Source organism: Sinomonas atrocyanea, from assembly GCF_030811715.1.
Lineage (GTDB): Bacteria > Actinomycetota > Actinomycetes > Actinomycetales > Micrococcaceae > Sinomonas > Sinomonas atrocyanea_A.
Map to the genome: position 1 here is coordinate 284583 of NZ_JAUSRH010000003.1, position 113350 is coordinate 397932.

Annotated in this window: 104 protein-coding genes and 1 pseudogene (2 of these 105 only partly in view); 73 read left to right on the forward strand and 32 right to left on the reverse strand. The window is 71.3% G+C overall.

Annotated features, from left to right (window positions below; genetic code table 11):
- Positions 1 to 317, forward strand: the 3' portion of a protein-coding gene (locus J2W21_RS06815) for a MarR family transcriptional regulator (RefSeq protein ID WP_307113731.1). It extends 100 nt beyond the left edge of the window; the window shows 317 of its 417 coding nt (coding positions 101–417); its start codon lies off the left edge, out of view; it ends in the stop codon at positions 315 to 317.
- Positions 318 to 369: 52 nt separating this feature from the next.
- Here J2W21_RS06815 and J2W21_RS06820 read toward each other — a convergent pair whose 3' ends face one another.
- Positions 370 to 951 (reverse strand): DUF2249 domain-containing protein, encoded by a 582-nt coding sequence (locus tag J2W21_RS06820; protein ID WP_307113732.1) that lies wholly within the window; start codon positions 949 to 951, stop codon positions 370 to 372.
- 18 nt (positions 952 to 969) lie between these two features.
- Here J2W21_RS06820 and J2W21_RS06825 point away from each other — a divergent pair, with 18 nt between their 5' ends.
- From J2W21_RS06825 to J2W21_RS06830, 3 genes and pseudogenes are all read left to right on the forward strand, one after another.
- Complete coding sequence (locus J2W21_RS06825; protein ID WP_307113733.1) at positions 970 to 1638, forward strand: alpha/beta hydrolase family protein; 669 nt, start codon at positions 970 to 972, stop codon at positions 1636 to 1638.
- A gap of 167 nt (positions 1639 to 1805) precedes the next feature.
- Positions 1806 to 2510 (forward strand): annotated as a pseudogene (locus J2W21_RS19790) (amidase family protein); the annotation flags it as partial.
- Positions 2465 to 3163 (forward strand): amidase family protein, encoded by a 699-nt coding sequence (locus tag J2W21_RS06830; RefSeq protein ID WP_373423085.1) that lies wholly within the window; start codon positions 2465 to 2467, stop codon positions 3161 to 3163. The pseudogene J2W21_RS19790 and the gene J2W21_RS06830, both read left to right, overlap by 46 nt.
- A 47-nt stretch (positions 3164 to 3210) precedes the next feature.
- Here J2W21_RS06830 and J2W21_RS06835 read toward each other — a convergent pair whose 3' ends face one another.
- Entirely contained in the window at positions 3211 to 4983 is a 1773-nt protein-coding gene (locus tag J2W21_RS06835) for a SulP family inorganic anion transporter (RefSeq protein ID WP_307113734.1), read from the reverse strand.
- A gap of 57 nt (positions 4984 to 5040) precedes the next feature.
- Between J2W21_RS06835 and J2W21_RS06840 the strand changes: the two genes are divergently transcribed.
- Genes J2W21_RS06840 through J2W21_RS06850 form a run of 3 tightly spaced genes read left to right on the forward strand, consistent with a single transcriptional unit; the run spans position 5041 to position 8306 of the window.
- The gene (locus tag J2W21_RS06840) at positions 5041 to 6459 is read left to right on the forward strand and encodes a phytoene desaturase family protein (protein ID WP_307113735.1); all 1419 of its coding nucleotides are present in this window, start codon (positions 5041 to 5043) and stop codon (positions 6457 to 6459) included.
- Between the two features lie 9 nt (positions 6460 to 6468).
- Positions 6469 to 7701, forward strand: coding sequence for a class I SAM-dependent methyltransferase (locus J2W21_RS06845; RefSeq protein ID WP_307113736.1), 1233 nt, complete (start codon positions 6469 to 6471; stop codon positions 7699 to 7701).
- Positions 7698 to 8306 carry an SOUL family heme-binding protein gene (locus J2W21_RS06850; RefSeq protein WP_307113737.1) on the forward strand — a complete coding sequence of 203 codons (609 nt, stop codon included), beginning with the start codon at positions 7698 to 7700 and terminating at the stop codon, positions 8304 to 8306. Before J2W21_RS06845 ends, J2W21_RS06850 begins: the two co-directional genes overlap by 4 nt.
- Before the next feature lie 18 nt (positions 8307 to 8324).
- Here the strand turns inward: J2W21_RS06850 and J2W21_RS06855 are convergent, their stop codons facing one another.
- Positions 8325 to 9239: an aminoglycoside phosphotransferase family protein gene (locus tag J2W21_RS06855; RefSeq protein ID WP_307113738.1), complete on the reverse strand. Its 915-nt coding sequence runs from the start codon at positions 9237 to 9239 to the stop codon at positions 8325 to 8327.
- Between the two features lie 139 nt (positions 9240 to 9378).
- Here J2W21_RS06855 and J2W21_RS06860 point away from each other — a divergent pair, with 139 nt between their 5' ends.
- From J2W21_RS06860 to metE, 9 genes are all read left to right on the forward strand, one after another.
- Complete coding sequence (locus tag J2W21_RS06860; RefSeq protein ID WP_307113739.1) at positions 9379 to 10587, forward strand: ROK family transcriptional regulator; 1209 nt, start codon at positions 9379 to 9381, stop codon at positions 10585 to 10587.
- A gap of 60 nt (positions 10588 to 10647) precedes the next feature.
- Positions 10648 to 11667: an AAA family ATPase gene (locus tag J2W21_RS06865; protein ID WP_307113740.1), complete on the forward strand. Its 1020-nt coding sequence runs from the start codon at positions 10648 to 10650 to the stop codon at positions 11665 to 11667.
- Positions 11668 to 11671: 4 nt separating this feature from the next.
- Positions 11672 to 12556: a DUF58 domain-containing protein gene (locus J2W21_RS06870; RefSeq protein ID WP_307113741.1), complete on the forward strand. Its 885-nt coding sequence runs from the start codon at positions 11672 to 11674 to the stop codon at positions 12554 to 12556.
- Positions 12546 to 13013, forward strand: a complete 468-nt coding sequence (locus J2W21_RS06875) for a hypothetical protein (RefSeq protein ID WP_307113742.1) — start codon at positions 12546 to 12548, stop codon at positions 13011 to 13013. The genes J2W21_RS06870 and J2W21_RS06875 overlap by 11 nt, the downstream gene beginning before the upstream one ends.
- Positions 13004 to 13984 carry a vWA domain-containing protein gene (locus J2W21_RS06880; RefSeq protein ID WP_307113743.1) on the forward strand — a complete coding sequence of 327 codons (981 nt, stop codon included), beginning with the start codon at positions 13004 to 13006 and terminating at the stop codon, positions 13982 to 13984. The genes J2W21_RS06875 and J2W21_RS06880 overlap by 10 nt, the downstream gene beginning before the upstream one ends.
- Positions 13981 to 14976 carry a VWA domain-containing protein gene (locus J2W21_RS06885; protein WP_307113744.1) on the forward strand — a complete coding sequence of 332 codons (996 nt, stop codon included), beginning with the start codon at positions 13981 to 13983 and terminating at the stop codon, positions 14974 to 14976. The genes J2W21_RS06880 and J2W21_RS06885 overlap by 4 nt, the downstream gene beginning before the upstream one ends.
- Complete coding sequence (locus J2W21_RS06890) at positions 14973 to 15830, forward strand: hypothetical protein (protein WP_307113745.1); 858 nt, start codon at positions 14973 to 14975, stop codon at positions 15828 to 15830. The genes J2W21_RS06885 and J2W21_RS06890 overlap by 4 nt, the downstream gene beginning before the upstream one ends.
- Positions 15831 to 16125: 295 nt before the next feature.
- Complete coding sequence (locus J2W21_RS06895) at positions 16126 to 17076, forward strand: methylenetetrahydrofolate reductase (RefSeq protein WP_307113746.1); 951 nt, start codon at positions 16126 to 16128, stop codon at positions 17074 to 17076.
- 32 nt (positions 17077 to 17108) lie between these two features.
- Positions 17109 to 19523: a 5-methyltetrahydropteroyltriglutamate--homocysteine S-methyltransferase gene (gene metE / locus J2W21_RS06900; RefSeq protein ID WP_307113747.1), complete on the forward strand. Its 2415-nt coding sequence runs from the start codon at positions 17109 to 17111 to the stop codon at positions 19521 to 19523.
- A gap of 90 nt (positions 19524 to 19613) precedes the next feature.
- Here the strand turns inward: metE and J2W21_RS06905 are convergent, their stop codons facing one another.
- From J2W21_RS06905 to J2W21_RS06915, 3 genes are read right to left on the reverse strand one after another with little or no spacing between them, the layout of a single operon-like run.
- The gene (locus J2W21_RS06905; protein WP_307113748.1) at positions 19614 to 20117 is read right to left on the reverse strand and encodes a DUF2004 domain-containing protein; all 504 of its coding nucleotides are present in this window, start codon (positions 20115 to 20117) and stop codon (positions 19614 to 19616) included.
- A 42-nt stretch (positions 20118 to 20159) separates the two neighbouring features.
- Positions 20160 to 20975, reverse strand: a complete 816-nt coding sequence (locus tag J2W21_RS06910; RefSeq protein ID WP_307113749.1) for a DUF72 domain-containing protein — start codon at positions 20973 to 20975, stop codon at positions 20160 to 20162.
- A 10-nt stretch (positions 20976 to 20985) separates the two neighbouring features.
- Positions 20986 to 21930 carry a LysR family transcriptional regulator gene (locus tag J2W21_RS06915; RefSeq protein WP_307113750.1) on the reverse strand — a complete coding sequence of 315 codons (945 nt, stop codon included), beginning with the start codon at positions 21928 to 21930 and terminating at the stop codon, positions 20986 to 20988.
- 367 nt (positions 21931 to 22297) lie between these two features.
- On the opposite strand from J2W21_RS06915, the gene nrdH reads away from it, so the two are divergent.
- The 6 genes from nrdH (at position 22298) to J2W21_RS06945 (ending at position 29534) form a co-directional block, all read left to right on the forward strand.
- Positions 22298 to 22546 carry a glutaredoxin-like protein NrdH gene (gene nrdH / locus J2W21_RS06920; RefSeq protein WP_307113751.1) on the forward strand — a complete coding sequence of 83 codons (249 nt, stop codon included), beginning with the start codon at positions 22298 to 22300 and terminating at the stop codon, positions 22544 to 22546.
- Between the two features lie 55 nt (positions 22547 to 22601).
- Positions 22602 to 23093: a class Ib ribonucleoside-diphosphate reductase assembly flavoprotein NrdI gene (gene nrdI, locus J2W21_RS06925; RefSeq protein WP_307113752.1), complete on the forward strand. Its 492-nt coding sequence runs from the start codon at positions 22602 to 22604 to the stop codon at positions 23091 to 23093.
- 17 nt (positions 23094 to 23110) lie between these two features.
- Entirely contained in the window at positions 23111 to 25231 is a 2121-nt protein-coding gene (nrdE, locus tag J2W21_RS06930) for a class 1b ribonucleoside-diphosphate reductase subunit alpha (RefSeq protein ID WP_307113978.1), read from the forward strand.
- A 43-nt stretch (positions 25232 to 25274) separates the two neighbouring features.
- Entirely contained in the window at positions 25275 to 26252 is a 978-nt protein-coding gene (nrdF, locus tag J2W21_RS06935; protein ID WP_307113753.1) for a class 1b ribonucleoside-diphosphate reductase subunit beta, read from the forward strand.
- A 536-nt stretch (positions 26253 to 26788) separates the two neighbouring features.
- Positions 26789 to 27220: a PDDEXK nuclease domain-containing protein gene (locus J2W21_RS06940; protein ID WP_307113754.1), complete on the forward strand. Its 432-nt coding sequence runs from the start codon at positions 26789 to 26791 to the stop codon at positions 27218 to 27220.
- Between the two features lie 244 nt (positions 27221 to 27464).
- Positions 27465 to 29534 (forward strand): KAP family P-loop NTPase fold protein, encoded by a 2070-nt coding sequence (locus tag J2W21_RS06945; RefSeq protein ID WP_307113755.1) that lies wholly within the window; start codon positions 27465 to 27467, stop codon positions 29532 to 29534.
- Between the two features lie 78 nt (positions 29535 to 29612).
- Here the strand turns inward: J2W21_RS06945 and J2W21_RS06950 are convergent, their stop codons facing one another.
- The 7 genes from J2W21_RS06950 to J2W21_RS06980 all read right to left on the reverse strand — a co-directional run bounded on the left by J2W21_RS06950 (position 29613) and on the right by J2W21_RS06980 (position 36124).
- A complete protein-coding gene (locus J2W21_RS06950; protein WP_307113756.1) occupies positions 29613 to 29819 on the reverse strand; it encodes a hypothetical protein in 207 nt (68 codons plus the stop codon).
- 232 nt (positions 29820 to 30051) lie between these two features.
- A complete protein-coding gene (locus J2W21_RS06955) occupies positions 30052 to 30951 on the reverse strand; it encodes a pyrroline-5-carboxylate reductase family protein (protein WP_307113757.1) in 900 nt (299 codons plus the stop codon).
- Positions 30944 to 31210: a hypothetical protein gene (locus J2W21_RS06960; RefSeq protein WP_307113758.1), complete on the reverse strand. Its 267-nt coding sequence runs from the start codon at positions 31208 to 31210 to the stop codon at positions 30944 to 30946. Before J2W21_RS06960 ends, J2W21_RS06955 begins: the two co-directional genes overlap by 8 nt.
- Before the next feature lie 55 nt (positions 31211 to 31265).
- Entirely contained in the window at positions 31266 to 32159 is an 894-nt protein-coding gene (gene dapA / locus J2W21_RS06965; RefSeq protein ID WP_307113759.1) for a 4-hydroxy-tetrahydrodipicolinate synthase, read from the reverse strand.
- Positions 32160 to 32205: 46 nt separating this feature from the next.
- Entirely contained in the window at positions 32206 to 33588 is a 1383-nt protein-coding gene (locus tag J2W21_RS06970; RefSeq protein ID WP_307113760.1) for a protoporphyrinogen/coproporphyrinogen oxidase, read from the reverse strand.
- A gap of 19 nt (positions 33589 to 33607) precedes the next feature.
- Positions 33608 to 34975 (reverse strand): MFS transporter, encoded by a 1368-nt coding sequence (locus tag J2W21_RS06975; RefSeq protein ID WP_307113761.1) that lies wholly within the window; start codon positions 34973 to 34975, stop codon positions 33608 to 33610.
- A gap of 465 nt (positions 34976 to 35440) precedes the next feature.
- Positions 35441 to 36124 (reverse strand): GntR family transcriptional regulator, encoded by a 684-nt coding sequence (locus tag J2W21_RS06980; RefSeq protein ID WP_307113762.1) that lies wholly within the window; start codon positions 36122 to 36124, stop codon positions 35441 to 35443.
- 319 nt (positions 36125 to 36443) lie between these two features.
- Here J2W21_RS06980 and J2W21_RS06985 point away from each other — a divergent pair, with 319 nt between their 5' ends.
- The 4 genes from J2W21_RS06985 to J2W21_RS07000 all read left to right on the forward strand — a co-directional run bounded on the left by J2W21_RS06985 (position 36444) and on the right by J2W21_RS07000 (position 40826).
- Complete coding sequence (locus tag J2W21_RS06985) at positions 36444 to 37400, forward strand: amino acid ABC transporter permease (RefSeq protein WP_307113763.1); 957 nt, start codon at positions 36444 to 36446, stop codon at positions 37398 to 37400.
- Positions 37400 to 38215, forward strand: a complete 816-nt coding sequence (locus tag J2W21_RS06990; protein WP_307113764.1) for an amino acid ABC transporter ATP-binding protein — start codon at positions 37400 to 37402, stop codon at positions 38213 to 38215. Before J2W21_RS06985 ends, J2W21_RS06990 begins: the two co-directional genes overlap by 1 nt.
- A 62-nt stretch (positions 38216 to 38277) precedes the next feature.
- A complete protein-coding gene (locus tag J2W21_RS06995; protein WP_307113765.1) occupies positions 38278 to 39252 on the forward strand; it encodes an ABC transporter substrate-binding protein in 975 nt (324 codons plus the stop codon).
- Between the two features lie 47 nt (positions 39253 to 39299).
- On the forward strand, positions 39300 to 40826 hold the full coding sequence (locus J2W21_RS07000) for an aldehyde dehydrogenase family protein (RefSeq protein WP_307113766.1): 1527 nt from the start codon (positions 39300 to 39302) through the stop codon (positions 40824 to 40826).
- 495 nt (positions 40827 to 41321) lie between these two features.
- Here J2W21_RS07000 and J2W21_RS07005 read toward each other — a convergent pair whose 3' ends face one another.
- Positions 41322 to 42029, reverse strand: coding sequence for a hypothetical protein (locus J2W21_RS07005; protein ID WP_307113767.1), 708 nt, complete (start codon positions 42027 to 42029; stop codon positions 41322 to 41324).
- A gap of 354 nt (positions 42030 to 42383) precedes the next feature.
- Between J2W21_RS07005 and J2W21_RS07010 the strand changes: the two genes are divergently transcribed.
- The 3 genes from J2W21_RS07010 (at position 42384) to J2W21_RS07020 (ending at position 44677) form a co-directional block, all read left to right on the forward strand.
- The gene (locus J2W21_RS07010; RefSeq protein WP_307113768.1) at positions 42384 to 43370 is read left to right on the forward strand and encodes an aldo/keto reductase; all 987 of its coding nucleotides are present in this window, start codon (positions 42384 to 42386) and stop codon (positions 43368 to 43370) included.
- Between the two features lie 66 nt (positions 43371 to 43436).
- The gene (locus J2W21_RS07015) at positions 43437 to 44108 is read left to right on the forward strand and encodes a DUF1214 domain-containing protein (RefSeq protein ID WP_307113769.1); all 672 of its coding nucleotides are present in this window, start codon (positions 43437 to 43439) and stop codon (positions 44106 to 44108) included.
- Positions 44105 to 44677 (forward strand): DUF1254 domain-containing protein, encoded by a 573-nt coding sequence (locus tag J2W21_RS07020; protein ID WP_307113770.1) that lies wholly within the window; start codon positions 44105 to 44107, stop codon positions 44675 to 44677. The genes J2W21_RS07015 and J2W21_RS07020 overlap by 4 nt, the downstream gene beginning before the upstream one ends.
- Here the strand turns inward: J2W21_RS07020 and J2W21_RS07025 are convergent.
- Positions 44625 to 45041 (reverse strand): response regulator, encoded by a 417-nt coding sequence (locus J2W21_RS07025; RefSeq protein WP_307113771.1) that lies wholly within the window; start codon positions 45039 to 45041, stop codon positions 44625 to 44627. The genes J2W21_RS07020 and J2W21_RS07025 overlap by 53 nt on opposite strands.
- Positions 45042 to 45230: 189 nt before the next feature.
- On the opposite strand from J2W21_RS07025, the gene J2W21_RS07030 reads away from it, so the two are divergent.
- Both J2W21_RS07030 and J2W21_RS07035 read left to right on the forward strand, forming a co-directional pair.
- Complete coding sequence (locus J2W21_RS07030) at positions 45231 to 46211, forward strand: hypothetical protein (RefSeq protein ID WP_307113772.1); 981 nt, start codon at positions 45231 to 45233, stop codon at positions 46209 to 46211.
- Positions 46212 to 46270: 59 nt separating this feature from the next.
- On the forward strand, positions 46271 to 47479 hold the full coding sequence (locus J2W21_RS07035) for an FUSC family protein (protein ID WP_307113773.1): 1209 nt from the start codon (positions 46271 to 46273) through the stop codon (positions 47477 to 47479).
- On the opposite strand, the gene J2W21_RS07040 is transcribed toward J2W21_RS07035, so the two are convergent.
- On the reverse strand, positions 47476 to 48921 hold the full coding sequence (locus tag J2W21_RS07040; protein ID WP_307113774.1) for an MFS transporter: 1446 nt from the start codon (positions 48919 to 48921) through the stop codon (positions 47476 to 47478). The genes J2W21_RS07035 and J2W21_RS07040 overlap by 4 nt on opposite strands.
- 129 nt (positions 48922 to 49050) lie before the next feature.
- On the opposite strand from J2W21_RS07040, the gene J2W21_RS07045 reads away from it, so the two are divergent.
- Both J2W21_RS07045 and J2W21_RS07050 read left to right on the forward strand, forming a co-directional pair.
- The gene (locus J2W21_RS07045) at positions 49051 to 49884 is read left to right on the forward strand and encodes a thioesterase family protein (RefSeq protein WP_307113775.1); all 834 of its coding nucleotides are present in this window, start codon (positions 49051 to 49053) and stop codon (positions 49882 to 49884) included.
- 3 nt (positions 49885 to 49887) lie between these two features.
- Positions 49888 to 50667, forward strand: coding sequence for a lipoate--protein ligase family protein (locus tag J2W21_RS07050; protein WP_307113776.1), 780 nt, complete (start codon positions 49888 to 49890; stop codon positions 50665 to 50667).
- Here J2W21_RS07050 and J2W21_RS07055 read toward each other — a convergent pair.
- The 5 genes from J2W21_RS07055 to J2W21_RS07075 form a co-directional block, all read right to left on the reverse strand.
- Positions 50660 to 51235 (reverse strand): cysteine hydrolase family protein, encoded by a 576-nt coding sequence (locus tag J2W21_RS07055; protein ID WP_307113777.1) that lies wholly within the window; start codon positions 51233 to 51235, stop codon positions 50660 to 50662. The genes J2W21_RS07050 and J2W21_RS07055 overlap by 8 nt on opposite strands.
- Before the next feature lie 77 nt (positions 51236 to 51312).
- Positions 51313 to 51954 (reverse strand): MBL fold metallo-hydrolase, encoded by a 642-nt coding sequence (locus J2W21_RS07060; protein ID WP_307113778.1) that lies wholly within the window; start codon positions 51952 to 51954, stop codon positions 51313 to 51315.
- Complete coding sequence (locus J2W21_RS07065) at positions 51951 to 53060, reverse strand: S-(hydroxymethyl)mycothiol dehydrogenase (RefSeq protein WP_307113779.1); 1110 nt, start codon at positions 53058 to 53060, stop codon at positions 51951 to 51953. The genes J2W21_RS07060 and J2W21_RS07065 overlap by 4 nt, the downstream gene beginning before the upstream one ends.
- Before the next feature lie 120 nt (positions 53061 to 53180).
- Positions 53181 to 53441, reverse strand: a complete 261-nt coding sequence (locus J2W21_RS07070; protein WP_307113780.1) for a mycoredoxin — start codon at positions 53439 to 53441, stop codon at positions 53181 to 53183.
- 79 nt (positions 53442 to 53520) lie between these two features.
- The gene (locus J2W21_RS07075) at positions 53521 to 54249 is read right to left on the reverse strand and encodes an SOS response-associated peptidase (RefSeq protein ID WP_307113781.1); all 729 of its coding nucleotides are present in this window, start codon (positions 54247 to 54249) and stop codon (positions 53521 to 53523) included.
- Between the two features lie 173 nt (positions 54250 to 54422).
- Here J2W21_RS07075 and thrS point away from each other — a divergent pair, with 173 nt between their 5' ends.
- From thrS to pdxS, 4 genes are read left to right on the forward strand one after another with little or no spacing between them, the layout of a single operon-like run.
- Complete coding sequence (gene thrS, locus J2W21_RS07080) at positions 54423 to 56435, forward strand: threonine--tRNA ligase (RefSeq protein WP_373423086.1); 2013 nt, start codon at positions 54423 to 54425, stop codon at positions 56433 to 56435.
- Position 56436: 1 nt separating this feature from the next.
- Positions 56437 to 57060 (forward strand): HIT family protein, encoded by a 624-nt coding sequence (locus J2W21_RS07085; protein WP_307113783.1) that lies wholly within the window; start codon positions 56437 to 56439, stop codon positions 57058 to 57060.
- Positions 57050 to 57661 (forward strand): phosphatidylinositol phosphate synthase, encoded by a 612-nt coding sequence (gene pgsA / locus J2W21_RS07090; RefSeq protein WP_307113784.1) that lies wholly within the window; start codon positions 57050 to 57052, stop codon positions 57659 to 57661. The genes J2W21_RS07085 and pgsA overlap by 11 nt, the downstream gene beginning before the upstream one ends.
- A 57-nt stretch (positions 57662 to 57718) precedes the next feature.
- A complete protein-coding gene (pdxS, locus tag J2W21_RS07095; RefSeq protein ID WP_307113785.1) occupies positions 57719 to 58627 on the forward strand; it encodes a pyridoxal 5'-phosphate synthase lyase subunit PdxS in 909 nt (302 codons plus the stop codon).
- A 116-nt stretch (positions 58628 to 58743) separates the two neighbouring features.
- On the opposite strand, the gene J2W21_RS07100 is transcribed toward pdxS, so the two are convergent.
- The 3 genes from J2W21_RS07100 to J2W21_RS07110 all read right to left on the reverse strand — a co-directional run bounded on the left by J2W21_RS07100 (position 58744) and on the right by J2W21_RS07110 (position 60479).
- The gene (locus J2W21_RS07100) at positions 58744 to 59499 is read right to left on the reverse strand and encodes an FG-GAP repeat domain-containing protein (protein ID WP_307113786.1); all 756 of its coding nucleotides are present in this window, start codon (positions 59497 to 59499) and stop codon (positions 58744 to 58746) included.
- Positions 59500 to 59700: 201 nt separating this feature from the next.
- Positions 59701 to 60087, reverse strand: a complete 387-nt coding sequence (locus J2W21_RS07105; RefSeq protein ID WP_307113787.1) for a hypothetical protein — start codon at positions 60085 to 60087, stop codon at positions 59701 to 59703.
- Between the two features lie 53 nt (positions 60088 to 60140).
- Positions 60141 to 60479, reverse strand: coding sequence for a hypothetical protein (locus tag J2W21_RS07110; protein ID WP_307113788.1), 339 nt, complete (start codon positions 60477 to 60479; stop codon positions 60141 to 60143).
- A gap of 204 nt (positions 60480 to 60683) precedes the next feature.
- On the opposite strand from J2W21_RS07110, the gene acsA reads away from it, so the two are divergent.
- The 5 genes from acsA to J2W21_RS07135 are packed head-to-tail and all read left to right on the forward strand — an operon-like array spanning position 60684 to position 65988.
- Complete coding sequence (gene acsA, locus J2W21_RS07115) at positions 60684 to 62486, forward strand: acetate--CoA ligase (protein ID WP_307113789.1); 1803 nt, start codon at positions 60684 to 60686, stop codon at positions 62484 to 62486.
- Entirely contained in the window at positions 62483 to 63478 is a 996-nt protein-coding gene (gene pdhA, locus J2W21_RS07120) for a pyruvate dehydrogenase (acetyl-transferring) E1 component subunit alpha (protein WP_307113790.1), read from the forward strand. Before acsA ends, pdhA begins: the two co-directional genes overlap by 4 nt.
- Entirely contained in the window at positions 63475 to 64455 is a 981-nt protein-coding gene (locus J2W21_RS07125) for an alpha-ketoacid dehydrogenase subunit beta (RefSeq protein WP_307113791.1), read from the forward strand. Before pdhA ends, J2W21_RS07125 begins: the two co-directional genes overlap by 4 nt.
- Positions 64456 to 64462: 7 nt before the next feature.
- Positions 64463 to 65737, forward strand: a complete 1275-nt coding sequence (locus J2W21_RS07130) for a dihydrolipoamide acetyltransferase family protein (protein ID WP_307113792.1) — start codon at positions 64463 to 64465, stop codon at positions 65735 to 65737.
- Positions 65734 to 65988 carry a phosphopantetheine-binding protein gene (locus J2W21_RS07135; protein WP_307113793.1) on the forward strand — a complete coding sequence of 85 codons (255 nt, stop codon included), beginning with the start codon at positions 65734 to 65736 and terminating at the stop codon, positions 65986 to 65988. Before J2W21_RS07130 ends, J2W21_RS07135 begins: the two co-directional genes overlap by 4 nt.
- Before the next feature lie 26 nt (positions 65989 to 66014).
- Here J2W21_RS07135 and J2W21_RS07140 read toward each other — a convergent pair whose 3' ends face one another.
- The 3 genes from J2W21_RS07140 to asnB all read right to left on the reverse strand — a co-directional run bounded on the left by J2W21_RS07140 (position 66015) and on the right by asnB (position 72307).
- A complete protein-coding gene (locus J2W21_RS07140) occupies positions 66015 to 67349 on the reverse strand; it encodes a phosphoribosyltransferase family protein (protein WP_307113794.1) in 1335 nt (444 codons plus the stop codon).
- A gap of 145 nt (positions 67350 to 67494) precedes the next feature.
- Positions 67495 to 69507: a M3 family metallopeptidase gene (locus tag J2W21_RS07145; protein ID WP_307113795.1), complete on the reverse strand. Its 2013-nt coding sequence runs from the start codon at positions 69505 to 69507 to the stop codon at positions 67495 to 67497.
- 136 nt (positions 69508 to 69643) lie between these two features.
- Complete coding sequence (gene asnB / locus J2W21_RS07150) at positions 69644 to 72307, reverse strand: asparagine synthase (glutamine-hydrolyzing) (protein ID WP_307113796.1); 2664 nt, start codon at positions 72305 to 72307, stop codon at positions 69644 to 69646.
- Positions 72308 to 72475: 168 nt separating this feature from the next.
- Here asnB and pdxT point away from each other — a divergent pair, with 168 nt between their 5' ends.
- The 9 genes from pdxT (at position 72476) to J2W21_RS07195 (ending at position 82254) form a co-directional block, all read left to right on the forward strand.
- On the forward strand, positions 72476 to 73114 hold the full coding sequence (gene pdxT, locus J2W21_RS07155; protein ID WP_066497963.1) for a pyridoxal 5'-phosphate synthase glutaminase subunit PdxT: 639 nt from the start codon (positions 72476 to 72478) through the stop codon (positions 73112 to 73114).
- 2 nt (positions 73115 to 73116) lie between these two features.
- On the forward strand, positions 73117 to 73872 hold the full coding sequence (locus tag J2W21_RS07160) for a YebC/PmpR family DNA-binding transcriptional regulator (protein ID WP_307113797.1): 756 nt from the start codon (positions 73117 to 73119) through the stop codon (positions 73870 to 73872).
- Positions 73873 to 73926: 54 nt separating this feature from the next.
- The gene (ruvC, locus tag J2W21_RS07165) at positions 73927 to 74511 is read left to right on the forward strand and encodes a crossover junction endodeoxyribonuclease RuvC (RefSeq protein WP_307113979.1); all 585 of its coding nucleotides are present in this window, start codon (positions 73927 to 73929) and stop codon (positions 74509 to 74511) included.
- Between the two features lie 147 nt (positions 74512 to 74658).
- Complete coding sequence (gene ruvA / locus J2W21_RS07170) at positions 74659 to 75300, forward strand: Holliday junction branch migration protein RuvA (RefSeq protein ID WP_307113798.1); 642 nt, start codon at positions 74659 to 74661, stop codon at positions 75298 to 75300.
- Positions 75293 to 76363: a Holliday junction branch migration DNA helicase RuvB gene (gene ruvB, locus J2W21_RS07175; protein WP_307113799.1), complete on the forward strand. Its 1071-nt coding sequence runs from the start codon at positions 75293 to 75295 to the stop codon at positions 76361 to 76363. Before ruvA ends, ruvB begins: the two co-directional genes overlap by 8 nt.
- A 130-nt stretch (positions 76364 to 76493) precedes the next feature.
- Complete coding sequence (yajC, locus tag J2W21_RS07180) at positions 76494 to 76940, forward strand: preprotein translocase subunit YajC (protein ID WP_307113980.1); 447 nt, start codon at positions 76494 to 76496, stop codon at positions 76938 to 76940.
- A gap of 72 nt (positions 76941 to 77012) precedes the next feature.
- Positions 77013 to 78782 (forward strand): protein translocase subunit SecD, encoded by a 1770-nt coding sequence (gene secD / locus J2W21_RS07185; RefSeq protein WP_307113800.1) that lies wholly within the window; start codon positions 77013 to 77015, stop codon positions 78780 to 78782.
- Positions 78782 to 79777, forward strand: coding sequence for a protein translocase subunit SecF (gene secF, locus J2W21_RS07190; RefSeq protein ID WP_307113801.1), 996 nt, complete (start codon positions 78782 to 78784; stop codon positions 79775 to 79777). Before secD ends, secF begins: the two co-directional genes overlap by 1 nt.
- Before the next feature lie 41 nt (positions 79778 to 79818).
- A complete protein-coding gene (locus J2W21_RS07195) occupies positions 79819 to 82254 on the forward strand; it encodes a RelA/SpoT family protein (RefSeq protein WP_307113802.1) in 2436 nt (811 codons plus the stop codon).
- Here J2W21_RS07195 and J2W21_RS07200 read toward each other — a convergent pair.
- The 3 genes from J2W21_RS07200 to J2W21_RS07210 form a co-directional block, all read right to left on the reverse strand.
- Positions 82251 to 82841 carry a hypothetical protein gene (locus J2W21_RS07200; RefSeq protein WP_307113803.1) on the reverse strand — a complete coding sequence of 197 codons (591 nt, stop codon included), beginning with the start codon at positions 82839 to 82841 and terminating at the stop codon, positions 82251 to 82253. The two genes, J2W21_RS07195 and J2W21_RS07200, sit on opposite strands and share 4 nt — an antisense overlap.
- Before the next feature lie 136 nt (positions 82842 to 82977).
- A complete protein-coding gene (locus tag J2W21_RS07205) occupies positions 82978 to 84453 on the reverse strand; it encodes a DUF349 domain-containing protein (protein ID WP_373423076.1) in 1476 nt (491 codons plus the stop codon).
- The gene (locus J2W21_RS07210) at positions 84450 to 85265 is read right to left on the reverse strand and encodes a peptidylprolyl isomerase (protein ID WP_307113805.1); all 816 of its coding nucleotides are present in this window, start codon (positions 85263 to 85265) and stop codon (positions 84450 to 84452) included. The genes J2W21_RS07205 and J2W21_RS07210 overlap by 4 nt, the downstream gene beginning before the upstream one ends.
- Positions 85266 to 85333: 68 nt before the next feature.
- Between J2W21_RS07210 and hisS the strand changes: the two genes are divergently transcribed.
- Both hisS and aspS read left to right on the forward strand, forming a co-directional pair.
- Positions 85334 to 86680, forward strand: coding sequence for a histidine--tRNA ligase (gene hisS, locus J2W21_RS07215; RefSeq protein ID WP_307113806.1), 1347 nt, complete (start codon positions 85334 to 85336; stop codon positions 86678 to 86680).
- Between the two features lie 55 nt (positions 86681 to 86735).
- A complete protein-coding gene (gene aspS, locus J2W21_RS07220; protein WP_307113807.1) occupies positions 86736 to 88514 on the forward strand; it encodes an aspartate--tRNA ligase in 1779 nt (592 codons plus the stop codon).
- 87 nt (positions 88515 to 88601) lie between these two features.
- Here aspS and J2W21_RS07225 read toward each other — a convergent pair whose 3' ends face one another.
- The gene (locus J2W21_RS07225; RefSeq protein WP_307113808.1) at positions 88602 to 90896 is read right to left on the reverse strand and encodes a hypothetical protein; all 2295 of its coding nucleotides are present in this window, start codon (positions 90894 to 90896) and stop codon (positions 88602 to 88604) included.
- A gap of 210 nt (positions 90897 to 91106) precedes the next feature.
- On the opposite strand from J2W21_RS07225, the gene J2W21_RS07230 reads away from it, so the two are divergent.
- From J2W21_RS07230 to nusB, 14 genes are all read left to right on the forward strand, one after another.
- Positions 91107 to 92549, forward strand: coding sequence for a replication-associated recombination protein A (locus J2W21_RS07230; protein WP_307113809.1), 1443 nt, complete (start codon positions 91107 to 91109; stop codon positions 92547 to 92549).
- 160 nt (positions 92550 to 92709) lie between these two features.
- Positions 92710 to 93333 (forward strand): 30S ribosomal protein S4, encoded by a 624-nt coding sequence (rpsD, locus tag J2W21_RS07235; RefSeq protein ID WP_307113810.1) that lies wholly within the window; start codon positions 92710 to 92712, stop codon positions 93331 to 93333.
- A 121-nt stretch (positions 93334 to 93454) separates the two neighbouring features.
- The gene (locus J2W21_RS07240) at positions 93455 to 93835 is read left to right on the forward strand and encodes a DUF948 domain-containing protein (protein WP_307113811.1); all 381 of its coding nucleotides are present in this window, start codon (positions 93455 to 93457) and stop codon (positions 93833 to 93835) included.
- Positions 93836 to 93873: 38 nt separating this feature from the next.
- The gene (locus J2W21_RS07245) at positions 93874 to 94086 is read left to right on the forward strand and encodes a hypothetical protein (RefSeq protein WP_307113812.1); all 213 of its coding nucleotides are present in this window, start codon (positions 93874 to 93876) and stop codon (positions 94084 to 94086) included.
- A gap of 113 nt (positions 94087 to 94199) precedes the next feature.
- Positions 94200 to 96878 carry an alanine--tRNA ligase gene (gene alaS, locus J2W21_RS07250; protein WP_307113813.1) on the forward strand — a complete coding sequence of 893 codons (2679 nt, stop codon included), beginning with the start codon at positions 94200 to 94202 and terminating at the stop codon, positions 96876 to 96878.
- A 12-nt stretch (positions 96879 to 96890) separates the two neighbouring features.
- Positions 96891 to 97442 (forward strand): Holliday junction resolvase RuvX, encoded by a 552-nt coding sequence (ruvX, locus tag J2W21_RS07255; RefSeq protein ID WP_307113814.1) that lies wholly within the window; start codon positions 96891 to 96893, stop codon positions 97440 to 97442.
- 5 nt (positions 97443 to 97447) lie between these two features.
- The gene (gene mltG, locus J2W21_RS07260; RefSeq protein ID WP_307113815.1) at positions 97448 to 99496 is read left to right on the forward strand and encodes an endolytic transglycosylase MltG; all 2049 of its coding nucleotides are present in this window, start codon (positions 97448 to 97450) and stop codon (positions 99494 to 99496) included.
- Positions 99493 to 100377, forward strand: coding sequence for a shikimate dehydrogenase (locus J2W21_RS07265; protein WP_307113816.1), 885 nt, complete (start codon positions 99493 to 99495; stop codon positions 100375 to 100377). Before mltG ends, J2W21_RS07265 begins: the two co-directional genes overlap by 4 nt.
- 26 nt (positions 100378 to 100403) lie before the next feature.
- Positions 100404 to 101603: a chorismate synthase gene (gene aroC, locus J2W21_RS07270; RefSeq protein WP_307113817.1), complete on the forward strand. Its 1200-nt coding sequence runs from the start codon at positions 100404 to 100406 to the stop codon at positions 101601 to 101603.
- Positions 101600 to 102163 carry a shikimate kinase gene (locus J2W21_RS07275; protein WP_307113818.1) on the forward strand — a complete coding sequence of 188 codons (564 nt, stop codon included), beginning with the start codon at positions 101600 to 101602 and terminating at the stop codon, positions 102161 to 102163. The genes aroC and J2W21_RS07275 overlap by 4 nt, the downstream gene beginning before the upstream one ends.
- On the forward strand, positions 102160 to 103263 hold the full coding sequence (gene aroB / locus J2W21_RS07280; RefSeq protein WP_307113819.1) for a 3-dehydroquinate synthase: 1104 nt from the start codon (positions 102160 to 102162) through the stop codon (positions 103261 to 103263). Before J2W21_RS07275 ends, aroB begins: the two co-directional genes overlap by 4 nt.
- On the forward strand, positions 103260 to 103769 hold the full coding sequence (locus tag J2W21_RS07285) for a tetratricopeptide repeat protein (RefSeq protein ID WP_307113820.1): 510 nt from the start codon (positions 103260 to 103262) through the stop codon (positions 103767 to 103769). Before aroB ends, J2W21_RS07285 begins: the two co-directional genes overlap by 4 nt.
- Before the next feature lie 71 nt (positions 103770 to 103840).
- Positions 103841 to 104404, forward strand: coding sequence for an elongation factor P (efp, locus tag J2W21_RS07290; protein ID WP_307113821.1), 564 nt, complete (start codon positions 103841 to 103843; stop codon positions 104402 to 104404).
- Positions 104404 to 104814, forward strand: coding sequence for a transcription antitermination factor NusB (gene nusB / locus J2W21_RS07295; RefSeq protein ID WP_307113822.1), 411 nt, complete (start codon positions 104404 to 104406; stop codon positions 104812 to 104814). Before efp ends, nusB begins: the two co-directional genes overlap by 1 nt.
- Before the next feature lie 57 nt (positions 104815 to 104871).
- Here the strand turns inward: nusB and J2W21_RS07300 are convergent, their stop codons facing one another.
- A complete protein-coding gene (locus J2W21_RS07300) occupies positions 104872 to 106167 on the reverse strand; it encodes a PrsW family intramembrane metalloprotease (protein WP_307113823.1) in 1296 nt (431 codons plus the stop codon).
- Positions 106168 to 106328: 161 nt separating this feature from the next.
- Here J2W21_RS07300 and pyrR point away from each other — a divergent pair, with 161 nt between their 5' ends.
- The 6 genes from pyrR to carB form a co-directional block, all read left to right on the forward strand.
- Entirely contained in the window at positions 106329 to 106934 is a 606-nt protein-coding gene (pyrR, locus tag J2W21_RS07305; RefSeq protein ID WP_307113824.1) for a bifunctional pyr operon transcriptional regulator/uracil phosphoribosyltransferase PyrR, read from the forward strand.
- Positions 106931 to 107938 carry an aspartate carbamoyltransferase catalytic subunit gene (locus J2W21_RS07310; RefSeq protein WP_307113825.1) on the forward strand — a complete coding sequence of 336 codons (1008 nt, stop codon included), beginning with the start codon at positions 106931 to 106933 and terminating at the stop codon, positions 107936 to 107938. Before pyrR ends, J2W21_RS07310 begins: the two co-directional genes overlap by 4 nt.
- Positions 107935 to 109272 (forward strand): dihydroorotase, encoded by a 1338-nt coding sequence (locus J2W21_RS07315; protein WP_307113826.1) that lies wholly within the window; start codon positions 107935 to 107937, stop codon positions 109270 to 109272. The genes J2W21_RS07310 and J2W21_RS07315 overlap by 4 nt, the downstream gene beginning before the upstream one ends.
- Positions 109272 to 109799 carry a PH-like domain-containing protein gene (locus tag J2W21_RS07320; RefSeq protein ID WP_307113827.1) on the forward strand — a complete coding sequence of 176 codons (528 nt, stop codon included), beginning with the start codon at positions 109272 to 109274 and terminating at the stop codon, positions 109797 to 109799. Before J2W21_RS07315 ends, J2W21_RS07320 begins: the two co-directional genes overlap by 1 nt.
- A gap of 92 nt (positions 109800 to 109891) precedes the next feature.
- A complete protein-coding gene (gene carA, locus J2W21_RS07325) occupies positions 109892 to 111049 on the forward strand; it encodes a glutamine-hydrolyzing carbamoyl-phosphate synthase small subunit (protein ID WP_307113981.1) in 1158 nt (385 codons plus the stop codon).
- Positions 111049 to 113350: the 5' portion of a carbamoyl-phosphate synthase large subunit gene (gene carB / locus J2W21_RS07330; RefSeq protein WP_307113828.1), read on the forward strand. Its footprint extends 1019 nt past the window's final position; only the first 2302 of its 3321 coding nucleotides appear in the window; the start codon lies at positions 111049 to 111051; its stop codon lies off the right edge, out of view. The genes carA and carB overlap by 1 nt, the downstream gene beginning before the upstream one ends.

Here is a 113350-nt window from a genome sequence, read left to right on the forward strand (position 1 = left end):
GGCGCCAGTGGCAGCTCCTCAACGTCTTGGCCGACACCCAGGCCACGGTCGCCCAGCTCGACGAGGCCATCGCCCCCCTGCTCGAGGACGGCGCGGAGGAGACGAGCGAGCGCCACCTCGAGCCGCTGCTCGGCGGCGGCCTCGTCGCGGAGAAGGGCGGGGTCTACCGGCTCACCGATCTGGGCCGCATGGAGCTCCACGGTGCGCGGGAGACGGTCAGCGGCCTGCGCGAGACGACGGTCCGGGGGCTCGAGGACGGCGAGTACGAGCGCACCCTCCGTGCCCTCGAGACCATGATCGACAACCTCTCAGGCTGAGGCGCGTCCCCAGGGACGGATCGCCGGACGACTGGGTGCCCGGGACGCTGGGTCACCACGGCCGGCGGGTGAGGCCGAGGCCGGGCTTGCGCTGGTGCACCGAGAGGTAGCGCAGCCCCTCAGCGCCGGCGGTGAACTGGCGGCGCGACCGCTTGGGCAGCCACACGAGCGCCCCCGGTTCGAGCGCGACCTCCCCGTCCTCCGTCGCGAGCGTGCCGGCCCCGGCGATGACATGGAGGAGCACATCGAGGTCGGGCCCCACGTGCTGGCCGATGGTCCCGTGCGGCGGCAGCGCGATCACGTTCGAATCGAGGTCCCGGTTCCCCATGGTGAGCCGGAAGACGGCACCCGAGGCGTCGGCGTCGTGCGCCTGCGCGAGGGCGAGCGTGTCCGCGAGCACCCGCGGCAGGGGAGTGGACGCGGTCCTCGTGACCCGGATCCGCCACACCGGCCCCCGTTCGAGGTACTCCCACGAGGAGGCGCCGTACTGGTCGTCGTCGAACTCCGCCCGCAGCGGCCCGGGGTCGAGGTTCGTCACGAGCAGGAACGACTCTCCCACGGCGAGGTTCGCGAACGCCGCGAACACCGCCCGCTTGCGCTCGGGCTTGGGGATCGGCCTGACGTCGAGGTCCATGAAGGGCAGGATAGTCCCATGGCTGACCACGGCGAGCGCCTCACGATCCCTGCACCCGGGACCGACGTCTCCGGCGTCTACTCGCGGCCGGACGGTGCGGACGCGACCGTCGTCGTGGCGCACGGCGCCGGGGCCGGGATGGACCACCCGTTCATGGTCGCGTACACCGAGGCGCTCGACGCGCTCGGGCTGGCGACCCTGAGGTTCAACTTCGCCTACATGGAGGCGGGGAGGAAGCTGCCCGACAGGGCACCGAAGGCGGTCCCCGTCTGGGCGGCCGCGTTCGAGGAGGCGCGACGTCGCTCCGCCGGGGAGCCGGTGTGGGCCGCGGGGAAGTCGTTCGGCGGCCGCATGGCGTCCCTGGCCGTGGCCGAGGGCGCCATGGAGCCGGCCGGGCTCGTGTTCCTCGGCTACCCCCTGCATCCGGCCGGAAAGCCCGAGAAGCTGCGCGACGAGCACCTGTACGGCATCACGTTGCCGATGCTGTTCCTCTCCGGCACCCGCGACGCGCTCGCCGGCGCAGACCTGCTCGAGGGCGTCGTGGCGAGGCTCCCCACGGCCACCCTCGCATGGCAGGAGGGCGGCGACCACTCCTTCGCGGTCAAGGGCACCAGGCGGACCCCTGCGGAGGTGGTGGCCCCCCTCGCCCGGCAGACGGCCGAGTTCGTGCGCCGCGGCGCACTCTAGCGGGCCCTGCGCAGCGGTCGCGCGGACCCTTGCGCCGCGGCCGTCCCGGTGGTCCTCTGGGACCTGTGGACGAGGAGCTGCGCTGGAGCGACGGGCTCGCGCAGGCCGAGCTGGTGAGGACCGGGAAGGCGAGCCCCGCTGAGCTCGAGGCCGAGGCCCGCGAACGGATGGGCCTGCTCGGTCCTGGGCTGAACGCTCTCGTGTGGGAGGCAGCCCCGGGCGGGGCAATCCCGGCCGCGCAGGCGGCCGCGAACGACGCCGGCCTCCCGCCAGCCGCGGCCGGCGCACCCTTCGTCGGGGTGCCGTTCCTGGTCAAGGACCTCGCGCTCGAGATCGCGGGCACGCCGTTCCGGGAGGGCTCGCGCTGGACCGAGGGCACCGTCTCGGCGCACACCCAGGAGCTCGCCCTGCGGCACGCCCGCGCCGGGCTCGTGACCGTGGGCAAGACCGCCACCTGCGAGTTCGGCCTCGCCCCGCACTGCGAGCCGGCGCTCCACGGCCCCGTCCGCAACCCCTGGGACCCCGCGCGCGCGACCTCCGGCTCGAGCGGCGGGTCGGCGGCGGCCGTCGCGGCGGGCATCGTGCCGCTGGCCCACGGGGGAGACCTCGGCGGCTCGATCCGGTACCCCGCGGCGTGGTGCGGGGTGTTCGGCTTCAAGCCGAGCCGCGGGCTCGTGCCGGAGGGTCCCGAGTACGGCGACATCGTGGGCGGCCTCGCCGTGGAGCATGCGCTTACCCGGTCCGTGCGCGACTCGGCCGCGCTGCTCGACGCGGTCGCCGGACCCGCCCCGGGCGACCCGTACGCCGCTGCCGGCCGCCCCGGCGGCTGTTCCGCGGCGCTCGCAGCCGGGCCGGGGAAGCTGCGGATCGCCGCGACGGCGAGGCCGCCGGCCAGCCCGTCCATTCGGCCTGGGCGGGGGCGCTCGAGGACACGGTCCGGCTGCTCGCCCGGCTCGGCCACACGGTCGTCGAGGGCGCGCCGGATCCGCTGGGCCGCGACGGGCACCGCGCGATCCGGGCCGTCTACGGCGCTGCCGCAGCCTGGGTGTGCGCCTACTGGACCCGGCGCACCGGCCGCAGGCCGTCCGATGAGGAGATCGAGCCGTACACGCGCGCGCTCTTCGAACGGGGCGGCCGGATCGGCGCGGGCGAGTACCTTGCCGGGGTGGAGGAGCTCCAGCGCTTCGCCCGGCGCGCCGCGGCGTTCTTCGCCGACGTCGACGCCTGGCTCACGCCCACGATGGGCGGCCCCCCGGTGCCGCTGGGGACCCTCACCGGCACCGACGAGGATCCACTGCGCGGGGAGGCGGCCGCCGGGGGATTCCTCATGTTCGATGCCGAGTACGCGAACATCACGGGCGGACCGGCCATGAGCGTGCCCGCGGGCCTGGACAGCGAGGGGCTCCCGCTCGCCGTCGCGTTCCTCGGCCGGCCGGGAGAGGATGGCCGCCTCATGGCTCTCGCCGCGCAGCTCGAGGAGGCCCGTCCGTGGGCCCACCTGCACCCGCCCGCGCGGGGAGCCTGAACGAGGAGTGACGTCGTGTCTGGCCCGCCTCCGCTGGCTGCCCCGGCTCAGCTGGCGGGCGGGCCGAGCGCGGGAGGCTCCTCCCCGCCGTCGTGCTTCCCCGGACCGGCCCGGTCGGCGCGGAGGGTGCGCACCGCCGCGCCCACCGTCGGGTAGAAATGGTCGACGCCGAACCTCGCCCGGGTGCCGAACCGCACGAGCCTGTCCTTCATCGGCCCCTTCAGCTCGGCGAACACGAGCTCGATGCCACGCCGGGCAAGCCACTCGTCGAGTTCGATGAGCTCCTCGAGCGCCGTCGTGTCGATCCCCGTGATGGGCTCGGCCGCGAGGACCACGTGGGTCACGGGCCGGCCGGCCGCCTCGACGAGCGCTCGGACGAAGTCCGTGAGCACCGAGCCGTTTGCGAAGAAGAGCGGCGCATCGAACCGCGCGAGGATCAGGCCGGGGATGCGGGTGCCCTCGGGGTGGCGCGAGAGGTCGTGGTAGCCGGGCACATCCTGCAGGTGCCCCAGTTCGGCGCGGTACGGGGTGAAGGCGCGCCGCACGAACTCGAGCAGCGCAAGCCCGATGGCCACGAGGATGCCGGTGAGCACGCCGAGCGTGGTCACCCCCAGGAACGTGGCGGCCATGACCGCGGCCTCACCCCGGCTCATCCGCGCGAGCCGGATGATCTCGGGCACCTCGACGAGGCCGGCCACGGCCGCGATCACCACCGCGGCGAGCGTCGCCGTCGGGATGTACGCGGTGGCGCCGGGCGCGAGGAGCATGAACGCGAGCACGAGGGCGGCGGCCACGACGCCTGAGAGCTGGCTGCGGGCTCCCGCCGCCAGCGCCACCGGAGTGCGCGACCCGCTGGCCGACACCGGGAAGCCGCCGAGGACTCCGGTGACCGCATTCGCCAGCCCGATCGCGCCCAGCTCCCGGTTGCCCGAGACATCACCGCCGTACCGGGCCGCGAGGCTCTTCGACAGCACGCCCGAGTCCGCGAAGGTCATGAGGGCGATCCCGGCCGCCGGAACCACCAGCGCCACGGCGTCACCCAGGGCGACGCCGACGAGGGGCGGGGGCGGCGGCCCTGATGGGAGTGCGCCGGCCACCGCCGTGCGCGCACCCAGCCCGAGGGCCCACGTGGCCACCCCCGACCCCGCGACGGCCGCGAGCATGCCCACGAGCCGCCACCCGAGCAGCCTGGCCGCGGCGATGACGGCGAGTGACCCGGCACCCACCGCAACCGAGACCGGATTGGCCTCGGGGAGTGCCGAGGCCAGGGCCACGAGCTCCTCCCAGGGGGTGGCGCCGGAGGCGTGGAGCCCCAGCAGCGTGGCCAGCTGGGACGCGAAGACCACGAGCGCGAGTCCGCCGAGGTACCCGAGCCGGATCGGCCGCGACAGCAAGTGCGTCACCACCCCCAGCCGGAGGAGCGACCCGGCCACCATGAGCGCTCCCATGAGCAGGGCCAGGAGGCCCGCGAGTGCGACGGCCCGCTCGGCGCTGCCGGCGGCGAGCGGCAGGACCGATGCCGCAATGAGGGGCGCGAGCGCCGAGTCGGGCCCCAGGACGAGGACGCGGCTCGGCCCGACGAGCGCGTAGACGGCCATTGGGACCACCGTCGCGTAGAGCCCGGTGACCGGCGGGAGCCCCGCGGCCTGCGCGTACGCCATGCCCGCCGGGATGAGGAGCGCGAACAGGCCAGCTCCCGCCACGGCGTCCTCGCGCAGCCAGCGCGGCTCATAGTGCCTCAGCCACGGCGCGAGGGGAACCCGCCGCAGCAGGCGGCCACCCGGCGCCGCACCGCGCGCACGCCTCCCACCCACGCCCATGGTGGGATGATGCCGCGCCACCGGCCCCGCCGCCAGTGCCGGTGGCAGGATGGGAGGGTGAGCACAGCGATCGTCGTCGGCAGCGGGCCCAACGGTCTCGCCGCGGCCGTGCACCTGGCCGCCCACGGGGTGCGGGTCCGGGTGCTCGAGGCCGAGGCGGCGATCGGTGGAGGATGCCGCTCCTCCGAGCCGACCCTGCCCGGCGTGGTCGCCGACGACTGCTCGGCCTTCCACCCCCTGGCCGCTGCGTCCCCGTTCCTCACCGGGCTGGGGCTCGAGGAGCACGGCCTGCGCTGGCGGTGGCCCGAGATCCAGCTCAGCCACCCCCTCGACGGCGGCCGGGAGGCAGTGCTGTGGCAGGACCTGGCCCGCACCGCCGAGAGGCTCGGCGGGGACGGTCCGGCGTGGGACGCGCTCGTGGGCCGCGCCGCCCGCGGCTTCGGCACCATCGTCGGGGAGTTCCTCGGCCCGCTGCTCCATGTGCCCCGGCACCCGCTCGCCCTCGCCCGCTTCGGAGCGGACGCCGTCCTCCCGGCAACGCTCACGGCCCGCCGATGGCGCGGCGAGGAGGCGAGGGCATTGTTCGCCGGCATCGCCGCCCACGCCTTCGCGCCTCTGGATGCCCCCCTGACCACGTCCGTGGGGCTCGTGCTGGCCGCGTCCGCGCACGCGGTCGGCTGGCCCGTCGCGGAGGGCGGGTCCGGGGCCATCGCCACCGCGCTCGCGGCCCGGCTCGCCCGCCTCGGCGGGACCATCGAGACCGCCGCGCCGGTCACCTCGGCCCGCGAGCTCGACGGTGCGGACCTGGTCCTCCTCGACCTCGCCCCCGCCGCCGCGGCCCGGCTCCTCGCCGGGCGCCTCCCGGCCGGCACGGCGGCGGCCTACTCCCGCTACCGCCACGGCCCCGCGGCCTTCAAGGTCGACTTCGCGATCGAGGGGGACATCCCGTGGCAGGCGGAGCACTCCCGCCGGGCCGGCACCGTGCACCTCGGCGGCACACTCGAGGAGATCGCGGCGGCCGAGGCGGAGGCGGCCAGGGGCCGGATGCCGGCCCGGCCGTTCGTCCTCGTGGGGCAGCAGTACCTCGCCGACCCGTCGCGCTCGCGGGACGGCATCAACCCCGTCTGGGCCTACGCCCACGTCCCGCATGCCTACCCGGGGGACGCCACGGAGGCGCTCACTGCCCAGATCGAGCGGTTCGCGCCCGGCTTCAGAGCAACGATCCGGGCCACGGCCGTGCGCGGACCGGCTGCCCTCGAGGCCCACAACGCCAACTATGTGGGCGGGGACATCGGCACCGGCGCCACGTCCGGGCTCCAGCTGCTCGCGCGCCCGCGGCTTGCCGCCGACCCCTATGCGACCGGGGTCCCGGGCGTCTACCTGTGCTCGGCGGCCACCCCGCCCGGGCCGGGGAGCCACGGCATGTCCGGCTACCGGGCTGCGCAGTCCGCGCTCGGCTGGCTCGCGCGCCGCTAGGGTGGACGGGTGCACGACCCACGCAGGCCCGCCTTCCCCTTCGACGAGCTCCGACGCCGCCCGGATGTCGAGGCGCCGAACCTGTTGGCCTTCGACGCGACCGACCGGCTCCTCGGGGCCCGCGGCGTCGACCAGGCCGAGGCCCGCGGACTCGCCGGGCGGGACATCGCCGTGATCGGCGACGCCTACGGTGCGGTCACGCTCCAGCTCGCCTCCGCCGGGCTCACCGGAGTCCGGGTCCACCAGGACCTCGTGACCGGCCGGGCGGCGCTCGCAGGGAACGCCGCGGCGCTCGGACTCACCGGCACCTACGTGGGGCACGAGCTGGACTCGGGCCTGCTCTCCGGCGCCCGGCTGGTCCTCGCCCAGCTGCCGCGGGGACTCGCGGAGCTCGAGGAGCTCGCCGACGCAGTCGCCCGCTGGGCGGCCGACGACGTCGTGCTGGTCGCGGGCGGGCGGGTCAAGCACATGACGCTCGCCATGAACGGCGTCCTCGGCGCCCGCTTCACCGAGGTCGGCGCCGAGCTCGCGGTCCAGAAGTCCCGGCTGCTGACAGCCGCCGGCCCGCGGCCCGTGCCGGAGCACCCGCCGTTCCCGGTGTGCGCTGCGCACGACGACGTGGGCCTGACCCTGTGCGCGTTCGGAGGCGCCTTCGCGGGACCGCGTCTCGACGTGGGCACGCGCTTCCTGCTCGACTTCCTCGACCGCATGCCCGGCGGCCCCGGGAGCACCGTGGTGGACCTCGGCTGCGGCACCGGCGCCCTCGCCGCCGCCTACACTCTGCGCCACCCCGGCGCGCGCGTCGTGGCCACGGACCGCTCGGCCGCGGCGGTCCGTTCGGCGCGCGCCACGATGGAGGCGAACGGCGTGGCCGGGCGCGTCGCCGTCGAGCACGACGACGCCGGCGGGTCGCTTCCCGAGGCGTCCGCCGACGTCGTGCTCCTCAACCCGCCGTTCCATCTGGGGGCCAGCGTGCACGCCGGGGCCGGGATCAAGCTCATCGACGCCGCCGGCAGGCTGCTGGCGCCCGGCGGCGAGCTGTGGTGCGTGGCCAACAGCCACCTCGGCTACCGGGCCGCGCTGCAGGCGGCCGTGGGCAGGACGGAGGTGGCGGGGCGCAACCGGAAGTTCACCGTGACGCGTTCGGTGCGGCGGCACGCGCGCGGCGCCGCGCCCACCGACACCCGGGCACAAGGCCCTTCTCGCGCTCCCGCCCCGGGCGTACCGTCGGAAGGACCATGACCGAACAGCAGCCCTACGAGCTCCTCCGCCGCTACGCGGACTTCGAGCTGCGTCGTTACCCCGCCCACACCGTGGCGGAGGTAGAGGTGAACGCGTCCTTCGACCGGGCGGGCAACGCTGCCTTCCGCCACCTCTTCAACTACATCAGCGGCAACAACACCGCCCGGCAGTCCCTGGCCATGACCGCGCCCGTGGTGCAGGAAGCCGCGTCCGGCCGGCCGCCGTCGCAGAAGGTGGCGATGACGGCCCCGGTGCTCCAGAGCGGGCCGCTGGACGCCTCCGCCTCCGGCAGCGGCGGTGGGGGCGAGGACGCCTATGTGGTCGCGTTCGTGCTCCCCGCCGGCATGACGGAGGAGTCTGCCCCCGTGCCCGCCGACCCGCGCGTGCGGATCCGGACCGTGCCCGGTTCCACGGCTGCCGTGCTGCGCTTCTCCGGCCGCGGGTCCGCTTCGGCGTTCGCCAAGCGCAGCCGGCAGCTGCAGGACGCCCTGGCCGCGGCGGGCCTGGAGCCCTCGGGGGCGCCCCGGTTCGCACGGTTCGACCCGCCGTTCAAGCCCTTCTTCCTCCGCCGCAACGAGGTCGTGCAGGACGTGGCGCGGCCCTAGGGGCCAGCAGGACCGCCCCTACGGGGCGAAGTCCGCGAGGAGCGCGGCGAGCGTGTCCTCCCCGCCGCCCGTGACCGCAGGATCGCCGCCCTCGGTCGCCACGGCGAGGATGCCGAAGTGGAGGGCCCAGCCCGCAGCCCGCAGCCAGCAGTCGGCGTCGTAGTCGGCGCCCAGCCGCGCCCTGAAGGCCGCCCGGTCCCCGGGGCCGAAGAGCTGCCACGCGCACGCCAGGTCCACGGCCGGGTCGCCCGCGCACGCGTCGCCGAAGTCGATCACTGCAGTGAGGCTACCGTCGGCAGCCAGCAGCACGTTGCCCGGGTGCAGGTCACCGTGGACCCATCGGCGCGGGCCCGCGAGCGGGGCGGCGCGCCTGCACCGGTCCCAGAGCCGAGCCAGGGCCGTGGCATCCGTGCGGGCGCCCACCCGGGCGAGACGTGCGTGCACCGCGGCGTCGATGGAGTCCAGTCCGCCGTCACGGAACCGATTCGCCGGCGCTCCCGCGCGGGCGGTCGCGTGCAGCGCCCGGAGGAAGGGCGCGAGCCGGCCGGCGGCGGCCCCGCGCAGGCGGGCCGGGACGGCGAGCGCGGGGAGGCCGTCGGCCCACAGGCACACGCTCCAGTTCCACGGGTAGCCGCGCCCCGGACGGCCGCGTCGCACGGGGAGCGGGAGCCCGACGTCGACCCCCGCCGCCGCGAGGCGCGCCGCGGCCGCGGGGACCACCTCGAGCTCCTTGAGCAGCAGGGGAGCTGCGAGTGCCCGCCGCGGGAGGCGGACGCAGAGGTCCTCGCCAAGCCGGAAGACGACGTTGTCCCAGCCCACAGCGGCCGGCCGCAGCACGCGGTCGGCGAGGTCAGGGTACTGGTCCGCCAGGAGCACGGAGACAAGATCCGCCGAGATCGGGACTTCCTGCTCTGGTACGGAGGCCGTCGGCATGCATCATCCTCGTCGCAGGGGTGGGAGAATTGCGTTCACGGTAACGTACTCCGAAGTAGCACGTCCGCGATTCTGCCGAGAGGACCCAGTGACGGAGACCCGCCAGTCAGCCGCCCGACGTGGTACCAACCTGCCCCGCATGGGCGACTTCAACCTCACCGTGATCCTCGACGCCATCCGCCGGTCGGAGTCCGGCCTCAGCCGCGTCGAGCTTGCCCAGATCGTGGGCCTGTCGCCCCAGACCATCTCCAACATCTCGCGCCGCCTGCTGGACCAGAAGCTCATCGTCGAGGCGGGGAAGGAAGGCTCCGGGCCGGGCAAGCCGCGCACCATCCTCCGGCTCAACCCGCGGGGCATGTACGCCCTCGGAGTCCACCTCGATCCGAGCCTCGTCACGGTCGTGCTCCTCGACCTCGTCGGGCAGATCGTGGAGAAGGAGATGTTCGTGACTCCCCGCAGCCACGAGCCGGGCGAGGTCGTCGCAGCCATCGCGCAGGCCGTCGAGGGGCTCCTGGAGCGCTCGGGCATCGCCCGCGAGCTCGTGGCCGGAGTCGGTGTGGCAGCCCCCGGGCCGATCGACCTGGATCGCGGCACGGTCGTCGGTCCGCCGCTGCTGCGCGGCTGGGTCGATGTCCCGCTGCGGGCAATGGTCCAGGAGGCCACAGGCCTGCCGACCATCATGGACAAGGACGTCACCGGCGCCGCCGTCGCGGAGACCTGGACGGGCGCGCCCGGCGGCGCGGACAGCTTCGCCTTCTTCTATCTGGGCACCGGCCTCGGCTGCGGCCTCGTCCTGGGCGGCGAGGTCTTCCGGGGCAGCTCGGGCAATGCCGGCGAGATCGGCCACATCATCGTCGACCCGGACGGCCCGGAGTGCTTCGACGGCTGCGGGATGCGCGGGACCATCGCCACCGTGCTCGAGCCGGTGCGCCTCGTCGGCGAGGCCATCCGCGCCGGCGTGCTCTCCCCGCTCGGGGAGGAGCCCACGGCCGGCGACTTCCAGGCCGCCTTCGCACACCTGAGCCGTCTGGTCGGCGAGGGCGACGAGCGCGCCGTCGCGATCCTCGGTGCGGCCGCGCGGAAGCTGGCCTGGGCCGCCGCCGTGGTCGGCAACCTCCTCGACGTCGACCGGATGGTCCTCGGCGGCCCCTTCTGGGCGCCGGTGGCCGACTTCTGCCTGGCCGTGCTGCCCGACATGGTCAACGGCCTCCTGGCCGCGCGCGGGATCCACCGCGTCGAGATCGCCGGCACCGGGCTGGGCGAGGACGTCGGCGCGGTCGGGGCCGCGTGCCTCGTGCTGGAGCGCGCCCTCGCCCCCAGGGCCGAGCGGCTCCTGCTCGGCGGGTAGCATGGGCACCAAGCCGCCGGCGCAGGCGCCCGGGCGGTGTGAGCACAGGAGGGGGACGCCATGCTCCAGCACGTCGACGGGGGGTCGCCGGCACCGCCGCTGAGCGCCGGCGAGCTCGGCGAGGCGGCGCGCGTCATCGCGGCCGTCTCCCGGCAGTTCGAGTCGAAGGTCGTCGGGCAGGACCGCCTGCGGCAGACGCTGCTGATCGGCCTCCTCACCGGGGGCCACGTCCTGCTCGAATCGGTTCCTGGGCTCGCCAAGACCACCGCGGCCTCGACGCTCGCGGACGCCATCCGCGGCTCCTTCCGGCGCATCCAGTGCACCCCCGACCTCCTGCCGAGCGACATCGTGGGCACGCAGGTCTACGACGCGCGCGATGCCAGCTTCACGACCCAGCTCGGCCCCGTGCACGCCAACATCGTGCTCCTGGATGAGATCAACCGCTCGAGCGCCAAGACGCAGAGCGCCATGCTCGAGGCCATGCAGGAACGCCAGACCAGCATCGGCGGGGAGGTCCACCGCCTGCCCGAGCCGTTCCTCGTGCTCGCCACCCAGAACCCCATCGAGCAGGAGGGCACCTACCAGCTGCCCGAGGCGCAGATGGACCGCTTCATGCTCAAGGACGTGCTCGACTACCCGTCCCCCGAGGAAGAGGCCGAGGTCCTGCACCGGATCGACCGCGGGGTCTACGCCGAGGACGCCTCCGCCGGGCCGGCCGCCGACCTCGACGAGGTCAGGGCCCTCCAGGCCGCGGCCCGCCGGGTCTACCTCGATCCGGCGATCGTGCGCTACATCGTGGGGCTGACCTACGTGACCCGGCACGCCGGGCAGTATATCGACCCCCGCCTGGCGGGCTACATCGAGTTCGGCGCGAGCCCGCGCGCGTCGATCGCCTTCGCCGCCGCGGCCCGGGCAGCCGCCCTCCTGTCCGGTCGCGACTACGTGGTCCCCGAAGACGTCAAGTCGCTCGCACACCGGGTGCTGCGCCACCGGGTCATCCTCGGCTTCGAGGCCGCCGCGGACCAGGTCCCCGTGGAGACGGTCATCGACGCCCTCGTCGCCGCCGTGCAGACCCCCTAGGCGCATGCAGACCAGCCTTGTGGCGAAGGTCGCCTCGAAGATGTTCATCTTCGCCCACCGCCGGGCGCGGACGATGCTCGACGGCGAGTACGGTGCGGTGTTCCGCGGCCGCAGCCTCGACTTCGACGACCTGCGCGCCTACACCCCGGGCGACGAGGTCCGCGACATCGACTGGAAGGCGTCGGCCCGCCTCGGGTCCCCCCTCGTGCGGCGGTACGCGGCTGTCCGGAAGCAGACGGTCATCCTCGTGGCCGACACCGGGCGTGGCATGGCGGCGGTATCACGGAGCGGGGACCGCAAGCGCGAGATCATGCTCATGGCGCTCGGTGTCATGGGCTTCCTCGCGCACCGCCACGGGGACCAGCTGGCCCTCGTCGCGGGGGATTCCGCGGCCACCGCAGCCCACCCGCCGCGCACGGGCCAGGGCCACCTCGAGCAGATCCTGCGCCGCCTCGAGTCCTCCGCCGGAGCCTCCGCCGGCCGCAGCGACCTCACGGCCCAGCTCGCCCACGTGGCCCGCACCATCAGGCGCCGCGGCCTGCTCGTCATCGTCGCCGACGAGGCGGCGCTGGACGACGAGGACGAGGCACTCCTGGCGCGCCTCGCCGTCCAGCACGAGATCCTGTGGCTCACAGTCCTCGACGCCGAGCTCGCCGGCGCCGCCGCGCCCCGGCGCAGTTTCGACGTCGACGGCGGGGCGCCGCTGCTGGGCAGGCTCGCCGCCGAAGAGGAGGTGGTCCGCGAGTACGGGCGCCTCATGGCCGAGCGCACCGAGCGCCGCGAGCGGATCCTGAACCGCCTCGGCATCGTCGAGGGGCGCCTCGGCTCCGTCGACGAGGTCCTCCCGGGCATCTTCCGGCTCCTGGAGAGGCATCGCCGTGCCCGCTGACACGCCGTTCTACGGCCCGCTCGCCTACTCGGGCTTCTGGCTCTTCCTGGGCCTGGCGCTCGCGGCCGCCGCCGTCGGCTGGGTCGGCTACGCCGTGGTCAGCACCCGCTCGCCACGGGCCTTGGCTGAGGCGTCCATCCCGCGCTTCCATGCCTCGCCCGGCCTCCGGCGGGTCTACCTCGCCAGGATCGAGGAGATCGCCGAGCTGCTCGAGGCCGGGGAGATCGGCTCACGCACGGCCGTCCAGGAGCTCTCGAGGATTGTGCGCGGGTTCGTGCAGGAGGCCACCGGCGTCAGGGCGTCCCGCATGACGCTCGAGGAGCTCCGCCGGCAGCCGGTCCCGGCGGTGGCCGCCGCCGTCGAGCGCTTCTACCCGGGGGAGTTCTCCGCCCCGGGCGAGCCGGACGCGCATGCCGCCCTCGCCGCCGCCCGGACGGTGGTGGGCTCATGGACCTGAACTACGCCTGGCTCCTCGTCCCGGGGGCGCTGGCCCTCGTCGGGGCCGCCGTCGTCGTGCTGTGGAGGAAGAAGGGCACGGACGACGCCGTGCCGGTCGCCCACGGCGATCGGCTCGCCTCCCTGCCGAGCTACCGCCGGCTGGTGCGGCGGCAGCGGATCTGGCTCGCCGTCGTCGTCGGCTCGGCGCTCGTCCTCGCGGGCGCGCTCCTCGTCGCGGCCGCGCGGCCCATCCTCGCCTCGTCCCAGCGGCCCGAGCAGCGCAGCCGCGACATCATCCTGTGCCTGGACACCTCCGGGTCGATGAGCCGGGCGGACTCGGCGATCGTGGACGTCTTCGCCTCCATGGTCCGGGACTTCCACGGGGAGCGGATCGGCATGACCATCTTCGACGGCAGCGGGGTCCAGGTCTTCCCCCTCACCGACGACTACTCGTACATCGAGGAGCAGCTGGGCCGGGCCCAGTCCGCCTTCGACCAGCGCGGCGGGGACCCGTCCTTCTTCGAGGGGACCTCCGAGGGGCGCGGCACCTCCCTCATCGGCGACGGGCTGGCCGCGTGCGTGACGAACTTCCCGCGGCTGGGCACCGAGAAGCGCTCCCGCTCGGTCATCCTCTCCACGGACAACTACCTCGCGGGGAAGTCGATCTTCACGCTGCAGCAGGCGGCCGACCTCGCCACGTCGAGCCAGGTCAAGGTCTACGCCCTCAACCCCGCCGACTTCGGAGGCGTCACGCCCACCGCGGAGGCCCTCGGCCTGCGCGCGGCGGCGGAGTCCACCGGCGGGACCTACTTCCCGCTGCGCAGCACCACCGCCGCGCACAGCATCATCGCCCAGATCCAGGCGAGCGAGGCCACCTCCACGAAGGCCGCGGCCCGCGGACTCGTGGCCGACAAGCCGGAGGTGCCGCTGGGGATCGCCCTTGCGGCCGGCCTCGTGCTCGCCCTGGGCCTGTGGAGGGTGCGGACATGACCGTGCTGCCGGTGATCCCCTGGTGGGCTGCGCTCGCGGCCAGTGTCCTCGTGCTCGGCGCGGTGGGCTGGGCGGCGTGGCGCGCCCTCGCCGCGGGCCGGCCGCGCGTGCCGTGGGTCCTCCGGGGCCTGCTGGCCCTGTGCCTCGTCGCGGCCGTGTGGCGGCCCGGCATCCCGGGTGCCGAGGCGCAGGGCGCCGCGAGCGACGTGAACGTGTTCTTCGTCGTCGACCTCACCACGAGCGCTGCTGCCGAGGACTACGGCGGCAGGCCACGCCTCGAGGGGATGCGCGCGGACATGGCGGCGATCGCCGAGCGGCTCGCCGGGGCGAAGTTCGCCGTGATCGCCTTCGACACCAAGGCCAGCGTCAGGATGCCGCTGAGCGCGGACACCTCCGCGCTCGAGGCGACCGCGGAGACCATGCGTCCTGCCTACTACCTCTACTCGCAGGGTTCGAGCATCACGGCGGGAGCGGACGCCCTGCGGCAGCGGCTCGAGGCGTCGGCCCACGACGCGCCGGAGCGCCAGCGCGTGGTGTTCTACCTCGGCGACGGTGAGCAGACGAGTGCCACCGCTCCGGCCCCGATGGGGATCGACCGCGGCCTCGTCAGCGGGGGAGCGGTGCTCGGGTATGGCACCGCCTCCGGCGGCAGGATGCGGGAGAACGCCCCGGACGCCAAGGGCGAGCAGCCGTACCTGCTCGACCCGACGACAGGCGCGGACGCCGTGAGCCGGATCGACGAGGACGCCCTGCGCGGGCTCGCGGGACAGCTGGGAGTCCCCTACGTCCACCGGGGCCCGGGAGAGGCCGTGGACGCCGCCCTCGTCCAGGCGCAGCCGGGAAGCCTGCGGCCGACAGCGGAGTCGGGGCTGTTCGGCCGGTTCGAGCTCTACTGGGCCTTCGCCCTGGCCGCGTTCGCCCTCACGCTCGCCGAGATCGTGCGGTCGGGACGTGCGCTGCTGGAGATCCTCCCGGCACGGAGGCGGGGATGACCGCGCTGCTCGGACGGCGGCCCAGGACCGGTGCGGGCCCCGCCGAGGAGAGCGGTGACCAGCGCGCCGCACGACTGCGGCGCCGGTCCCGGCTGCTCCTGGGCGGGCTCCCGTTCGTCCTGGCCTTCCTGCTGGCCGCGGCCAAGCTGGTGGGCATGAACGCCTTCGCCCAAGAGGCCATCGTGGCCTTCGACGGCAAGGACGCCGGCGGGGTCGCCTCGGGCGCCGCCGGCATGGGGTTCCTGGACTTCGCCGAGACGCACAAGTCCCATTTCGCTGCCGGCGACGCCGCAGTGCTGGCGGGGGACTGGCGGCGGGCGCGCGCGGAGTTCGAGGAGGCACTGCGCCGGACCGGGCCCGACGACGAGTGCACCGTGCGCGTCAACCTGGTGCTCACCATCGAGAAGCTCGGCGACGCGGCGCGGGCGGCGGGCGAGGCCGCGAAGGCGGAGGTGATCTACCGCGACGGCGAGGCGGTCGCGGAGGCCGCACCGCAGGGCTGCTTCCAGCAGAACAGCCCGCAGAACCAGCAGCAGCAGGGCCAGAGGCTCGGCGAGGCCAAGGACCGGCTGCAGAGCAAGCAGGGCAGCCCCGACCCCTCCAGCCAGCAGAGCCAGCCCGGCCAGCAGGGCCAGCCCGGTCAGCAGGGCCAGCCCGGTCAGCCGGGCCAGCCCGGTCAGCCGGGGCCGGCGCCCTCGGCGGCACCGCCCGGGCAGGGGCAGACCCCCCAGGAGCAGCGGCTGAGGAATCTCGAGCGCAAGTCGCAGGCCGGGCAGCAGGAGCGCTCCGACGGGCAGCAGCGCGACGACTACCTCGACAGCCCTCCGTCCGCCCCCGTCGACAGGCCCTGGTAGCGGGTCACATTCCGTCACTGCAGGACACATTCCGGCGGGGGCTTGATGCACCCGCGCCTGCCTTTCTAGGCTCATAGGCAAGTTGCTCGTGCAACGTGTCAGCGATCCCCCTCAGCGGGGATGTGGGTGCCCCCGTGTGGGCCTGACATTTGCCGCAGGGGCCACTCCTGGTTGTACAGCGCCAGCCGCGGCGGCGCCACAGGAGCGGACACCCCCTGCGATCCCTGAAGAACACTGCCCTGGCGATGCGCCGTGCTCCGGCGCGCCAGTGCAGACCGGACACCCAAGGATGCAGATGTCACCACCGACCTTCATCGACGTACCCGGCGCGGCCGCACCCGCGCCCATCGCCCTCTCCTACGAGCTGTTCCCGCCGAGGAGCCCCGCGGCCTCGCAGACACTGTGGACCACCATCCGCGAGCTCGAGGCCACCGACCCTGACTACGTCTCGGTGACCTACGGCGCGAGCGGTTCCAACCACGACACCGCCCTCGAGCTCGTGGACCGCCTCCAGCTCGAGACGACCCTGCGCCCGCTCGCCCACCTCACCTGCGTGGGCGGAACGCCCGAGGAGCTCACGGGCGTCGTCAACGAGCTGCTGGACCGCGGCGTCCGCGGGATCCTCGCCCTGCGCGGGGACGCTCCCCGGGACGGCCTGCTCCCGCGCGGCGCGCTGCGCTACGCCCAGGACCTCATCGAGCTGATCCGGCGGGCCGAGGGCCGCCGGTGCGCGCAGTTCGCGGCGGGCAAGGTGGCCATCGGGGTGGCGGCCTATCCCACCCGGCACCCCGAATCGCCCAGCGAGGTCCACGACATCGAGGTGCTCCTGGCCAAGCAGCGCTCCGGGGCGGACTTCGCCATCACGCAGGTGTTCTTCCATGCCGAGCAGTACGCCTCGCTCGTGCACCGTGCACGGCGCGCGGGGGTGACGATCCCCATCATCCCGGGGATCATGCCCTTCACGAGCCTGCGCCGGGTGGAGAAGCTCGCCCAGCTCTCCGGCGTCGCGCCCGACCCCGCGCTCGTGGACAGGCTCCGCGCCGCCGGCGGCGACGCGGTGGCCGTGCGCCGGATCGGCACCGAGGCGAGCGTCCAGCTCGCCGAGGCCGCGCTCGCGGCCGGCGCGCCGGGCCTGCACCTCTACACCTTCAACGAGCACGGCGCGGCGCTGGACGTCCTCGCCCGGCTCGACCTCCCGCGGCCCAGCCGGCCGCTGCTCGCGGCCCGCCACCGGGCTGCCGTCTGACCCCCTGACCTCACCACCACAAGGACTCCATCATGACTGCCCAGCACACCCCTGCCCAGTTCCCGTCCGCCACCGTCCTCGGCTACCCGCGCATCGGCCGCCGCCGCGAGCTCAAGAAGGCCGTCGAGGCGTACTGGGGCGGGACCAGCTCCCTCGCGGAGCTCGAGTCCGCGGCCGAGGCGCTCCAGCTCGCCACCGCGGGCCGCCTCGCCGAGCTCGGCCTCAGCGAGGCCGCCGCCGTCCCCGGCACGTTCTCCTTCTACGACCAGGTCCTGGACACGCTCGTGGCGCTGGGCGCGGTCCCGGCCCGCTTCGGCGCGCTGCACGACGGCGCCGGCCGGCTCGGCCTCGACGCCTACTTCACGCTTGCCCGCGGCACCGCCGAGCAGCAGCCGCTCGAGATGACCAAGTGGTTCGACACCAACTACCACTACCTCGTGCCGGAGATCGGCCCCGAGACCGAGTTCTCGCTCTCCTCGGACCGCATCGTTGAGGAGTTCTCCCTCGCCCGCGCCCACGGGACCGTGACCAGGCCGTACCTCGTCGGGCCCGTCACCTTCCTCGCGCTGTCGAAGGCGTCCGACGGCGCGCCGGCCGACTTCGCGCCGCTGTCCCGCCTCGAGGACATCCTCCCCGTCTACACCGAGCTTCTGGGCCGGCTCGCCGCCGCCGGGGCGCCGTGGGTCCAGCTCGACGAGCCGGCCCTGGTCGCGGACCTCGACCTTCCCGGGGGCACGTCGGCCGCCGAGGTGGGCGACGCCGTCGCGCGCGCCTACGCCGCCCTCACGGCGCCCGCCGCCGGTTCGGGCCGCCCGGCCATCCTCCTCTCCGCCCCGTACGGCGGCCTCGGCGAGCAGTCCGCCGCCGTGGCCGCGACCGGCGTCGAGGCCGTGGCCCTCGACCTCTTCAAGGGCGCGCTGCCGGCCGACGCCGAGCTCGCCCGGTTCGCCGGCAAGACGCTCGTTGCCGGCGTCGTGGACGGGCACAACATCTGGCGCAACGACCTCGCCGCCTCCGCAGCGAAGCTCGACGCGCTGCGTGCTGCGGGCGCCCGCCACGGGTTCGACGTGGCCGTCGCCACGTCCACCTCGACGTTCCACGTCCCGCACGACGCCGAGGAGGAGACCCAGCTCGACCCGCAGCTGCGCAGCTGGCTCGCCTTCGCCGACCAGAAGGTGCGCGAGGTCGTGACCCTCGCCGCCCACCTCGCGGAGCCCGGCTCGCAGGACGCGGCCCTGGCCGAGTCCTCCCGCGTCCTCGCCACCCGCGCCGAGGCGCCCGGCGTGCGCCGCCCCGAGGTCCGCGAGCGCACCGCGGCCCTCACCGCCGAGGACTTCTCCCGTTCGGCCTTCAGCGTCCGCGCACAGGCGCAGGAGGCCGTGCTCGACCTCCCGCCGCTGCCGACGACCACGATCGGCTCCTTCCCCCAGACGGCCGAGGTCCGCGGCGCCCGGGCGCGCCTGAACAAGGGCGCGATCGACGAGGCGGAGTACGAGCGCCTCATGAAGGACGAGATCGCCCGCGTCATCGACCTGCAGGAGGAGCTCGGCTTCGACGTGCTCGTCCACGGCGAGCCCGAGCGCAACGACATGGTCCAGTACTTCGCCGAGCACCTCGACGGGTTCGACGTCACGGTCCACGGCTGGGTGCAGTCCTACGGCTCCCGCTGCACGCGCCCCTCGATCCTGTGGGGCGACGTCTCCCGGCAGGCGGGCCCGTCCATCCTCTGGGGCGACGCGGACAGCGCCGCGCCCATCACCGTCCCGTGGGCGGCGTACGCCCAGTCCCTCACGGAGAAGCCCGTCAAGGGTATGCTCACCGGTCCCGTCACGATCCTGGCGTGGTCCTTCGTGCGCGATGACCAGCCGCTCGCGGAGACCGCCGACCAGGTGGCCCTCGCCCTCCGCGACGAGATCGCCGACCTCGAGGACGCCGGCATCCGCATCATCCAAGTCGACGAGCCGGCCCTCCGCGAGCTCCTGCCGCTGCGTGCCGCCGACCGCCCCGCCTACCTGGACTGGTCCGTCAGGGCCTTCCGGCTCGCCACGGGCGGCGCGGCCGACGCGACCCAGGTCCACACGCACCTGTGCTACTCGGAGTTCGGCGTCATCATCGATGCGATCGATGGCCTCGACGCCGACGTGACCTCGATCGAGGCCGCCCGCTCCCGCATGGAGGTCGTCACCGACCTCGAGGCGCACGGGTTCGGCCGCGGCGTCGGCCCCGGGGTCTACGACATCCACTCGCCGCGCGTGCCCAGCCAGGAGGAGATCGAGGAGCTGCTGGCCCGCGCGGTCGAGCATGTGCCGGCCCGCCAGCTGTGGGTCAACCCGGACTGCGGCCTGAAGACCCGCGGCTACCGCGAGACCGAGGCCTCGCTGCGGAACCTCGTCGGGGCCGCGAAGGCCGCCCGGGCCGCGCTCTCGGACGTCGCCGCGACCGCCTGATAGGACCCGGACGCGCCGCGGGGCCCCTCGTGCGCGAGGGGCCCCGCGGCGCCCGGTGCCACGACGGTCCCGGGGCCGCTCGGTTCCGGCTCAGTCCCAGAGCACCTCGTCGTCGACCATGCCGTCGGAGTCGGCCGCGACGACGAGCACCTCGTCCGTGAAGTGCTCGCCGAGGGTGAAGTCGAGCACGAAGTACCGCTCGGGCTGGGCTGGGTAGATGCCCACGTGGGCGAGCCGGAGGGCCTTGAGGAACACCTCGTCAGTGATGTCCTGGGGGCGGTCGACGCCGAAGACGGACCTGACTTCCCCGTCTGCGAGGTTCTGGCAGTGGAACCGCCGGTACTGCTCCGCGGCGCTGTCTTCGTCCTCGAGCTGCTGGCCGACCAGCTCCCGGACCGACTCGACGAGTTCGGGGAGGAAGCGGAGCCGGTAGTCGACCTTGTGCAGCGCGGCCTCGTCCAGCCGCTCCTGGCCGGTGATGTTGAGGTCGAGCTCGACGGGGACGCCGTCGAGCGTGAACCTGCCGGCCACGGCCCTCCCGCCGCTGGGCGCGAGGGCGATCTCTCCGAAGTGCTGGCTCACTGCCGTCTCCATGACAGAACGATAAGCCCGCACCGGCGCGGCGGGCCAGCATCGTCAGCTGAGCCGCGCGAGCAGTGCCGCCGCGTCGTGCGGGGCCCGGCCGTCGGCATCGTTGTCGAAGTAGACGTACGCGTCGCGCCCGGCGGCCAGCCACTCCTGGACCCGACCCGCCCAGCGGTCCAGCGACGCCTCGGAGTAGCCGCCCCCGTAGAGCCTCACCTCGCCGTGCAGCCGCGCGTACCGGATCCCGGAGGTGTCGGCGTCGACCTCGGGCCACGTCCCCGCGCTGTCGGAGGCGACCATGCAGATGCCCTCCCGCGCGAAGAGGTCCCGGGCCTCGGCGCTGGCGAAGCTCTCGTGCCGGGGCTCGACGGCGTGCAGGATCGGCCGGTCCACCGCTGCCTGGACCAGGGCCCGGTCGTCGGGGACCTTGGCGTCGTGGCGGGCGGCGAGGGCCGCGGCGTCGGCCGTGGTGCGCGGAAGGAGGTCGAAGAACTCGGCCAGCCGCCCGGCGTCGTACGCCATCCGCGCCGGAAGCTGCCACAGGACGGGCCCGAGGGTGTCGCCGAGCGCGAGGACGCCGGAGGCGAGGAAGTTCGCGAGCGCCGTCTCGATGCCGCGCAGCTGCAGCATGTGGGTGATGTAGCGGCTGCCCTTGACGGCGAACACGAACCCCTCGGGGACGGCGGCCTTCCACGCCTCGTAGGAGGACGGCCGCTGGAGGGAGTAGAACGAGCCGTTGAGCTCGGCGGAGGTCAGCCGCTGGGCCAGGTAGGCGAGCTCGTCCGCCTGCCGCAGCCCCTTCGGGTAGAAGTCGCCGCGCCAGCTGGCGTACCGCCAGCCGGAAGTGCCGATGAACGCACGGGCCATGCCGGACACGCTACCCCGCCGCGGTCCCGCGCCCTGCCCGCGCGGCGCGGACGGGCAGCGCCGCGAGCGACTCGGCGACGAGGTCGAGGAAGAGCCGCGTGGCGGAGTCCGCGGCGGCGTGCGGGCGCAGGGCGAAGATGTTCCGCGCGAGCCGGATCTCCGGCACGTCGACGAGCACGACCCCCTCGGGCTCGGCCTGGAGCGCGAGCTCGGGGACGAGGGCCGCACCCAGGCCCGCCGAGGCCAGCCCGAGGCTCGCGTTGAAGTCGTCGCTGTAGGCCACCACCCGCGGGGCGAGGCCGCAGCCGGCGAAGAGCCGGTCGATCACGGTCGCGTCGGACGTCCCCGGGTGGTGGACGATCCACGGCATGCCGCCCAGCTGGTCCGCGGTGACCCGGGCGCCGTCGGCGATGCCCCAGGACTGCGGCAGCACCACGTGGAACGGGTCGTCGCCGATCCAGAGGCGCTCGGCGGTGTGCGGCCAGGCGAGGCCGCTCTGGCCCACCTGGTAGACGAGGACGACGTCGAGCCCTCCGCCCGAGGCGAGCCGGCGGATGGTGTCGCCAGGCTCGGCCACGGACACGTGCAGGTCGAGCCCGAGCCGGCGCCACCGCTCCCCGCTGAGCACCCGGGGGAGCACGTAGGTGGCGAGGCTCGGGAAGATGCCGAGCCGGAGCTCGCGGCCTGCCGCGTCGGCGGCGCGGGCCGTCGCCGCCTTGAGCGCGTCGATGTCCGTGAGGACCTTCTCCGCGTGGCGGATCATCACCAGGGCGGCCTCGGTCGGGACGATGCTGCGCGGCGTGCGCCGGAAGAGCTCGACGCCGGTCTCGCGCTCGAGCGCGGCCATCTGCTGCGACACGGCCGACGGCGTGTACCCCAGCTGGGCGGCGGCCGAGGCGAACGAGCCGAGGCGGACCACTTCGATGAGGGTCGTCAGGTGCACAGGGTTGACCATGTCGGCTCCTTCCGGCCTCGACCCGCCCAGCCTACGACACACCGCGACACGCCGTGAGATGCACGACACGCACCTCTGCCCGGGTGTGGGAACCGGGCATCCACAGCCTGTGGACGCGGGCCCCCGAACGGCGGGAATCCGGGCATCCGGCGGTGCATTAAATGTGGGCCGAGTGTGGACTCACGGCGTGAGGAATGACATACTTGTAAGACAACATCTTGGGGTCCTCGGCAGCGGCTTGCACTACATGTAGTATCGAGGGCACCGAGGTGCGCAGGACTGGATCACAGGGCTGTCAGGGCGGCCGTCGGTGCGGCAGCGGCGAATGCCTCGGCTGGGGAAGCTTTGGAGAATGGGGTAAGGATTCATGAACGTCACGGTCTACACGAAGCCGGCCTGCGTGCAGTGCAACGCGACCTACCGCGCCCTCGACAAGAAGGGCATCGCCTACCAGAGCGTCGATGTCACCCAGGACCCGGAGGCCCTCGAGCGCCTCAAGGCCATGGGGTACATGCAGGCGCCGGTCGTCGTCACGGACGCCGACCACTGGTCCGGCTTCCGCCCGGACAAGATCGCCGCGATCGCCGAGGCCGGCTCGGCAGCCTCGGTGGCCTGATCCTCGGCGTCGGGCAGGCCCCGGCTCCGCCGTCCCAACGAGGGAGTGCGCTGAGATGACCTCCCAGGTCCTCGCCGCGGCCGACGCCGGGGCCACGGGTTCGGACTCCGGACCGCGGCCCACGTCGGCACGACTCATCTACTTCTCCTCCGTCTCGGGGAACACCCGCCGGTTCATCGACAAGCTCGGCCTGGATGCCGCGCGGATCCCGCTCCACCAGGGTGACGCGGCCCTGCAGGCCACGGCGCCGTTCGTCCTGGTGGTCCCGACGTACGGCGGGACCGGGGGAGCGGGGTCGGTGCCCAAGCAGGTCATCAGATTCCTCAACGACCCGCACAACAGGGCCCTGATCCGGGGCGTCATCAGCGCGGGCAACACGAACTTCGGGGACAACTACTGCGCCGCGGGCGACATCGTCGCCGCCAAGTGCCACGTCCCCCACCTCTACCGATTCGAACTCATGGGCACGCCCGACGACGTGGCCCGGGTCACCGAAGGATTGGACGCATTTTGGACACGACTCTCGCAGAGCCAGCAGTCGCCGTGACGGCAGACCCCAAGGAGCTGCCCGCCCGGTACAAGGGCCTGGGCTACCACGAGCTCAACGCCATGCTGAACCTGTACGGCGAAGACGGGAGGATCCAGTTCGAGGCCGACCGGTACGCGGCGCGCCAGTACTTCCTGGACCACGTCAACACCAACACGGTCTTCTTCCACGACCTGGACGAGAAGCTCGAGTACCTCATCAAGAAGGACTACTACGAGCGCGAGACCCTCGACCAGTACACGATGAACTTCGTCCGCGAGCTGTTCGGCCGCGCGTACAAGAAGAAGTTCCGCTTCGAGACGTTCCTCGGCGCGTTCAAGTTCTACACCTCCTACACGCTCAAGACGTTCGACGGCAAGCGCTACCTCGAGCGCTACGAGGACCGCGTGTGCATGGTGGCACTCCACCTCGCCCGCGGCGACGAGCAGCTCGCGACCCAGCTCGTCGACGAGATCATCGCCGGGCGCTTCCAGCCAGCGACCCCGACGTTCCTCAACGCGGGCAAGAAGCAGCGCGGCGAGCTCGTCTCCTGCTTCCTGCTCCGCATCGAGGACAACATGGAGTCGATCGCGCGCGGGATCAACTCCGCCCTTCAGCTCTCCAAGCGCGGCGGCGGCGTCGCCCTCTCGCTGACCAACATCCGCGAGCACGGGGCGCCGATCAAGCAGATCGAGAACCAGTCCTCCGGTGTCATCCCGGTCATGAAGCTGCTCGAGGACTCCTTCTCCTACGCCAACCAGCTCGGTGCGCGCCAGGGCGCCGGCGCGGTGTACCTGCACGCCCACCACCCGGACATCTACCGGTTCCTCGACACGAAGCGGGAGAACGCGGACGAGAAGATCCGCATCAAGACCCTCTCCCTCGGCGTCGTGATCCCGGACATCACGTTCGAGCTGGCCAAGAAGAACGAGGACATGTACCTGTTCTCGCCGTACGACGTCCAGCGCGTGTACGGCAAGCCGTTCTCGGACATCTCCGTCACGGAGAAGTACTACGAGATGGTCGACGACGCCCGGATCAAGAAGACCAAGATCAACGCCCGCGAGTTCTTCCAGACCCTCGCCGAGATCCAGTTCGAGTCGGGCTACCCGTACATCATGTTCGAGGACACGGTGAACCGGGCCAACCCGATCGCCGGCAAGGTCACCATGAGCAACCTGTGCTCGGAGATCCTGCAGGTCTCGACGCCCAGCGAGTACAACGAGGACCTCACCTACGCCGCGGTGGGCAAGGACATCTCCTGCAACCTCGGCTCGATGAACATCGCCAAGACGATGGACTCCGAGGACTTCGGCCGCTCCATCGAGACGGCGATCCGCGCCCTCTCGGCCGTGTCCGACATGAGCTACATCCAGTCGGTCCCCTCGGTCGCCGAGGGCAACGCGAAGTCCCACGCGATCGGGCTCGGGCAGATGAACCTGCACGGCTACCTCGCCCGGGAGCGGGTCCACTACGGCTCCGAGGAGGGCCTGGACTTCACGAACATCTACTTCTACACGGTGCTGTTCCACGCGCTGCGGGCCTCGAACCTGCTCGCGAAGGAGCATGGGCAGGCGTTCGGCGGCTTCGAGAACTCGAAGTACGCCTCGGGCGAGTTCTTCGACAAGTACACCGAGCAGGAGTGGGTCCCCCAGACCGAGAAGGTCAAGGAGCTGTTCGCCAAGGTCCACATCCCCACCCAGGACGACTGGTGCGCGCTCAAGGCGGACGTCATGGAGCACGGCATCTACAACCAGAACCTCCAGGCCGTGCCGCCGACGGGGTCGATCAGCTACATCAACAACTCGACCTCGTCGATCCACCCGGTGGCCTCCAAGATCGAGATCCGCAAGGAAGGCAAGATCGGCCGCGTGTACTACCCGGCCCCCTACCTGACGAACGAGAACCTCGACTACTACCAGGACGCGTACGAGATCGGCTACGAGAAGATCATCGACACCTACGCGGCCGCGACGCAGCACGTGGACCAGGGCCTCTCGCTCACGCTGTTCTTCAAGGACACGGCGACGACGCGGGACATCAACAAGGCCCAGATCTACGCGTGGCGCAAGGGGATCAAGACGCTCTACTACATCCGCATCCGCCAGCTCGCGCTCGAGGGCACGGAGGTGGAGGGTTGCGTCAGCTGCATGCTCTAGTGGTGGCACCCCCTCTGTTCGGATCCGCTCGAAAGGACCAGCGATGACCCCCGAGAAGCTCAAGCTCCTCGACCACGTCCAGGCGATCAACTGGAACCGCATCCAGGACGAGAAGGACGTCGAGGTGTGGAACCGCCTCGTGAACAACTTCTGGCTGCCCGAGAAGGTGCCGCTCTCCAACGACGTGCCGTCGTGGGCGACCCTGACCCCGCAGGAGCAGCAGCTCACGATGCGCGTGTTCACGGGCCTCACCCTCCTCGACACGATCCAGGGCACCGTCGGCGCCGTCTCGCTCATCCCCGATGCGGTCACCCCGCACGAGGAAGCCGTCTACACGAACATCGCGTTCATGGAGTCGGTCCACGCCAAGAGCTACTCGTCGATCTTCTCGACCCTGTGCTCGACCAAGGAGATCGACGACGCGTTCCGCTGGAGCCTGGAGAACGAGAACCTCCAGCGCAAGGCGCACATCGTCATGGACTACTACCGGGGCGACGAGCCGCTCAAGCGCAAGGTCGCCTCGACCCTGCTCGAGAGCTTCCTGTTCTACTCGGGCTTCTACCTGCCGATGTACTGGTCCTCGCGCGCGAAGCTGACGAACACGGCCGACCTCATCCGCCTCATCATCCGCGACGAGGCCGTGCACGGCTACTACATCGGCTACAAGTTCCAGAAGGGCCTCGAGAAGGTCTCGGAGGAGAAGCGCCAGGAGATCAAGGACTACACGTTCGAGCTGCTCTTCGAGCTGTACGAGAACGAGGTCCAGTACACCCACGACCTCTACGACCCGGTGGGCCTGGCCGAGGACGTGAAGAAGTTCCTGCACTACAACGCCAACAAGGCGCTCATGAACCTCGGCTACGAGGCCATGTTCCCGTCATCGGTCACGGACGTGAACCCGGCGATCCTCTCGGCGCTCTCCCCGAACGCGGACGAGAACCACGACTTCTTCTCCGGCTCGGGCTCGAGCTACGTGATCGGCAAGGCCGTCAACACGGAGGACGAGGACTGGGAGTTCTGAGTTGGTTGTGAGATGACACGCTAGTTGGCATAGCTGACGAGTTAGTTGGCACAGGACTGCGGCAGGTGGCAGCAGCGACATGCTAGTTGGCACCTGCCGTGTCGGCCTTGTTTGGAAGTAGGGCCCTGAGATCCACGTGCTAATCGTCAGTCTGACCATGAACGTCCCGACCCATTTCGGAAGTGGCGCTGTGAGATAGAGGTCTAGCTGCAAGTCTGGGCATCTATCTGCCGGAAACGACGGCCTATCTGCAAGTTCTGGCAGATAGGCCGTCGGGCCGTCGAGCATCGACCTAGCCTGGCGTGTCCTGCTCAGGACCGGCGCACCGGCAACAGCGGGCCTTCACGATCTTCCTCACCGTTTCCGGAGGCGTCTTCGTCGGCACGTGGCGGCTCTGGACTTTGTCCAGAAGGTCATTGGCTCGCGTGCTCAATCCTGCAGCGAAGCCGGGCGGTGACCTCCGTGGAGTCGGATCTGAGGACAGGACCTTCCACCCCATTGCACCGTCTTGCTCGCCCTTGCCAGTGTCTGAAGCCATGCTGATCCTGAAGAACCGTTCGACCAAGGCGGTCCAGTACGGCTGGTCCGTCGTCGTGCTGGAGCACCACATCCTCACCGGCCTCCGCACCCGGGCCGGCGCCGCGCCAAACAACCTCGAGGCATGCCTTCCGGGCGAGGGGACGGATCTGGCCCGGGAGGTCGCCAAGGACCCGCTGGTGTTGGACTTCCTGGGCATGACCGAGGAGGCGGACGAGCTGGCCATGGAGGAGGCGATGACGCTGCGGATGTCGCAGACCCTGGCCGAGTTCGGGCCAGGGTTCGCGTTCCTCAGGCGCCAGTACCGGCTGAGCATCGAGGGGGACGAGGACTACTTCATCGAACTGCTGCTGTTCCTTGTCTACAGCTACGCAATGACGAGGTCCGTAGTTGTCCAGCGAGGCCCAGCCTGTCGTCTGTCTGCCACGTAACTGACGTAGGGGCGAGAGTTTGTTGTGCGGGATGCCGCCTGCAGCGTTTGTATCGGTCAGTGATACAAACGCTGCACTCATTTGGCTCGTCCGAAGCCGCGAAACGCAAAGCGCCGGAGCGGCCTGATCGATGAGTCTCTGCGGTCCGGGGTCGTAGACTCGGGCAGGCGTGCGACAACGGCCCAAGGGACTACCTCCCCTGGGCTGCAAGCGACGGTGAACCAGACGTGGACTAGGGGGCGTTATGGCAGAGGATCTCGACGAACTGCGACCGCCGGTCGACTACCCGATCACCACGTCCGAAGAGGACTCACTCCAGCGCGCTCCGTTGGCACATGATTTCGCCAAGAGCCTGCGATCACTCAGCACTGATCAGGGCGTCGTAGTCGGCGTCCTCGGGCCTTGGGGCTTCGGCAAGAGTTCCTTTGTCAACCTGATGAGGGAAGAGTTTGCGGCGGATCCCGCCCTTACTGTCGTCGACTTCAACCCTTGGCTCTTTTCTGGAACACAACAGCTCACGGACTTCTTCTTCGCTGAGTTGTCGTCCCAGCTTCGACTCAAAGACGGCGGCCGTTTCGGCGCGATCGCAGATCGCATCGACGAGTACAGCACGGTCCTGAGCCCGTTGGCCCTCATCCCGGGCTTCGGCTCCTGGTGGGATCGTTCGGTCAAGGCGTTTCAATCGGCCAACAGCATCCGCAAGAAGCGCGCCAGCGCAACGTCCAAGCGAACCAAGGTGGCAGACGCACTCGAACAAGTTGACCATCCAATCGTGGTCGTAGTCGATGACATCGACCGACTTACAACCCCTGAGATCCGCGACATCTTCAAGCTCGTGCGCCTCACGGCCAGCTTTCCCAACCTGATCTATGTGCTCGCGTTCGATCGCCATCGCGTCGAAGCAGCCCTCGACGAAGACGGTGTGCCTGGGCGGGCATACCTGGAGAAGATCATCCAATTGGCCTTCGATCTTCCTGCTGTCCCCGATACCCTGCTACGTTCGAAAGTCTTCGCGGAGCTCGACAGAATTCTCGAAGGCCTCGAAGGCTCTCTCTTCGACTCCACGCGATGGGCCGACATCTACTTCGAGCTCGTGGAACCACTGATGTCCAACATGCGGGACGTGTCCAGGCTCGCCCTCTCTGCCAAGCCGACGATCAATGCGCTGCACCAGGACGTCGAGCTCGTTGACGTCATCGCGCTGGAAGCCATACGAATCTTCCGGCCCGAGATCTTTGCGGACTTCCAGTCAGTACGAGCGTTGCTCACCAACATTGGATCATTCACGGACCTGCTGCTCAGGCAGCACAAGGCCAGGATGGAGGAGGTACTTGAGAAGTCCGGGGACGCTGAGTTCGTCAAGAACGTCATCAGACGACTGTTCCCGGCCGCCCAGCGCCTCTTTGAGAACTACTCGTATGGCCCGGGTTCATTGAGCCAGTGGCGCCGCCAGCATAGGGTCGCACATGCCGACTTTTTCTCGCTCTACTTGGATCGCGTCGCTCCAGCAGAATTGGCCTCGTTCCGTTCGGCGGAGCACGCCTTCACTTTGATGACCGAGGCTTCGGAACTCGACGAATTCCTTGATTCAATCCCCGATGAAAATGTCGAGGATACAATTGGTGCGCTCGAGGCGTACGAAGGGGAGTTCCCTCTGGAAGCCATCGTGCCATCCGCTGTCGTCCTCCTTAATCGAATACCGAAGCTACCCCATCGGCCGAATCAAGGGGTCTTCGGGATCAGTCGGCCTGACCTCACCGTCGTGCGGGTCGTGGTGAGAATGCTGCGGCGCATTGAGGACGAGAGCGAACGCGAGACTATTGTGCGCCGCATTCTCGCCAATGTGCACAGCTATTCGTCTCGGTTTCTCCTTATCCGCTCGATCGGCCACATCGAAGGCAGCGGATCACGGCTCATCAGTGAGCCCGTCGCGGCGGAACTGGAGGGCCAACTTGTCGATGAAGCCCGATCAGTCCTGCCCACTGACTCCGGCCAGGAATGGGACCTGCTTCGTGTGTATCTTTTTGCCACGTCCAGGGACGGAGAAGCCAGTCCCGTCAATGTCTCAGGCAATCCAGAGTTCGTACGGGATCTTCTGGTTTCAGCTAAGTCCTACCGTCGAACGCAGGCAATGGGTTCGCGGCACGCGGACATCGAGCCGGAACTTGCGTGGGATGCGCTCGTGAGAGTAATCGGGGAGGACCAACTTAGGGAAAGCGTCGCTTCGTTCCGCCAGGCCGACGCCGAAACCGAGCTCTTCGCACTTGCAGAGAAGTATCTGTCTGGATGGCACCCGCCGGAGTGGCCGGAATAGGCGCACGACGCGGAGAACCTTGTGCTCTCATGTGCCCGTCGGACCGACTCCGGCGGTCGAGGAGGCAAAGAGTTTGGGCTATTTCTCGAGGGCGGCCATTCCGAGCCGGGCGCAGGTCTCCGGTCCTCCCGGGATGACGGCGACGGTGTTGTCAACGACGCATTCGGCCAGATGCGCGATGTAGTGGCCGAAGCGGCCCAACAGGTCTGGGTCCGACGCGAGCGGGTGCCCGTTCTGGTCCTTGTAGTTATGGTGGGGACGACGCTCCCGGGTACGGGGGGACACGAAGCCCGTGGGGATGAGGTCGTCGGTGAACCCGGCGGGGTTCCTGCAGATGGCGAAGCGGTGGGATTGAAGGCAGAGAGAGACCTGCCCTGCTGAACGTCTCGGAAACCTCTACAATTCTGAGACTCTTCAGGCGCGGGGGGCTGCCGCCGAAGGTCGCGCGGTTTCGGAAGGAGTTGCGGTGCGCGTGCAAGCATTCGCCGACCGAAAAGAGAAGTAGGGACTGGCAAGATCACCTCGCCGGGGGCCTTCCGCGGGAGATGGAGGCGCCAAGCTCCGTTGCCCGGGAAACGGCTGCCTGCATTGCCTGCTCCGTGTGCTCCGCGATGGTGCTCTGGGCCAAGGTGGCAATGGCGCGTTCGGTGGCGCTGCCCTCGCTGGCGATCTCCGAGAGCAGTGAAGACGCTGTGCGCCCTGGTGCGTCGAGCAGGGCCATGGTGCCGTGGAATGTCTCGTCGACGAGTGTGCGGGCTGTCTCGTCCTCGAAGCCGAGGCAGCGCGCCGCGGCCGTGAACTCCTCGATGAGGAAGCAGACGTAGGCCGGGCCGGCGCCGGAGACCATGCTGAGCACGTCCAGGCGCTCGTCGGGAACCTCGACGACGGCGCCGAGGAGACCGAACAGTTCCCGGACGCGCCGGATGCCTTCTTCGCGTGCCCCTGGGCCGGGGGACAGGCCCGTCACCGCGCGTCGCATTTCGACGGCGAGGTTGGGCATGGCACGGACGGCGTCGACGTCCGGCGGGAGGGCGGATTGGATGGCAGACGCTGTGACGCCGATGGCCAGGGTCACGACTGCGCTGCCGGGCCTGACATCGTCTGCGATGTCCTCGACGAGCGGCATCGTCTGGGTCGGCTTGACGGCGAGCACGACGATGTCCGCCCACGAGGCGAGGTGGTTGTTGGCGCGGGGATCCTCTTCGAGGCTGATCCCACGGACGCCGGGACCCTGGTCGCAGGGCTGGCGGGTGGACGCCGCCAACTCGATCCTGGGTCCGCCGTTCGAACCGGTGAGCCCGGTCAGAAGCGCGCGCCCCAGCTGGCCCGCTCCGAGGACGGCCACGCGCAGCGGCCCGCCGTCTACGGGGTCTTCGCGCCCCTCAGCGCCGGGCCGCTTCACCTGCGACTCACCCATGGGCCGCGAGGAAAAGCCTGTCCGCGGTGTAGCGGTACCGGTCAGGGCCTTCGGATTCGTTGGGTTCGGTCCATGCCTCATAGCCTTCGGCTGCTTCATACAGTGCTCTGGGCTGGTTGCCCTCGGCGGCGAGCCAGAGAACCGACGAGTCCGGCATAGCGTCCTCCACGGTGCCGGCCCGCACGGTGCGGCTTCCGTTGCGGATCTCAACTCTGGCTCCGACGAGCGCGAACCAGCCGGTGCATGGGTGCAGGGCCATCGGGTCTGTCCTTCGTTCTTTGCAGCGCGATCGTGATCCGGTCCCTCGCGGGCTGTCAGCCGACGGGCTGCTTGAGGGAGTTCAGGGCGCCTTCGAGCCGGGCGAGGTCCGCCTCGCCGAGGCCGGCGGTGGGGCGGCGGGGGACGCCGGCGGGGAGGCCCTGTAGGGCCAGGCCTGCCTTGACGGCGGGGATGAAGGAGACGGAGAGCAGGGCGTCGATGACCGGGTAGAGCTTCTTCCACAGGCTCAGCGCGCCCGTGAGGTCGCCGTCGGCGATGCGCCGGGCGACGGTGACGATCTCGTCGGGGACGACGTTGGCGGTGCCGGCCATGACGCCGGCGGCCCCCTCGACCAGGGCGCTGTAGAGGTAGGCGTCCCAGCCGATGAAGGTGCCGATGACGTCACTGTGGTGGTGGATCAGTTGGAGGGCCTGTTCCCAGTTGGCGCTGGAGTCCTTGATGTAGCGGATGTTCTCGACTTCTTCGGCAAGGGCGCGGACCGTGGCCGGGTCGAGGTTGACGCCAGTGACGGCGGGGATGTTGTAGAGCATCACGGGGATGCTCACGGAGCGTGCCACGTCCTTGATGTAGGCGACGGTCTCCTCGAGGGAGAGCGGCTCGTAGTACGGGGTGATGAGCATGAGAACGTCCGCGCCGAGCTTCTCGGCCGCCTGGGAGAGGCGGATGGCCTCACCAGTGGAGGTGGCGCCGGTCTGGGCGATGACCGGGACCCGGCCGCGGGCCTGGTCGATGACGGTCTCGATGAGCAGCAGGCGTTCCTCGGAGGAGAGGGCGCCGACCTCGCCGGTGGAGCCGGCGGCGACGACGCCGTCGACGCCGGCGTCGATGGAGCGGTCGACGACGCGGCGGAGGGCGGCGACGTCGATCGCCTCGGTGTCGTCGAAGGGGGTGGCGAGGGCGGTCAGGACGCCGCGGAGTTCGGTGGTCATGAGGAGGTCCTTGGGTTCGTAGCGGTTCAGGCTGGGGCGGGCGGGGTCAGGCGACGGACTTCACGGCGGCGGGGCGGCCCTGGCGCCCGGTGGCCAGCAGGCTTGCGGCCTCCTGGGCTGCGGAGAAGCCGGAGGTGATGGAGCTCTCGGTGTAGAGGGTGCCGAGGAAGTCGCCGGCGAGGAAGACGCGGTCGGCGCCGCGCATGAGGGTGGTCTGGATCTTGGCCCGGCCGGGGAAGCAGTACGGGGAGGCGACCTTCCACCGCTCAGTGCGTGCCTCGACCACGCTGTCGGCGAAGCCGTGGCCGAGGATCTGGTCGAGGTCGGCGAGGTGGGTCGCGATGACCTCATCCTCGCTCTTCTCGAGCAGGGCCCGGCCCAGGCTGGCGGGGGAGAAGGTCATGAAGCTGCCGCCGGGCTGGCGCGCGGACTCGGTGCCGCGGACGATGCTGGCCTGGTTCAGGGCGATCGCGAAGGAGCGCTTGGGGGCGGCGATGGCGTAGATGTCGTCCCAGGGGCGGCCCGAGGTCTCGTTGGTGAGGAAGGCGGTGCTGACGTGCGGGCCGTACTTGACCTGGCCGAGGGCGTCGCGGAGGTCCTCGGGGAGGTCGACCCCGACCCGGTGGGAGACGTCGGCGGTGGTGGCGAGGATGACGGTGCGGGCCTCGACCTCGCGGTCGACGCCGTCCTGGGTGTAGCGGACGAGGACGGAGTTCTTCCGGTGGACGACCTCGTTCACGGCCGCGCCGAGCTGGATGCGGTCTCCGAGGGCCACGGCGATGGACTCGGTCAGGGTTGAGGGGCCGCCGACGATGCCGCGGTTGAGGCCCTGGCCGAAGCCGAGGACGAGGCTGAAGTAGCCGATGCCAGCGCCGGCGGAGATCTGGTCCATGTCCCCGGCGGATCGGGTGACGGTGGTCTTGAACAGGGCCGCGGCGTCCTCGTCGATGCTGCCGATGAAGTCCTGGAAGGAGGTGGTGTTCTCGAAGTCGTAGATTCGCTGCTGGCGCTGCGCACCGGACTCCCCGGGCCGCTTGCGGACGACGCCGGTGTACTTGGCGACACCGCTGACCACCTTCAGGCCTGCCCGCAGGGTGTCGAAGCGGGCCTGGAGGGACATCGGGATGCGGAACGGGTAGGTGGCGATGTGCCCCTTGCGGATGAACTTCCCGTTCATGGAGAGGGCCTGGAGGGACCCGGGGATCTCGACGGCGGAGACGCCGACCTCGTTCAGCAGCGAGTCGGTGGAGGAGCCGGGGCCGGCGAAGACGTGGCCTCCCCAGTTCAGCCAGTACGATCCGCGCCGCTCGGAGCGGATGCGGCCGCCTACCCGCGTGTCGGCCTCGAGCAGGAGGGTGTCCCAGTGGCGCAGGCGCCACCCGGCCGAGAGGCCTGCGAGTCCGGCACCGACGATGACTGCGTCTTTCATGTCCTTGGCTTTCTTTCTTCTAGGAGCGGGAGAGCTTGGGGGCGCGGGCGTGGACCCGGCGCGGCTTGGCGGTGGCGAGGGCGGCGCTCTCGGTGAGGGAGAGTCCGCGGGTCTCCGGGGCCCAGACGAGGGAGATAAGTGCGCCGAGGAGGGTGATGACGCCGGCGATGATCATGGTCGTGCCGATGCCGAGGCCGGTGAGGGCGAGCGGGACGAGGTAGGTGCCGGCGGCGGCGCCGATGCGGGAGAGCGAGGAGGCCAGGCCGACGGCGGAGCCGCGGATCTCGGTGGGGAAGAGCTCGTTGGGGTAGACCCACTGCATGATCTGGGTGCCGCCGATGAGCACGGCGTAGCCGGCGAAGAGGGCCATGATCGCCACGGTCGGGGCGCTGGGGAACAGGCCGAGGAGGAGCAGGGCGATGCCGGACCAGAGGAAGCTGTGGATCATGAGCGGCCGGCGCCCCATCTTGTTCACGAGCAGGACGGCGACGATGCAGCCGACCATGAACATGATGGTGATGACGGCGGAGCCGATCTGGCCCATGCTCCCGTCGAGGTGCAGCGCACCGAGGATGGCCGGGGCGAACGCGTAGACGGCGAACAGCGGGACGATCGAGGCGGTCCAGAAGATGGTCACGAACGCGATCCGGCCGCCGTAGCCCGAGCGGAACAGGGCCTTGACGTCCAAGTTCTCCTTGACCTCGTCGGGCAGGTCGGCGACGGTGACGCCGGGGCCGAAGACGGTCTGCAGGGAGGCGTTGGCCTCCTCGATGCGGCCCTTGCCGGCGAGCCAGCGCGGGGACTCCGGGGTGCCGATGCGGGCCAGGACGATGGCGATCGCGGGCAGGGCCGCGCTGGCGAGCATCCAGCGCCAGCCGTCGGGGCCGAGCTGGGTCAGCAGCTCCCCGACGACGTAGGCCACGGCCGCGCCGACGAACCACATCGTCACGAACAGGCCCAGGAGCGGGCCGCGGTACTTGCGCGGGGAGAACTCGGCCAGCAGCGACGTGGCGATCGGGTAGTCGGCTCCGACGGCCACGCCGATGAGCAGGCGCAGGATGAACAGCCAGCCGAAGTCGCCCACGAAGAACTGCAGGGCCGAGAAGACGATGATGGCGATGAGGTCGACCGTGAAGAGGACCTTCCGGCCGAACTTGTCGGTCAGCCAGCCGCCGAGGAACCCGCCGAAGAGGATGCCGACGAGGGAGGAGGCTCCGATCATGCCCTGCTGGACGTCGTCCAGGTGCCACTGGGGGGTGAGCTGGGCGAGGGCGACTCCGATGATCGAGAGCACGTACCCGTCGAGGAACGGGCCGCCCGAGGAGAACAGGGCAAGCTTCTTGTGGAAGGTGGACAGCGGGGCGTCGTCCAACGCGTTCTTCGTCATTGAAAGCTCCTGGTGATGTGCACCGCGAGAGGGCGTCGTAGGAAGGACAGCGGCGTCGAGCTGGTGCTCAGGATCTCGCAACCGAGGTTGTTGCTGTGATCCACGCCTCACCACAAGCGTAGGTTTAGATCAAAGATCACGCAAGGGGTTTTGATCAAAGATCCAAACGCTGTGAAGTGAGCCTCGCGGGGCCGGCGGACGGGGAGCTGGACCCGCGGGGATCTCGGCCTGCCCCTCGTCGTGGAGTGGCCCGGGGCCGAAGGTTGGCGGCCTGGATGGTTCGCGTCTGGAGGGTCTCGACGGCCCACAGCGTGCCGCTATACGGGGGACCGGCGCTTTGCCTCTACGGGGCTCTGGGGACTGGGGCTATCTGGCCGAGAAGGGCATTGCTCAAGGGGGGAACTATGCGTACGTCGCACCCCCATGCAGCGATCACGAGGGGCATGCGCAACTACAGGGGGTCGTTCAGCTTCCGTTGCGCTGGGCCGCCAGGAGGGCGCGGATGCGGTCCGTGGCGTTGACGAGCGAGGCGTCGTTGACGGAAGCCGCTGCGAGGGGGTCGCCCGCGCGGACAGCGGCGATGAGGTCCTTCTGGTACCGCCAGAGCGAATCGTCCCCGACGGCCTCGAGCGTGCCCTTCGCACCCACGATCTTGTACGCGCGGCACTGCTGCCACAGGCCCCGGATCATCTGGACCAGCAGCGGATTCCCGGCGGCGCGGTAGAGGATCTCCAGGAGGGCCTCATCGTGGTCGAGGAGCGGAATGACCTGGTGCCCGGCGATCGACTCGAGCATCAGGTCGTACTCGGCCTGCATCCGGTCGCAGTCCTGGGCCGTCGCGTGCTGCGCGCCGAGACGAGCGGCCTCGACCTCCAGCAGGCGGCGGATGTCGTAGACGTGCAGCAGCTCCTCGAGGGTGAGGGCCTTGACGACGGCGCCCCGGTGGGGCTGCCGCTCGACCATGCCGGCTTCCTCGAGGCGGCGGATCGCCTCCCTGACGGGCATCGGGCTGGTGCCGACCTGCTCGGCCAGTTCCCGCACGGTCAGTCGGGACCCGGCTGCCAGGTCGCCGCTGAGGATCGCCTGGTGGATCGTCTCGTAGACCTGATCCGTCAGCAGCGCGGGCTCGACCCTCTTGGAGATTGGCATAGATCAAATATACAAACCCCTCGGGCGGTCGAAGGCAAGACCCGCGTGCTCTCGCGGTGCAATCTGCCGCGCGGGTCTTGATCTTTGATCGAATCATGGTCACTATGAGAGACATCACATCGCCCAACCCGATCCCGGGGGAGGCGGCAGACCCTCTCCCTCAGCCCGAAACCGCACGGCCAGACTGGCCCCCAGAGGGAGCTCGTTTTCTCAGAAGGGCAATTCCCATGAAAGACCTTGTGACCTGTGGAGGCCGGGCCGCTGGCCCGGCGCAGGGCCGAGCGGTACCTCGGCTCGCCCGTCACGGCGGTAGAAGCCGATGAGCACCATCAGCGATACGCGCAAGGCCGCTGAGGCACCTGAGGAGATCCGGATGGCGCACCGCGCGCACTGGGGCTGGTGGGTCCTGACGGCATTCGTCGTCGTCTTCGCCGCTGGCATCGTGCAGATGCTCTTCACCAACCCGAACCTCGAGTGGGACGTCGTGGCGGACTGGTTCTTCAGCCAGAGCATCATCTTCGGCCTGCTGCGGACGCTGGAGCTGACTGTCCTCTCGATGCTGTTCGGGATCCTGCTGGGCATGCTCACCGCGGTCATGCGGCTCTCACCGATCAGGATCCTCTCCTCGGTGGCGTGGTTCTACACGTGGTTCTTCCGCGGCACACCGCTGCTGGTCCAGCTGATCTTCTGGTACAACCTCGCTGCGCTCTTCCCGAGGATCGGGATCGGCGTCCCGCTCGGCGGCCCGACGTTCTGGAGCGCCAACGCCAACCAGATCGTGACCCCGTTCATGGCGGCCCTGCTCGGTCTGGCCCTCAATGAGGGCGCCTACATGGCGGAGATCGTCCGCGGAGGCATCCTCTCGGTGGACCAGGGCCAGCAGGAGGCGGCTGTGGCGCTCGGGATGCGCTCGACGCGGGCGATGCGCCGCGTCATCCTCCCGCAGGCCATGCGGGTGATCGTCCCACCCACGGGCAACCAGGTCATAGGCATGCTCAAGTCCACCTCGCTGGTGAGCGTGACCTCGATGCCGGAGCTGCTCTACTCGGCCCAGCTGGTCTACAACCGCACGTTCCAGACGATCCCGCTGCTCATCGTGGCCAGCATCTGGTACCTCATCGTCACCAGCGTCCTGAGCCTCATCCAGTACTACATCGAGCGGCACTACGCCAAGGGCGGGCGCCGCGCGCTCCCTCCCACCCCGTGGGAGAAGCTCAGGCGCACGATCGCGAAATTCCTGCCTGCCCAGACCGCAACCTCGACCAGGAGGGCCTGATGAGCGCCCCACCCACCGCCGCCACGGCTCAGACAGCCCCGGACCGCGTCGAGCGCGAGGTCGTCCTGCGGGTGACCGGGCTGAAGAAGCGCTACGGCCCGCTCGAGGTCCTCAAGGGAGTCGACCTCACCGTCGAGCGCGGGGAGGTCATGTGCATCATCGGCCCCTCCGGCTCGGGCAAGAGCACCCTGCTGCGCAGCATGAACCACCTGGAGGAGATCGACGCCGGCCGGGTCGAGCTGGACGGCGAGCTGGTCGGCTACCGCCAGCGCGGCCACAAGTACGTCACCCTGCCCGAGAAGGTCCTGGCCAAGCAGCGGGCCAAGATGGGCATGGTCTTCCAGTCCTTCAACCTCTTCCCGCACATGACCGTCCTGCAGAACATCATCGAGTCCCCCGTCGGCGTGCTGGGACAGGACCCGAAGGAGGCCAAGAAGGAGGCCATGGCCCTCCTGGGCAAGGTCGGCCTGGCCGAGAAGGCACCCTTCTACCCCCGCCAGCTCTCCGGCGGCCAGCAGCAGCGCGTCGCGATCGCCCGCGCCCTGGCGATGAAGCCGAGGGTCATGCTCTTCGACGAGCCCACCTCGGCCCTGGACCCCGAACTCGTCGGGGAGGTCCTCGACGTCATGAAGGACCTCGCCCGCGAGGGCCTGACCATGGTCGTGGTCACGCACGAGATGGGCTTCGCCCGCGAGGTCGCCGACTCGGTGCTCTTCATGGACGGCGGAGTCGTCGTCGAGCGCGGAAAGCCCCGCGATGTCCTGCTGAACCCCCAGATGCCCCGCACCAAGGACTTCCTCTCCAAAGTCCTCTGACCCCGCTTCCCCGACAACGACGTCACCCCACCCATCCCACGACCTCACCGAAAGGCTCCCCCATGTCCCGACGCACCACCCTCCAGGCAACCTTCACGGCAGCCGCCGTGGCCGCCGTTGCCGCCCTCGGCCTCTCCGCCTGCTCCGACCCGGGCACAGCATCCAACGCAGGAAGCAACTCCTCGGCCAGCGCCGCCTCCTCCAAGGCCTCCAATGTCACCACGACCTGGGGGCTGAAGCCGGTCGACTCGGTAGCCTCGCTGGTCCCGGCCGAGTTCAAGGACAAGGCCATCCAGAACGGCATCTACAACGACTTCGCACCCCAGGACTTCGAGGAGAACGGCCAGCTGGTCGGCATCCAGCCCGACATCGTCCTCGCGCTCAGCGAGGTCATGGGCGTGAAGGTCAACAACGTCTCGGTGGGCACCTTCGACTCCCTCATCCCCGGCCTGAGCAGTGGCCGCTACGACATCTCCTCCGCCGACTTCGGCGTCACCAAGCCCCGCCTCGGTCAGGTCGACTTCGTCTCCGAGTTCGCGGTGGGCACCTCCTTCGCCACCAAGAACGGCAGCGGGATCACCATCGACAGCGCCTCCGACCTGTGCGGCCACACCGTCGGGGTCCTCTCCGGCTCCTACTTCATCGACCAGGTCAACCAGGCCAGCGCCGACTGCGCCAAGGCCGGCAAGCCCGCGGTCACCCTGCAGACCTACCCGGACGACGGCGCGCGCCTCCTGGCCGTCGCCAACGGCCGCAGCGAGGCGACCGCCACCACCACCGACGCCATGGCCTACGCCATCAAGTCCCAGAGCCTGCCGCTCACCCTCCAGAAGTTCGTCTACAAGCCCCTCGAGCTCGGCATCGCCCTGAAGAAGGGCAGCACCCTCGGCCCGGCCATGCAGGCAGCGATGAAGGAGATCGTCACCGACGGCACCTACGCCAAGATCCTGGCCAAGTGGGGCGTCAGCGACATCGCCTACCCCTCCGCGGACAAGGTCACCCTGTACAAGGACGCCTCCCAGCTCCCCAACAGCTGAACCCGCAACCGCCAGCCCCCTGATCCCCGCTGAAAGAGAAGACTCCCATGACCATCTCCGATAGCACCACGGCTGCCACGGACACAGCCGCGCCGGCCATCCGCCGCGCCCCCGACGCAGCCCCCCTCGTCCGCGCCGAAGAGCTCCCGCCCAGTGGACACTTCATCGACGGCACCTTCCGCGCCCAAGGCGGAGAGCTCGCCGACGTCATCGACCCGACCTCCGAGAACGCGTTCGCCCAGATCCACCTCGGCACCGCCGACGACGTCGACGCGGCCGTCAGCGCGGCACTGCGGGCCAAGGAGGCCTGGGGCAGGCTCGTGCCCAAGGAACGCGCCGAGCTCCTGCTCAAGATCGCCGACCGGGTGTCCGAGACCTCAGACCTCTTCGTCCGCCTGGAGTCCGCGGACACGGGCAAGCCGTTCGCGGTCTCCCGCGACGACGTCGAGAGCACTATCGACACGTTCCGCTTCATGGCCGGCGCCCTGCGCGCGACCACGTCCATGGCGGCCGGCGACTACGTCGAGGACCACCTCTCGCTCATCCTGCGCGAGCCGCTCGGCGTCGTCGGCGTCGTCACCCCGTGGAACTACCCGCTGCTGATGGCCGCGTGGAAGATCGCCCCGATCCTCGCCGCCGGGAACACCCTGGTCATCAAGCCCGCCGAGCAGACCTCCCTGACCACCCTGAAGTTCGCCGAGCTCACCGCCGACCTCCTCCCGGCCGGCGTCCTCAACGTCGTCACCGGCAAGGGCTCGGTCGTCGGAGCCCGCCTGGCCGAGCACCCGGACGTGGACATGATCGCCCTGACGGGCTCGGTCGGCAGCGGCAAGGCGGTCGCCCGCGCCGCGGCCGAGACGCTCAAGCGCGTCCACCTCGAGCTCGGAGGCAAGGCCCCCGTGGTGGTCTTCAAGGACGCCGACCTCAAGGCCGCCGCGGAATCCCTGCGCACCGCCTCGTTCTGGAACTCCGGCCAGGAGTGCGGGGCCGCCTGCCGGGTCCTCGTGCACGAGTCCGTCGCCGAGGAATTCACCGCACACCTCGTCGACCAGGTCCGCCAGCTCCCGGTCGGCGAACCCCTGGCCGGGGACGACATCGAGATCGGGCCCCTCTTCTCCAAGGCCCACTACGACCGCGTCCTCGGCTACATCGACCGGGCGGTCAAGGACGGCGTCCGGGTCGCAGCCGGCGGTTCGGCCCTCCCGGGGCCCGGCTACTTCGTCGCCCCCACCGTCCTTGCCGACGTCCCCGAAGGAGCCGAGTGCGCCCGCGAGGAGATCTTCGGCCCCGTCGTGACCATGGAGACGTTCGCCGACGACGACGAGGCGATCCGCCGGGCGAACGACGTCCCCGTCGGGCTCGCCGCTTCTGTCTGGACCGAGAACGCACGCCTCAGCCACTGGGCCGCCGCACGGATCGACGCCGGCACCGTCTGGGTGAACTCACACCTCGTCATCGCCACCGAAGCCCCCTGGGGCGGGTTCAAGGGATCCGGCTACGGCCGCGACCTCTCCCTCTACGCCCTCGACGACTACTCCCGCACCAAGCACGTCATGCACAACCACGCCCGCTGACCCCGACCCAGTCAGCCTCCGCCTCCCCGCGCCGCCAGCGCCGGGGAGGCGGAGGCTGAGTTATCCGCACGTGGTCGTCCGACCAGCGCCGACGACCCTGATGATGTCAGCCGGCTTGAAGCCCCTGTTCGTCCCGTCAAAGGTTCAGATTTGCCGATTCCGAGAACATCGGAGTGAGACATATTGATGGGACAGGCAGGGCCGTGAGGTTTCTCGGACTTTCCGAGCACATGCCCGGCCCAGGGGAGGGGCCGCTCGCCTCGTTACGGTGTCCCATCAAAGGAATCTATGACGGGACACGTACCGGCGTAGTTGTAGCGGCCGAGGGAGGGGCGCGCTCGTCTCTGTGTGCCGCTGAAGGATCCCCAGCGCGGCTGGGGGTTCGAACGATGATCTCCGACACTGTCGTCTTGCGAGAATTCGCAAGGAGGACAGATGGGAATCAGTGCAGGAGCCTTAGTCGGGGTCTTCACAGCACTGTTCGTGGTCTTGGTCTTAGTGTTCCTGATCGCTCGGCGCAAGCGGTAGATTCCTCGGCGTTCGCAAGCCGATCCTCGAGACCGCGTGCGGGCTCTTCGCCCGGAACGGGGTGCCTCCCTCATCGATGCTGACGGCGCCGCCGGTGTCCCCTCTGGCCAGATTGACGATCCCCTCGTGGGCCACCCTGTTGGCCTGGATCCACAGATCTTCGAACTGCGGACTGGCGACGAAGTTGGAGACGGTGGCGTGGATCAGTGTTCTCGTCTGCTCGGCGATGGCGGGTGCAAAGCCGGCGATCGCTGCTGCTGCGCGGGGCGCGGCGTTGCCCAGTTCGGCCATCGCGTCCCGGGTGATGCCTTCGATGTCGATGGCGCCGGTGATCTGTGCCGTGACCTTGTCTGAGATCTCCGCCTGGACCGCGGGGTCGGTGGCGAGGGGCGCCACAATGGCCGTATAGCGGTCGGTGTCGAGGACGTCGTTGCGCAAGTAGAGGGCAGGAACCGCGGCGAAGGAGAGTGCCCCGGTCAGGACCACGAGGATGACGGCGGCCGCGCTACGTGCTCTGGCCGTCACACTCTCGCGCAGCTGCTCTGCTTTCCCGGTGCTGCCGGAGGCAGCCCTCGACTGCTCGGCTTCAGCGCCTGACCGCCGGATGTCCGGCTCCTCAGGACCCCGGGTGCTGGCCCCGTCGTTGTCGCGGGAGACGTCGTGGTCGGATGTCATCGCGGGAAGGCCTGGCCTGCTTGGCGCCCCGGCGGACGACGGCCGTCCGCGGAGCGCGGACAAGCAGGCACACCCGTCAGCGGGGGGACAGCGAGCTGACTGTTTGATCGCTCCACGGGAACCACCTGCAGCGTCTGGAATCGGATAGGGGTTCTGGCAGTCGCGCCGACTGTTCCATTGTCCGGCCGGCGTGCCCAGACGGCCCTAGGACTTATGTCCTCATCGGCCCTTTGGCGCGCTCATAGCCGTGCCAGCGCGGAGCCACGCTGGCAGATGGCGTCTTTCGAGACACGTGCCGCATGGCGCTGAACGACCGTGCCGCCGTTCGGCGTTTCGGCACTATAGTCGGAGCCCATGGAGGAGCGTGTGCTGGGACGGACTGGCCGAGCGGTGTCCGCAATCGGGCTGGGGACATGGCAACTGGGTGGCGACTGGGGAGACGTCGGCCGAGGCGCCGCCGCACAGGTGCTCGACGCGGCCGCCGAATCGGGGGTGACCTTCTTCGACACCGCCGATGTCTACGGCGACGGCCGGAGCGAGCGGGCCATCGGGGAGTGGCTGGCGGCGCACCCCGACTCGGGCATCATGGTGGGCACCAAGATGGGACGCCGGATGCCCCAGGTCCCGGAGAACTACACGCTGGAGCACTTCCGCGAGTGGCTGGACCGCTCACGCCGCAATCTGGGCCGCGACACCCTCGACCTCGTCCAGCTCCACTGCCCGCCCACCCCCGTCTACTCCGAGGACAGGGTCTTCGACGCCCTCGACCAGCTGGTCGAGGAGGGCGTGATGCGCCACTACGGTGTCAGCGTGGAGACGACCGGGGAGGCACTGGCCGCGATTGGCCGGCCCCACGTGGCCACCGTACAGATCATCTTCAACCCCTTCCGGCTCAAGCCGCAGGACGAGGTCCTCCCCGCGGCGCAGGAGGCCGGGGTGGGAATCGTGGTCCGCGTGCCGCTCGCCTCCGGCCTGCTCAGTGGCAAGTACAGCCGCAGCACCACGTTCCCCGAGGGGGACCACCGCAACTACAACCGCACCGGCTCCGCGTTCGACGTCGGGGAGACCTTCTCAGGGGTGGACTTCGAGCGGGGCCTCGAGGCCGTCGCCGAGTTCCAGAAGCTCGTCCCTGAAGGGCTGACCACGGCGCAGGCTGCCCTCGCCTGGATCATCTCCCAGCCGGGGGTCTCGACCGTGATCCCAGGGGCGAGGAACGCGGACCAGGCGCGCGCAAATGCGGCAGCGGCCGCCGGAGTCGCGTCGCTGGGGCCGGAGTTCGACGCCGGCGTGCGGCGGATCTACGACACGTACTTCCGCGAGGTGATCCACCCGCGCTGGTAGCCGGTCCGAGGCACTCGGGCGGGGCGCCGTCCGCCGCCCGGGAGCCCACTACCCCAGGAGGAGGCCATGGGAAGGCGATGGGGCTACTTCGCTGCCCTGGTGGGCGCGGTCTGCGTCGCTTTCATCGCCTCCATGGTCTTCTTCCGGCAGGAGCGCACGGTCCGCAGCGATGTGATCCAGGGATTCCTCATTGGCTACGGCCTCGCGTTCGCCACCGCCCAGGCGTATGCGCGCATCAGGGCCACGAGGGTCAACGGCTGGGTCACCATGGCCGGCTTGGGGCGTCCCGGCAGCGGCATGCTGTTCCGGGCGGCGGCCGCGCAGCTGTTCCCCGGGCCCGTCAACAGCCCGGAGGAGGCCGTGTACTGGTGGGCCACGGCAGACGGAACGGGCCGGCCGCTCGATGGCCGTAACGCCTACACCCTGCACTTCCCGCCCGGCTCGCTGCCGCCGAACAATGCCTTCTGGTCCCTGACGATGGGGGACGGAAGGAACCGGCTCGTCCCGAACCCCCTCAGCCGCTACAGTCTGGGGGACCGGTCCGGGTTGGTCCCGAACGCCGACGGTTCGGTGGACATCTGCCTCCAGCAGGCGGCGCCCGAGGGCGGGGAGTCCAACTGGCTGCCGGCGCCGCCGGGGCGCTTCATCCTCTGGCTGCGTGTCTATGAGCCGGCGCCGGCCATCCTCGACGGCACCTACCGCCCGCCCCCAGTGGCCAGGACGGCGGGACGGCCATGAGGAGCGAACACCTGCTCATCTTCTTTGCAGTCGCGGCGGCGACGTGGTGGGCAGCCGTTTACTTCTGGCCGCGCCTGCTCCTGTCCGTGTTCAAGAGGGCCCTGCTGGTCAAGGGATTCGGAGAGGGCCCGGTCCCGGTCAACACCCTCTACACCCAGCCGGAGGCCGCCTTCGCCGATCCCCTGCGAGCGCCATCCTCCGGATCCCGGCTCATGTCCGTCGGGGTGAACCGCGACACGCTCCTCACCGTGGGCTGGCTCGACCTCTCCCGCGGGCCGCAGGTCCTGCACGTGCCCGACATGGACGGCCGCTACTACAGCGTCCAATTCACGGACCCCTACCGCAACACCAACTTCGCCTACATCGGCAGACGCACCACGGGCACAGACGCAGGGGAGTACCTCATCACCGGGCCCGGCTGGGCGGGGAACGTGCCGCCCGGCATGCGGCACATCGCCTCACCCCGCCGCTCCGCGCTCGTGATCGGGCGCGTCCTCGTTTCCGGCGGGGACGACCTCAGGGCCGCCTACACCCTCTCGAGGCAGCTGCGGCTGACGCCACAGGTGTGAGCGCGGCAGCCGCCCGGACGGCCTGGGGGAGTCCGCTGTCGGCAATCCTCCGGACTACGAAGATCGGGTCCCCGGGCGGCCTCCTGCGGCGCCCGGCCGCCAGGCTCGTGAGGATGACGCATCGCGTCGGCGTGCCCGCCTCACTGAGCCGGCGGCACATCGCCTCCGCATCGCCGTCGGGGAGGTGCTCGTCGAGGACCACGACCTGCGGCGCACACCGGCGCGCCAGCTGGGCACCCTCGCTCACCGTCCCGCCCTCGCCCACCACGTCCACGCCCTCCTCCTCGAGCATCTCCCGCAGCGCGCTCAGGAGCGGGCGGTAGGCGCTCACCAGGAGCACGCGGGTCTTCTGGTCTGCTCCCATGACGTCTTCCTGTCCGGTCCGCTTCGACGGGAGCCGGCGGGCTGCCGGACGGCGAGGCGATATGACAAGTATGAAAAGCGTTCAGTGAGCCTGTCTAGAGCATGACAGCCTCGTCACACCCGACCACGCGGCGGGCCAGAGCGCGGCTCTGGCGATGGCGGCCGGAGCAGGGCGCCTATGATGCGTGGCATGGACCTGGCCGCCATCGCCGCCGAGCTCTACACCCTCACGCCGAGGGACTTCACCGGCGCGCGCAACGACCGCGCCAAGGAGCTCCGGCGCGAGGGGCAGCGCGCGCTCGCCCAGCGGGTGGCTCGGCTCGCCAAGCCATCCGTCTCCGCCTGGGCAGTCAACGCGCTCGCCGTCGGAAGGGCCGAGGCCCTGCAGAGCGTCGTCGCGCTCGGCGCCCAGCTGCGGGAGGCCCAGGAGGACCTCGACCCCGGCCGCCTGCGCGCCCTCGCCAAGGACCGCACGCAGCTCCTGCCGCAGGCCGTGGCAGCCGCGCGCGCCACCGCGCACCGCTCGGGCATCGCGGTGAGCGACGCCGCGGCGGCGGAGATCGAGCAGACCCTGCGCGCCGCCATGTCCGACGCCCTGGCCTCCGCGGCGGTGCAGAGCGGACTCCTGCTCCACGCCCTCGAGGGAAACGGCCTCGAACCGGTGGACCTCTCCGGCGCCGTCGCGGTGCCCGAGGTGCTCGACCGGCCCCCTGGGACTGCCGAGGCCCTGCCCGTGGGAGCCACCGGCCACAATGTGGGCGAGGCGCACCGCGCCGACGGCGGGCGGTCGCGGGACGGTGCGGGCCGGCGTCGGACGGGGGACGCGAAGCGGAAGGCCGAACAAGAGCGGCAGCAGGCAGAACAGCTCCGGCGCGAGGAGCGCGCGGAGGCCGAGGCGGACCGCGACGAGGCCGCACAGGCCCTTGACGAGGCCCAGGCCGAGCTCGCCGGCACCGAGCGGGACGCCGCGGACGCTGCCGCCCGCGCCCGCCGCCTGGCCGACGAGCTCGATCGCCTTCGCGCGCGGATCACGGAACTCGAAGATGACGTCGCGGCGGCCGAACGCGAGGCGGCGGCAGCAGAGCGTGCCCGGAAGCTTGCTTCCCGCCTCGTGGACCGCGAACTCCGGGCGGTGTCGAAGGCCCGGGAGCGCCTCGCCGCCCTGGACTGACCCGGCTCGGACGCCCGTCCCGAGTCGACGCAGCCCGGGGGCCATGCCACGCTGGGCAGATGGTCCCCCTTCCCCGTCAGCCCCGTGCCGCACTCCGACAGTTCCTCGTCTGGGCGCCCTCGGCGACCCGCAGCGGCCTGAGGGAGGCCGCCTCGGCCGAGCGCCTCCTGCTTGCCGGCAAGACCGCCCTCGCGGCGGGCATCGCGTGGGCCTTGGCGCAGCTCATGCCCGGCTCGCTCGGCCAGTACCCGTACTACGCACCGCTCGGCGCCCTCGTGAGCATGTACCCGACCGTCGCCGACTCGCTGCGCAACGGCCTGCAGAGCCTCGTGGGGCTCGCGCTCGGCATCGGCGTGGCCCTGTTCGTGGGCAGCTTCGCCGACACCGCGGCCTGGTCGGTCGCTCTCGTGGTCGGGGTGGGCATGATCGTGGGCGGCCTCCCACGGATGGGCAGCGGCCGCGAGTGGGTCCCCCTCGCCGCGCTCTTCGTCCTCGTTGCGGGCGCCAACCGGCGCGATGTCTTCTCGCTGGCCTACCTTGTCCAGATGGGCCTCGGCGTGGCCGTGGGTCTCGCGGTGAACTGGGTCGTCTTCCCGCCGCTGCGCGTCGCGGCCGTGACGCCGGCCTTCGCGCGCCTGCGCCATGCGCTCGGCGACCAGCTCGAGGACATGGCCGCCGCTGTCACGGAGGAGGAATGGCCGCCGAGCCGGAAGGAGTGGTCCACGAGGGAGGGCCTGCTCGCGACGACCGCGGCGGAGGTGCGCGTGGCCGTCGAGGAGGCCGAAGTCAGCGCCCGGGCCAATCCCCGCAGGAAGCGGCACCACCGGGACCTCGCCGCCGACCTCGCGGACCTGCAGGCCCTCGAGCGGGCCACGTTCAGGGTCCAGGACATCACGGACGTGCTCACGAGCGTGATCTGGGAGGAGCACGCCGGGACGCGGGTGCCGGCCGGGCTGACCCCCGAGCTGGCTGCGGCGCTTCTCGCCACCGCGGAGGCGCTGCGGGGCTGGGGCGAGGAGGACGCCCCGGAAGGGCTGTGGGACCGCGCCCAGGAGGCCATCGACGCTCTCAGCGGCTCCTACCACGAAGTGGCCGTGCGCGAGGCTGCCGGCGACGCCACCGCCGCGATCTCGCTCGCGCTGTCGCGGATTGTCCGCATGGTCCGTGACCGCCTGGATTCCCGCGAGACCGAGCCTGACGCGCCCACCGCAGACGACGGCGCCCCCGACGACGGCGCTGCCGGCGACGGCGCCCCCGGTCCGGCTTAGGGCGCGGGGCGCCGCGACTCCGCCTCGGCCCCGCCGTGGTCGGGCTGCTTCTGGGCATCGCGCGGCATGGCGAGGACCGCCGCCACGGCGAGGGCGGCGACCACGAGCACGGCGAGGAAGACGGCCCCCGAGGCGGGCACGACGGCGAGTGGCTGGCCGGGCGCGGCCGCGTAGATCCCGTTGGCGATCGCGCCGAACACGGCCACGCCGAGGGCACTGCCGATGGAGCGGGCGAAGAGGTTGGTGCCCGTGACGACGCCCCGGCGGCTCCAGTCGACGCTCGACTGCGCGGCGATGAGCGTGGGTGAGGCGGTGAGGCCGAGTCCGAGCCCGATCACGAAGCAGCTGCCTGCGACGAAGAGCACGTCCGGGGTGTGCGCCGTCGCCGCGAGCACGGCCGTGCCCGCCACGGCCACCACGATGCCGATGACTGCGGTGCGGCGGAAGCCGATCCGCAGGTACAGCCGGCCGGACTGCGAGGCGCTGATCGGCCAGCCGAGCGTGAGGGCGGCCAGGGCGAGGCCGGCGACGACGGGGGAGGCGGACACGGCGCCCTCGAGGAACGTGGGCACATACGACGTCAGGCCCAGGATCATCGCTCCGACGCCGAACGAGACCAGCGTGGTGGTGAGCAGGAGCCGTCGGGAGATAACCCAGGTGGGCAGCACCGGCTCTGCGGCGCGCCGCTCCGCGAGCAGGAAGACCACGAACAGGGCCGCCCCGGCGGCCGGCACGCCGATGCCCAGCGGCGAGGCCCACGCCCAGGCCTGGCCGCCCTCGAGCGCGCCGAGGATCAGCAGCGTCATCGCCACGGTCAGCAGCCCGGAGCCCAGGAAGTCGATCCGGTGCCGCTCCTTCTCGAAGGACTCGTGGAACGTGCGGGCGAGCATCCAGGCGGCGAGCACGCAGAGCGGGATGTTGATCAGGAAGATCCCGCGCCAGATGCCCAGTGACGCGAAGACGCCGCCGAGGGTCGGGCCGACCACGGAAGAGACAGCCCAGACGCTCGCGAGGTAGCCCTGCGCCTTGGCACGCTCCGCGACCGTGTAGATGTCCCCGGCGATCGTGATGGCCATGGGCTGCACGGCTCCGGCGCCGAGCCCCTGCACGACGCGGAATGCGATGAGCGCCCCCATGGTCGGGGCGAGTCCGCACAGGACCGAGCCGAGCAGGAACAGGCCGATGCCCGTGAGGATCAGCGGCTTGCGGCCCAGCATGTCAGCGAGCTTCGCGTACACCGGCACCGAGACGGCCTGCGCGAGCATGTAGGCGGAGAAGAGCCATGGGAACGAGGAGAAGCCGCCGACGTCGCGAACGATCGACGGGACGGCCGTCGCGACGATCGTCGAGTCGATCGCCACGAGGCCCGTCGTGAGCATGAGGGCGATGAGGATGGGGCCGCGGTCGGAGCGGAAGCCCACGTCGGCTCGGGTGACGGTCATGATGGTCAGAACCGCGCGGGGCGCGCAATTAGTCCCCGCGGCGGCCGACGGCGGTGCGGCGCCCCCTCCCGCTGGCGATAAAGTGGACGGGGCCGCGCAACGGCGAGCAGGCCAGGAGAGGAGCGGAACGTGACGCAGCAGGCAGGGACATCGGCCGAGTGGGCGCAGGAGCTGCCCGAACTGGCCGCGGGCGACTTCTACTACGAGGACCTCGGCGGCGGCCGCTACCGATCCACCGTCCACGCGCAGGGCGCCTGGAACGCGCACGAGCAGCACATGGCCCCAGCCTCCGGCATCCTCGCCCACGCCCTGGCCCAGCACGAGCCGCGGCCCGAGATGCGCATCGCGCGCATCGGCTACGAGATCCTCGGTCTCATCCACGCCGGCGAGTTCGAGGTCACCACCCGCACCGTCCGCCCCGGCAGGACGATCGAGCTCCTCGAGGCCGAGCTCAGCGCCCAGGGCCGCCCCGCCGTCCGGGCCACCGCATGGCGGCTCGTCACCGCAGACACCTCGGCCGTCGCCGCGGTCGAGGACCCGCGGATCCCGCCGCGCGAGGAGTGCGAGCGCTGGGACGGGGCCACCGAATGGCCCGGAGGCTACATCCGCTCCCTCGAGATGTACCAGGCACCGGGCCACCGCTCGGGCAGCGGCACCGTGTGGATCCGCACCGCCCACCCCCTCGTCGGCGGCGCGGAGACCCCCGACTGGGTCAGGCTCATCGGCCTCGTCGACACGGCCAACGGCATCGCGACCCGGGTCCCGCCGGGCCGGGGTAGCTGGGCCTTCCCGAATGTCGACCTCCAGATCCACATGTACCGCGAGCCCCGGGGCGAGTGGCTGGGCATCGACAACTCGGTCTCCTTCGGCGCCGACGGGATCGGCCTGACCTCCTCGGTGCTGCACGACGACGACGGGCCCTTCGGCCGCGCCGAGCAGATCCTCACGCTCCGCAGGAGCTGATCCATGGCGGAGTGGAACGGCGGCGCCCTCGTGCCGCTCGACGTCATCTCCGGCACCGGCCTGCCCGCCGCCGACGGAGGCGGGGCCGCGGCCGAGCTCGCTCGCGCCATGGAACTCCTCGACGAAGTCAAGCGCGGCGCCCGCGGCGGCACGCTCAGGCTCTACCGCCCCCGGCGCACCCTCGCGTTCGGGCAGCGGGACACGCGCCTGCCGGGCTTCGAGGCGGCCCGATCGGCGGCCCTCGCGCACGGCTTCGAGCCGGTGGTGCGCCGGGCCGGCGGACGGGCGGCGGCCTACCACGCCGGCACCCTGATCGTGGACCACATCGAGCCGGCGCGCGAGGCCATGGTGGGCCACCGCCACCGCTTCGAGGTCTTCGGAGACCTCTACGCGGGCGCCCTGCGCACCCTCGGCGTCGACGCCCGCGTGGGCGAGATCCCGGGCGAGTACTGCCCCGGCGAGTTCAGCGTCCACGGCGTCCACGGCGTCCCGGCCGGCCCGGACCCGGCGGGCGGCCCGGGAAGCACGACGGCGGGCGGCCGGCTCAAGCTCGTCGGCACGGCCCAGCGGGTGGTGGCCGGGGCCTGGCTGTTCTCCTCGGTCTTCGTGGTCGCCGACGCCGCACCCGTGCGGGCCGTGCTCACCGACGTCTACCGGGCCCTCGCGCTGCCGTTCGACCCGGCCACCGCCGGTGCCGCGGACGACCTCGTGCCCGGCCTCACTGTCGACGCCGTGGAGGACGCCCTGCTGGCCATGTACCGGGACCAAGGCGCCGTCAGCTGACGGGGGCCTCCTTCGCCTGACTGAGGAGGGCGAGCGCGTCCTCCCTGTCGAGCCGCTCCTGGCGGTACTGCTCGAGGAGGATCGTGAGCATCGCGTCGGCCTGCTCCGCATCATCGGCGCCCATCGCCTCGGCCGCGAAGGCCACCCGGAGGTTCAGCGCGTAGGCGTCTGCAGCCGTCTGGGCCAGACAGAGGTGCGTGGAGACCCCGGCGAGCAGGATGCGCTCGGTGCCCCACGTCCTCAGCCGCTGCAGCAGGTCCGTGCCCACGAACGCGCTGTCCCGGCGCTTGACAAGCTGGGGCAGGCCCTCGACGTCCAGCTCGGCGAGGGACTCTGCCTGCTCGGTGCCGCGGAAGGCAAAGCCCTGCCCGTCGTCGAGCATCGCCAGGGTCCACGTCGACCGGTCGCGCTCGTGCTCGGTGCGGACCACGAGGGCCGGGGCCTCCGAGCTCCGGGCCGCGGCGATCAGCTCGTTGCACGCGGCGACGAGCCGCCCGCGCTGGGCCGCGAGCTCGGGGAACTCGAAGAACGAGTTCTGCATGTCGATGATCAGCAAGGCGGTGCGCATGCCCGCGCCTTACCCGCGGGCGCGGGCACGCACACACATCCCAGGCCCGGCCATCGCCGGTCCGGGCCGGTCCGGGGTCAGTGGCCGCGGTCGATCCATTCCTGCAGGTGGGGGGCCTCGGCGCCGATCGTGGTGGGGTCGCCGTGGCCGGTGTTGACCGTGGTGTCGGGCGGGAGGGTGAGCAGGCGGGTGCGGATGGAGTCGATGATGGTCGGGAAGTCGGAATAGGACCTGCCCGTGGCCCCGGGGCCGCCGGCGAAGAGGGTGTCGCCGGTGAACACGGTGGCCAGTGCGGGGGCGTGGAAGCAGACCGAGCCGGGGGAGTGGCCCGGGGTGTGCAGGGCGGTCAGCTCGGCCCCCGCGACCGTGAAGGCCTGCCCGTCGGCGATCCCGGCGTCCGGGGCGGTGCCCGGGTAGACGGCCTCCCACAGCATCAGGTCGGCCGGGTGCAGGAGCACCGGCGCGCCGGCCCGGTCGGCGAACTCGCGGGCGTGGCGGATGTGGTCGTCGTGGCCGTGGGTGAGCAGCACCGCGGCCACGGTGCGGCCGGCGACGGCGGCGGCGACAGCGTCGGCGTCGTGCGCGGGGTCGATCACGAGGACCTCGGCGTCGTCGCCGACGATCCACACGTTGTTCTCCACCTCCCACGTGCCCCCGTCGAGGGAGAAGGTCCCGGCGGTGGTGACCCGCTCGATCCGGGCCCGGCCCTGCCCGCTCACAGCTCGACCACCGAGCGGAGGACCTCGCCGCGGTGCATCTTGGCGAACGCGGCCTCGACGTCGCCGAGCCCGATCCGCTCGGTCACGAACGCGTCCAGGGGCAGCCGGCCGAGCTTGAACTGCTCCACGAGCATGGGGAAGTCGCGGGAGGGCAGGCAGTCGCCGTACCAGGAGGACTTCAGCGACCCGCCGCGGCCGAAGACGTCCAGCAGGGGCAGCTCGAGCGTCATCTCCGGGGTCGGGACGCCGACGAGGACCACCCGGCCGGCGAGGTCGCGGGCGTAGAAGGCCTGCCTGTAGGTCTCGGGGCGGCCGACGGCGTCGATCACCACGTCCGCGCCGAAGCCATTCGTGAGGTCCCGGATCGCCTCGACCGGGTCGGTCTCCTTCGAGACGACCCCGTGGGTGGCGCCCAGGGACTTGGCGAGCTCGACCTTGGCGGGGTCCAGGTCGACGGCGATGATCGTCGTCGCGCCCGCGAGCTTCGCCCCGGCGATCGCGGCGATGCCCACGCCGCCGCAGCCGATCACGGCCACGGACTCACCGCGCTTCACCTCGCCGGTGTTGATCGCGGCGCCGATGCCGGCCATGATGCCGCAGCCGAGCAGGCCCACGGCGGCGGGGTCGACGTCCTCGTCGATCCGGGTGCACTGCCCGGCGGCGACGAGGGTCTTCTCCGCGAAGGAGCCGATGCCCAGGGCCGGGGAGAGCGGCGTCCCGTCGGCCAGGGTCATCTTCTGGGCCGCGTTGTGGGTGGCGAAGCAGTACTGCGGCTGGCCCTTGGCGCAGGCCCGGCACTGCCCGCACACCGCCCGCCAGTTCAGGATCACCCGGTCCCCGGGCTTCAGGTCCGTCACATCCCGGCCGACCGCGGAGACCACCGCGGTGGACTCATGCCCGAGCAGGTACGGGTAGTCGTCCCCGATCCCGCCCTGCTTGTAGTGCAGGTCGGTGTGGCACACCCCGCACGTGAGCACGTCCACGAGCGCCTCGCCCGGGCCCGGATCCGGCACCAGAATCGTCTCCACCGCCGCCGGGGCACCCTTCGAGCGCACCACCACGCCCCTCACCTCATGCATCCTGGGCTGCTGAGCTGTGCTGGCCATGAAAAAACCTCCCCTGACTCGTCCTACGGTGTGGGGCCATCGTAGGAGGGGCCGGGGGAGGCCGGGCAAACCGGGTCCGAAGTGCAGACGGCGGGCGGGCCGCCGTCTGCACGGGACCAGTCAGAGTCCGAGCTTGGCCTTCACCTGCGCCGCCGAGGGATTGGTCGCGGCGGTGCCGTCCGGGAACAGCACGGTCGGGACGGTCTGGTTGCCGCCGTTGAGCTGCTCGACGAGCTCGGCGGTGCCCTCGACCTCCTCGATGTTCACCTCGGTGTAGCCGATGCCCTGGGCGTCCAGCTGCTTCTTGAGCCGGTTGCAGTAGCCGCACCAGGTCGTCGAGAACATCGTGATGGTGCCGGCGGCCGGGGTGAAGGTGTCCATGGGTGTACTCCTAGGGGTTGGGGGATCCAAGCAGTGAGAACGTTCAGCGGACGCGGGAAATTCCCGGCGCCGGCAGGGCTCAGCCGGCCGCTTCGATGAGCTCAGGGCCGTCGTTGCGGACGCTGTTGACGAGGCTGCCCACCACGCGCGGGGCCAGGTGCGGCTCCGGCATCGAGTCGATGAGCGCCCTGACGTCCGCCTCGGCGGTCGTCTCCGGGTCGAGCCAGTCCGACCACATGTCGCGGGGGACGATGACCGGGGTGCGGTCGTGGATGTAGCCCAGGGCGTCCGACGCCGGTCCGGTGAGGATCGTGCACGTGCGCAGCCACCGGTGGGGATCGTCCGGCGGGAGGGTCGGGTCCGGCCAGTTCTCGAACAGCGCCGCGAAGGCGAGCAGCCCGTCGTCCTGCGCGTGCAGGTAGGTCGGGACCTTCTCGATGCTCCCGGGCTTCGCCGTGCTCTCCCTCTTCTCCCACTCGTAGTAGCCGTCCGCCGGGACGAGCGCCCGCTTGGCCGCGGCGGCCTTGCGGAAGGAGGGCTTCTCCGTGACCGTCTCACGGCGGGCGTTGATGAGGCGGGCGGCGCCCTTGGTGTCCTTCGCCCACGGGGGCACGAGTCCCCACCGCGCCGTGACGAGCTTGCGGGAGATCTCCCCGGTGTCCTTCTCGCGCCGGTCCAGGATGATCGGAACCGGGTCCGTGGGCGCGATGTTGAAGGAGGGCTCGAGGGCGTCGACATAGGTCTCGTCGACGTCGAATTCCGCCACGAGGTCCCCCACGGGCCGGGCCATGACGTATCTGCCGCACATGCGCCCATTATGGCCGCGGCGGCTCCCGCGGGCCACGACGGCGGCGGCCCGTCGCCGCCCGGGACGGGGGACGCGATCCGATAGGCTTGACGCTGGCTGGCTGTGGTCCCCGTATGCCACAAGCTATGAAGCCGGAACATGACGAGGAGACACCCGTGCCAGAGGCCCAGCAGATGACGATCACCGTCGACGGCGAACAGCGAACCGTGACGGAGGGCACCACGGGAACCGAGCTGTTCGACGGGCACCGCGAGATCGTCGTGATGCGCGTCGACGGCGTCCTGAAGGACCTCGACCAGGCCGTCCCCGGCGGCGCCGCGGTCGAGGGCGTCGACATCGCCAGCGAGGACGGCCTCAACGTCCTGCGGCACTCGACCGCCCACGTCATGGCCCAGGCGGTGCAGCAGCTCCGCCCCGGCGCCAAGCTCGGCATCGGCCCGTACATCAAGGACGGCTTCTACTTCGACTTCGACGTCGACGAGCCGTTCACTCCCGAGGACCTGCGCACCCTCGAGAAGATGATGCTCAAGATCGTCAACCAGAACCAGGTCTTCCGGCGCCGCGTCGTCACGGAGGTCGAGGCCGGCGCGGCCATGGCCGACGAGCCGTACAAGCTCGTCCTCCTCGGGGTCAAGGACCAGGACTCGAAGGCGCACGACGCCGCCGCGAAGGAGGGCGCGAACGTCGAGGTCGGCGCGGGCGAGATCACGATCTACGACAACATCGACCGCAAGAGCGGCGACGTCATCTGGTGCGACCTGTGCCGCGGACCGCACCTGCCCAACACCAAGCTCATCTCCAACGCCTTCGCCCTCACCCGCTCCGCGGCCGCGTACTGGCTCGGCAACGAGAAGAACGTCCAGCTCCAGCGGATCTACGGCACCGCCTGGCCCACCAAGGAGGCCCTCAAGGCCTACCAGGATCGCATCGCCGAGGCCGAGCGCCGCGACCACCGCAAGCTCGGCGCCGAGCTGGACCTGTTCTCCTTCCCCGACGAGCTCGGCTCCGGCCTGCCCGTGTTCCATCCGAAGGGCGGGATCATCAAGCGGGAGATGGAGGACTACGTCCGCCGCCGGCACATCGAGGAGGGCTTCCAGTACGTCGGGACCCCGCACATCTCGAAGGACGGCCTGTTCCACACCTCGGGCCACCTGCCGTACTACGCGGACACCATGTTCCCGCCGCTGCACGTCGACGAGGAGCGCGACGAGGACGGCAACATCACCAAGCCGGGCCAGGACTACCGCCTCAAGGCCATGAACTGCCCGATGCACAACCTGATCTACCGCTCGCGCGGCCGGTCCTACCGCGAGCTGCCGATGCGGCTGTTCGAGTTCGGCCACGTCTACCGGTACGAGAAGTCGGGGGTGGTCCACGGCCTCACCCGCGTGCGCGGGTTCGCCCAGGACGACTCCCACTCGTACGTGACCAAGGAGCAGGCGCCGGGCGAGGTCAAGCACCTGCTGACGTTCATCCTCTCCCTCCTGCGCGACTTCGGCCTCGACGACTTCTACCTCGAGCTCTCCACCCGTGACCCGGAGTCGGACAAGTTCATCGGCACCGACGAGCAGTGGGAGGAGGCCACGGCCGTCCTCGAGCAGGTGGCCCTCGAGACCGGGCTCGAGCTCGTCCCGGACCCGGGCGGCGCCGCCTACTACGGCCCGAAGATCTCGGTCCAGGCCCGCGATGCGATCGGCCGGACGTGGCAGATGTCCACCGTCCAGTACGACTTCAACCAGCCCGCCCGCTTCGGGCTCGAGTACCAGGCCGCCGACGGCACCCGCCAGGAGCCGGTCATGATCCATGCCGCGAAGTTCGGCTCGATCGAGCGCTTCCTGGGCGTCCTCACAGAGCACTACGCGGGCGCATTCCCGGCGTGGCTCGCCCCCGTCCAGGTCGTCGCCATCCCGGTCGCGGAGGCGTTCAACGACTACCTGTACGACGTCGTGGACCGCCTGAAGAAGGAAGGGATCCGCGCGGAGGTCGACGCCTCGAGCGACCGCTTCCCGAAGAAGATCCGCACGGCGAGCAAGGAGAAGGTGCCGTTCGTGCTCATCGCCGGCGGCGACGACGCCGACGCCGGGGCCGTCTCGTTCCGGTTCCGCGACGGCAGCCAGGACAACGGCGTGCCCGTCGAGGCGGCCGTGGCGCGGATCGTCGAGGCCGTCCGCTCGAGGGCCCTCTGACATGGCGGGGTCCGGGGGCGCCCAGGGCCAGCACGCGGACTCGGCCGTCGAGGCGGCCGCGGCTGACGCCGCGGTGACCGACCCGTTCGAGCTCCCCGGGACGCCGGACGCGTTCGGGCGCCTGTGGACCCCGCACCGGATGGCCTACGTCAAGGGCGGCCAGGGCCAGTACAAGGACAAGGACTGCCCCTTCTGCGCCGCGCCGGGCCGGAGCGACGAGCAGTCGCTCATCGTGCACCGCGGCCGAACCTGCTACGCGATCTTGAATCTCTTCCCCTACAACCCGGGCCACCTGTTGGTCTGCCCCTACCGCCACGTGGCCGACTACACGGACATCACCGCCGAGGAGACCGCGGAGATGGCGCAGATCACGCAGACGGCGATGCGGGTGATCCGGGCGGTTTCCCGCCCGCATGGGTTCAACCTGGGGATCAACCAGGGCGACGCGGGCGGGGCCGGGATCGCCGCGCACCTGCACCAGCACGTGGTCCCGCGCTGGGGAGGGGATGCGAACTTCCTCCCGATCATCGCCCAGACCAAGCAGATCACCCAGACCCTCGACGAGACGCGCCGGCTGCTGGCGGAGGCCTGGCCGGGCGAGGGGACGGCCGCGGGTGCTCAATAGGCACGCGCGCGAGACCTTCAGCCGCGTCTTCACCCCGCTCGCGCGGCTGCTGCTGCGCCTGCACGTCTCCCCGGACGCTGTCACGCTCGCCGGCACGCTCGGCGTGTCCCTCGGCGCGGTCATCCTCTTCCCCCTCGGCCAGCTCTTCTGGGGCGTCGTGGTCATCACCGCGTTCGTGTTCTCCGACGTCATCGACGGCCTCATGGCGCGCCTGTCGCAGCGCGCGGGCACGTGGGGCGGATTCCTCGACTCGACCCTGGACCGCGTCCAGGACGCGGCGGTGTTCGGCGGGCTCGCCTTCTGGTTCTTCGGCGGGGGGCAGAGCTTCGTGACCGGGGCCCTCGCCGTCGCGTGCCTCGCCCTCGGCAACATCGTCTCCTACGCCCGGGCGAAGGCGGAGTCCCTCGGGTATGCCGCCAACGTCGGCATCGCCGAGCGCGCCGAGCGCCTCGTCTCCACCCTCGTTGTGGCGGGCCTGGTGGGCCTCGGCCTGCCGGTGGCCTTCCTGACGTGGACGCTCGGCCTCCTCGCGGCGGCCAGCGCCGTCACAGTGGTCCAGCGGGTGCTCGCGGTGCACCGGCAGGCGGGCCGCCGGGGATAGACTGAGGTGTCCCCACAGACGTTTCCAAGCTTTCCGCGCGACAAGAAAGACGAGCACGTGTCTACTGAAGCAAACGCCTCGGCTCCCACGACCGGCAGCAACCGGGTCAAGCGTGGCATGGCCGAGATGCTCAAGGGCGGCGTCATCATGGACGTCGTCAACGTCGAGCAGGCGAAGATCGCCGAGGATGCCGGCGCCGTGGCCGTCATGGCGCTCGAGCGCGTCCCTGCTGACATCCGTGCCCAGGGCGGCGTGTCCCGCATGTCGGACCCGGACATGATCGACTCGATCATCGAGGCCGTCTCCATCCCGGTAATGGCCAAGGCCCGCATCGGCCACTTCGTCGAGGCGCAGGTCCTGCAGTCCCTCGGCGTGGACTACATCGACGAGTCCGAGGTCCTGACCCCGGCCGACTACGAGAACCACATCGACAAGTGGAAGTTCACCGTCCCGTTCGTGTGCGGTGCGACCAACCTCGGCGAGGCCCTGCGCCGCATCAACGAGGGCGCGGCGATGATCCGCTCCAAGGGCGAGGCCGGCACCGGCGACGTCTCCAACGCGACCACGCACATGCGCAAGATCCGCGCCGAGATCAAGCGCCTCACGTCCCTGCCCGAGGACGAGCTCTATGTCGCGGCCAAGGAGCTGCAGGCCCCGTTCGAGCTCGTCAAGGAGATCGCCGAGACCGGCAAGCTCCCCGTCGTGCTGTTCACCGCCGGCGGCATCGCCACCCCGGCGGATGCGGCGATGATGATGCAGCTGGGCGCAGACGGCGTGTTCGTCGGCTCGGGCATCTTCAAGTCCGGCAACCCGGCCGAGCGCGCCGCCGCCGTCGTGAAGGCCACGACCTTCTTCGACGACCCGGACATGATCGCCAAGGTCTCCCGCGGCCTGGGCGAGGCCATGGTCGGCATCAACGTCGACGACATCCCCGCCCCGCACCGCCTCGCCGAGCGCGGCTGGTAGACGCCTTTCTACGTGGCGATTCGGGCCCACGCTGCCATTCTCTGGCGGCGTGGGCCTCGCTCGTTGGGCGCTGTGGTCCGCCGACGGAGCGTCCCGCCGGTGTACCGGGTAGTTGTTCAGAAGAGTGTGAAGCCGTTCCAGCCGTGGCTGACCCGGTGTGGGGTCGTTGTGGGGCTGAACACATAGAGGATGCCCCTGCTGTCACAGCCCATCAGGTCAGGCTCGCCGTCACGGCCGTCCCAGGCCCCAGGGCAGATGACCGCGGTGTACGAGGGTCCGGTGGGGCTGATCTGGCGGCGCGGGTAGAACGTGCCGTAGGGGTCCTCGGCGTAGAGCCAGAACTTGCCGAACTTGTCGATGGCGACGACGTCCCCATAGTTGCCGTCATTGCTCCAGTCGCCCACCCAGAGCATCTTGGTGTATTGGCCAAAGCCTCCGGCAAGTCTCTTGGGGCTGAAGTGACGGGTGGCGGTGTTGAACCGGTAGTCCCAGAGGACGCCGGACTTATCGCGGACCAGGATGCCGGTGCCGTGCGTCGTGCTGCCGTAGCTCTGGATCGTGGTGAAGGCATTCCAACCGGAGCCGATCTTGACCCTGGGCTTGAACGTTCCGTTGCCGTTGCCCGCGTAGAGCCAGAGGTTGCCGTCATAGCCCCGGGCGACGATGTCGTTGTGGCCGCTCCGGGTGAAGTACCCGGTGATGATGGCGGTCATGTGGCTCCACCCGCCACTGATCCTCTTCCGTGCCAGGAAGCCGCCATAGCCGTTGCCGGGGTAGAGCCACAGGGTGCCGGAGCTGTCGCGCGCGAGGACGTCCGCGTTGCCGTCGCCGTTGAAGTCCCGGTAGTCGGTACGGGTGGATGCGGCCTGCACCGTTGCGTCTTGCGCGGAAGCTTGAGCCGTCCCAGCAAATCCTGTGCCCAGGACGAACAGCCCGACGATGCCTGTCACCAGACGAAATGGCGCTTTTTTCATGCTAGAAGGTAGAGCCGCCGTTTTGCCCCCGTCAATGAGAAGTAACCGGGGAGTAACGCGCGGCCTTTGGCACCTCCCGTCTGCCGGCCGAGGAGTCCTTCAGCGGACAGCCGTTGGGCCTCGTGGGAAGAATGCCCGCACAGGCAGGAGCAGCCCTAGCAGGGAGAGGGCAATGAAGACGACCTGGTGGATGTGGTCTTTGCCCGGCGGCAGTCCGGCGACCAGATGGATGGTCCAGAAGACCGGGTAGAACCAGAGCGCGATCCATGCCCAGCGCTCGCGCCGACGGTACGGGATCAGGGCGAGGAGACCGCCGAGGAGGCCCAGTCCGATCGAGGCTAGCCCGTCAGCGCGGTAGAGCAACTCATCAGGGCCCATCGGCGCGATGGCGATCACTATGCCGAAGACCATGATGCCGCCGCTCACGACTGCCAGAGCGATCCAGCCGATCCGCTGAGGCCATCGCTGCCGACTCACGTGGTTCACCCTACGCTTCGTCCCAACGCGGGACGCCGCGGGGCCCATGGCGGCTCTCCAGCCTAGACGATGGGCTCCAGGCCTCCGAGGATGTCCAGCGCCGTCGTGCAGGGCCACGGCTCGTGGCAGGCTGCGCAGGGCATCCCCATCAGCTCGCCGGCCGGGGCGTGGATCTCCAGCATGAGCTCGCAGGCTGGGAGTGAGTCCTTCGTGTGCGACATGCCGCGCCGCCGCGCCTCGTGCAGCATCTCGAGCATGGCCTCGTGCAGGGGCGGGGCGGGCTCAGGGCGCGGCAGCGCGATGACATTTCCCGTGAGCAGCGACGGGGAGACCGGGGGCGTCACTGGGACTGCTGGGAGGTCGGCCTGCGCCGCGAGCTCGCGGCGATGTCTGGGGTCCATGGTGCTCCCGATCGGGTGGTGATGGGTGGCGGAGGCGCCACCGGTAGCAAGACTACCTAAAGTGGCATATATTCTGCGGCTTTTCCGCGGTGACGCGAGTGGCGGCGATGGAGGGGGGTGACGCCCTGCCGCGACGCTGCCGCCGGGGCGCCCGGGGACTTTAGGCACTGGGCCGGGCCGGATCGCCGGGCGTGTCATGGTGAGGTGAGCGCCGAGACACCGACGGGCACCGTGTGGCCCACGATCCGCAAGGATCCGTCCGCGCTGACCGTCCTCCCGCACCTCGCGGACTACGAGCGCGAATGCTCGTCCTTCACCTGGCAGGCGGCCCGGCAGAACCTCGACGGGCTGCCCGGCGGAGGCCTCAACATCGCCCACGAGGCCGTGGACCGGCACGCCGCCGGCCCGCGCGCGCAGCACGAGGCGCTGCGCTTCGTCCACGCGGACGGCTCCGTCGAGCCCCTCACCTACGCGTTCCTTGCCGAGCGCACGGCGCGGTTCGCCGGCCTGCTCCGGGCCCTGGGCGTCGGCCCGGGCGCCCGCGTCTTCTCCCTCCTGGGCAGGCGCCCCGAGCTCTATGCGGCCGTCCTGGGGACTCTCAAGGCGGGCGGCGTGTTCTGCCCGCTGTTCTCGGCGTTCGGCCCGGACCCGGTCCGGCAGCGGCTCCGCCTCGGCGGCGCACGGGTGCTCGTCACCACGCGGGCGCTCTACCGGAAGAAGGTCGCGGCCCTCCGGCCGGACTGCCCGGACCTGCGCCACGTGCTCCTCGTCGACGCCGACGGCGAGCCGGAGCCGGGCACGCTCGACCTCGCCGCGCTCATGGCCGGGGCCGAGCCACTCCCCGAGACCGCGCCGACCCGGCCGGGGGACTACGCCCTCCTGCACTTCACGAGCGGCACTACCGGGACGCCCAAGGGTGCCCTGCACGTCCACGAGGCCGTGGTGGCCCACTGGGCGACCGGCCGCTACGCCCTCGACCTCCACGCCGACGACGTCTACTGGTGCACCGCGGACCCGGGCTGGGTGACCGGCACCTCCTACGGGATCATCGCCCCCCTCGTCCACGGAGTCACCACCGTGGTCGACGAGGAGGAGCTCGACGTCGACCGCTGGTACCGCATCCTCGCCCAGGAGCGCGTGGGCGTCTGGTACACGGCCCCGACGGCGCTGCGGATGCTCATGAAGGCCGGCGCCGAGCGGGCGGCCGGCCACGACCTGTCCGCGCTGCGGTTCGTCGCGAGCGTCGGCGAGCCACTCAACCCGGAGGTTGTGCTGTGGGGCCAGGACGCCCTGGGGCTGCCCGTCCACGACAACTGGTGGCAGACCGAGACCGGCGGCATCATGATCTCCAACTACGCCGCGATGGACATCCGCCCGGGATCGATGGGCAGGCCGCTGCCCGGCGTCGAGGCGACCGTGCTGCAGCGTGGACCCGACGAGCGTCCGGTGCTCGTGGACGGCGAGGCCCTCCCCGTGGCGCACGCAGGGGAGGTGGGCGAGCTTGCGCTGCGGCCCGGCTGGCCGTCCATGTTCCGCGGCTACCTCAACGAGGACGAGCGCTACCGCAAGTGCTTCGTGGGCGGCTGGTACCTCACCGGAGACCTCGCCACGCGCGACGCCGACGGCTACTACTGGTTCGTGGGCCGCGGAGACGACGTCATCAAGTCCTCCGGCCACCTCATTGGCCCCTTCGAGGTCGAGAGCGCCCTCATGGAGCACCCCGCCGTGGCCGAGGCCGGCGTCATCGGCGTCCCCGACCCCGTCGCGGGGCAGCTGGTCAAGGCCTTCCTCGAGCTTCGCGCCGGGCACGAGGCCAGCGAGGCCCTCCGCCTCGACATCCTCGGGTTCGCGCGCCGCCGTCTGGGCGCCGCCGTGGCCCCGCGCGAGATCGAGTTCGTGGCGGCCCTGCCCCACACCCGGAGCGGCAAGGTCCTCCGCCGCCTGCTCCGGGCGCGCGAGCTGGGCCTGCCGGAGGGCGACGTCTCCACGCTCGAGGCCCGGCCATGACGGCGCCCGCGGGCCCGGCGGAGCCCGGCCCGGGCGGCCCCCTTGCCCTCCTGAGGGCGATGCTGCGGGTGCGGCGCCTCGAGGAGGCCTGCGTGCGGCTCTACACCGAGCAGAAGATCCGCGGCTTCCTGCACGTCTCCATCGGCGAGGAGGCCGTCGTGGCCGGTGTCACGAGCGCCGTCGAGCCGGGCGACGCGATCGTGGCCACCTATCGGGAGCACGGACACGCCCTCCTGGCCGGAGTCCCGGCGAGGAAGCTCATGGCCGAGATGTACGGCCGTGCCGAAGGCTGCAGCCACGGCCGCGGGGGGTCCATGCACCTGTTCGACGCGGACGCGCGCTTCTTCGGCGGCAACGCCATCGTGGCCGGTGGCCTGCCCCTCGCCGTCGGGCTCGCCCTCGGCGACGCGATGCAGGGCCGCGACCGCGTGACGGTGTGCTTCTTCGGCGAGGGCGCGATGGCCGAGGGGGAGTTCCACGAGAGCATCAACCTCGCCGCCCTGTGGCGCCTGCCCGTCCTGTTCTGCTGCGAGAACAACCTCTACGCCATGGGCACCGCCCTCGCCCGCTCCGAGTCCCAGACCGACCTCGCCCTCAAGGCCGCCGCCTACGGCGTCCCCGCCTGGGAGGTGGACGGGATGGACGCGCTCGCCGTCGCCGACGCCGCGAGGAAGGCCGTCGACTCCGTGCGGGCCGGCGGCGGCCCGTACTTCCTCGAGCTGCGCACCTACCGCTTCCGCGCCCACTCGATGTTCGACCCCGAGCGCTACCGTGACCGGGCCGAGGTCGCCTCCTGGATGAAGCGCGACCCCATCCCCCTCCTGCGCGCTTCCCTCGCCGACGCGGGCGAGCTCGACGACGCCGGGTGGGCGGCCCTCGAGCGCGAGGTCGAGGACGAGGTCCAGGACGCCGTCGCGTTCGCCGAGGCCGGCACGCTCGAGCCCATCGAGACCCTCGGGCGCTGGGTCTACAGCGAGGGGCGCGCACCGTGAAGACGACCTACCGGGAGGCCATGCGTGCGGCCCTCCGCGAGGCCCTGCAGCGCGACGACCGGGTGTTCCTCATGGGCGAGGACGTGGGCGCCTACGGCGGGTGCTACGCGGTGAGCCTGGGCCTGCTCGAGGAATTCGGGCCGGACCGCGTCCGCGACACCCCGCTCTCGGAGTCCGGGTTCGTCGGCGCCGGGATCGGGGCAGCCCTGAACGGGATGCGGCCCATCGTCGAGATCATGACCGTGAACTTCAGCCTGCTGGCGCTGGACCAGATCGTCAACAGCGCCGCGTCCCTGCTGCACATGTCGGGCGGCCAGTTCAACGTCCCGCTCGTGATCCGCATGACCACCGGTGCGGGCCGGCAGCTCGGTGCCCAGCACTCCCACAGCCTCGAGGGCTGGTACGCGCACATCCCGGGGCTGCGCCTGCTCGCTCCCGCGACCCTGGAGGACGCCCGCGGGATGCTCTGGACCGCCCTGGCGGATCCCGACCCGGTGCTCATCTTCGAGCACGGCTCGCTCTACGCGGCCGAGGGAGAGCTCTCCGACGACGCCGGCCCCGTCGGCATAGACCGCGCCGAGGTCCGTCGCCCGGGCACCGACGTCACACTCGTCACCTACGGGGGCACCCTCCCGCTCACCCTCGACGCCGCAGCGCAGCTCGCAGAGCGGGGCGTGGCCGCGGAGGTCATCGACCTGCGCACGCTGCGGCCGCTCGACGAGGAGACCATCCTCTCCAGCGTGGCCCGCACCCACCGCGCGGTGATCGTCGACGAGGCGTGGCGCAGCGGGAGCCTCTCGGCCGAGATCGCCGCAAGGATCGCGGAGAAGGCCTTCTACGAGCTCGACGCCCCCGTGGCCCGCGTGTGCGGGGCGGAGGTCCCGATGCCCTACCCCAAGCACCTCGAGGAGGCCGCCCTGCCCTCTGCCGCCCGCGTGGTCGCGGCGGCCCTCGAGGCGGTGTCGGCCGGTGCATGAGCTGCGCATGCCCTCGCTCGGGGCGGACATGGAGCACGGCAAGGTCGTCGAGTGGCTCGTGCACCCGGGCGACACGGTCCACCAGGGCGACCTGATCGCGGTCGTGGACACGGACAAGACCCTCATGGACGTCGAGTCCTTCGAGGACGGCGTCGTGGGCGGCTACCTGGTCGACCTTTCCGAGACCGTCCCGGTCGGCACTCCCATCCTCAGCCTCGCCGAGCCGGGGGAAGAGGTCCCTCCCGGGGACGGGGGCCGCGCCGCCCCGCCCGCCCCGCAAGCCGCACCGCCGGTCCCGCCCGAGTCCGCCCTCTTGCCCGCGGCTCCCGCGCCGCCGGCGGAGGCTGCAGGCGCACCGGCGGCGGTCCCGCGCCCGACGCCGGGCGGCCGGCGCGTGCGGTCCTCGCCCCTCGCGCGGCGCCTCGCGGCCCAGCTCGGCATCGACCTCGCGGCGGTGACCGGCACCGGCCAGCAGGGGAGCATCTCCGAGGCGGACGTGCGCCGGGCGGCGGCCGGGGCGCCGCAGGAGCCGGCGACCGCTGTACCTCCGGCCGCTGTACCTCCGGCCGCTGTAGCTCCGGCCGCTGTACCCGCAGCGGTGGCCCCCGCCGCCGGGCGCGCGGCGAGCCTGCGGGCCTCCCTCGGATCCCTCATGGCCAAGTCCAAGGGCACCATCCCGCACTACTACGTGAGCACCACGCTCGACCTCTCCCGGATGGGAGCCCTCATGCAGGAGCGCAACGTCGCCCGCCCCGTCTCCGACCGCCTCGTCCCCGCGGCCTTCCTGCTCAAGGCCGCGGCCGTGGCGGCACGGGACGTGCCCGGCATGAACGGGTTCTGGACCGACGACGGCTTCGCCCCCAGTGAGCACGTGCACCTGGGCGTCGCGGTCGCCCTGCGCGGCGGCGGCCTCGTGGCCCCCGCGCTGCTCGACGCCGACGGGCTCAGCGTCGACGAGCTCATGCAGAGGCTGCGCGACCTCGTGGCACGGGCCCGGGCCGGGCGCCTCGCACGGACGGAGATGGCGAGCGCCACCATCACGGCGACGAGCCTCGGCGACCTCGGGGTCGAGGCCGTGTTCGGGGTGATCGTTCCGCCTCAGGTGGCCATGGTGGGGCTGGGACGGGTCGCCGAGCGCCCCTGGGCGGAGAACGGGATGCTCGGAGTCCGGATGGCCGCCACCGCAACCCTCTCCGCAGACCATCGCGTGACCGACGGCCTCGGCGGCAGCCGCTACCTCAACCGGCTCCAAGAGCTCCTGCTCACCCCGGAGGACCTATGACACCCGTAGACCCCCGCTCGGCCGTCACCGCCGCCCTGCGCCAGATCGCCCCCGAGATCGATCCCGCGACGCTGGACGACTCCGACCGGCTCAGGCAGGACCTGGACCTCGACTCCCTCGATTTCCTGCGGCTCATCGAGCAGCTGGCCGCCGCGACCGGGATCGACATCCCCGAGCGCGACTATCCGGCGGTCACCACCGTCGGAGGGCTCGTCGGCTACCTGGCCGCGCACCGGCCGCCCGGCGCCTGACCGCGCCTACGAAAGCAGGCAGCGCCTCAGGCGGTGCCCGCCCTGGCCGGCGACTCCGGTTCGCCCACGAGGTGCTCGGCAAACCAGTCCCGCGCGAGCCGCGCGACGGCGTCGAGCGCGCCCGTCTCCTCGAACAGGTGAGTCGCCCCGGGGACGATCTCGAGGCGATGGCGGCACGTGAGCTGGGCCGCGGCCTCCCGGTTGAGCTCGAGGACCTGGCGGTCCGCGCCACCGACGATCAGCAGCGTCGGCGCGCGCACGGCCGCGAGCCGGGGCCCGGCGAGGTCCGGCCGGCCGCCGCGCGAGACGACCGCGCCGATATCCGCCCCCGGCTCGGCGGCGGCCCAGAGCGCGGCCGCCGCCCCCGTGCTCGCCCCGAAGTAGCCCACCGGCCGCGGGACCCCGGCACTCACGGCTCGCAGCCAGTCGGTCACCGCGCTCAGGCGCGCGGCGAGGAGCTCGACGTCGAACACGGCGTGCCGCAGCAGCTCCTCCTCGGGGGAGAGGAGGTCCATGAGCAGCGTGCCGAAGCCGGCGTCCCTCAGCACCCGCGCCACGGCGCGGTTCCGGGGGCTGTGGCGGCTGCTGCCGCTGCCGTGCGCGAACACCACCACGGCTCCCGTGGCCGGCAGGTGCAGCGAGCCCCGGACGGTCGTGTCGTCCACCGGGATGGCGACGTCCTCGTCGATCGGGGCCGGGGAGTCGACGGGCCCGGGGTGCACCGCGCGCCGGGCCGCGGCGTCGAGGAGCTGCAGCACGTCGTCGTCCGTCGTCGCCGAGAAGTCGCGGTAGAACCGTCCGACGGCGCGGAAGGGGGACGGAGTGGTCAGGCAGACCACCTCGTCGGCCTCCGCGATCTCGCCGACGGTGTCCGCGGGTCCCACCGGGACCGCGAGGACAACCCGCGCCGCGCCGAGGGCACGCGCCACCCGGCACGCGGCGCGCGCCGTCGAGCCCGTGGCAATCCCATCGTCCACCACGATCGCCGTCTTCCCCCGGAGGTCTTCCTGCGGCCGCATCGCGCGGATCCGCGCTGTGCGCTCCCGCAGCACCTCACGCTCGCGGGCCTCCACCAGGGCAAGCTCCCGCTCGGTGGCGCCCGAGACCGCGATGACGTGCTCGTCGAGCACGCGGACGCCGCCCTCGCCGACGGCCCCCATGGCCAGCTCGGGCTGGAAGGGGACGCCGAGCTTGCGCACCACGATCACATCGAGCGGAGCGTCGAGGGCCACCGCCACCTCGAAGGCGACGGGGACACCGCCGCGGGGGAGTCCGAGGACCACCGCGTCCTGGTGGCGGAACCGGGTGAGGGCCCTGGCGAGCTCGCGGCCAGCCTGGGACCTGTCCTTGAAGACGTGCATGGCGACCTCCTCGCGTGCCTCCACTGTCCCTCCGCCGGGCACGCCGCGGCAGGGCACAACGTCCATAAAGCGGGATTCCGGGCAACGCAGTGCAGCGAAGGGCCCCGCGGGGGAGGGTCCTCGCGGGGCCGCGCGGCCGGGCCGCTCAGTCGAGGCCGCGGCGGGCCAGAAGCGGGGCGACGTCCGCGTCCCGGCCGCGGAAGGCCTTGAAGGAGGCCAGCGGATCCCGGGAGTTGCCCCGGGAGAGGAGCTCGCGCCGGAACGTGTCCCCGTTCGCGCGTGTGAGGCCGCCGTTCTCCTTGAACCACTCGACCGTGTCCGCGTCGAGGACCTCGCTCCAGATGTAGGACCAGTAGCCCGCGGCGTACCAGCCGCCGGCGAAGATGTGCTGGAAGTAGCCGGTGCGGTAGCGCGGCGGGACGAGGGGCACGGACACCCCGGCATCGGCGAGCGCCTTCGCCTCGAAGGCGAGGGCGTCCTGGGGCTCCTCGCCGCGGCGCAGTCGGTGCCAGGCCAGATCGAGGAGGGACGCGCCGAGGTACTCGGTCGTGGCGAAGCCCTCGCCCCACAGTCGGGCGGCGTCGAGCCGGGCGAGGGTCTCCGCGGGGAGCGGCTCGCCCGTGGCGTGGTGGCGGGCGTAGTTCGCGACGACGTCGGGATCGAAGATCCACATCTCGTTCACCTGGGACGGGTACTCCACGAAGTCCCGGGGCACGTTGGTGCCCGAGAACCGCGGGTACTGCACGTCGGAGAGCATGCCGTGCAGGGCGTGGCCGAACTCGTGGAAGACGGTCCGCAGCTCATCCAGCGTCAGGAGCGCCGGCTCGCCGGCCGGGGGCTTGGGGACGTTGAGGTTGTTGATGACCACGGGGGAGTGGCCCAGGAGCCGCGACTGCTCCACGAGGGAGTTCATCCAGGCGCCGCCCCGCTTGGTGGGCCGGGCGAAGTAGTCGCCGAGGAAGAGGCCGAGGCCTGAGCCGTCGGCGTCCAGCACCTCCCACACGCGCACGTCCTCGTGGTAGCCCGTGAGGTCCGCGCGCTCGCGGAAGGTGAGCCCGAACAGCTTCCCGGCCGCGAAGAAGACGCCGTCCTCGAGCACCCTGTCCAGCTCGAAGTAGGGCCGCAGGGCCTGCTCGTCCACGGAGTAGCGCTCGCGGCGGACCTTGGCGGAGTAGAAGGCCCAGTCCCAGGGCTCGAGCTCGTGGCCCGCGGCCTCGGCGAGGGCCGCCGCCTCGCCTGCGGCGTTGCGCACGGCCGCCGGGGCCAGCCGGCCCAACATGTCCTCGACCGCCGAGATCGACGGCGCCGTCTGGTCGTCCACGGCCAGCTCGGCGAAGTCGGCGAAGCCGAGCAGCTCGGCCTTCTCGGCGCGCAGCCGGGCCATCGCGGTGACGAGGTCGAGGACATCGGTCTCCCCGCCGGAGCTGCCGCGGGAGACCGAGGCCTCGAAGATTCGCCGCCGCAGCCCGCGGTCCTCGAGCACCGCGAGGTGCGGCTGGGCCGTGGGCTGGATGAACGTGAGCAGCCAGCCGGACCCGTGCCCGGCGGCGTGCGCCGCCTCGGCGGCGGAGGCCCTGTCGTCCTCAGGCATGCCGGCGAGCTCGGCGGGGTCGGTGACGAGGACCGCGGCCTCGTTGATGCCCTTCGCGACGCGCTGGCCGTACTCCGTCCCGAGGCGCGTGAGCTCGGCGTTGACCTCCCGGAGGCGTTCCTGCCCGGCATCGTCGAGCGCGATCCCGGCGCGCCGGAAGGCGGCGAGCCACTCCGAGACGAGGCGCTCGGACTCCGGGTCGAGGCCCTCCACGGGGATCGCGGCGAAGCGCTCGTAGAGGGCGCGGTTGAGGTACACTGCGTCCTCGTGGGCGGAGAGCTCGGGCATGAGCTCGCTCTCGAGGGCCCGGATGCCGTCGGTGCCGTGCGAGGACACGAGGGTCATGAACGCCGAGACGGCGCGGTTCAGCAGGCCGCCCGAGCGCTCCATGGCCACGGCGGTGTTCTCGAAGTCGGGCGCCGCGCTGCTGCCCGTGATCGCCTCGATCTCGGCAAGGTGCTCGGCCAGTCCGGCCCGGACGGCCTCGGCGTAGTCGGCGTCCTGCAGGTCGGCGAAGGGCGGGAGCCCGTAGGGGAGCGGGCTGGGGGCGAGGAGCGGGTTCGTCATGAAGTGAGGCTTTCATGTGCTCCGGCGCGCGGACAAGGGGGCCGCGCCGGTGTGCCGGGCCCCCGAACGGGCGACGGCGGCCGCGCGAGGTGCGCGGCCGCCGTCGTACGCGGGATGGTCCCGGAGGTCCGGGCCGTCAGCCCTGCGTGAACACGAGCGACATCGGGGTGGCCTGGGCCCCCTGCCCCTGGGGGTTGTCCTTGAACATGCCGGCGATCGTCTCCGTCGGCAGGTCGGTGTCGTGCCCCATCACCACGACGCCGAGGTCGTTGGCGTCCATGATCGCCGTCCCGCCGAACAGGTCGGCGGCGCCGGCCGGGAGCGCCGCGCGCACGGCCGCGCTGAGGGCGCGGGCCACGCCCTCCGGGTCCTTCGGGGCGAGCTTCACCGAGTTGCTCGCTGCTCCGAGGCTGTACGGCGTGGCGCCGTCGATCGCGTTGATGTTGTGGCCGACCACGTCGTAGAACACGCCGCTCTTGCCCTGCACCTTGCCCACCACGGACGCGGCAGCGGCCTTGGCGATCAGCGGCAGGCCCACCTCGTTGATGGCGATCTGCATCGACCACGGGCTTCCGAGGCCGATCCCGGCGGGGGTGCGGGTGACGAACTTCGACAGGATGCGGGCCGCCGGGGTCACCTCGATCTCCCAGACCGGGAAGGACCGGCCCTGGGTGATCGCGACGATCTTCTCGCTCACGAGCAGGTACCACGCCTTGCCGTCGACGGCGGCACGCGCCTCCTCGGGGGCGCCCGGCAGACCGTCGAAGAACCGCGTGACGTAGGAGGTGACGGCGGGGGCGAGCTCGGTGTCCTTGGCGAAGACGCCCGTCTGCAGGGGATAGCGGCGGTAGACGCCCGAGCCCGAGGCGATGTCGAGCTCCTTGCCGGGGTTGGCCTCGTAGTCGCTCTTGTCCGCCTTGACGTCCGCGGGCGCCTCATCCTTGTCGATGAACTCGCGCAGCCAGAGCTCGACGTTCAGCAGGCGCCAGAAGATCATCGTGTCGGCGTCGTTCTTGCCGTTGAGGTACTCCTCGAAGGCGGTGAGGACCTGCTCGCGGTCCCAGTACGGGCGCGAGTAGAACGAGTTGGACATGAAGACCTTGTAGATGCGCTCCTTCATGAGGGTGAACCACTCGGCCTCGGGGGTGGTGAAGCCGATCTTGTTGCGCCGGTTGCTGATCATCTCCGGCAGGAGGCCGCGCGTGGCGTCGCGGAGCACGCGCTTGTTCCAGCCCTCCTTGATGATCGCCTCGTCCGAGAGGCTGAACAGGTACTTGACCACTTCCTTGTCCAGGAACGGCACGCGGCCCTCGAGGGAGAAGCGCATGGTGTTCTTGTCCTCGTACCGCAGCAGCGAGGGCAGGGACTTGGCGAACAGGTCGTCGATGAGCCGGGCCTTGAGGTTGGCCGGGATGTTGCCGAACGACTCGTTCGAGAACTTCCCCGTCCAGGACTTCTTCAGCAGGGTGCCCATGGAGACGGTCTTCTTGCCGCTGGCCATGCCCTTGAGGCGGAACCGGCCGAGCCGGTAGAAGATGTCCAGGCTCGAGCCCGACTCCTTGGCCAGCGTCGCGTAGTCTCCGGCGGCCTTGAGCTGGCGCAGGTACGCGAAGTAGTAGGGGATGTAGCCGGCCATCATCTCGTCGGCGCCCTGGCCGTCCAGGAGCACCGTGACGTGCTTGGACGCCTCCTTCATGACGCAGTACTGCGCGTAGGGGCCGGAGGAGATGATGGGCTCCTCCATGGTGCGGACGAAGTCGGTCAGGTCGGCATCGAAGCCCTCGGGCGTGGGCTTGATCTTGTGCGCCTCGATGTTCCCGCTGCACGCGGCGATCGCGGCGTCGGCGTACGCCTCCTCGTCGTTGATGGCGTTGGGGAAGACCGCGCTGAACGTGTTCTGCTTCGCGCCGACGGCCTCGAGGCCCTCCGCCTTCTCCTGCATGAGCCGGTTGATCGTGACGACGACGGCGGACGAGTCCAGCCCTCCAGAGAGCGCGCTGCCGACCGGGACCTCCGAGTTGAGGCGGAGCCGGATGGCCTCGGTGAACCGCCGGCGGTACTCGTCGACGACGTCCTGGGTGTAGGGGGTGTTGACCTTGGCGAGCTCGGCGAGCTCCTCCCGCAGGCGGGTGTAGGCGGAGATGCGGAAGCGGCCCGTCGCGAGGTCCACCGTCATCATCTCGCCCGGGAGGAGCTTGCGGACGCCGTCGAAGAAGGTCTCCTCGGTGTCGTCGTGGATGCGGTACTGGAGGTAGCGGTACAGGATCCGCTCGTTGGGCCGGGCCTCGATGAGCCCCGTCGCGAGGATGGGCTTGATCTCGGACGCGAAGAGGAGCTGGGGGTCCTGCTCGGTGCCGGCGTTGGCCCAGTACAGCGGCTTGATCCCGAAGTGGTCGCGGGCCAGGACGAGCTGGCCGCGGTGCTGGTCCAGGATGGCCAGGCCGAACATGCCGTTGAAGCGGTCGAACGCCTCGGTGCCCCACTCCTCGTAGGCCTGGAGCACCACCTCGGTGTCGGAGGCGGTGCGGAAGCTGCGGCCGGCGCCCTCGAGCTCTGCCCGCAGCTCGCGGTAGTTGTAGACCTCGCCGTTGTAGACGAGGACTGTCTTGCCGTCGGCGCTGATCATCGGCTCTTGGCCGTGCGCGACGTCGACGATCGCGAGCCGCCGGTGCGCGAGGCCCACGCTGCCGTCGGTGAAGTAGCCCTCGCCGTCGGGCCCCCGGTGCACGATGCAGGTGTTCATCGCCTCAAGGAGCGATTCATCGAGCCCTGCGCCGAAATAGCCGGCGATTCCGCACATAGTGCTGTCCTCATCTGTTGTCCTGCGGGTCTGCGCTCCATGCTACCGGCGGGGCCCCCGCGGACCGGCCCCGAGGGCGGCGACTAGACTGTCACGGTGACATCGAACGCCGCGACCTCCCCGCAGACCGCCCCGGATCCCCGCCCAGCCCAGGACCCCGGCGCACCCGTGGTCGGCGTGCTCGCCCTGCAGGGCGACGTGCGCGAGCACCTCGCGGCCCTCGAACAGGCCGGCGCCCGGGCCGTGAAGGTGCGCCGTCCCGAGGAGCTCGACGAGGTCGACGGCCTCGTGGTCCCCGGCGGGGAGTCGACCACGATAGACAAGCTGGCGCGGGCCTTCGGCATCGCCGAGCCGCTGCGGGCCAAGATCCGTGCCGGGTTCCCGGTGTACGGCTCGTGCGCCGGGATGATCCTGCTCGCGGACGAGATCGCGGACCCCACCCCGGATCTCGCCGGGCGGCCCCAGGAGTCGTTCGGCGGCCTCGACATCACGGTGCGGCGCAACGCGTTCGGCCGCCAGCGGGAGTCGTTCGAGACGGACCTGGACTTCAAGGAGGTCGACCAGAGCCGCGGACCCGTCCACGCCGTGTTCATCCGCGGACCCTGGGTCGAGCGCGTCGGCCCGGACGTCGAGGTCCTCGCCGAGGTCGACCCCGCCCACGCGTCGCACACGGCGACGCTGGGAGGCAGGTCTAGAATTGTCGCAGTGCGTTCTGGACGGCTCCTCGCCACATCGTTCCACCCCGAGGTGACGGGCGAGACACGTATCCATGAACTTTTCATCCGCATGATCAGAGGAGAAGCGTAGGCATGTCCGGCCACTCCAAGTGGGCGACCACCAAGCACAAGAAGGCTGTCGTCGACGCCAAGCGTGCCAAGGCGTTCGCCAAGTACATCAAGACCATCGAGGTCGCCGCGCGCATGGGCGGCCCGGACCTCTCGGGCAACCCCGCCCTCGATCTCGCGGTCAGCAAGGCCAAGAAGAACTCGGTCCCCAACGACAACATCGACCGGGCCATCAAGCGCGGCGCCGGTCTGACCGGCGAGGCCATCGAGTACACCGAGATCACCTATGAGGCCCGCGGCCCGCAGGGCTCGGCGCTGCTCATCGAGTGCCTGACCGAGAACCGCAACCGTGCCGCGGCGGACGTCCGTCTTGCGGTGACCCGCAACGGCGGCTCGATGGCCGACCAGGGCTCGGTCAACTACCTGTTCACCCGCAGGGGCGTCGTGGGCCTGCCCAAGAACGGCCTGTCCGAGGACGACCTCCTCCTTGCCGTCCTGGACGCCGGCGCGGAAGAGGTCAAGGACGGCGGCGAGAACTGGATCGTGTACTCGGAGCCCGGAGACCTGCAGGCGATCCGCGACGCACTGACCGAGGCCGGCATCGAGTACGACACCGACGAGGCCGAGTTCGTGCCCTCGATGGAGGTCCAGCTCGACGCGGACGGCGCGCGCAAGTTCGTGCGCCTCGTCGACGCGCTCGAGGACCTCGACGACGTCCAGAACGTCTACACCAACGCCGACATGAGCGACGAGGTCATGGCGGAGCTCGAGAACGACTGAGGCGTGGACTCCCCTGAGGCGCCCGGCGCGCGCGCTGCGGGGCCGGGCGCCGGGCTGAGGGTCCTGGGCGTCGACCCGGGCCTCACCCGCTGCGGGATCGGCGTCGTCGACGTCGCGGCGGACCGCCGGGCCACGCTCGTCGCCGTCGGCGTCGTGGGGACGAAGGCCGACGAGCCCCTCGACGTGCGCCTGCTGGCCATCGCCCGGGCGATCGACGAATGGCTCGACCGCCACGAGCCGGAGGTCGTCGCCGTCGAGCGCGTCTTCTCCCAGCTGAACGTGAGCACCGTCATGGGGGTCGCGCAGGCCTCGGGCGTGGTGATCGCCGCCGCGGCACGTCGCGGGATCCCCGTGGCGCTGCACACCCCCAGCGAGGTCAAGGCCGCGGTGACCGGCAGCGGCCGCGCTGACAAGGAGGCCGTCACGCGGATGGTCACCAAGATCCTCCGGCTCGAGACGGCACCCCGCCCGGCCGATGCCGCCGACGCGCTGGCGCTCGCGCTCGCCCACGCGTGGCGGGGGAGCGCCCCCGGCTCGCCGTCGGCCGTGGGACGCACGACGGCGATGCAGGCCACGGCGCTCACGGCCGCACAGCGGCTGTGGCAGGAGGCCGAGGCGAAGGCGCGCCGCGGCCGGTGAGGCGAGCGGAGTCCGGGTGGCGGAAGGGCGGGCCGAGGCGAAGGCGCGCCGCGGCCGGTGAGCCGCGCCGACGCCGTCGACCGCTAGAGTTCTCGTAGATATGTTCGGATCCAATGGCCACGGCAACGGGCAAGGCAAGGGGTATCGGTGATCAGCTTCCTCCGCGGTCCGGTCGCCCACGTGGGGCTCTCCTCCGGCGTGATCGACGTCAACGGTGCCGGCATGGCGTTCTGGGCTACCCCCCAGACCCTCGCAGGCCTCAGGGTCGGCCAGGAGGCGACCGTGCACACGTCGCTCGTGGTCCGTGAGGACTCCCTGACCCTCTTCGGGTTCGCGGACGCCGAGGAGCGCGAGGTCTTCGAGGTCCTGCTGGGGGTCTCCGGAGTGGGGCCGAGGCTCGCGCTGGCGGTCCTGGCGGTCCACAGCCCGGAGGCGGTGCGCGTCGCGGCCCATTCGGAGGATGCGAAGGCCTTCACCAAGGTGCCCGGCATCGGCCCGAAGGTCGGCGCCCGGCTCGTGCTCGAGCTCAAGGGCAAGCTCGTCCCGCTCGGGACGGGGGAGGAGCCCGCTGCCGCCGCCCCGGGGACCGATGCTCCGTGGAAGGCACAGGTCATCGAGGCGATGGCATCGCTGGGCTGGAGCGAGAAGGATGCCGCCGCGAGCATCGAGAAGGCGATGGCCGACGCGCCGGAGGTCGCCGCCACGGGGAGCGTCCCCGAGATCCTGCGGGCCACGCTGCGCTGGCTGGGGCAGGGTGCTCGGGCGCTGAAGGCCGGGGCCCGTGGCTGAGCCGTCCCTCGTGGCGAGCCAGGAGGAGCCCGAGGAGCGGGTCCTCGAGGCGGCGCTGCGGCCCAAGTTCCTCGACGAGTTCGTCGGCCAGGGGCGCGTCCGCCGCCAGCTCTCGCTCGTGCTCGAGGCGAGCCGGATGCGCGGCCGCACCGCGGACCACGTCCTCCTCTCCGGCCCGCCCGGGCTGGGAAAGACCACGCTGGCCATGATCATCGCGGGGGAGATGAACGCGCCCCTGCGAATCTCCTCCGGCCCGGCGATCCAGCACGCCGGCGACCTCGCCGCGATCCTGTCCTCGCTCTCGGAGGGCGAGGTCCTCTTCCTCGACGAGATCCACCGCATGTCGCGCCCCGCCGAGGAGATGCTCTACATGGCGATGGAGGACTTCCGGGTCGACATCGTGGTGGGCAAGGGCGCGGGCGCGACCGCGATTCCGCTCGACCTGCCCCCGTTCACGCTCGTCGGCGCGACCACCCGGGCCGGGCTCCTGCCCGGGCCGCTGCGCGACCGCTTCGGATTCACCGGCCACCTCGAGTTCTACACGGTCCAGGAACTCGAGCTCGTGCTGCGCCGCTCCGCTGGGCTCCTGGACCTGAAGGTGACCTCCGCCGGGTTCACCGAGGTCGCGGGGCGGTCGCGGGGCACGCCGCGCATCGCGAACCGGCTCCTGCGCCGGGTCCGCGACTGGGCGCTCGTCCACGGCATCGACCAGATCGACGCCCGGTCCGCGGGCGCCGCCCTCGACATGTACGAGGTTGATGCGCGGGGCCTCGACAGGCTCGACCGGGGGGTGCTGACTGCGCTCGTGACCAAGTTCGGCGGCGGCCCCGTGGGACTGTCCACGCTCGCGATCGCCGTCGGCGAGGAGCCGGAGACTGTGGAGACGGTCGCCGAGCCGTACCTGGTGCGCGAGGGCCTCATGGGCAGGACGCCCCGCGGCCGGATCGCGACGCCCCTCGCCTACGAGCACCTGGGCCTCCCGGTTCCGGCCACCGCGCCGTTCGCCGACAGCGCAACCCTCTTCGGTCCGGGCTCGGACGAGGCCGACGAATCGTTGGACTGATCGGGCGGCCACCGCGGCGTGCCCTTAGACTGGGATCGCACCCTCGCCCGGCCGAGGGCCTCTATGCTGCGCCCGGGACCCGCCCGAACGCTACCCGAGCCCCACACAGATTGGACCTCGTATGGACCTGATGACCATCCTCCTGCTGGCTGTCTTCGCCTTCTTCATCTTCACCATGTTCCGGCGGAACAAGAAGACGCAGCAGCAGCAGGCTGAGATGCAGTCCAAGTTCCAGCCCGGCGTGGAGGTCATGACCAGCTTCGGCCTCTACGGCAGGATCGTCTCGGTCAACGACGCCGAGAACAAGGTGGTCCTCGAACTGAGCCCCGGCAACGAGGCGACCGTCCACCGCCAGGCCGTGACCAAGGTCATCGAGCCCGCCGCCCCCGTGGCCGGCGAGCCCGCCGCGCCGATCGCCGGCGCCGGCGAGGGCACCCCCGAGGCCGGCCCGGCGCCGTCGTCCGGGATCACCCTCGGCAAGCCCGAGGAGGCGGCTCCCCGCCCGGAGGACCGGCTCGACGAGACGCCCGAGGAGACCCTGCGGCGCCTCAACGACGAAGGCAACACCAGCAAGTAGCCGAACGCGCCGCCCGGCCACCGCCGGGCGGCTCCGCGCCCACAAGGCGCCGTCCCCCATCGAAGGACCACCATGGCACGATCCCGCACGCGGCCGGGACTGAAGACCCTCATCTCACTCGGCGTCATCCTGCTCGCCCTCGTCGGCATCCTCGGCGGCGGAAAGCTGGCCGGGCAGGCGTCCTGGGCGCCGAAGCTCGCCCTCGACCTCGAGGGCGGCACGGAGATGATCCTCGCCCCCAAGGTCTCGGGCGGGTCCGAGATCAACCAGGACCAGCTCAACCAGGCCGTCGAGATCATCCGGCAGCGCGTCGACGGCTCCGGCGTGTCCGAGGCCGAGATCAGCACCCAGTCCGGGCGCAACGTGGTGGTGAGCCTCCCCGGCACCCCCTCCGCGGAGACGCGGCAGCTCATCCAGGCCTCCGCGGACATGAACTTCCGTCCGGTCCTCACTGCCGGCGATCCGGCGGCCGTCCCGGCCGACCAGAGGCTCACGGCCGACAAGCTCCCGAAGCCCACGGCGGCCCCCAAGAACGCCAGCGACAGCAACTGGATCACCGCCGACGTCTACAAGCAGTACGAGGCGCTCGACTGCACCAAGCCGCAGCCGGAGAGCACCCAGCGCTCGGACCCGAACAAGCCGCTCGTGACCTGCGAGCCCGCAGACGGGTCGCGGCCCGCGGCAAAGTACATCCTCGGCCCCGTCGAGGTCGTCGGCACGGACATCGCAGGGTCCTCCTTCCAGCTCCAGCAGGGGCGCCAGGGCGCCGTCACGAACGAGTGGGCCGTGAACATCCAGTTCAACGACGCCGGCACCCAGAAGTTCAAGGCCGTGACGGAGCGCCTCAACGGCTACTACGTCGCCAACCAGAACGATCCCAAGGCCCAGTTCGCGATCGTGCTGGACGACAGGGTCCTCTCGGCGCCCCGCACGCAGGCCGTCATCACCGACGGCCGTCCCCAGATCACCGGCAACTTCACCCAGCAGAGCGCCCAGGCGCTCTCGGACCAGCTGCGCTACGGCGCCCTGCCGATCAGCTTCGATATCCAGAGCGAGGACCAGATCTCCGCGACGCTGGGCACCCAGCAGCTCGAGATGGGCCTCCTCGCCGGTGCGATCGGCCTGCTCCTCGTGGTCGTCTACTCGCTCTTCCAGTACCGCGCGCTCGGGTTCGTCACGATCGCCTCGCTCGTGGTCGCCGGTGCGCTGACCTACCTCGCGATCGCCATCCTCGGCTGGACCGAGAACTACCGCCTGTCCCTGGCCGGCGTCGCGGGCCTCATCGTCGCGATCGGCCAGACGGCGGACTCGTTCATCGTCTACTTCGAGCGCATCCGCGACGAGCTCCGCGAGGGCCGCGGCCTGGTCTCCGCCGTCGAGAACGGGTGGAAGCGCGCCAAGCGCACCGTCCTGGCCTCCAAGGCCGTCAACCTGCTCGCCGCGGTGGTGCTGTACTTCGTCGCGGTCGGGAACGTCCGGGGCTTCGCCTTCACCCTCGGCCTCACCGCGATCGCCGACCTCATCGTCGTCTTCATGTTCACCCACCCGATGCTGCAGGTGCTCGCCCGCACCCGGTTCTTCGGGGAGGGCCACCGCTTCTCCGGGCTCGATCCGGAACGGCTGGGCGCCGTGCCCCTCTACCGGGGCGCAGGCCGGCTCCGCGAGGCCTCCGAGGCCGCGAGGGCCAACCTGAAGCCCAAGAACGCCGCCGCCGCCCGCGAGGCAGGCCGGCGGATGACCATTGCCGAGCGCCGCGCAGCGGAGGCCCAGAAGCAGTCCGAGATGACCGCGGCCTCCGGGCGGAGCGGCCGCGCGTCCAAGGGCGCGGGGGAGGAGAACTGATGTCCAACTTCTTCGCACGCTTCGGCAACGAGCTCTACACCGGCAAGCGCTCCTACCCCTTCGTGGAGCGCAAGAAGGTCTGGCTCGGCACGGCCGCGGTGCTCGTGCTGATCTCGATCCTCATCCCGGTGTTCACCGGCGGGTTCAACCTCGGCATCGAGTTCCGGGGCGGCAGCGAGTTCCGGATCTCCGACACGGCGTCCACCGACGTCCACCGCGGCGAGCAGGCCGTGGACTCCGTGGCGCCCGGCAATCAGCCCCGGGTGAGCAACATCGCGCCCGGGACGATGCGGGTCCAGACGGAGCGGCTCAGCGACACCCAGACCCTCGAGGTGAAGGGCAAGCTCGCGGCCTCGTACGGGGTCGCCGCCGACCATGTCACGTCCTCGTTCGTCGGGCCGACGTGGGGGGCGGATGTGTCCAAGCAGGCCCTGCTGGGCTTCGTGATCTTCGTGGTCCTCGCCGCCGTGCTCATGGCGCTCTACTTCCGCACGTGGAAGATGTCGCTGTCCGCGCTCACCGGCATGTTCGTCACGATGATCATCACCGCTGGCGTCTACGCGGCCAGCGGGTTCGAGGTCACGCCCTCGGCCATCATCGGGTTCCTGACGATCCTGAGCTACTCGCTCTACGACACCGTGGTGGTCTTCGACAAGATCCGCGAGAACACCGCGGACATCACGGCGTCGACCCGCCGGACCTTCGCCGAGGAGGTCAACCTCGCCGTGAACCAGACCCTCGTGCGCTCCATCAACACCATGATGGTCGCCGTGCTGCCCGTCGCCGCGATCCTCTTCATCGGCGCCGGCCTGCTCGGCGCGGGCACCCTGCGGGACCTCTCCCTCGCCCTGTTCGTGGGCATCCTCATCGGCACCGCCGCGACGATCTTCATCGCAGCGCCGATGTACGCGTGGCTGCGTGAGCGGGAGCCCGGCCTCCGCCAGCAGGCGGAGCGTGTCGAGGCGCGTCGGTCCTCGGCGAACGCGGCCGTCTGAGCGGCCACGCGGGGCATACACTGAGGGAATCCCGTCAACGAATGGAGGTCCCCTCGGTGGTGGAGCGTCCGACGTCGTCCCAGGCCCCGACCGGGGCGCCCGGTGCCGCGGGAAGCGGCACCGGGGGCCCGTCGTCGCCCGCGCGCACGGCGTCCCCCGCACCGCAGGCCGCCCCTGCGCCCGTGGGGGTAGGGGGGAACAGCCTGCTCGAGCGGCCCACGCTCGGACGCCGGGACTGGTCCTTTGCCCGCCTCGCGCGGCTGACCGGGCGCGGGCCCAGTGCCCACTCGCCGATCCTCGAGCCGCTACTGCGCACCGTGCGGGCCAACAACCCGCGCGAGGACTTCGACCTCATCCAGCGGGCATACGAGGTCGCCGAGCGCAGCCACCAGGGCCAGAAGCGCAAGAGTGGCGACCCCTACATCACCCATCCCGTCGCAGTCGCCACGATTCTGGCCGAGCTCGGGATGACCGGGACGACGCTCGCGGCGGCGCTCCTGCATGACACCGTCGAGGACACCTCCTACACGCTCGAGCAGCTGAAGAAGGACTTCGGCCCCGAGGTCGCGATGCTCGTGGACGGGGTCACGAAGCTCGACAAGGTCCAGTTCGGCGAGGCGGCCCAGTCGGAGACCGTGCGGAAGATGGTCGTGGCGATGGCCAAGGACATCCGCGTGCTCGTCATCAAACTCGCGGACCGGCTGCACAACGCGCGCACCTGGCGCTTCGTCTCGCCGGAGTCCTCGGCCCGCAAGGCCCGTGAGACGCTCGAGATCTTCGCCCCCCTTGCGCACCGGCTCGGCATGAACACCATCAAGTGGGAGCTCGAGGACCTCTCCTTCGCAGCGCTCTACCCCAAGGTGTACGAGGAGATCGTGCGCATGGTGGGGGCGCGCACGCCGGAGCGCGAGAAGCAGCTCTCGGTGATCCGGGCCCAGATCGCCGACGACCTGCGCGCGGCGAAGATCAAGGCCGAGATCACCGGACGCCCCAAGCACTACTACTCGATCTACCAGAAGATGATCGTCCGCCAGAAGGAATTCGACGACATCAACGACCTCATGGGCGTGCGCGTCCTGGTCGACTCGGTGCGCGACTGCTATGCGGTGCTGGGCACCCTGCATGCTCGGTGGAACCCGCTCCCGGGCCGGTTCAAGGACTACATCGCGATGCCGAAGTTCAACATGTACCAGTCGCTGCACACGACGGTGATCGGGCCGAGCGGGAAGCCGGTCGAGATCCAGATCCGCACGCACGACATGCACCGGCGGGCCGAGTACGGCGTCGCGGCGCACTGGAAGTACAAGGACCAGTCGCGCACCCAGGGCCCCACGCCCAACGGCAAGGCCTCCGAGATGGGCTGGCTCCGCTCGCTCGTGGACTGGCAGCAGGAGACTTCGGACCCGGGGGAGTTCCTCGACTCGCTGCGGTTCGAGATCAACGCGAAGGAAGTCTTCGTCTTCACGCCCAAGGGCGAGGTCATGGCTCTGCCTGCCGGGTCTACCCCGGTGGACTTCGCCTACGCGGTGCACACCGAGGTGGGCCACAGGACCATCGGCGCCCGGGTCAACGGCAAGCTCGTCCCGCTCAACAGCGAGCTCAACCATGGCGACTGGGTCGAGATCTTCACGTCGAAGGCGGAGGGCGCGGGCCCCAGCCAGGACTGGCAGCACTTCGTCAAGAGCGCGCGGGCCCGCAACAAGATCAGGCAATGGTTCTCGAAGGAGCGCCGCGAGGAGGCCATCGACAAGGGCAAGGAACTGCTCACCCGCGCTATGCGCAAGCAGAACCTCCCGCTCCAGCGGCTGCTCAGCCACGACGCGCTGCTCGCCGTCGCCCAGGAGTTCCGCTACCAGGACATCGCCGGGCTCTACGCCGGCATCGGCGACGGCCACGCCTCGGCGCAGTCGGTGGTCGAGAAGCTGGTGGACAGCCTCGGCGGGGCGGCGGGGGCGGCCGAGGACATCGCCGAGACCATTGCGCCCACCAAGGGCAGCATCCCGCCCAAGTACTCCAACTCGGGCGTGATCGTAAAGGGTGTCGGCGACGTCTGGGTCAAGCTGGCCCGCTGCTGCACGCCGGTGCCGCCGGACCCGATCATCGGGTTCGTCACGCGCGGCTCCGGGGTCTCGGTGCACCGGACGGACTGCACGAACATCGCCACGCTGCGCGCGGAGCCGGACCGCATGGTCGACGTCGAGTGGGCGCCGACCCAGTCGAGCGTGTTCCTCGTCGAGATCCAGGTGGAGGCCCTCGACCGCAAGAGCCTGCTCTCGGACGTGACCCGCGTGCTCTCCGAGAACCACGTGAACATCCTCTCCGCCCACGTCCACACTTCCACGGACCGTCTGGCCGTCTCGCGCTTCGCGTTCGAGATGGGCGATCCCAAGTACCTCAGCCACGTGCTGGGCGCGGTGCGCCGCATCGACGGCGTGTTCGACGTCTACCGCACCACCGGCAACCGGCGGCGCACCTAGACGAGCTGCGCGAGCAGCCCGCGGGCCCTCTCCTTGTGGGGCTGCCGGGGCATCGCCTCGAGTCCCGCGGACACGAGGGCCGCCGTGAGCCCCAGCCCGGGGTGGTCGAGGAGCCGCTGCAGCACCGGCAGCGCCACGTGGTCCTCGGAGTGGAGCGCGAGGTCGATCGCGGTGCGGAGGCCGCTCGTGACCCTCAGCCCCGCGATGTCGACGACGTCGAGGTCACCGAAGCGCACCTCGTGGACGAGGAGCCTGTCCCCGGTGCCGAGCCGCGCGAGCCGCCGGGTGCTCTCGACGAGCATCACCGGCCGCTCCGGCGCCGGGGCGCAGCCCAGGATCCACGCCGCGGTCATCCGGCCGGCCACCGTCCGCTCGCGCACCCGCGGCGTGAGCGTCTGGGCCAGTGCGCGCGCCCGCAGCTGCGCCGTCGGACGGGCGGCCGCGGGGACGTACACCTGGGCGAGGATCCGGCGGACCACCCCGTCGGACTCCATCGCCTGCAGTTCTACGGCGCTGAACGGGCGGCCGGCCATGAGGACGGGCGGCCCGCCCAGGCTCGCACCGCGGAGGAGGAGGGAATCAGGCATACGGCCATCATGCCCGCCGACGGTCCCGCGGTGCGCGCCGGCGGCGGCGCCTGTGGACAACGCTGCCGCGGAACGCACTGAGGGCCCGGCACCGCCAGTTCACGGTACCGGGCCCCCAGCAGAGAGCGGAGCCGGGTCAGCCGAGCTCGTCCGCCGACTTCTGCAGCGTCGTGAGCCACAGGCGCCGCGCGTCGAGCGCCTCCTGGGCCTTGGCGGTGGCCCGGGCGTCCCCCTTCGCCTGCGCCGCCGCGAGCTCCTCTTCCAGGCTCGTGATCGAGGCCTCGAGCTGGCTCAGGGCCGAGTCGGTGCGGGCCTTCGTCTCGGGATCGGTCCGGCGCCAGTTCTCGTTCTCGGCCTGCGCCACCGCATCCTCGATCCGGCGGAGTCCGGATTCCATGCGGCCCATGTCGGCACGCGGGACGCGGCCGGCCTCCTCCCACCGGTCGCGGATGGACTGGAGCGCCTTCTTGGCCGCGTTCAGGTCCTGAACCGGCAGGATCTGCTGGGCCTCCGCGAGGAGCGCCTCCTTGACCAACAGGTTCGAGGAGTACTCGCGGTCCACGGCGTCGTTGGCGGCCTGCCGCGCCTCGAAGAACACGTTCTGCGCAGCCCGGAAGCGGACCCAGAGGGCGTCGTCCTCCTTGCGGCTCGCCCGCGGCGCAGCCTTCCACTCGTCCATGAGGCGGCGGTACTCGCCGGCCGCCCAGCCCCATTCGGTGGAGGTCTGGAGCGTCTCGGCCTCGGCGATGAGCCGCTCCTTCACGGACTTCGCCTGGGCGTTGATGCTGTCCAGCTGGGAGAAGTAGGCCCGGCGGTGCCGGTCGAACTGGGTGCGGGCAGCGCGGAAGCGCTTCCACAGGGCGTCCTCGGCCGCGCGGCCGAGGCGGAGCCCAGACTTCTGGGAGGCCTTCCACTCCTCGAAGAGCTCGTTCATCCGCGCGCCGCTCGACTTCCACTGCGTCCGCTCGGGGTCCTGGCCGCTGATCTGCTCGGCCTCGGACACGATGGCCTCGCGCCGGGCGAGCTCCTCGGCCCGTGCGGCCTCGTGCTGGGCCTTCTCGGCGGCCTCCGCCTGGACCAGGGACTGCTCGAGGGTGTCGAGGCGGCCTTCGGCAGCGCGGAGGTCCCCGACCATGGCCCGCTCGGCGAGCTGGGCCCGCAGATGGGAGGCAGCCTTGCGGACGTCGGCCACGGCCGCGTGGGAGGCCACTCGCTGCTCGAGGAGCCCGATCTGGGCGAGCACGTCCTCGAACTTGCGCGCGAAGTAGGCCAGCGCCTCGTCGGCGGACACTCCGGGGTACTGCCCGACAGGGTGTTCCTCGCCGTCAATCGTGAGGAAGACGTGGCCATCGCCCTCGACCCGGCCCCACTTGGAGGCCTCGGCGAGCGAGACGGACGCCGCAGCGGGCGCGGCGGCGACGGCGGGTGCCGGGGAGGGCGCCACCGGCGCCGCTGGCTTGAGCTTGGCCGCGAGGGCGGCGGGAGACGGAACGGATGCGGCCGTTGCGGCCGCGGTGTCGTCGGATTTCTGACTTTCGGTCACCGCTAGAACTCTTTCGATTGTGGTTTGTCCTTCGGATGGTGCCGCCGGGGTACCGGCAGCCCACGTCACTTCACCGTGAACGAGTCTATCGTGACTGGCGTCACGGGAGCCCCGTCATTGCCCGTCTTGACGCCCTTCGCGGCGATCGCCTGGACGACGTCGAGGCCGGACGTCACGTGGCCCACGACCGTGTAGCCGCCGGCGCTGTCCGCGGGAATGGTGGTGTCCTTGTACACGATGAAGAACTCCTGGCCGTTCCCGTAGGCGTTGCCGGCGGTCCGGGCGACCGCGACGGTGCCCGCGGGGTACTTGCCGTCGGCGGGGGTGTTCTCCAGGGGCCCCCAGGTGTAGGAGGGGTCAGAGGACCCGTCAGCCTTCTGCCCGCACTGCAGGAGGGCGAAGGCCGCGCCGGTCGTGAGCCTCCCGCACTGCCGGCCGTTCAGCGTGCCTGCCTGCCCGAGCGAGGAGAAGACGGCCGCGGCCTGCGGCGCCTTCGTGCCGTCGAGCTCGAGTCCCACAGTCCTGCCGTTGAGGACGAGGCTGCTGCTGAAGGTCTTTCCGGCGGCGGTGTCGGCCTTGGGGATCTGCGGGCTGTTGCTCTGGGCCGCGCTCGGCGTGGCGCTCGGCGTCGGCGCCTCGAGCCCGGCCTGGGCCGCGGCGTACTCGGAGGCCGTGGGGTTGGAGGCGAAGACCGTTGCCTGCAGCACCGCCGCGAGGACGACGGCCGCCCCGGCGGCCGTGGCCGCGATCGTGTTGTCGCGACGGCGCCGCTTCTCCTTGCCCCTGCGCAGCTCCGCCTTCGCGTCCATGAGCTGGAGGCGACGGCGGTCCTCACGCACGTTCCGCTTGGCCACCGGGCAGTCCTCCATCCGCACGCTCATCTCGGGGTGCCTGAACAGGCGCATAAACTTGTGCAGCAATCAGTCTACGCACAAGGAGTTTGTCCCCCATGGCACGTACCGCCTCGCTGTCCGGATTCCCCGAGTGGCTTCCGCAGGAGAGGCTCGTGGAGCTCCATGTGCTCGACACGCTGAGGCGCACCTTCGAACTGCACGGCTTCGCATCGATCGAGACCCGCGCGGTCGAGACGGTCGGCCAGCTCCTGCGCAAGGGCGAGATCGACAAGGAGGTCTACGGCCTCTCCCGGCTCCAGGACGACGACGACTCGGCGAGCCGGGACGACGCGAACGCGCTCGCCCTGCACTTCGACCTCACCGTCCCCTTCGCGCGCTACGTCGTGGAGAACGCCGGCTACCTCGCGTTCCCGTTCCGCCGCTACCAGATCCAGAAGGTCTGGCGCGGGGAGCGCCCCCAGGAGGGCCGCGCCCGCGAGTTCACCCAGGCTGACATCGACGTGGTGGGCGACGGGGACCTGCCCTTCCGCTATGACGTGGAGCTGGCGCTGGTGATCGCGGAGGCGCTCTCCGCGCTCCCGATCCCGCCGTTCCGCCTGCGGATCAACAACCGCAAGCTGGCGGAGGGGTTCTACCGCGGCATCGGCCTGACCGACACGGCGGGAGTGCTGCGCAGCATCGACAAGCTCGAGAAGATCGGCCCGGAGCGGGTCGCTGAGCTGCTGCAGGAAGAGCTGGGCGCCACGCCGGAGCAGGCGAAGGCCGCGCTCGAGCTGGCCTCCATCCGCACCGAGGACACCTCCTTCGTCGACCAGGTGCGCGCACTCGGGGTGGAGGACGAGCTCCTCGCCGAAGGGCTCGCCGAGCTCGAGGAGGTCATCGCCGCGGCCTCGGCCGCCGCCCCCGGGAAGGTCGTCGCCGACCTGAGCATCGCCCGCGGCCTCGACTACTACACGGGCACCGTCTACGAGACCGTCCTCGTGGGCCACGAGCAGCTGGGCTCGATCTGCTCCGGCGGCCGCTACGACGCCCTGGCCACGAAGGGCTCCCGCAAGTTCCCGGGCGTCGGACTGTCGATCGGCGTCACCCGCCTTGTCTCGCGCATCCTCAGCCAGGGCCTCGCGACCGCGAGCCGCTCCGTGCCCACGGCGGTGCTCGTGACCCTCGCGGACGACGGGTCGTGGCCGGCCGCCCAGGGCGTCGCCGCCAGGCTGCGCAGCCGGGGGATCGCGGTCGAGGTCGCGGCGAAGGCGGAGAAGTTCGGCAAGCAGATCAAGTACGCGGACCGCCGCGGCATTCCGTTCGTGTGGTTCACCCACGCCGACGGCACCCACGAGGTCAAGGACATCCGCTCCGGCGAGCAGGTCGTCGCCGACCCGGACACCTGGATGCCCCCCGCGGAGGACCTCGTGCCGCAGATCGCCGCGGCGCCCTCGGCCTGAGGCCCTGCGGGTAAACTCGATCCGAACCCCACTCGTCCCTACGGAAAGAAGAGCTGTGCTGCGCACACACGGCCTCGGAACACTGCGTCCCGAGCACATCGGACAGACCGTCACCCTCGCGGGCTGGGTGGCCCGCCGCCGAGACCACGGCGGGGTGGCCTTCGTGGACCTGCGGGACTCGACGGGCGTCGCCCAGGTCGTGGTCCGCGAGGAAGAGGTCTTCCACGGCCTGCGCAACGAGTTCGTCCTCCAGGTGGTCGGCACCGTGGAGCGCCGTCCGGCCGGCAACGAGAACCCGCAGCTCGCCACGGGCGAGATCGAGGTCATGGCCGAGAAGGTGATCGTCCTCAACACCGCCGATCCGCTGCCGTTCCAGGTCGACGAGCACGTCGAGGTCGGCGAAGAGGCGCGCCTGCGCCACCGCTACCTCGACCTGCGGCGGCCGGGTCCGGCCCGCGCCATGCGGCTGCGCTCCGAAGCCAACCGCGTGGCCCGGGAGCTGCTGCACGCCGAGGACTTCCTCGAGGTCGAGACCCCCACCCTGACCCGCTCGACGCCCGAGGGCGCCCGCGATTTCCTCGTGCCGGCCCGCCTCGCGCCCGGCTCGTGGTACGCCCTCCCGCAGTCCCCGCAGCTGTTCAAGCAGCTCCTCCAGGTCGGCGGGATCGAGAAGTACTTCCAGATCGCGCGCTGCTACCGCGACGAGGACTTCCGCGCGGACCGGCAGCCGGAGTTCACCCAGCTGGACATCGAGGCCAGCTTCGTCGAGCAGGACGACGTCATCGCCCTCGGCGAGCGCATCGTCGCCGCCCTGTGGAAGCTCATCGATGTCGAGGTCCCCACTCCGATCCGCCGGATGACCTACGCGGAGGCCATGGCGAAGTACGGCTCGGACAAGCCGGACCTGCGGTTCGGGCTCGAGCTGACCGACCTCACCGAGTACTTCAAGGACACGACGTTCGGCGTCTTCAAGGCCCCGTACGTCGGCGCGGTCGTCATGCCGGGTGGCGCCTCGCAGCCCCGCCGGACGCTCGACGCCTGGCAGGAGTGGGCCAAGCAGCGCGGCGCCAAGGGCCTGGCCTACGTCCTGTACAAGGAGGACGGCGAGCTCGCTGGCCCGGTGGCGAAGAACCTCACCGACGCCGAGCGCGAGGGGCTCGCGGCGGCCGTCGGAGCGAACCCCGGGGACTGCATCTTCTTCGCCGCGGGCGAGCAGGGCCCGTCCCGGGCGCTGCTGGGCGCGGCACGGGTCGAGATCGGCCACCGCACGGGCCTCATCGACCCGGACGACTGGGCCTTCGTCTGGGTCGTCGACGCCCCGCTCTTCGAGGCGTCCGCCGACGCGAAGGCCTCAGGCGACGTCGCCCTCGGCTACTCAGCCTGGACGGCCGTGCACCACGCCTTCACCTCGCCCAAGCCCGAGTTCCTCGACACCTTCGACACCGATCCGGGCGAGGCACTGGCCTACGCCTACGACATCGTGTGCAACGGCAACGAGATCGGCGGCGGCTCCATCCGTATCCACCGGCGCGACATCCAGGAGCGCGTGTTCAAGGTCATGGGCATCGGCGCCGACGAGGCCCAGGAGAAGTTCGGCTTCCTCCTCGAAGGCTTCAAGTACGGCGCCCCGCCGCACGGCGGGATCGCGTTCGGCTGGGACCGGGTCGTCGCACTCCTCGCGGGCGTCGACTCGATCCGGGAGGTCATCGCCTTCCCGAAGACCGGTGGCGGCTTCGACCCGCTCACGGCCGCGCCCGCCCCGATCACCCCGGAGCAGCGCAAGGAGGCCGGCGTCGACGCCAAGCCGGAGCCGAAGAAGGGCTCCGAGTCGTAGTCACCCCGCCAGATCGGCAGCGCACGACGGCGAAGGCGCGGCTCCCGCTGGGAACCGCGCCTTCGCCGTGCCTGCTGAGTTGCCCGCTCAGGACCGGTCCGGCAGTGCGATGTCCACGACCGCGCCGGTGGGTGCGGTGGCCGGGCCTGTCTCGGCGGAGATCACGAGGTGGCCCCCGGACAGCGCGCTGTCGAGGACGGTAGTGCTGCCGGACGTGAGCGTGCGGCTGTCGAGCTCGAGAGCCCGCCATCCGCCGTCGGCTGCGCGGCGCAGCGCCGCGGCGTGCCGCCGCGTCGCCGTCCCCACCGTGGCGACGAGGACGGCATCCTCGCCGTCCGAGGCCAGATCGGTGGTGATCGGTCCGTTCCCCTCAAGCGCATCGTGCGGTGCGGCGGACCACGTCGCGCCGCTGTCGATGCTCTCGTAGAGCGCGACGTGGCGCGTGCGGTCCGCGAACTCGTCGGTGACGGACAGGGCGAGCCGGCCGCCGACCCGGACGAGGCCCCCCACGGCCCGGCGTGCGCCCGCGGGGGCCTGCGGCGCCGACACCTCGGCGAAGGCCGATCCGCCGGTGCTCCGCCAGGCCTTCAGGCGCGCGGTGCCCGCCGTGGTCGCTGTCCCGATCGCGATGATGGACCCGTCCGGGGCCTCGGCGAGTCTCTGCACGGTGACATCGGTGCCCTTCGCGCCGGCAAACGCCGCCACGCTCGGCTGGGTCCACTGCTCGGCGTCGTGGCCCCGGACGGCGACGGCGCCGCTGACGGTGCCCTGGCGGTCCTCGACCGCGCCCGCGACGAAGAACTTCCCCTGGGCGACGAGCCCGTCGCGGATCACCGTCCCGTCCTCCGGTCCGGGGCTGAGGACGGCCTCGGACCCGGTGTTCCACTGTGAGCCGTCCGCGCTCGTCCACGCGACACCGTGTCCGTTGTTCGCCAGCTGGCGCTGGCCGAACACCAGTCGGCCGCCTGCGCCGGAGCGCAGGCCCGTGAACGTGGCCGGTGCTCGAGTCGGCAGGAGCGTGGGGCTGCTGAAGTCCGCTGGGGCCGCACGACGGAAGACCGCAGGCTGGCTTCCTTGGTACCCGAGCGCCTCCACCGTCCCGCCGCCGGTGGCCATCGACGCTATCACCGGTGTGGAGGACGCGGGCCCGGCCAGCGTGGAGCGGAGCGAGGCGGTGCCTGCCCCGTCGATGAAGTACACGTCCACGCGCGAGCCGATCTCGGCGTGCCTCTTCTGGAAGGACAGGAAGCCGCCCGGCACCCCGACGTTGCCCGCCGGGAAATCATGGCTTTCGGTGCCGTGGGAGGGGAGGCGCACGTCGGCCCACGAGCCGGGGCGCCCGATCCGCAGCGACGAGGCGATCCGTGGCCAGCTGCCCTGATTCCCTGCCACGAGGAAGGAACCGTCGGAATAGTCGAGCTCGTCAGCGCCGCCGTCAGGCAAGGTGCCGTCCCGGAGGCCGGCTTCCAAGCTCGGCCGCAGGGTCGTGCTTCCCACGGGGCTTCGGAAGACGGCCTCGGGGTACTTCTTGCCTGCAGTGATCCGGCCCCAGCCCACCATGGCCGGCCCCTCGGGGGTCCACGCTGCAGCCCGCGGGGCGCCGGGCCCCCTCCCGAGGCGGGCGGTGGATGCGTACCTGCCGCTGGAGTAGGTGACGCCGCCGTCGCCGGAGTGGAAGATCACGCCGTAGGTCTGCTTCTGGCCGAGAATCGTGAAGACAGCTTCGCCTACGAGGACGATCTCGTGGTCCGAGGCCGCGATGTCCAGGAAGTCCTCGGTGAATCCGGCCTTGGCGTACTCCTGGGGCGGGAGCCCGTCCGGAATCAGCGGGCGGACGGTCCAGGCCCTTCCGTCCGGGCTCGTGGCCGATGTCCAGGGCTCGCCCTCCTTTCGGAAGACGACGGTCCACCCGTCCGCCGTCCCGGCGAGGAAAAAGTCCGCGCCGTCCGGGACGGGGACCCCGTCACCCGTCCGGGCGAAGGCCGCGGAGTCCGGACTCGAGTACACCACGAGGCGATCCCGCGGCCCGGCCTCCGCCCGGCCGACGGCCAGCCATCCGCGCGGCGACGAAGCGAGGCGTTCGAGGGTGTCTGACGTCGCCGCCTGTCCGTCGATAGCGGCTTCTTGCCAGGTCACGCCCGCGTCCCGGGAAGCGGCGATGGCCGTGCCGACACGGTTGAGGCCCGTCCCCGAGGTCTTGAGGACCGCCACGGTGTCTTGGCGGGCGGCGGGAGAGGCGGCGTCGGCGTTGGCGAAGGCCGTCTGAGACCGATCGCCGGCGATCGACGACACGTCGACGGCTACGAGGGCTGGGTCCGTGTCGGATGTCGAAGCCGTGCCGCCCGTGCAGGCTGAGCTGGTGAGCAGGACTGCGATGAGCACGGCAGCGGCTCCCACCGCTGTCCGTTGTCGGCGCAGGGCGGGCGCAGGGCGCGAGTGACTCATGATCCCCCCGGGATGGTGTGCGGAATGCGGCGCGTTCCGGCCGTCTGGTGCGAACGTAGCAGCGGGGGACTGCTCCGCGCCGGTCGATCTCCAGCCCTGTGGATAACCGGTCCCGCAGTGTCGGCGGCGCGGGGTAGCGTAGTGGCGATGGAAGATCTGTTCGGTTCCAGCGACGGCGGCTACGCGGACGGCGGCGAGGAGGGCGCGCCGTCGGCCGCCTCTGACGCGCGCGCCGCGAAGGCGGCCCGCGACGCCCAGCGCAGCCCGCTCGCCGTCCGCATGCGCCCCCGCACGCTCGACGAGGTCGTCGGGCAGCAGCATCTGCTGGGCGAGGCGTCCCCGCTGCGCCAGCTCGCCGCGGGTGCCGCCGGCGGAGGCGCCGTGTCGGTGACCGGGCCGAGCTCGGTGATCCTCTGGGGCCCTCCCGGGACCGGCAAGACGACCCTCGCCCACGTGATCGCCCGCGGGCCGGGCCGGAAGTTCGTCGAGCTGTCCGCGATCACGGCCGGCGTCAAGGACGTCCGCCGCGTCATGGACGAGGCCCTGACAGCGCGCGACCTGCACCGCACCACCACCGTGCTGTTCCTGGACGAGATCCACCGGTTCACCAAGGCGCAGCAGGACGCTCTCCTCCCCGGCGTCGAGAACCGCTGGGTCGTCCTCGTCGCCGCAACGACCGAGAACCCCTCCTTCTCGGTCGTCTCGCCGCTGCTCTCCCGATCCCTCCTGCTCACGCTTCGGCCCCTCACGGACCAGGACATCCGCGGACTCGTGGAGCGGGCGGCGGCGGATCCGCGCGGCCTCGGCGGCGCGGTGGCGCTCGCGGACGACGCCGCTGAGCACCTCGTGCGCCTGGCCGGCGGGGACGCCCGCCGGGCCCTCACCGCGCTCGAGGCGGCAGCCGCCGTCGCCCTCGGCCAGGCGCGGGACGAGGGGCCCGACCCCGCCGGTCCGGTCACCGTCGAGGTGGCCCACACCGAGAAGGCCGTCGACGCCCACGCCGTGCGCTACGACCGTGCGGGCGACATGCACTACGACGTCGTGAGCGCCTTCATCAAGTCGATCCGCGGCTCGGACGTCGATGCGGCGCTCCACTACCTGGCGCGGATGGTGGAGGCGGGGGAGGACCCGCGCTTCATCGTGCGCCGGATCGTCATCTCGGCCGCCGAGGACATCGGCATGGCGGACCCGACAGCCCTCCAGACGGCCGTCGCCGCGGCCCAGGCCGTCCAGCTGATCGGCATGCCCGAGGGCAGGATCGTGCTCGCGGAGGCCGTAGTCCACCTCGCCACCGCCCCGAAGTCCAACGCCGCCTACCAGGGCATCAACGCGGCCATCGCCGACGTCCGCGCCGGCCTCGGCACCGGCATCCCCCCGCACCTGCGCGACGCGCACTACGCCGGCGCGGAGCGGATCGGGCACGGCAAGGGCTACCGGTACGCCCATGATGCGCCTCACTCGGTGGCCCGCCAGCAGTACCCGCCGGACGACCTCGTGGGCAAGGACTACTACGTCCCCACGGGCAACGGCGCCGAGCGCGAGCTGCAGGCCCGCGTCGAGCGCCTGCGCGGGATCGTCCGCGGCAGCTGACACTCCGCAGCCATGCTAGGCTAGATGACCGTCTGGCACGTCCGGGCCGCTGCCCCCTGCGGGGAGTGCGCCCGTCGGTAGCAGAAGGCAGTCGCGGGCCAATGCTCTCCACCTCGGGAGGCCAGGAATCCATACGCCGCGGCACAATGAAAGGACACACGTGTCGAGCACTCGTGCCCGCCGTCAGACGCGCCTCTCGCGCTCTCTCGGCCTCGCTCTCACCCCCAAGGCCGCCAAGTACATGGAGCGCCGCCCGTACGGCCCCGGTGAGCACGGCCGCGCCCGCAAGAAGCAGGACTCGGACTACGCGGTCCGCCTCCGCGAGAAGCAGCGCCTCCGCGCCCAGTACGGCATCCGCGAGGCGCAGATGACCCGCGCCTTCGAGGAGGCCAAGCGCACCAAGGGCCTCACCGGTGAGAACCTCATCGAGCTCCTCGAGATGCGCCTCGACGCCCTCGTGCTCCGTGCCGGCTTCGCCCGCACGATCGCCCAGGCCCGCCAGCTCGTCGTGCACCGCCACATCACGGTCGACGGCGCCCGCGTGGACCGCCCGTCCTTCCGCGTCGCCGAGGGCCAGCTCATCAGCGTGCACCAGCGCTCCGAGACGATGACGCCGTTCCAGGTCGCCGCAGCCGGCGCCCACCGCGACGTCCTGCCCGCCGTCCCCGGCTACCTCGACGTCAAGCTCGAGGCCCTCCAGGCCCGCCTGGTGCGCCGCCCCAAGCGGACCGAGATCCCGGTGACCTGCGAAGAGCAGCTCGTCGTCGAGTACTACGCCCGCTGATCCGTCCCGCCCCCAGGCGGACGGGCCAGCTCGAGGAGCCCGCGGCGCGCGCCGCGGGCTCCTCGCGTGTGTAAGGTAGCCAGAGGGTGCGCGGGCGAGCCGCGCGCCGGGAGGAGGAACCGTGTCCGGAGGGGACATCGCAGGACTCATCGCAGCAGGCGTCTTCGCCGTGCTCGTGGCCCTGCTTGCCGTGCCGATCCTGAAGCTCGGGCGCGTGCTCGATGAGCTCCGGGGCTCGATCCGCAGCCTCGCCGACGGCGCCACGCCCCTCATGGACGAGGTCACCATGACCGTCACCACCACCCACGAGCAGCTCAAGAAGGTCGACGGGATCGCCTCCAACGTCTCGGACACCACCGCGAATGTCTCGGCGCTGTCCTCGCTCGTCGCGGCCACTGTCGGCTCGCCGCTCGTGAAGGTGGCCGCGTTCTCCTACGGCGTCCGGTCGGCCTTCGCCCAGCGGCAGAGGACGCCCCGCGCCTCCGGCCGCCGCAGCCGCTGACCGGCACGTCCGGCAGCAACCAAGGAAGGGAAACCCTCGTGAAGCGCATCGTGTGGCTGTCCGTGGGCGTGGCGCTCGGCGCCGTCGCCTACCAGAAGATCTCCGCGGCCCGCTCGCTCGCCTCGCCCGGGGGCATCAACCGGGCCGTGGCCTCGCTCGCGGACAGCGTGGCCCACTTCGCGGACCAGGTGCGCGCGGGGATGGCGGAGCGCGAAGGGGAGCTGCGCCAGGGCCTCGGCCTGCAGGACTAGCTGCCGCGCCTAGAATTGATGAAGGCATCCGGGCCACCGGTGCACGGATCCGCTGGCCGTCCGGCGCCGCGGCGCGCCGCGTCCACTCGTAGAGAAGGTTGAAGAACACGCCCATGAAGTCGCACGAGATCACCCGACGCTGGATCGACTACTTCGTCAGCAAGGGACACACGGCGGTGCCGTCGGCATCGCTCGTCTCGAGTGACCCCTCGCTGCTGTTCACGGTGGCGGGCATGGTCCCCTTCATCCCGTACCTCACCGCCCGCGAGGAGCCGCCCTTCCCGCGCGCGACCAGCGTCCAGAAGTGCATCCGCACCGGGGACATCGAGGAGGTCGGCAAGACCGCCCGCCACGGCACGTTCTTCCAGATGTGCGGCAACTTCTCCTTCGGCGACTACTTCAAGGAGGACGCGATCCGCTTCGCGTTCGACCTCCTGACGAAGGGCGTCGACGACGGGGGCTACGGCCTGCCCGCCGAGAAGCTGTGGGTCACCGTCTACGAGGACGACGACGAGGCGGCCAACCTCTGGCTGGCGCACACCTCGATTCCCGCCGAGCGCATCCAGCGCATGGGCAAGAGCGACAACTACTGGTCCACCGGCCAGCCCGGCCCCGCCGGGCCCTGCTCCGAGATCTACTACGACCGTGGCCCCGCCTACGGCGTCGAGGGCGGCCCCGCCGCGGACGACAACCGCTACATCGAGATCTGGAACCTCGTGTTCATGCAGTACCAGATCGAGAACGTGCGCTCGAAGGTCGACTTCGACATCGTCGGAGAGCTGCCCAAGAAGAACATCGACACCGGCCTCGGCATGGAACGCCTCGCGATGATCCTCCAGGGCGTCGAGAACATGTACGAGACCGACCAGGTCCGCCCCGTGATCGACAAGGCGGCCGAGCTCTCGGGCAAGGAGTACACCTCCGCCGAGACCGCCGACGATCCGCACCACGCCGACGACGTCCGCATGCGGGTCGTCGCCGACCACGTCCGCAGCGCGCTCATGCTCATCGCCGACGGGGTGACGCCCTCGAATGAGGGCCGCGGCTACGTGCTGCGCCGTCTCATTCGGCGCGCTGTCCGCGCCATGCGCCTCCTCGGCGTCGACAAGCCGGTGCTGCCTGCGCTCCTCCCGGCCTCGCGCGATGCCATGAAGGGCGTCTACCCGCAGGTCGAGAAGGACTTCGACCGCATCAGCCGCATCGCCTATGGCGAGGAGAAGGCGTTCCTGCGCACGATCGCCGCCGGCACCGCGCGCCTCGACGAGGCCGTGAAGGCCTCGAAGTCGGCCGGTTCGCCGCTGTCCGGCGAGGAGGCCTTCACGCTCCACGACACCTACGGCTTCCCCATCGACCTGACCCTCGAGATGGCCGAGGAGGCCGGGGTCTCCGTGGACGAGACCGCCTTCCGGGCGCTCATGGAGGACCAGCGCCAGCGCGCCCGCAAGGACGCCAAGGAGAAGAAGTCCGGCCACGCCGACCTGACGCTGTTCCAGGAGCTGCACGCCGCCGGGGACACCGTCTTCACGGGCTACACCGAACTCGCCGGCGAGTCCCGGATCCGCGGCCTCGTCGCCGGCGGCTCCCGCGTGGACCGCGCGTCCGCGGGCGAGGAAGTGGAGATCGTCCTCGAGGAGACCCCGTTCTACGCCGAAGCGGGCGGCCAGGCCGCCGACCACGGCCTCATCAGCGCCGACGGCGTCCTCGTCGAGGTGCTCGACGTCCAGCGCCCGATCAAGGGCCTGTCTGTCCACAAGGCGATCGTGCGCGAGGGCGAGCTGAGCGCCGACGCCCTGGTGCGCACCGCCGTCGACCAGGAGCGGCGCCACGGCGCCGAGCAGGCGCACACCGCGACGCACCTCGTCCACGCCGCCCTGCGCCAGATCCTCGGCCCGGAGGCCGTCCAGCGCGGCTCCTTCAACAAGGCCGGCTACCTTCGTTTCGACTTCGCCTGGGGCGAGCAGCTCTCCGGGGCGGCCCGGAGCGAGATCGAAGAGGTCGCGAACCTCGCGATCCGCGACAACTTCGCCGTCAACACCGCCGAGATGCCGCTGGCCGAGGCGCGGGCCGCCGGAGCGATGGCCCTGTTCGGGGAGAACTACGGTTCCCGGGTGCGCGTCGTCGAGATCAACGGGCCGTGGTCCATGGAGCTGTGCGGCGGCACGCACGTCAACTCGACGGCGCTCATCGGCAGCCTCACGATGCTCGGCGAGCAGTCGGTGGGCTCGGGCAACCGGCGCGTGGAGGCCTACGTGGGGCTCGACGCGTTCCGCCACCAGGCCGCCGAGCGTGCCCTCGTCTCCGAGCTCAGCGAGATGTTCAAGGTGCCCTCGGCCCAGCTCACCGACCGCATCTCCGCGACGCTCGAGAAGCTCAAGACGGCTGAGAAGGAGCTCGAGCGGCTCCGCAAGGAGAAGCTCGCCGCGTCCGCGGCCGCCCTCGTGGGCAGCGCGAAGGACGTCGCCGGGGTCCGCCTCATCACCCACGACGCCGGCGAACTCGGCTCCGCGGACGAGCTGCGGGCGCTCGCGCTCGACCTCCGCGCCCGCCTCGGCTCCGGCCCGGCTGCCGTCGCCGTGGCCGGGGTGGCCAAGGGCCGCCCCGCGGTCCTCGTCGCCACCAACGACGAGGCCCGCGCCGCCGGCGTCAAGGCCGGCGCCCTCGTGCGCACGGCCGCCGGGATCCTCGGCGGCGGCGGCGGCGGCAAGGACGACGTGGCCCAGGGCGGCGGCACCGACCCGTCGAAGATCGTCGAGGCGCTGGGCGCGGTCGCGACCGCGGTCGCCCAGCGCTAGCGGGCGCCGCCTATGACCGCCCCCCATCACCCCGAGCGGCCCTTCCCGCGCGGCGTGAGGCTCGCCGCAGACGTGGGCACCGTACGGGTCGGAGTCGCCGTGTGCGACCCCGACGGCATCCTCCCCACCCCGCTGAAGACCCTGTCCCGGGATCCCAAGCGCAACAGCGACATCGCCGTCCTCGCCAAGGAGGCCGCCGCCCGCGGCGCGGTCGAGGTGTTCGTCGGCCTGCCGCGCACGCTCGCCGGACGGGAGACCCAGTCCGCGGCGCTCGCCAGGTCCTTCGCCGAGCGCCTGGCCGTCGCCCTCGATGCGGCCGGGAGCGCCTGCGGCGTGCGGCTCGTGGACGAGAGGTTCAGCACTGTAGAGGCGGAGCGCAGCCTCAGGGCGGCTGGCATGGACTCGCGCGAGCAACGTAGAGTGGTGGACCAGATGGCGGCCGTGGGTATACTCCAGCACGCGCTGGACCTGATCCGTGGCCGCGGCGAGGCCGGCGACCCTGTGGGTGTCCCGGATCCGCGGAGTGGGGAGATCCGCAGCGACGACTCGGATGTGAGAGGCTAGCGAGAATGGACCCCCAGGACAACACGACCCCGGCCGTGCCTGACCGGCCCTTGACGCGCCGCGAGATCCGTGAGCGTGAGCGCGCCCGTCAGGAGGAGCAGCAGCGCATGCTCGCCCCGCAGCGGCGCGCCACGACTCCTCCTCCGTCTGCCTTCCCCCGGGGCGCCTCGGCGTCCGATGCCGCGCCACCTGCCCCGGACGGCTCGCCCGCTGCCGGCGCGGCCGCGGCCCGGGAGACCACGCCGTCCCAGGTGCGCCCGCCGCAGGCCAGCACGGCGGCCGCAGCGTCCTCAGCGTCCGCGGACCGGGGGACCGCCCCCGCAGCCGCCGACGGTCCGCGCCCCGGGACCACGCACGGCCGACGCCGCGCCCGCTCCTTCGAGACGGCGGACTCTGCCGTCGCCCCGACCTCGGCCGCGATGGGCTGGGGTGCCTACCCGCCGTCGTCCGGCCCCCACGCTCCCGCCTACTCGCCGCCGTCGGCCATCCCCGCCGCCGAGTCGGGCGCGCCCTCGGTCCTGCCCGCCCCCGTCCCTGCGGCCCGCCCCGCGGCGGACGCGTCCCCGGGCCGTCCTCCCTCCGACGGGGGAGCGGCGGCCGCCCGTGCGGGCGACCCGGCTGCCACGTCGTACCTTCCCACCGTGCCGGAGGCCCAGCCCGCCACCCGCCTCGTGAGCCGGGTCCCGGCGCCGTCCGAGGACGCACCGATCCGCCGCAATGTCTTCCCTGCTGCAGCGCAGGCCTTCACGCGCGGCGCGGCCGCCTCCGCCGTCCTCGAGCCAGAGGCCGCCCCGGCCCACGCACCGGTCGTCGATGCGCCGTGGGACGATGCCCACTCGGCCCTCGGGCTGCACGATGACGCCCACGAGGATGACCTCCTCGGCGTGGTGCACCACGGGAGCCATGCCCTCGCCGCGGACGACCACCCGCTCGACATCGCCCTGCCGCTCGACGCGGGCCACAGCGTCTTCGGCGAGCCAGTCGCGCCCAAGCCTTCGCGGGGGTCCCGCCGCTTCCGCGTCGTCATCGGCCTCACCCTCGCCCTGGCCCTCTTCGTCGGCGCGGCCCTGATCGGGGTCCAGTTCCTCAAGCCGCTCCTGGGCATCGACCAGGTCAAGGACTTCGCGGGCCCGGGTTCGGGCTCGGTCGTCGTGACAGTCCAGCCCGGCTCCGGCCCGGCCGCCGTCGCCAGCACCCTCCAGCAGCAGGACGTCATCGCGGACGCGGGGACGTTCCTCAAGGCCTTCGCCGCGGCAGGGGGCGACCTCCACCCCGGTGACTACACGTTCAAGAAGGAGATGAAGGCCTCCGATGCGGCGGCGATCCTGGCCGGCTCGGACAGCGCGAAGGTGATCTACTTCGCCCTGAGCGCCGGGATGCGGGTGGGGGACTCCCTCGACGCGATCGCGAAGGCGGCCTCGGTGGACCGCAAGGACCTCGATGCGCTCAACGCCAGGCCCGGGGACTTCGGGCTCCCGGCGAAGGCCAAGAGCCTGGAGGGGTACCTGGCGCCGGGGGAGTACCGGTTCCCGGTGGGGACCTCGGCCAAGGACATCCTGGCCAAGCTGGTCTCGACCACGGTGGACGAGCTGAAGCAGGACGGGATCACCGACCCGAACCAGCAGTACCAGGTCCTGACGGTGGCCAGCATCGTGCAGGCCGAGGGCGGGCAGGCGGACTACGGCGACGTGGCCGGGGCGATCGAGAACCGGCTCAAGCCCAACGACCAGACCAACGGGCTGATCCAGTCGGACGCGACGGTCACGTACGGGCTGGGCACGAAGACGGTGCAGCTGACGGATGCGCAGAAGCAGGACGCGTCCAATCCGTACAACACGTACGTGCACACGGGGCTGCCGCCCGGGCCGATCGGCTCGCCGGGATCGAAGGCCGTGGCGGCGGCGGCGCACCCGACAGCGAACGACTACCTGTACTGGGTGACGGTCAACCTCGACACGGGGGAGACGAAGTTCGCCAAGACCTACGCCGAGCACCAGGGCTACGTGGCCCAGTACCAGCAGTGGTGCACCGCCAACCCGGGCAAGTGCCAGTGAACGAAGCGCCCGCGACGGTGGCCCGCGCCGCCGTCCTCGGCCACCCCATCGGCCACTCGAAGTCCCCGGCCCTCCACCGCGCGGCCTACCGCGTCCTGGGCATCGACATGGAGTACGGCGCCTTCGACCTCACCGAGGACCAGCTCCCGGCCTTCGCGGCCCGCGTGCGGCGCGAGCCCGGCTGGCGCGGCCTGTCGGTCACGATGCCGCTCAAGGCCGCGTTCGTGCCGCTCGTGGACCGGGTCGAGGGGCTCGCGGCCGAGCTGGGCGTCCTCAATACGGTGGTCGTCGAGGTGTCGCCCGCGGGCACGGTCCTCGTGGGGCACAACACGGACGTCCTCGGCATCACCGAGTCCTTCCGCCACGCTGGACTGGACTCCGTGCGCGATCCCGTGATCGTCGGCGCGGGGAACACGGCGCTGGCCTCCGTGGCCGCCCTCGCCAGGCTCGGCGCCGGCCGCGTCGAGTTTCTCGTGCGCGACCCCTCCCGGTCCGCGGAGGCCGCGGCGCTGGCTGAGCGGCTCGGCCTCCAGGTGGCCGTCTCGCCGCTGGCAGGGGGAGCCGCGCGGCTCGCCGCGGCAGACGCCGTCGTCAGCACCCTCCCGCCGCGCGCCGCCGACGGCCTCGCCGCGGAGCTGGCCGCGGTTCCGGCGGACGACGGCGCCGTGCACGTCCTGCTCGACGTCGCCTACGATCCGTGGCCCAGCAGGCTGGCGGCGGCGTGGGAGGCACGGGGAGGCCTCGTGCTGCACGGGCTCGAGATGCTCGTCTACCAGGCCGTCGAGCAGATCGTGCTGTTCACCGGCCGGGAGGATGCCCGGTCGCGCGATGTCATAGATGTGATGTGCGCCTCAGTGGGCGTACCCCGGCGCACGGCATAGCGCCGCCGCGTGGCAGGATTGATGTCATGTTGCGTTGGTTGACGGCCGGTGAGTCTCATGGCCCGGCACTCGTAGGCATCCTCGAGGGACTCCCGGCCGGCGTCGCCCTCACGAGCGAGGACATCCGCCAGGCCCTCGCGCGCCGGCGCCTGGGCTACGGCCGCGGCGCGCGCATGAAGTTCGAGGCCGACGAGGTCACGATCCTCGGCGGAGTGCGGCACGGCAAGACCCAGGGCGGCCCCGTGGCCATCCAGGTCGGCAACACGGAATGGCCCAAGTGGGAGCAGATCATGGCCTCCGACCCGGTCGACCCGGCTGAGCTCGAGGGCCAGGCCCGCAACGCACCGCTCACGCGGCCGCGCCCGGGCCACGCGGACTTCACGGGCATGCAGAAGTACGGCTTCGACGAGGCCCGCCCAGTCCTGGAGAGGGCCTCCGCCCGCGAGACCGCGGCCCGTGTGGCCCTCGGCACCGCCGCTGCCGCGTTCCTCGCCGAGCTCGGGATCGAGCTCGTGAGCCACACGACCCAGATCGCCGGCGTCGCCGTCCCGGAGGACGCCCCGCTCCCGCTGCCCGCCGATGTCGCCGCGCTCGACGCCGATCCGCTGCGCTGCTTCCATCCTGAGACCTCCGAGGCCATGGTGGCCGAGGTGGACGCCGCCCACAAGGAGGGCGAGACCCTGGGAGGAGTCGTCGAGGTCCTCGCCTACGGCCTTCCCCCGGGACTCGGCAGCTACGTGCACTGGGACCGCCGGCTCGACGCGCGGCTCGCGGGCGCCCTCATGGGCATCCAGGCGATCAAGGGAGTCGAGGTCGGCGACGGCTTCCGCACCGCCGCCCGCCGCGGATCGGCCGCCCACGACGAGATCGTGCGCGACGAGGCCGGCAAGATCATCCGGTCCACCAACCGGGCCGGCGGCATCGAGGGCGGCATGAGCATCGGCGACGTGCTGCGCGTCCGCGCCGCGATGAAGCCCATCGCCACCGTCCCGCGCGCCCTGCGCACGGTCGACGTGGCCACGGGCGAGGCTGCCAAGGCGCACCACCAGCGCTCGGACGTCTGCGCGGTGCCCGCCGCGGGCGTCGTCGCCGAGGCCATGGTCGCGCTCGTGCTCGCCCAGGCCGTCCTCGAGAAGTTCGGCGGCGACTCCGTGGGCGAGACCCGCCGCAACCTGGAGTCGTTCCTCGCGGCGATCCCGGCAGCGCTCGACTCGGTGGCCGGATGACCGCGGCCCACGGCCGGCTGGACCGTCCCATCGTGCTGTTCGGCCCGATGGCCTCGGGCAAGAGTTCGGTGGGCGCGGCCCTTGCCGAGCTCCTCGGCGCGCGCTTCCTCGACACGGACGCGCTCGTGGTCGCCCAGCACGGCCCCATTCCGGAGATCTTTGCAGCGCACGGCGAGGACGCCTTCCGGCAGGCCGAGGCGGACGTGATCGCGCAGGTCCTCGCGCAGAGGCATCCCGACGGACTCGTCCTCGCCCTCGGCGGAGGGTCTGTGCTGCGGCATGAGACCCGGGCACTGCTCAGCGACGTGCACCGCGTGTACCTGCGGGCGTCGTGGGACGACGTTGCCCCCAGGCTCGTCGGCAGCGCCGACAGGCCGCTCCTGCACGGCGACGCCGAGAACAGCTGGAAGGCCCTCATGGACCGCCGGCGCCCGGTCTTCGAGGCCCTCGCGACCCTGAGCGTGGACACGGGCCAGAACACAGCGGCCGAGGTTGCCGCCCAGATTGCAGGCACGATCGCGGCCCGGAGCCGCCGTGCCACCGAGGGAGTCATCGCATGAGCAGCGACGCTGCGGTCATCAAGGTCACGGGCAGCACGCCCACCGAGAACTACGACGTCGTCGTCGGGCACGGCCTGCTCGACCGCCTCGCTCCGGTACTCGGCGAGCGGGTGCGGCGCGTGCTCGTGATCCACCCCAGGGCGCTCCGGGCGACGGGCGACGCCGTCCGCGACTCCCTCGAGGCCGACGGGTTCACCGCCCTCACGGCCGAGATCCCCGACGCCGAAGAGGGAAAGCACATCCAGGTCGCGGCATTCTGCTGGCAGGTGCTGGGCCAGAACGACTTCACCCGCTCCGATGCCATCGTCTCGGTGGGCGGGGGAGCGGTCACCGACGTGGCGGGCTTCGTCGCGGCGACCTGGCTGCGCGGGGTCCGGGTAGTGCACCTGCCCACGAGCCTGCTCGCCATGGTCGACGCCGCAGTGGGCGGCAAGACCGGGATCAACACCGCTGAGGGCAAGAACCTCGTCGGCGTCTTCCACCCGCCCGCGGCCGTCCTGGCAGACCTCGACGCCCTCGCCACGCTGCCCCGCAACGAACTGCTCACCGGCATGGCCGAGGTGGTCAAGTGCGGCTTCATCGCGGACCCCGCGATCCTCGACCTCATCGAGGAGGACCCGGAGGCCGTCGCGGACCCGGCCTCGGACGTGGTGCGCGAGCTGATCGAGCGCTCCATCGCCGTCAAGGCCAAGGTCGTCTCGGCGGACCTGAAGGAGTCGGGCCTCAGGGAGATCCTCAACTACGGCCACACTCTGGGCCACGCGATCGAGCTCGCCGAGCGCTACTCGTGGCGGCACGGCGCCGCAGTGAGCGTGGGCATGATGTTCGCCGCCGAATTGGCGCGCAGCGTGGGACGGCTCGATGACGCCACGGCCGACCGCCACCGCAGCATCCTCACGTCGCTCGGACTGCCCACGACGTACCGCGGCGACCGCTGGCAGGCGCTCCTGGACGGCATGCGGCGGGACAAGAAGGCCCGTGGCGACCTCCTGCGGTTCGTGGTGCTGGACGACGTCGCCAAGCCCGGGATCCTCGAGGTCCCGGACGCATCGCTGCTGTTCGCCGCCTACCAGGAGATCGCGCAGGGAGCCGCAGAATGATCAGCGACCGCCGCGAATGGCCGGACGCCGGGTTCCCCGGCGTCGCGGTCAACCCGGAGACGTTGGACACAGAGGTTGTCGACGAGGAACGATGCGCCGACGCCCTCGCCGCCAGCAGTGATCCCCGCGACCATGCGCTCGTCGAGCTCGCCCGCGGGCACGTGAGCGCTGCGGCAGAGATCCTTGTGGAGGCCCGCTACGCCGATCCCGAGTCCTTCCGGCTCAAGGTGCTCGAACTCGACGTGCTGCGCGCCGGCAACCGCAACGACCGCGCCGTGGAGCGCGCCCAGCAGCTCCTGAGCGAGTCGAAGGGCACCCCCAACGAGGCGATGGTCCTGCAGTATCTCGGCAAGATCCAGTTCTCCCGCGGCAACTACGCTGCGGCCGAGAAAGCCTTCTCCCAGGCGCTCGACCTCCGGGTGGCGGCGTCGGCCGATGCGAGCCTCATCTACTCCTCGACCGTGGCCCTCGGACGGGCCCGGGAGCTGCGCAGCCGCGAGCAGTGACGGGCCACGGGGCGCGCTCTGGTTAGAATGGTCTGCGGATTTGACGAGACGAACGCAACGAGAGGCGCCACGTGGCAACCACCAACGACATCAAGAACGGCACCGTGCTGAACCTGGACGGCCAGCTGTGGAACGTCATCGAGTTCCAGCATGTGAAGCCGGGCAAGGGCGGTGCGTTCGTGCGCACCAAGCTGCGCAACGTGCTCTCGGGCAAGGTCGTCGACAAGACCTTCAACGCCGGCACCAAGATCGACACCGCCACGGTGGACCGCCGTGACTTCCAGTACCTGTACAAGGACGGCGCGGACTTCGTGTTCATGGACACGGACACGTACGACCAGATCACGGTCGCGGGCGAGACCGTCGGCAACGCCGCGAACTTCATGCTCGAGAACCAGACGGTGCTCATCGCGCTGCACGAGGGCAACCCGCTCTACGTCGAGCTCCCCCCGAGCGTGACCCTCGAGATCACGTACACCGAGCCGGGCCTGCAGGGCGACCGCTCGTCTGCCGGCACCAAGCCCGCCACCGTCGAGACCGGCTATGAGATCCAGGTGCCGCTCTTCCTCGAGACCGGGACCAAGGTCAAGGTCGACACCCGTGACGGCGGCTACCTGGGACGTGTCAACGACTAGTGAGCGCCCGTGGAAAGGCCCGTGCGCGGGCCCTCGACATCCTCTTCGAGGCGGAGCAGCGCGGTGTCCCGGCTTCGGTGGCCATCCAGGGGCGCCGGGACCGCACCGAGCAGGTGATCAACCCCTATACCGTCGAGATCGTCGACGGCGTGACGGCCCGGCAGTCCCAGATCGATGAGATCCTGCGGACCTACGCGCAGGGGTGGACCCTCGAGCGCATGCCCTCCGTCGACCGCATCATCCTCCGCATCGGCCTGTGGGAGCTCCTCTTCAACGACGACGTCCCCGACGCCGTCGCCGTGAGCGAGGCCGTGGCCCTGGCCCGCACCATGTCCACCGACGAGTCCCCGACGTTCGTCAACGGACTCCTCGGCCGGCTCCAGGAGCTCAAGCCGACGCTGCTGGCCTGAGGCCGGCTCCGCGCCAGGCGGCCGCCCCCGGCTCATCGCTGCGGGCGGCCGCCTGACTCACAGCTGCGGGTGACCGCCCGACACCCCGAGCAGCGCGTCGCGTTCGCGGCCGATCCGGTCCAGGAGTTCCTGCTGGGCCGCGGCGTAGCCGCGCACATCCCGTCCGCTGAGCACGCGCTGGCGCGTCGCCGCGAGGTCCGTCGCGGTGCGGATGAAGGCCCGCATCGCGGACCGCCGCCCGAGGCCCGTCGCCCACCTCAGGCCCGCGCTGCGGCCCCGCGGCGTCGCGAGCATCTCCACCTCGAGGGGGGAGAACCAGCCGGCCTGGGCGTACTCGACCAGGCGCGCATGCGTCAGCCGCGCCTCGGCCCTCCGCAGGAAGTACACCCCCACGGCGGCGGCGCCGAACAGCGGGATCTGCACTAGGACGTACAGGAGGAAGAAGTCCTCTCCGCCGCTGTTCCAGATGTTGTGCAGGAGCATCGCCGGCGTCAGGCCCACGAGGAACGCGCCGATCACGAGGCCCGGGCTCCAGCGCCGGGCCGCGAGCCCCATGATCAGCCCCAGCGTGCCCGTGAACATCGCGTGGGCGAACGGGGAGAGCACCCCGCGCATCGTGAAGATGACGGCGAGCGACGCCGCGGATCCCGAGGTCTCGCTGAAGAGCCGGCCGAAGTAGAGGATGTTCTCGGTGAAGGCGAACCCCGCGGCGATGGTCATGCCGTAGACGATCCCGTCCACCGGCCCGTCGACGTACTTGCGGGCCGCGAGCATGAGGATGAGCAGGCCCAGCCCCTTGGTGCCCTCCTCGACAATGGGCGCCTCCACTGTGGCCAGGAACCGCATGGTCTGCGCGGCGCCCGAGTGCGGCCCGAAGGCGTCGAGGAACAGTGGCTGGACCAGCGTGGTCGCCGCAACCGACATGACGGCACCCCAGACCAGGGCCAGGACGATCAGGCGCCTTGGCTCGGGCTCCCAGCGGTCCACGGCGAAGACCGCCAGCAGCACGATGGCGAGCGGGAACAGGGAGAGCACGAAGCCGACCAGCAGCCCGGAGCTGCCGGTGGCCCGCAGCAGGAAGGGCACCACCACGGCCAGCCCGGCGAGCAGAGCGGCCCCTCCGCCGACGAGCAGCGCGAGCGCTCCCGGCCGCAGACTCGGCCCGCGTGCGGGCGGCACGGGGAGGGGAGGCCACGCCGTGCCCCGCGCGCCGCCTGCCGCCGGTGCCGGGGCCGCGTCCGGGGCGGGTGCGGCGGAACGCGAGGGTGACTCCGCGGTCTGCCACGGACGGGGCGGCGGGACGTAGCTTCCGGGCTCGGGCTGCTGCCACTGCGGCGGCACGTTGCTCGTCATGGCCCAAGGCTAGCTCCGCGCCGGGGCATCTGCCCGCGGGCCGGGCGGGGCCACGTGACGGCGGGCACACGGGCGGCATGCGGCGGCGGGGCCTGTGATAGCTTGGATCGACAGTTTTCCTCATTTAATTCCGTCCTGTGAGGCGGGGAAAGGGGTCTGCTGTGGCACCTGCCTCTGCAGAAGAGCGCAGCGTGAGTGCCGGCCGGGTTGTCCTCTCAGGGGGCGACATCGACCGTGCGCTGACACGCATAGCGCACGAGATCCTCGAAGCCAACCGCGGCCCGGAGGGGATCGTCCTCCTCGGCATTCCGCGCCGGGGCTATCCGCTCGCCGTACGGCTCGCGGCGAAACTCGCTGCCGCCGACCCCGCGGTGGATCCGGCCGCAGTCGTCGGCCAGCTCGACATTACGATGTTCCGCGACGACCTCTCGCGGCAGCCCACCCGCCCGCCGGCCCGCACGATCCTGCCCGCCGGGGGCATCGACGACAAGGTGGTCGTGCTCGTCGACGACGTGCTGTTCTCCGGCCGCACGATCCGCGCCGCGCTCGATGCCCTCGTCGACCTCGGCCGGCCCCGCTCGGTGCGCCTCGCGGTCCTCGTCGACCGCGGCCACCGCGAGCTGCCGATCCGTGCCGACCACGTCGGCAAGAACCTCCCCACCTCCCGGGCCGAGAAGGTCCGCGTGCGCCTCGCCGAGGTCGACGCCGGATCCGGCTTCCCCGAGGACCTCGTGGCCATCGAGGGGCCCAAGGAGGCCACACAGTGAAGCACCTGCTCTCGACGAAGGACCTCTCGGCCCAGGACGCGATCCGCATCCTCGACACTGCGGAGGAGATGAGCGCGGTCAACTCCCGCGAGGTCAAGAAGCTGCCCGCACTGCGGGGACGCACGGTGGTGAACCTCTTCTTCGAGGACTCCACCCGCACGCGCATCTCGTTCGAGGCCGCCGCCAAGCGGCTTTCCGCGGACGTGATCAACTTCGCGGCGAAGGGCTCGTCCGTCTCGAAGGGGGAATCCCTCAAGGACACGGCCCAGACCCTCGAGGCCATCGGAGCGGACGCCGTCGTGCTCCGCCACTCCGCCTCCGGCGCTGCCCACCGGCTCGCGGTGACCGACTGGATCAGCGCCGCCGTCGTCAATGCGGGCGACGGGACCCACGAGCACCCGACCCAGGCGCTGCTTGACGCCTTCACGCTGCGGCGCCACCTGTGCCGCCTTGCGGGCACGTCCTCCGCGGGGGCCGACCTCGCGGGCGCGCGCGTCCTCATCGTCGGCGATATCCTCCACTCCCGCGTCGCCCGCTCGGACGTGTGGCTGCTGGCCACCCTCGGGGCGCACGTGACACTCGTCGCCCCGCCCACGCTCCTGCCGATCGGGGTCGACGGGTGGCCGTGCGAGGTGACCTACGACCTCGACGAGGCCATCGCCTCGGGCCCGGACGCCATCATGATGCTGCGCGTCCAGGTCGAGCGCATGAATGCCTCCTACTTCCCCTCCACCAGCGAGTACTCCCGCCGCTGGGGCCTCGGCGACGAGCGGTTCGCCCGCCTGACCGAACTGGGCCTGAAGGACACCGTCATCCTGCACCCCGGCCCGATGGTCCGCGGGCTCGAGATCTCCTCGGCCGCCGCGGATTCCGAACGGTCCCAGGTCCTCAAGCAGGTCGCGAACGGCGTCTCGGTGCGCATGGCCGTGCTCTACCTGCTGATGTCCGGCGGTTCCGCGGGGTACCCCGCGGCCGCTCCCGAGCTGAAGGAGACAGCCTCATGACGGCTTCGCCGCGCTACCTCGTCCGGGGCGCCTCCCTGTACGGCGAGACCCCCGCCGACCTCCTCGTCGCCGACGGCGTCATCGCCGGAATCGGGTCCGGGCTCGACGCCTCCGGCGCCACCGTGGTCGATGCCGACGGCCTCGTCGCGCTGCCCGGACTCGTGGACGTCCACACGCACCTGCGCGAGCCCGGCCGCGAGGACGCAGAGACGGTCGAGACGGGCTCGAAGGCGGCTGCCCTCGGCGGCTACACCGCCGTGCACGCGATGGCCAACTCCAATCCCGTTGCGGACACGGCGGGCGTGGTCGAGCAGGTGGCCCACCTCGGGCGCCGCGCCGGCTGGGCAGACGTGCGTCCCGTCGGGGCCGTGACCGTGGGCCTGAAGGGGGAGCGGCTCGCGGAGCTCGGCGCCATGGCCGAGTCCGCCGCGGCCGTGCGCATGTTCTCCGACGACGGCATGTGCGTCCACGACCCGGTCCTCATGCGGCGGGCCCTCGAGTACGTCAAGGCGTTCGACGGCGTCGTCGCCCAGCACGCCCAGGAACCGCGGCTGACGGCGGGCGCCCAGATGAACGAGGGCGCGGTCTCCTCGGTCCTCGGCCTCCCCGGCTGGCCTGCGGTCGCCGAGGAGAGCATCATCGCCCGCGACGTCCTCCTGGCCCAGCACGTGGGATCGCGCCTGCACGTGTGCCACGTCTCCACCGCGGGGTCGGTCGACATCATCCGCTGGGCCAAGGCCCGCGGGATCGACGTGACGGCCGAGGTCACCCCGCACCACCTGATGCTCACGGATGAACTCGTGCGCACCTACGACCCGGTGTACAAGGTGAATCCGCCGCTGCGGACGCACGACGACGTCGAGGCGCTCCGTGCGGCCCTGGCCGACGGCACCATCGACGTCGTCGGGACCGACCACGCCCCCCACCCGAGCGAGCACAAGGAGTGCGAGTGGGTGCAGGCGGCGATGGGGATGACCGGGCTCGAGACGGCGCTGTCCGTCGTGCAGCTGGCGATGGTCGAGACCGGCCTCATGGGCTGGCGCGACGTGGCCCGCGCGATGTCCGAGGCGCCCGCGAAGATCGGCCGGGACAGCGACCATGGGCGCCCGCTCGCCGAGGGCGAGCCCGGGCACCTGGTCCTCGTGGACCCGGCCGCGCGATGGACCGTGGACCCTGCTGCCCAGGCGACGAAGGGCCGCAACTCGCCGTTCGCCGGCCGCGAGCTGCCCGGGCGGGTCGTCGCGACCTTCTACGCCGGCCACCCGACGGTGCTCGACGGCGAGCTCAACGCCCCGCACCCGGCCTTCGCCGGCGCCCGCGCGGGGGAGCACTGATGGACCGCTTCGGGCCGGGACTGGCGATGCTCGCCCTCGCCGTGGTCCTCGCCGCGCTGATGTGGATCGGATGGCGCGGCCGGCTCAAGCGGCAGTCCGGCATCCCGGCGCCCCGTCGGGTCCCCGAGGCCGCCGGAGCCGAGCGCTACCGGTGCAGCGGCCAGTACGTCGTCACGACGACGGCGGGGGACTGGCTGGACCGGGTGGCCGTCCACGGCCTCGGCGTGCGGACGGATGCGGATGCGGTGGTCCTGGAGGAGGGTGTGGCCTTCGACCGTTCAGGGGCCGGCGCCTTCTTCATCCCCCGCGAGGACCTGCAGGACGTGGGCCTCGCCTCGGGCATGGCCGGGAAGTTCGTCGAGAAGGACGGCCTCGTCGTCGTCGGCTGGCTCCTCGGGGAGACCGCCGTCGAGACGGGGTTCCGCCCCCGCTACGCCGAAGAGAAGAAAGCCCTCGTGGCAGCAATCGAGAATGTGATGGGTTCCGCGGCCGGACGCGCCGCGGGTCAGGGAAAGAGTGAGCAGTGACTGAGAACGCCACCAGCGTGCCAGAAGCAGGGACAGCGGCAGCCGCAGGCGCCCCGGCGCAGGGCACCAGGACGCGGCAGCCCGCCGTCCTCGTGCTCGAAGACGGGACGACGTTCCGCGGCCACAGCTACGGCACCGTGGGGACATCCCTCGGCGAGGCCGTCTTCGCGACGGGCATGACCGGGTACCAGGAGACGATCACCGATCCGTCCTACGCCCGGCAGATCGTCGTCCAGACCGCACCCCACATCGGCAACACCGGAGTGAACAGCGAAGACGCCGAGTCCCGCCGCATCTGGGTGGCCGGCTACGTGGTCCGCGACCCTGCGCGCCGCCCGTCCAACTGGCGCAGCGAGCGCAGCCTGGACGAGGAGCTCGAGGCCCAGGGGATCGTGGGCATCCAGGGCGTCGACACCCGCGCGGTCACGCGCCACCTGCGCGAGCACAAGACGATGCGCGCCGCCATCTTCTCGGGCGACGCCGCCCGCCGCCCCGAGCGGGAGCTCCTCGAGGCTGTGCGCGCGAGCGCGCCCATGGAGGGCTCCCGCCTGGCCGAAGAGGTCAGCGTCGACGCCGCGTACACGGTCGAGCCCGCCGACCACGGCTGGGAGGGCGAGCCCCGCTTCACGATCGCGGCCATCGACCTCGGCATCAAGGCCATGACCCCCCACCGCTTCGCCGAGCGCGGGGTCCGGGTCCACGTGCTCCCCGCCACCGCGACCATCGAGGACGTGCGGGCGGTCAATCCCGACGGCTTCTTCATGTCGAACGGCCCCGGCGACCCGGCCACCGCCGACGCCCAGGTGCGCCTGCTGCGCTCGGTGCTCGATGAGAAGCTGCCCTACTTCGGCATCTGCTTCGGCAACCAGATCCTCGGCCGGGCCCTCGGCTTCGGGACCTACAAGCTGCGCTACGGCCACCGCGGGATCAACCAGCCGGTCATCGACCGCCGCACGGGCAAGGTCGAGATCACGAGCCAGAACCACGGCTTCGCCGTCGACGCCCCGCTCGAGGGCGCGACCACCGCTCCGGAGGAGCGCTACGGCCGCGTCGAGGTCTCCCACGTCAGCCTCAACGACCAGGTCGTCGAGGGACTCGCGTGCCTCGACATCCCGGCATTCTCCGTCCAGTACCACCCCGAGGCCGCGGCCGGCCCGCACGATGCCGCGTACCTGTTCGACCGCTTCATCGCGCTGATGGAGTCGGCGTCCACGAGCACCACGACCACCGAGACCGAGGAAGCGAAGTAATGCCCAAGCGCACAGACCTGAAGAGCGTCCTGGTCATCGGCTCCGGGCCGATCGTGATCGGCCAGGCGGCCGAGTTCGACTACTCCGGCACGCAGGCCATCCGGGTGCTCAAGGAGGAGGGCCTGCGGGTCATCCTCGTCAACTCCAACCCGGCCACGATCATGACCGACCCGGAGCTCGCCGACGCGACCTACGTCGAGCCGATCACCCCGGACGTCGTCGAGAAGATCATTGCCAAGGAGCGCCCCGACGCGGTCCTTCCGACTCTGGGCGGCCAGACGGCGCTCAACACCGCCATCGCGCTCGACAAGAACGGCGTGCTCGAGAAGTACGGCGTCGAGCTCATCGGCGCGAACATCGCCGCGATCGAGCTCGGCGAGGACCGGGAGAAGTTCAAGGGCGTCGTCGAGCGCTGCGGCGCGGAGAGCGCCCGCAGCCACATCGTCCACACCATGGACGAGGCGCTCACTGCAGTCGAGGACCTCGGCTACCCCGTCGTGGTCCGCCCCTCCTTCACGATGGGCGGCCTCGGCTCGGGCATGGCGTACAACGAGGAGGACCTGCACCGCATCGCCGGAGCGGGCCTGCAGTACAGCCCGACCACCGAGGTGCTCCTCGAGGAGAGCATCCTCGGCTGGAAGGAGTACGAGCTCGAGATGATGCGCGACAAGAACGACAACGTCGTGGTCGTGTGCTCGATCGAGAACTTCGACCCGGTCGGCGTCCACACGGGCGACTCCATCACCGTCGCCCCGGCACTGACGCTCACCGACCGCGAGTACCAGAAGCTGCGCGACGTCGCGATCGCGGTCATCCGCGAGGTCGGCGTGGACACGGGCGGCTGCAACATCCAGTTCGCCGTCGACCCGGCCACGGGCCGCGTCGTCGTGATCGAGATGAACCCGCGCGTCTCACGCTCCTCGGCCCTGGCCTCCAAGGCCACCGGCTTCGCGATCGCGAAGATCGCCACGAAGCTCTCCCTCGGGTACACGCTCGACGAGATCCCGAACGACATCACGCAGAAGACGCCGGCGAGCTTCGAGCCGACGCTCGACTACGTCGTCGTGAAGGTGCCGCGGTTCGCCTTCGAGAAGTTCCCCGCCGCGGACCCGACCCTCACGACCACGATGAAGAGCGTGGGCGAGGCAATGGCCCTCGGCCGCAACTTCACCGAGGCCCTGCAGAAGGCGCTCCGCTCCCTCGAGCAGAAGGGCGCCCAGCTCGACTTCTCCCCGGTTCCGGACTACGAGGTCGCCGACCTCGTCGAGCAGGCCAAGCGCCCGACGACGCAGCGCCTCGCCCAGGTCCAGCGCGCCCTCCTCGGCGGCGCGAGCGTCGAGGAGCTGTTCGAGGCGACGAAGATCGACCCCTGGTTCCTCGACCAGCTCGCCCTCCTGAACGAGGTCGCGGCGGAGATCAAGGCGGCCCCGGCGCTCACCGAGGACGTGCTCCGCCTGGCCAAGCGCCACGGCTTCTCGGACGAGCAGATCGCGGCGCTGACCCACTCCTCCGAGGCAGTGGTCCGCGGCGTCCGCCAGGCGCTCGGCATCCGCCCGGTCTACAAGACCGTGGACACGTGCGCGGCGGAGTTCGCCGCCTACACCCCGTACCACTACTCGTCCTACGACGAGGAGGACGAGGTCGAGCTGCACAAGAAGCCCTCGGTCATCATCCTCGGCTCGGGCCCCAACCGCATCGGCCAGGGCATCGAGTTCGACTACTCGTGCGTCCACGCCACGATGGCGCTGCGCAAGGCCGGCTACGAGACCGTCATGGTCAACTGCAACCCGGAGACGGTCTCGACCGACTACGACATCTCCACGCGCCTGTACTTCGAGCCACTCACGCTCGAGGACGTGCTCGAGGTCATCGCCGCGGAGGAGCGCACGGGCGGCGTCATCGGCGTGTTCGTCCAGCTCGGCGGCCAGACGCCGCTGAAGCTGGCCCAGCAGCTCGCCGACGCGGGCGTGCCGATCCTCGGCACCTCGCCTGAGGCCATCGACCTCGCCGAGCACCGCGGCGCGTTCGCCCAGGTGCTCGACGACGCCGGCCTCGTCGCGCCGAAGAACGGCACCGCCGTCTCCTTCGAGGAGGCCCGGCGCATCGCGGACGAGATCGGGTACCCCGTCCTCGTGCGGCCCTCGTACGTCCTCGGCGGCCGCGGCATGGAGATCGTCTACGACGAGCCCAACCTGCGCCGCTACATCGACAACGCGACCGAGATCACCCCGGACCACCCGGTCCTGATCGACCGCTTCCTCGAGGACGCGATCGAGATCGACGTCGACGCCCTCTATGACG

Excerpts from the sequence above, each read along its gene's own strand:
- J2W21_RS06985 (WP_307113763.1), top strand. The coding sequence starts at position 36,444 with ATGAGCACCATCAGCGATACGCGCAAGGCCGCTGAGGCACCTGAGGAG.
- J2W21_RS07050 (WP_307113776.1), top strand. The coding sequence starts at position 49,888 with ATGGCGGAGTGGAACGGCGGCGCCCTCGTGCCGCTCGACGTCATCTCC.
- J2W21_RS06990 (WP_307113764.1), top strand. The coding sequence starts at position 37,400 with ATGAGCGCCCCACCCACCGCCGCCACGGCTCAGACAGCCCCGGACCGC.
- J2W21_RS07285 (WP_307113820.1), top strand. The coding sequence starts at position 103,260 with ATGATCAGCGACCGCCGCGAATGGCCGGACGCCGGGTTCCCCGGCGTC.
- hisS (WP_307113806.1), top strand. The coding sequence starts at position 85,334 with ATGGCACGTACCGCCTCGCTGTCCGGATTCCCCGAGTGGCTTCCGCAG.
- J2W21_RS06880 (WP_307113743.1), top strand. The coding sequence starts at position 13,004 with ATGGACCTGAACTACGCCTGGCTCCTCGTCCCGGGGGCGCTGGCCCTC.
- J2W21_RS06910 (WP_307113749.1), bottom strand. The coding sequence starts at position 20,975 with ATGGCCCGTGCGTTCATCGGCACTTCCGGCTGGCGGTACGCCAGCTGG.
- J2W21_RS07200 (WP_307113803.1), bottom strand. The coding sequence starts at position 82,841 with ATGCCTGATTCCCTCCTCCTCCGCGGTGCGAGCCTGGGCGGGCCGCCC.
- J2W21_RS07130 (WP_307113792.1), top strand. The coding sequence starts at position 64,463 with ATGCCCTCGCTCGGGGCGGACATGGAGCACGGCAAGGTCGTCGAGTGG.
- J2W21_RS06850 (WP_307113737.1), top strand. The coding sequence starts at position 7,698 with ATGACCGAACAGCAGCCCTACGAGCTCCTCCGCCGCTACGCGGACTTC.
- J2W21_RS07040 (WP_307113774.1), bottom strand. The coding sequence starts at position 48,921 with ATGACCGTCACCCGAGCCGACGTGGGCTTCCGCTCCGACCGCGGCCCC.
- nrdH (WP_307113751.1), top strand. The coding sequence starts at position 22,298 with ATGAACGTCACGGTCTACACGAAGCCGGCCTGCGTGCAGTGCAACGCG.
- thrS (WP_373423086.1), top strand. The coding sequence starts at position 54,423 with ATGACGATCACCGTCGACGGCGAACAGCGAACCGTGACGGAGGGCACC.
- J2W21_RS06870 (WP_307113741.1), top strand. The coding sequence starts at position 11,672 with ATGCAGACCAGCCTTGTGGCGAAGGTCGCCTCGAAGATGTTCATCTTC.
- dapA (WP_307113759.1), bottom strand. The coding sequence starts at position 32,159 with ATGACCACCGAACTCCGCGGCGTCCTGACCGCCCTCGCCACCCCCTTC.
- J2W21_RS06945 (WP_307113755.1), top strand. The coding sequence starts at position 27,465 with ATGGCAGAGGATCTCGACGAACTGCGACCGCCGGTCGACTACCCGATC.
- J2W21_RS07300 (WP_307113823.1), bottom strand. The coding sequence starts at position 106,167 with ATGACGAGCAACGTGCCGCCGCAGTGGCAGCAGCCCGAGCCCGGAAGC.
- J2W21_RS07030 (WP_307113772.1), top strand. The coding sequence starts at position 45,231 with ATGGACCTGGCCGCCATCGCCGCCGAGCTCTACACCCTCACGCCGAGG.
- nrdF (WP_307113753.1), top strand. The coding sequence starts at position 25,275 with ATGACCCCCGAGAAGCTCAAGCTCCTCGACCACGTCCAGGCGATCAAC.
- J2W21_RS07230 (WP_307113809.1), top strand. The coding sequence starts at position 91,107 with ATGGAAGATCTGTTCGGTTCCAGCGACGGCGGCTACGCGGACGGCGGC.
- secF (WP_307113801.1), top strand. The coding sequence starts at position 78,782 with ATGTCCAACTTCTTCGCACGCTTCGGCAACGAGCTCTACACCGGCAAG.
- yajC (WP_307113980.1), top strand. The coding sequence starts at position 76,494 with ATGACCATCCTCCTGCTGGCTGTCTTCGCCTTCTTCATCTTCACCATG.
- J2W21_RS07075 (WP_307113781.1), bottom strand. The coding sequence starts at position 54,249 with ATGTGCGGCAGATACGTCATGGCCCGGCCCGTGGGGGACCTCGTGGCG.
- J2W21_RS07315 (WP_307113826.1), top strand. The coding sequence starts at position 107,935 with ATGACGGCTTCGCCGCGCTACCTCGTCCGGGGCGCCTCCCTGTACGGC.
- J2W21_RS06860 (WP_307113739.1), top strand. The coding sequence starts at position 9,379 with ATGGGCGACTTCAACCTCACCGTGATCCTCGACGCCATCCGCCGGTCG.
- J2W21_RS06915 (WP_307113750.1), bottom strand. The coding sequence starts at position 21,930 with ATGGTCAACCCTGTGCACCTGACGACCCTCATCGAAGTGGTCCGCCTC.
- J2W21_RS06820 (WP_307113732.1), bottom strand. The coding sequence starts at position 951 with ATGGACCTCGACGTCAGGCCGATCCCCAAGCCCGAGCGCAAGCGGGCG.
- nrdI (WP_307113752.1), top strand. The coding sequence starts at position 22,602 with ATGACCTCCCAGGTCCTCGCCGCGGCCGACGCCGGGGCCACGGGTTCG.
- J2W21_RS07145 (WP_307113795.1), bottom strand. The coding sequence starts at position 69,507 with ATGACGAACCCGCTCCTCGCCCCCAGCCCGCTCCCCTACGGGCTCCCG.
- aroB (WP_307113819.1), top strand. The coding sequence starts at position 102,160 with ATGAGCAGCGACGCTGCGGTCATCAAGGTCACGGGCAGCACGCCCACC.
- J2W21_RS07055 (WP_307113777.1), bottom strand. The coding sequence starts at position 51,235 with ATGCGCACCGCCTTGCTGATCATCGACATGCAGAACTCGTTCTTCGAG.
- aroC (WP_307113817.1), top strand. The coding sequence starts at position 100,404 with ATGTTGCGTTGGTTGACGGCCGGTGAGTCTCATGGCCCGGCACTCGTA.
- secD (WP_307113800.1), top strand. The coding sequence starts at position 77,013 with ATGGCACGATCCCGCACGCGGCCGGGACTGAAGACCCTCATCTCACTC.
- J2W21_RS06940 (WP_307113754.1), top strand. The coding sequence starts at position 26,789 with ATGCTGATCCTGAAGAACCGTTCGACCAAGGCGGTCCAGTACGGCTGG.
- J2W21_RS07085 (WP_307113783.1), top strand. The coding sequence starts at position 56,437 with ATGGCGGGGTCCGGGGGCGCCCAGGGCCAGCACGCGGACTCGGCCGTC.
- J2W21_RS07025 (WP_307113771.1), bottom strand. The coding sequence starts at position 45,041 with ATGGGAGCAGACCAGAAGACCCGCGTGCTCCTGGTGAGCGCCTACCGC.
- J2W21_RS06825 (WP_307113733.1), top strand. The coding sequence starts at position 970 with ATGGCTGACCACGGCGAGCGCCTCACGATCCCTGCACCCGGGACCGAC.
- J2W21_RS07065 (WP_307113779.1), bottom strand. The coding sequence starts at position 53,060 with ATGGCCAGCACAGCTCAGCAGCCCAGGATGCATGAGGTGAGGGGCGTG.
- J2W21_RS07070 (WP_307113780.1), bottom strand. The coding sequence starts at position 53,441 with ATGGACACCTTCACCCCGGCCGCCGGCACCATCACGATGTTCTCGACG.
- J2W21_RS06975 (WP_307113761.1), bottom strand. The coding sequence starts at position 34,975 with ATGACGAAGAACGCGTTGGACGACGCCCCGCTGTCCACCTTCCACAAG.
- asnB (WP_307113796.1), bottom strand. The coding sequence starts at position 72,307 with ATGTGCGGAATCGCCGGCTATTTCGGCGCAGGGCTCGATGAATCGCTC.
- J2W21_RS06955 (WP_307113757.1), bottom strand. The coding sequence starts at position 30,951 with ATGGGTGAGTCGCAGGTGAAGCGGCCCGGCGCTGAGGGGCGCGAAGAC.
- J2W21_RS06890 (WP_307113745.1), top strand. The coding sequence starts at position 14,973 with ATGACCGCGCTGCTCGGACGGCGGCCCAGGACCGGTGCGGGCCCCGCC.
- J2W21_RS06960 (WP_307113758.1), bottom strand. The coding sequence starts at position 31,210 with ATGGCCCTGCACCCATGCACCGGCTGGTTCGCGCTCGTCGGAGCCAGA.
- J2W21_RS06835 (WP_307113734.1), bottom strand. The coding sequence starts at position 4,983 with ATGGGCGTGGGTGGGAGGCGTGCGCGCGGTGCGGCGCCGGGTGGCCGC.
- J2W21_RS07160 (WP_307113797.1), top strand. The coding sequence starts at position 73,117 with ATGTCCGGCCACTCCAAGTGGGCGACCACCAAGCACAAGAAGGCTGTC.
- J2W21_RS06905 (WP_307113748.1), bottom strand. The coding sequence starts at position 20,117 with ATGGAGACGGCAGTGAGCCAGCACTTCGGAGAGATCGCCCTCGCGCCC.
- J2W21_RS07195 (WP_307113802.1), top strand. The coding sequence starts at position 79,819 with ATGGAGGTCCCCTCGGTGGTGGAGCGTCCGACGTCGTCCCAGGCCCCG.
- J2W21_RS07000 (WP_307113766.1), top strand. The coding sequence starts at position 39,300 with ATGACCATCTCCGATAGCACCACGGCTGCCACGGACACAGCCGCGCCG.
- J2W21_RS06980 (WP_307113762.1), bottom strand. The coding sequence starts at position 36,124 with ATGCCAATCTCCAAGAGGGTCGAGCCCGCGCTGCTGACGGATCAGGTC.
- mltG (WP_307113815.1), top strand. The coding sequence starts at position 97,448 with ATGGACCCCCAGGACAACACGACCCCGGCCGTGCCTGACCGGCCCTTG.
- J2W21_RS07210 (WP_307113805.1), bottom strand. The coding sequence starts at position 85,265 with ATGAGCGTGCGGATGGAGGACTGCCCGGTGGCCAAGCGGAACGTGCGT.
- alaS (WP_307113813.1), top strand. The coding sequence starts at position 94,200 with ATGAAGTCGCACGAGATCACCCGACGCTGGATCGACTACTTCGTCAGC.
- J2W21_RS07005 (WP_307113767.1), bottom strand. The coding sequence starts at position 42,029 with ATGACATCCGACCACGACGTCTCCCGCGACAACGACGGGGCCAGCACC.
- J2W21_RS06895 (WP_307113746.1), top strand. The coding sequence starts at position 16,126 with ATGTCACCACCGACCTTCATCGACGTACCCGGCGCGGCCGCACCCGCG.
- J2W21_RS06970 (WP_307113760.1), bottom strand. The coding sequence starts at position 33,588 with ATGAAAGACGCAGTCATCGTCGGTGCCGGACTCGCAGGCCTCTCGGCC.
- J2W21_RS07110 (WP_307113788.1), bottom strand. The coding sequence starts at position 60,479 with ATGGACCCCAGACATCGCCGCGAGCTCGCGGCGCAGGCCGACCTCCCA.
- J2W21_RS06865 (WP_307113740.1), top strand. The coding sequence starts at position 10,648 with ATGCTCCAGCACGTCGACGGGGGGTCGCCGGCACCGCCGCTGAGCGCC.
- J2W21_RS07275 (WP_307113818.1), top strand. The coding sequence starts at position 101,600 with ATGACCGCGGCCCACGGCCGGCTGGACCGTCCCATCGTGCTGTTCGGC.
- ruvX (WP_307113814.1), top strand. The coding sequence starts at position 96,891 with ATGACCGCCCCCCATCACCCCGAGCGGCCCTTCCCGCGCGGCGTGAGG.
- J2W21_RS07140 (WP_307113794.1), bottom strand. The coding sequence starts at position 67,349 with ATGCACGTCTTCAAGGACAGGTCCCAGGCTGGCCGCGAGCTCGCCAGG.
- J2W21_RS07020 (WP_307113770.1), top strand. The coding sequence starts at position 44,105 with ATGAGGAGCGAACACCTGCTCATCTTCTTTGCAGTCGCGGCGGCGACG.
- J2W21_RS07010 (WP_307113768.1), top strand. The coding sequence starts at position 42,384 with ATGGAGGAGCGTGTGCTGGGACGGACTGGCCGAGCGGTGTCCGCAATC.
- J2W21_RS06855 (WP_307113738.1), bottom strand. The coding sequence starts at position 9,239 with ATGCCGACGGCCTCCGTACCAGAGCAGGAAGTCCCGATCTCGGCGGAT.
- J2W21_RS07035 (WP_307113773.1), top strand. The coding sequence starts at position 46,271 with ATGGTCCCCCTTCCCCGTCAGCCCCGTGCCGCACTCCGACAGTTCCTC.
- metE (WP_307113747.1), top strand. The coding sequence starts at position 17,109 with ATGACTGCCCAGCACACCCCTGCCCAGTTCCCGTCCGCCACCGTCCTC.
- J2W21_RS06885 (WP_307113744.1), top strand. The coding sequence starts at position 13,981 with ATGACCGTGCTGCCGGTGATCCCCTGGTGGGCTGCGCTCGCGGCCAGT.
- J2W21_RS07320 (WP_307113827.1), top strand. The coding sequence starts at position 109,272 with ATGGACCGCTTCGGGCCGGGACTGGCGATGCTCGCCCTCGCCGTGGTC.
- pdhA (WP_307113790.1), top strand. The coding sequence starts at position 62,483 with ATGACGGCGCCCGCGGGCCCGGCGGAGCCCGGCCCGGGCGGCCCCCTT.
- J2W21_RS06995 (WP_307113765.1), top strand. The coding sequence starts at position 38,278 with ATGTCCCGACGCACCACCCTCCAGGCAACCTTCACGGCAGCCGCCGTG.
- J2W21_RS07015 (WP_307113769.1), top strand. The coding sequence starts at position 43,437 with ATGGGAAGGCGATGGGGCTACTTCGCTGCCCTGGTGGGCGCGGTCTGC.
- J2W21_RS07135 (WP_307113793.1), top strand. The coding sequence starts at position 65,734 with ATGACACCCGTAGACCCCCGCTCGGCCGTCACCGCCGCCCTGCGCCAG.